Annotated in this window: 95 protein-coding genes, 4 tRNA genes and 2 pseudogenes (1 of these 101 running past the window's edge); 53 read left to right on the top strand and 48 right to left on the bottom strand. The window is 72.6% G+C overall.

Annotated features, from left to right (window positions below; translation table 11 throughout):
- Positions 1–115: 115 nt before the first annotated feature.
- The 5 genes from ACIQWR_RS05495 to ACIQWR_RS05515 all read right to left on the bottom strand — a co-directional run bounded on the left by ACIQWR_RS05495 (position 116) and on the right by ACIQWR_RS05515 (position 5,205).
- Complete coding sequence (locus tag ACIQWR_RS05495; RefSeq protein WP_404005303.1) at positions 116–1,411, bottom strand: hypothetical protein; 1,296 nt, start codon at positions 1,409–1,411, stop codon at positions 116–118.
- 294 nt (positions 1,412–1,705) lie between these two features.
- Positions 1,706–3,118, bottom strand: coding sequence for a S8 family peptidase (locus ACIQWR_RS05500; protein WP_404005304.1), 1,413 nt, complete (start codon positions 3,116–3,118; stop codon positions 1,706–1,708).
- A 144-nt stretch (positions 3,119–3,262) separates the two neighbouring features.
- Entirely contained in the window at positions 3,263–3,730 is a 468-nt protein-coding gene (locus tag ACIQWR_RS05505; RefSeq protein ID WP_404005305.1) for a GNAT family N-acetyltransferase, read from the bottom strand.
- Positions 3,731–3,920: 190 nt separating this feature from the next.
- Positions 3,921–4,631, bottom strand: a complete 711-nt coding sequence (locus ACIQWR_RS05510) for a 4'-phosphopantetheinyl transferase family protein (RefSeq protein ID WP_404005306.1) — start codon at positions 4,629–4,631, stop codon at positions 3,921–3,923.
- Positions 4,632–4,698: 67 nt separating this feature from the next.
- The gene (locus ACIQWR_RS05515; RefSeq protein WP_404005307.1) at positions 4,699–5,205 is read right to left on the bottom strand and encodes a hypothetical protein; all 507 of its coding nucleotides are present in this window, start codon (positions 5,203–5,205) and stop codon (positions 4,699–4,701) included.
- Between the two features lie 174 nt (positions 5,206–5,379).
- On the opposite strand from ACIQWR_RS05515, the gene ACIQWR_RS05520 reads away from it, so the two are divergent.
- Entirely contained in the window at positions 5,380–7,179 is a 1,800-nt protein-coding gene (locus tag ACIQWR_RS05520; protein WP_404005308.1) for a sensor histidine kinase, read from the top strand.
- 5 nt (positions 7,180–7,184) lie between these two features.
- Positions 7,185–7,931 carry a response regulator gene (locus ACIQWR_RS05525; RefSeq protein WP_404005769.1) on the top strand — a complete coding sequence of 249 codons (747 nt, stop codon included), beginning with the start codon at positions 7,185–7,187 and terminating at the stop codon, positions 7,929–7,931.
- Positions 7,932–7,992: 61 nt separating this feature from the next.
- Here the strand turns inward: ACIQWR_RS05525 and ACIQWR_RS05530 are convergent, their stop codons facing one another.
- The 8 genes from ACIQWR_RS05530 to ACIQWR_RS05565 form a co-directional block, all read right to left on the bottom strand.
- A complete protein-coding gene (locus tag ACIQWR_RS05530) occupies positions 7,993–8,541 on the bottom strand; it encodes a DUF4240 domain-containing protein (protein WP_404005309.1) in 549 nt (182 codons plus the stop codon).
- 109 nt (positions 8,542–8,650) lie between these two features.
- Positions 8,651–10,030 carry a hypothetical protein gene (locus tag ACIQWR_RS05535; RefSeq protein WP_404005310.1) on the bottom strand — a complete coding sequence of 460 codons (1,380 nt, stop codon included), beginning with the start codon at positions 10,028–10,030 and terminating at the stop codon, positions 8,651–8,653.
- A gap of 6 nt (positions 10,031–10,036) precedes the next feature.
- Positions 10,037–10,921 carry an oxaloacetate decarboxylase gene (locus tag ACIQWR_RS05540; protein ID WP_404005311.1) on the bottom strand — a complete coding sequence of 295 codons (885 nt, stop codon included), beginning with the start codon at positions 10,919–10,921 and terminating at the stop codon, positions 10,037–10,039.
- A gap of 113 nt (positions 10,922–11,034) precedes the next feature.
- Entirely contained in the window at positions 11,035–11,949 is a 915-nt protein-coding gene (locus tag ACIQWR_RS05545; RefSeq protein WP_404005312.1) for a DMT family transporter, read from the bottom strand.
- 55 nt (positions 11,950–12,004) lie between these two features.
- Positions 12,005–15,220 (bottom strand): tetratricopeptide repeat protein, encoded by a 3,216-nt coding sequence (locus ACIQWR_RS05550; protein ID WP_404005314.1) that lies wholly within the window; start codon positions 15,218–15,220, stop codon positions 12,005–12,007.
- Between the two features lie 148 nt (positions 15,221–15,368).
- The gene (locus ACIQWR_RS05555) at positions 15,369–16,019 is read right to left on the bottom strand and encodes a hypothetical protein (RefSeq protein WP_404005315.1); all 651 of its coding nucleotides are present in this window, start codon (positions 16,017–16,019) and stop codon (positions 15,369–15,371) included.
- 188 nt (positions 16,020–16,207) lie between these two features.
- Positions 16,208–16,304 (bottom strand) — tRNA-Arg (locus ACIQWR_RS05560).
- A gap of 132 nt (positions 16,305–16,436) precedes the next feature.
- On the bottom strand, positions 16,437–16,577 hold the full coding sequence (locus ACIQWR_RS05565; protein WP_404005316.1) for a hypothetical protein: 141 nt from the start codon (positions 16,575–16,577) through the stop codon (positions 16,437–16,439).
- 156 nt (positions 16,578–16,733) lie between these two features.
- Between ACIQWR_RS05565 and ACIQWR_RS05570 the strand changes: the two genes are divergently transcribed.
- The 13 genes and pseudogenes from ACIQWR_RS05570 (at position 16,734) to ACIQWR_RS05630 (ending at position 29,724) form a co-directional block, all read left to right on the top strand.
- A complete protein-coding gene (locus ACIQWR_RS05570) occupies positions 16,734–16,919 on the top strand; it encodes a hypothetical protein (RefSeq protein ID WP_399267558.1) in 186 nt (61 codons plus the stop codon).
- A 179-nt stretch (positions 16,920–17,098) separates the two neighbouring features.
- On the top strand, positions 17,099–17,767 hold the full coding sequence (locus ACIQWR_RS05575; protein WP_404005318.1) for a Crp/Fnr family transcriptional regulator: 669 nt from the start codon (positions 17,099–17,101) through the stop codon (positions 17,765–17,767).
- A gap of 146 nt (positions 17,768–17,913) precedes the next feature.
- The gene (locus ACIQWR_RS05580; RefSeq protein WP_404005320.1) at positions 17,914–18,879 is read left to right on the top strand and encodes a hypothetical protein; all 966 of its coding nucleotides are present in this window, start codon (positions 17,914–17,916) and stop codon (positions 18,877–18,879) included.
- Positions 18,880–19,007: 128 nt separating this feature from the next.
- On the top strand, positions 19,008–21,008 hold the full coding sequence (locus ACIQWR_RS05585; RefSeq protein ID WP_404005322.1) for a hypothetical protein: 2,001 nt from the start codon (positions 19,008–19,010) through the stop codon (positions 21,006–21,008).
- Positions 21,005–21,889 (top strand): hypothetical protein, encoded by an 885-nt coding sequence (locus ACIQWR_RS05590; protein ID WP_404005323.1) that lies wholly within the window; start codon positions 21,005–21,007, stop codon positions 21,887–21,889. The genes ACIQWR_RS05585 and ACIQWR_RS05590 overlap by 4 nt, the downstream gene beginning before the upstream one ends.
- 229 nt (positions 21,890–22,118) lie before the next feature.
- Entirely contained in the window at positions 22,119–22,364 is a 246-nt protein-coding gene (locus tag ACIQWR_RS05595; protein ID WP_384649024.1) for an S-type pyocin domain-containing protein, read from the top strand.
- A complete protein-coding gene (locus ACIQWR_RS05600) occupies positions 22,351–24,375 on the top strand; it encodes a hypothetical protein (protein ID WP_404005325.1) in 2,025 nt (674 codons plus the stop codon). The genes ACIQWR_RS05595 and ACIQWR_RS05600 overlap by 14 nt, the downstream gene beginning before the upstream one ends.
- Positions 24,376–24,389: 14 nt before the next feature.
- Entirely contained in the window at positions 24,390–25,121 is a 732-nt protein-coding gene (locus ACIQWR_RS05605) for a hypothetical protein (protein ID WP_404005326.1), read from the top strand.
- The gene (locus ACIQWR_RS05610; protein WP_384663756.1) at positions 25,118–25,390 is read left to right on the top strand and encodes a DNA-binding protein; all 273 of its coding nucleotides are present in this window, start codon (positions 25,118–25,120) and stop codon (positions 25,388–25,390) included. Before ACIQWR_RS05605 ends, ACIQWR_RS05610 begins: the two co-directional genes overlap by 4 nt.
- Before the next feature lie 76 nt (positions 25,391–25,466).
- Positions 25,467–26,507: a hypothetical protein gene (locus ACIQWR_RS05615; protein ID WP_404005327.1), complete on the top strand. Its 1,041-nt coding sequence runs from the start codon at positions 25,467–25,469 to the stop codon at positions 26,505–26,507.
- Between the two features lie 390 nt (positions 26,508–26,897).
- Positions 26,898–27,359: pseudogene (locus ACIQWR_RS05620) on the top strand (transposase); the annotation flags it as partial.
- Positions 27,360–28,085: 726 nt separating this feature from the next.
- Positions 28,086–28,895, top strand: a pseudogene (locus ACIQWR_RS05625) (IS5 family transposase).
- Between the two features lies 1 nt (position 28,896).
- The gene (locus ACIQWR_RS05630) at positions 28,897–29,724 is read left to right on the top strand and encodes a tyrosine-type recombinase/integrase (RefSeq protein WP_404005329.1); all 828 of its coding nucleotides are present in this window, start codon (positions 28,897–28,899) and stop codon (positions 29,722–29,724) included.
- A 62-nt stretch (positions 29,725–29,786) separates the two neighbouring features.
- Here ACIQWR_RS05630 and ACIQWR_RS05635 read toward each other — a convergent pair.
- Positions 29,787–29,859 (bottom strand) — tRNA-Arg (locus ACIQWR_RS05635).
- Between the two features lie 434 nt (positions 29,860–30,293).
- Here ACIQWR_RS05635 and ACIQWR_RS05640 point away from each other — a divergent pair.
- The 5 genes from ACIQWR_RS05640 to ACIQWR_RS05660 all read left to right on the top strand — a co-directional run bounded on the left by ACIQWR_RS05640 (position 30,294) and on the right by ACIQWR_RS05660 (position 37,496).
- Positions 30,294–31,913, top strand: a complete 1,620-nt coding sequence (locus ACIQWR_RS05640; protein ID WP_404005330.1) for a dynamin family protein — start codon at positions 30,294–30,296, stop codon at positions 31,911–31,913.
- Positions 31,914–31,917: 4 nt separating this feature from the next.
- Entirely contained in the window at positions 31,918–33,882 is a 1,965-nt protein-coding gene (locus ACIQWR_RS05645; protein WP_404005331.1) for a YfjP family GTPase, read from the top strand.
- A gap of 108 nt (positions 33,883–33,990) precedes the next feature.
- Positions 33,991–34,398: a single-stranded DNA-binding protein gene (locus tag ACIQWR_RS05650; protein WP_385772799.1), complete on the top strand. Its 408-nt coding sequence runs from the start codon at positions 33,991–33,993 to the stop codon at positions 34,396–34,398.
- 188 nt (positions 34,399–34,586) lie between these two features.
- The gene (locus ACIQWR_RS05655; protein WP_404005333.1) at positions 34,587–35,768 is read left to right on the top strand and encodes a TQXA domain-containing protein; all 1,182 of its coding nucleotides are present in this window, start codon (positions 34,587–34,589) and stop codon (positions 35,766–35,768) included.
- Positions 35,769–35,957: 189 nt separating this feature from the next.
- The gene (locus ACIQWR_RS05660) at positions 35,958–37,496 is read left to right on the top strand and encodes a bifunctional phosphatase PAP2/diacylglycerol kinase family protein (protein ID WP_404005335.1); all 1,539 of its coding nucleotides are present in this window, start codon (positions 35,958–35,960) and stop codon (positions 37,494–37,496) included.
- 37 nt (positions 37,497–37,533) lie between these two features.
- Here the strand turns inward: ACIQWR_RS05660 and ACIQWR_RS05665 are convergent, their stop codons facing one another.
- Positions 37,534–38,136, bottom strand: coding sequence for a hypothetical protein (locus ACIQWR_RS05665; protein WP_404005337.1), 603 nt, complete (start codon positions 38,134–38,136; stop codon positions 37,534–37,536).
- 171 nt (positions 38,137–38,307) lie between these two features.
- Here ACIQWR_RS05665 and ettA point away from each other — a divergent pair, with 171 nt between their 5' ends.
- The 3 genes from ettA to ACIQWR_RS05680 are packed head-to-tail and all read left to right on the top strand — an operon-like array spanning position 38,308 to position 41,154.
- Complete coding sequence (ettA, locus tag ACIQWR_RS05670) at positions 38,308–39,972, top strand: energy-dependent translational throttle protein EttA (RefSeq protein WP_404005338.1); 1,665 nt, start codon at positions 38,308–38,310, stop codon at positions 39,970–39,972.
- 19 nt (positions 39,973–39,991) lie between these two features.
- Positions 39,992–40,447, top strand: coding sequence for a thioesterase family protein (locus tag ACIQWR_RS05675; RefSeq protein WP_354380305.1), 456 nt, complete (start codon positions 39,992–39,994; stop codon positions 40,445–40,447).
- Positions 40,444–41,154 carry a hypothetical protein gene (locus tag ACIQWR_RS05680; RefSeq protein ID WP_404005339.1) on the top strand — a complete coding sequence of 237 codons (711 nt, stop codon included), beginning with the start codon at positions 40,444–40,446 and terminating at the stop codon, positions 41,152–41,154. Before ACIQWR_RS05675 ends, ACIQWR_RS05680 begins: the two co-directional genes overlap by 4 nt.
- A 13-nt stretch (positions 41,155–41,167) precedes the next feature.
- Here the strand turns inward: ACIQWR_RS05680 and ACIQWR_RS05685 are convergent, their stop codons facing one another.
- The gene (locus ACIQWR_RS05685) at positions 41,168–41,572 is read right to left on the bottom strand and encodes a globin (RefSeq protein WP_385772811.1); all 405 of its coding nucleotides are present in this window, start codon (positions 41,570–41,572) and stop codon (positions 41,168–41,170) included.
- A 123-nt stretch (positions 41,573–41,695) separates the two neighbouring features.
- Between ACIQWR_RS05685 and ACIQWR_RS05690 the strand changes: the two genes are divergently transcribed.
- Entirely contained in the window at positions 41,696–42,700 is a 1,005-nt protein-coding gene (locus ACIQWR_RS05690) for a methyltransferase domain-containing protein (RefSeq protein ID WP_404005340.1), read from the top strand.
- On the opposite strand, the gene ACIQWR_RS05695 is transcribed toward ACIQWR_RS05690, so the two are convergent.
- The 14 genes from ACIQWR_RS05695 to ACIQWR_RS05760 form a co-directional block, all read right to left on the bottom strand.
- Complete coding sequence (locus ACIQWR_RS05695) at positions 42,681–43,634, bottom strand: FHA domain-containing protein (RefSeq protein WP_404005341.1); 954 nt, start codon at positions 43,632–43,634, stop codon at positions 42,681–42,683. The genes ACIQWR_RS05690 and ACIQWR_RS05695 overlap by 20 nt on opposite strands.
- Positions 43,635–43,668: 34 nt before the next feature.
- A complete protein-coding gene (locus tag ACIQWR_RS05700; protein ID WP_404005342.1) occupies positions 43,669–45,000 on the bottom strand; it encodes a VWA domain-containing protein in 1,332 nt (443 codons plus the stop codon).
- Positions 45,001–45,044: 44 nt separating this feature from the next.
- Complete coding sequence (locus ACIQWR_RS05705) at positions 45,045–46,514, bottom strand: PP2C family protein-serine/threonine phosphatase (protein ID WP_404005344.1); 1,470 nt, start codon at positions 46,512–46,514, stop codon at positions 45,045–45,047.
- Positions 46,515–46,517: 3 nt separating this feature from the next.
- Entirely contained in the window at positions 46,518–49,340 is a 2,823-nt protein-coding gene (locus ACIQWR_RS05710) for a tetratricopeptide repeat protein (RefSeq protein ID WP_404005770.1), read from the bottom strand.
- A 5-nt stretch (positions 49,341–49,345) separates the two neighbouring features.
- Positions 49,346–50,605 carry a hypothetical protein gene (locus ACIQWR_RS05715; protein ID WP_404005346.1) on the bottom strand — a complete coding sequence of 420 codons (1,260 nt, stop codon included), beginning with the start codon at positions 50,603–50,605 and terminating at the stop codon, positions 49,346–49,348.
- Between the two features lie 38 nt (positions 50,606–50,643).
- Positions 50,644–51,678 carry a glutamate ABC transporter substrate-binding protein gene (locus ACIQWR_RS05720; RefSeq protein WP_404005347.1) on the bottom strand — a complete coding sequence of 345 codons (1,035 nt, stop codon included), beginning with the start codon at positions 51,676–51,678 and terminating at the stop codon, positions 50,644–50,646.
- Positions 51,678–53,078, bottom strand: a complete 1,401-nt coding sequence (locus ACIQWR_RS05725; RefSeq protein ID WP_404005349.1) for a hypothetical protein — start codon at positions 53,076–53,078, stop codon at positions 51,678–51,680. Before ACIQWR_RS05725 ends, ACIQWR_RS05720 begins: the two co-directional genes overlap by 1 nt.
- A 170-nt stretch (positions 53,079–53,248) precedes the next feature.
- Positions 53,249–54,319, bottom strand: a complete 1,071-nt coding sequence (locus ACIQWR_RS05730) for an N-acetylglucosamine kinase (protein ID WP_404005350.1) — start codon at positions 54,317–54,319, stop codon at positions 53,249–53,251.
- A complete protein-coding gene (locus tag ACIQWR_RS05735) occupies positions 54,310–55,575 on the bottom strand; it encodes a 6-phospho-beta-glucosidase (protein WP_404005352.1) in 1,266 nt (421 codons plus the stop codon). The genes ACIQWR_RS05730 and ACIQWR_RS05735 overlap by 10 nt, the downstream gene beginning before the upstream one ends.
- A 5-nt stretch (positions 55,576–55,580) precedes the next feature.
- Entirely contained in the window at positions 55,581–56,489 is a 909-nt protein-coding gene (locus tag ACIQWR_RS05740; RefSeq protein ID WP_404005353.1) for a carbohydrate ABC transporter permease, read from the bottom strand.
- 1 nt (position 56,490) lies between these two features.
- Positions 56,491–57,429 carry a carbohydrate ABC transporter permease gene (locus ACIQWR_RS05745; protein WP_404005355.1) on the bottom strand — a complete coding sequence of 313 codons (939 nt, stop codon included), beginning with the start codon at positions 57,427–57,429 and terminating at the stop codon, positions 56,491–56,493.
- 6 nt (positions 57,430–57,435) lie between these two features.
- Positions 57,436–58,773, bottom strand: a complete 1,338-nt coding sequence (locus ACIQWR_RS05750) for an ABC transporter substrate-binding protein (RefSeq protein WP_404005356.1) — start codon at positions 58,771–58,773, stop codon at positions 57,436–57,438.
- Between the two features lie 199 nt (positions 58,774–58,972).
- Positions 58,973–60,202, bottom strand: a complete 1,230-nt coding sequence (locus ACIQWR_RS05755; protein ID WP_404005358.1) for an ROK family transcriptional regulator — start codon at positions 60,200–60,202, stop codon at positions 58,973–58,975.
- Positions 60,203–60,360: 158 nt separating this feature from the next.
- The gene (locus ACIQWR_RS05760; protein WP_404005771.1) at positions 60,361–61,422 is read right to left on the bottom strand and encodes a mechanosensitive ion channel family protein; all 1,062 of its coding nucleotides are present in this window, start codon (positions 61,420–61,422) and stop codon (positions 60,361–60,363) included.
- Between the two features lie 367 nt (positions 61,423–61,789).
- On the opposite strand from ACIQWR_RS05760, the gene ACIQWR_RS05765 reads away from it, so the two are divergent.
- From ACIQWR_RS05765 to ACIQWR_RS05780, 4 genes are all read left to right on the top strand, one after another.
- Positions 61,790–62,356 carry an HNH endonuclease gene (locus ACIQWR_RS05765; protein ID WP_404005359.1) on the top strand — a complete coding sequence of 189 codons (567 nt, stop codon included), beginning with the start codon at positions 61,790–61,792 and terminating at the stop codon, positions 62,354–62,356.
- A 361-nt stretch (positions 62,357–62,717) separates the two neighbouring features.
- Positions 62,718–62,969, top strand: coding sequence for a hypothetical protein (locus ACIQWR_RS05770; protein WP_404005360.1), 252 nt, complete (start codon positions 62,718–62,720; stop codon positions 62,967–62,969).
- A gap of 13 nt (positions 62,970–62,982) precedes the next feature.
- The gene (locus tag ACIQWR_RS05775) at positions 62,983–65,061 is read left to right on the top strand and encodes a 4-alpha-glucanotransferase (protein WP_404005361.1); all 2,079 of its coding nucleotides are present in this window, start codon (positions 62,983–62,985) and stop codon (positions 65,059–65,061) included.
- Between the two features lie 20 nt (positions 65,062–65,081).
- On the top strand, positions 65,082–65,318 hold the full coding sequence (locus ACIQWR_RS05780; RefSeq protein WP_399267495.1) for a hypothetical protein: 237 nt from the start codon (positions 65,082–65,084) through the stop codon (positions 65,316–65,318).
- Between the two features lie 182 nt (positions 65,319–65,500).
- Here the strand turns inward: ACIQWR_RS05780 and ACIQWR_RS05785 are convergent, their stop codons facing one another.
- On the bottom strand, positions 65,501–65,989 hold the full coding sequence (locus tag ACIQWR_RS05785; protein WP_404005362.1) for a MarR family winged helix-turn-helix transcriptional regulator: 489 nt from the start codon (positions 65,987–65,989) through the stop codon (positions 65,501–65,503).
- Between the two features lie 105 nt (positions 65,990–66,094).
- Between ACIQWR_RS05785 and ACIQWR_RS05790 the strand changes: the two genes are divergently transcribed.
- The 4 genes from ACIQWR_RS05790 (at position 66,095) to ACIQWR_RS05805 (ending at position 70,302) form a co-directional block, all read left to right on the top strand.
- The gene (locus ACIQWR_RS05790; RefSeq protein WP_404005363.1) at positions 66,095–67,396 is read left to right on the top strand and encodes an MFS transporter; all 1,302 of its coding nucleotides are present in this window, start codon (positions 66,095–66,097) and stop codon (positions 67,394–67,396) included.
- Between the two features lie 64 nt (positions 67,397–67,460).
- Positions 67,461–68,429, top strand: a complete 969-nt coding sequence (locus ACIQWR_RS05795; protein ID WP_404005364.1) for an EamA family transporter — start codon at positions 67,461–67,463, stop codon at positions 68,427–68,429.
- Positions 68,430–68,471: 42 nt separating this feature from the next.
- Positions 68,472–69,395: a DMT family transporter gene (locus tag ACIQWR_RS05800; RefSeq protein ID WP_404005365.1), complete on the top strand. Its 924-nt coding sequence runs from the start codon at positions 68,472–68,474 to the stop codon at positions 69,393–69,395.
- 10 nt (positions 69,396–69,405) lie between these two features.
- Complete coding sequence (locus ACIQWR_RS05805; protein WP_404005366.1) at positions 69,406–70,302, top strand: LysR substrate-binding domain-containing protein; 897 nt, start codon at positions 69,406–69,408, stop codon at positions 70,300–70,302.
- A gap of 430 nt (positions 70,303–70,732) precedes the next feature.
- On the opposite strand, the gene pepN (ACIQWR_RS05810) is transcribed toward ACIQWR_RS05805, so the two are convergent.
- Together pepN (ACIQWR_RS05810) and ACIQWR_RS05815 are read right to left on the bottom strand one after the other, a co-directional pair.
- Entirely contained in the window at positions 70,733–73,318 is a 2,586-nt protein-coding gene (gene pepN / locus ACIQWR_RS05810) for an aminopeptidase N (RefSeq protein ID WP_404005367.1), read from the bottom strand.
- A gap of 162 nt (positions 73,319–73,480) precedes the next feature.
- Positions 73,481–74,509, bottom strand: a complete 1,029-nt coding sequence (locus tag ACIQWR_RS05815; protein WP_404005368.1) for an aspartate-semialdehyde dehydrogenase — start codon at positions 74,507–74,509, stop codon at positions 73,481–73,483.
- Between the two features lie 265 nt (positions 74,510–74,774).
- On the opposite strand from ACIQWR_RS05815, the gene ACIQWR_RS05820 reads away from it, so the two are divergent.
- Positions 74,775–76,256 (top strand): M28 family metallopeptidase, encoded by a 1,482-nt coding sequence (locus ACIQWR_RS05820; protein WP_404005369.1) that lies wholly within the window; start codon positions 74,775–74,777, stop codon positions 76,254–76,256.
- A gap of 97 nt (positions 76,257–76,353) precedes the next feature.
- Here ACIQWR_RS05820 and ACIQWR_RS05825 read toward each other — a convergent pair whose 3' ends face one another.
- Positions 76,354–79,677: a S8 family serine peptidase gene (locus tag ACIQWR_RS05825; RefSeq protein ID WP_404005370.1), complete on the bottom strand. Its 3,324-nt coding sequence runs from the start codon at positions 79,675–79,677 to the stop codon at positions 76,354–76,356.
- Positions 79,678–79,951: 274 nt separating this feature from the next.
- Entirely contained in the window at positions 79,952–80,518 is a 567-nt protein-coding gene (locus ACIQWR_RS05830; protein ID WP_404005372.1) for a CGNR zinc finger domain-containing protein, read from the bottom strand.
- Positions 80,519–80,642: 124 nt separating this feature from the next.
- On the opposite strand from ACIQWR_RS05830, the gene ACIQWR_RS05835 reads away from it, so the two are divergent.
- Positions 80,643–81,104 (top strand): VOC family protein, encoded by a 462-nt coding sequence (locus ACIQWR_RS05835; RefSeq protein ID WP_404005374.1) that lies wholly within the window; start codon positions 80,643–80,645, stop codon positions 81,102–81,104.
- 14 nt (positions 81,105–81,118) lie between these two features.
- On the top strand, positions 81,119–82,066 hold the full coding sequence (locus tag ACIQWR_RS05840; RefSeq protein ID WP_404005375.1) for a pyridoxamine 5'-phosphate oxidase family protein: 948 nt from the start codon (positions 81,119–81,121) through the stop codon (positions 82,064–82,066).
- Here ACIQWR_RS05840 and ACIQWR_RS05845 read toward each other — a convergent pair.
- Together ACIQWR_RS05845 and pepN (ACIQWR_RS05850) are read right to left on the bottom strand one after the other, a co-directional pair.
- Positions 82,042–83,001, bottom strand: coding sequence for a hypothetical protein (locus ACIQWR_RS05845; protein WP_404005377.1), 960 nt, complete (start codon positions 82,999–83,001; stop codon positions 82,042–82,044). The two genes, ACIQWR_RS05840 and ACIQWR_RS05845, sit on opposite strands and share 25 nt — an antisense overlap.
- Before the next feature lie 395 nt (positions 83,002–83,396).
- The gene (gene pepN / locus ACIQWR_RS05850; protein WP_404005379.1) at positions 83,397–85,955 is read right to left on the bottom strand and encodes an aminopeptidase N; all 2,559 of its coding nucleotides are present in this window, start codon (positions 85,953–85,955) and stop codon (positions 83,397–83,399) included.
- A 164-nt stretch (positions 85,956–86,119) separates the two neighbouring features.
- On the opposite strand from pepN (ACIQWR_RS05850), the gene ACIQWR_RS05855 reads away from it, so the two are divergent.
- Positions 86,120–86,767 carry a DsbA family protein gene (locus ACIQWR_RS05855; protein WP_404005380.1) on the top strand — a complete coding sequence of 216 codons (648 nt, stop codon included), beginning with the start codon at positions 86,120–86,122 and terminating at the stop codon, positions 86,765–86,767.
- Between the two features lie 48 nt (positions 86,768–86,815).
- Complete coding sequence (locus ACIQWR_RS05860; RefSeq protein ID WP_404005382.1) at positions 86,816–87,568, top strand: hypothetical protein; 753 nt, start codon at positions 86,816–86,818, stop codon at positions 87,566–87,568.
- Between the two features lie 35 nt (positions 87,569–87,603).
- Here ACIQWR_RS05860 and ACIQWR_RS05865 read toward each other — a convergent pair whose 3' ends face one another.
- The 3 genes from ACIQWR_RS05865 to ACIQWR_RS05875 all read right to left on the bottom strand — a co-directional run bounded on the left by ACIQWR_RS05865 (position 87,604) and on the right by ACIQWR_RS05875 (position 91,375).
- Positions 87,604–88,260: a superoxide dismutase gene (locus ACIQWR_RS05865; protein WP_399267478.1), complete on the bottom strand. Its 657-nt coding sequence runs from the start codon at positions 88,258–88,260 to the stop codon at positions 87,604–87,606.
- Between the two features lie 176 nt (positions 88,261–88,436).
- Positions 88,437–89,858: an amino acid permease gene (locus tag ACIQWR_RS05870; RefSeq protein ID WP_404005383.1), complete on the bottom strand. Its 1,422-nt coding sequence runs from the start codon at positions 89,856–89,858 to the stop codon at positions 88,437–88,439.
- Between the two features lie 137 nt (positions 89,859–89,995).
- Complete coding sequence (locus tag ACIQWR_RS05875) at positions 89,996–91,375, bottom strand: amino acid permease (protein ID WP_404005385.1); 1,380 nt, start codon at positions 91,373–91,375, stop codon at positions 89,996–89,998.
- Between the two features lie 245 nt (positions 91,376–91,620).
- On the opposite strand from ACIQWR_RS05875, the gene ACIQWR_RS05880 reads away from it, so the two are divergent.
- Positions 91,621–92,214, top strand: a complete 594-nt coding sequence (locus tag ACIQWR_RS05880) for a biotin transporter BioY (protein ID WP_404005386.1) — start codon at positions 91,621–91,623, stop codon at positions 92,212–92,214.
- 97 nt (positions 92,215–92,311) lie between these two features.
- On the opposite strand, the gene ACIQWR_RS05885 is transcribed toward ACIQWR_RS05880, so the two are convergent.
- Positions 92,312–93,748, bottom strand: coding sequence for an amino acid permease (locus tag ACIQWR_RS05885; RefSeq protein ID WP_404005387.1), 1,437 nt, complete (start codon positions 93,746–93,748; stop codon positions 92,312–92,314).
- 220 nt (positions 93,749–93,968) lie between these two features.
- On the opposite strand from ACIQWR_RS05885, the gene ACIQWR_RS05890 reads away from it, so the two are divergent.
- Positions 93,969–94,454, top strand: coding sequence for a ribose-5-phosphate isomerase (locus ACIQWR_RS05890; protein WP_399267060.1), 486 nt, complete (start codon positions 93,969–93,971; stop codon positions 94,452–94,454).
- Positions 94,455–94,580: 126 nt separating this feature from the next.
- Positions 94,581–95,396, top strand: coding sequence for an Fpg/Nei family DNA glycosylase (locus tag ACIQWR_RS05895; protein WP_404005388.1), 816 nt, complete (start codon positions 94,581–94,583; stop codon positions 95,394–95,396).
- 16 nt (positions 95,397–95,412) lie between these two features.
- Here the strand turns inward: ACIQWR_RS05895 and ACIQWR_RS05900 are convergent, their stop codons facing one another.
- Positions 95,413–96,648 (bottom strand): GNAT family N-acetyltransferase, encoded by a 1,236-nt coding sequence (locus ACIQWR_RS05900; protein WP_404005390.1) that lies wholly within the window; start codon positions 96,646–96,648, stop codon positions 95,413–95,415.
- Positions 96,649–96,780: 132 nt separating this feature from the next.
- Here ACIQWR_RS05900 and ACIQWR_RS05905 point away from each other — a divergent pair, with 132 nt between their 5' ends.
- From ACIQWR_RS05905 to ACIQWR_RS05915, 3 genes are all read left to right on the top strand, one after another.
- Entirely contained in the window at positions 96,781–97,908 is a 1,128-nt protein-coding gene (locus ACIQWR_RS05905) for a PP2C family protein-serine/threonine phosphatase (protein WP_404005391.1), read from the top strand.
- 133 nt (positions 97,909–98,041) lie between these two features.
- A complete protein-coding gene (locus ACIQWR_RS05910; protein WP_404005393.1) occupies positions 98,042–98,971 on the top strand; it encodes an ABC transporter ATP-binding protein in 930 nt (309 codons plus the stop codon).
- Positions 98,971–101,409, top strand: a complete 2,439-nt coding sequence (locus ACIQWR_RS05915; RefSeq protein WP_404005394.1) for an FtsX-like permease family protein — start codon at positions 98,971–98,973, stop codon at positions 101,407–101,409. Before ACIQWR_RS05910 ends, ACIQWR_RS05915 begins: the two co-directional genes overlap by 1 nt.
- A 37-nt stretch (positions 101,410–101,446) precedes the next feature.
- On the opposite strand, the gene ACIQWR_RS05920 is transcribed toward ACIQWR_RS05915, so the two are convergent.
- Both ACIQWR_RS05920 and ACIQWR_RS05925 read right to left on the bottom strand, forming a co-directional pair.
- A complete protein-coding gene (locus ACIQWR_RS05920) occupies positions 101,447–102,049 on the bottom strand; it encodes an AAA family ATPase (RefSeq protein ID WP_404005773.1) in 603 nt (200 codons plus the stop codon).
- Entirely contained in the window at positions 102,046–102,651 is a 606-nt protein-coding gene (locus tag ACIQWR_RS05925) for a DUF4232 domain-containing protein (RefSeq protein WP_404005395.1), read from the bottom strand. The genes ACIQWR_RS05920 and ACIQWR_RS05925 overlap by 4 nt, the downstream gene beginning before the upstream one ends.
- Positions 102,652–103,203: 552 nt before the next feature.
- Between ACIQWR_RS05925 and ACIQWR_RS05930 the strand changes: the two genes are divergently transcribed.
- The 3 genes from ACIQWR_RS05930 (at position 103,204) to ACIQWR_RS05940 (ending at position 105,426) form a co-directional block, all read left to right on the top strand.
- Entirely contained in the window at positions 103,204–104,619 is a 1,416-nt protein-coding gene (locus ACIQWR_RS05930) for a pyridoxal phosphate-dependent decarboxylase family protein (protein ID WP_404005396.1), read from the top strand.
- Positions 104,616–105,098, top strand: a complete 483-nt coding sequence (locus ACIQWR_RS05935; RefSeq protein ID WP_404005397.1) for an HD domain-containing protein — start codon at positions 104,616–104,618, stop codon at positions 105,096–105,098. The genes ACIQWR_RS05930 and ACIQWR_RS05935 overlap by 4 nt, the downstream gene beginning before the upstream one ends.
- Before the next feature lie 133 nt (positions 105,099–105,231).
- The gene (locus ACIQWR_RS05940) at positions 105,232–105,426 is read left to right on the top strand and encodes a hypothetical protein (protein ID WP_354380256.1); all 195 of its coding nucleotides are present in this window, start codon (positions 105,232–105,234) and stop codon (positions 105,424–105,426) included.
- A gap of 603 nt (positions 105,427–106,029) precedes the next feature.
- Here ACIQWR_RS05940 and ACIQWR_RS05945 read toward each other — a convergent pair.
- Positions 106,030–106,284, bottom strand: a complete 255-nt coding sequence (locus ACIQWR_RS05945; RefSeq protein WP_404005399.1) for a hypothetical protein — start codon at positions 106,282–106,284, stop codon at positions 106,030–106,032.
- 109 nt (positions 106,285–106,393) lie between these two features.
- Here ACIQWR_RS05945 and ACIQWR_RS05950 point away from each other — a divergent pair, with 109 nt between their 5' ends.
- Entirely contained in the window at positions 106,394–106,993 is a 600-nt protein-coding gene (locus ACIQWR_RS05950; RefSeq protein ID WP_404005400.1) for a hypothetical protein, read from the top strand.
- Positions 106,994–107,071: 78 nt separating this feature from the next.
- Here the strand turns inward: ACIQWR_RS05950 and ACIQWR_RS05955 are convergent.
- Positions 107,072–107,142 (bottom strand) — tRNA-Gly (locus ACIQWR_RS05955).
- A gap of 177 nt (positions 107,143–107,319) precedes the next feature.
- Here ACIQWR_RS05955 and ACIQWR_RS05960 point away from each other — a divergent pair.
- From ACIQWR_RS05960 to clpX, 5 genes are all read left to right on the top strand, one after another.
- A tRNA-Pro gene (locus ACIQWR_RS05960) sits at positions 107,320–107,396 on the top strand.
- Between the two features lie 259 nt (positions 107,397–107,655).
- Positions 107,656–109,050 (top strand): trigger factor, encoded by a 1,395-nt coding sequence (tig, locus tag ACIQWR_RS05965; protein ID WP_404005402.1) that lies wholly within the window; start codon positions 107,656–107,658, stop codon positions 109,048–109,050.
- A 300-nt stretch (positions 109,051–109,350) separates the two neighbouring features.
- Positions 109,351–109,968 carry an ATP-dependent Clp protease proteolytic subunit gene (locus ACIQWR_RS05970; RefSeq protein ID WP_404005404.1) on the top strand — a complete coding sequence of 206 codons (618 nt, stop codon included), beginning with the start codon at positions 109,351–109,353 and terminating at the stop codon, positions 109,966–109,968.
- A gap of 98 nt (positions 109,969–110,066) precedes the next feature.
- Complete coding sequence (locus tag ACIQWR_RS05975; protein ID WP_404005406.1) at positions 110,067–110,720, top strand: ATP-dependent Clp protease proteolytic subunit; 654 nt, start codon at positions 110,067–110,069, stop codon at positions 110,718–110,720.
- A 151-nt stretch (positions 110,721–110,871) separates the two neighbouring features.
- Positions 110,872–112,158 carry an ATP-dependent Clp protease ATP-binding subunit ClpX gene (gene clpX, locus ACIQWR_RS05980; protein ID WP_399267092.1) on the top strand — a complete coding sequence of 429 codons (1,287 nt, stop codon included), beginning with the start codon at positions 110,872–110,874 and terminating at the stop codon, positions 112,156–112,158.
- Between the two features lie 64 nt (positions 112,159–112,222).
- Here clpX and ACIQWR_RS05985 read toward each other — a convergent pair whose 3' ends face one another.
- Together ACIQWR_RS05985 and ACIQWR_RS05990 are read right to left on the bottom strand one after the other, a co-directional pair.
- Positions 112,223–113,194, bottom strand: coding sequence for a hypothetical protein (locus ACIQWR_RS05985; protein ID WP_404005407.1), 972 nt, complete (start codon positions 113,192–113,194; stop codon positions 112,223–112,225).
- A gap of 91 nt (positions 113,195–113,285) precedes the next feature.
- Positions 113,286–114,047, bottom strand: coding sequence for a hypothetical protein (locus ACIQWR_RS05990; protein WP_404005409.1), 762 nt, complete (start codon positions 114,045–114,047; stop codon positions 113,286–113,288).
- A 96-nt stretch (positions 114,048–114,143) separates the two neighbouring features.
- On the opposite strand from ACIQWR_RS05990, the gene ACIQWR_RS05995 reads away from it, so the two are divergent.
- Positions 114,144–114,362 carry the 5' end (the start) of a valine--tRNA ligase gene (locus ACIQWR_RS05995; RefSeq protein ID WP_404005410.1) on the top strand. 2,403 nt of this gene lie beyond the right edge of the window, so only the first 219 of its 2,622 coding nucleotides appear in the window; the start codon lies at positions 114,144–114,146; its stop codon lies off the right edge, out of view.

Raw genomic sequence — 114,362 nt, forward strand, 5'->3', positions numbered from 1 at the left:
GGGGGGGGGGGGGCGCGGGGCCGGGGGGGGGGGGGGGGGGGGGGGGGGGGGGCGGGGGGGGGGGGGGGGGGGGGGGGGGGGCCCCCCCCCCCCCCCCCACCACCCGGTTGACCGGTCAGGCGATGGAGAAGGTCACGACCGACTGGTAGGTGTCCGCGAACATGAACGGCGGGAGCTGGATCATCCCGGCGCCGCCGACGGCGAACTCACCACCGGTCAGCTCGTCCCCGCCGGCCGCCTGGGAGGCGACCTTCATCGGGGTGTCCGTGATCGCGCCGGGCGTTCCGGCGGAGCAGGTGCTCGGGCTGTCCGCATTGGTCACGGTGCAGGTCGGCTGGATGCCGATCTGGGCCTTGGCCATGGAGTGACCGGTGGTCTGGTTCAGGAACGGCGTACGGGTCGCCGTCACGTCCCAGCCCAGGGTGCCGCCGCGGAAGTCCTGGACGGTCGCGGCGTTGAACATGCCGACCACCGACTGGGCCTTGCCGTTGATGGTGACGGAGCCGAAGCTGACGGCGGGCTGGCCGTCCTTCGGGCCCAGCGCCAGCGGGCCGGGGAGCACCTCGACGTCGACCGGGTTCTTCACGCCCGCCTGGTCCTCCAGGAACACGAACGCCTTGGCCGGGGCGGTCGAGCCGTCGATCTTGATCGCGTCGGCCTTCTTGGTGACCGTGAGGGTGCAGCTGGCGACGCCGGACGCGTCGGCCGTGCCCGTGCCCGTGTCACCGGTGGCCGCGCCGCCGAGGAGGGCGGAGCAGGTCACGGCGCCCGCGGGGAAGTTGGCGCCGGTGGCGACGACGGCGGTGCCCGCCTTGCCGCTGTTGGGCGTCACCTTCGTGGTGATCGGGTCCTTGGGCAGGGCTTCCACGGCGACCGAGCCGACCGAGCCGCTGGGTCGCGGGCCGGGCGTACAGGTCGTGGTGTACACCGTGCCGCCGAGGTCGGCGTCCGTGATCACCTGGTCGATGGTGATCTGGACGGTGGTGCCCTCGGTGCCGTCCGGGATGGTGATGTTCCCGCTGAATGCCGGCGGATCGGCCTTCTTGTTGGCCTCCTGGTGGCTGGGCACGGCCGGGCTGGTGACGGTCTGGGCGACCCCGCCCACGAACAGCTTGGCCTTGATGGTGTTGACCGTGTCGATCGTGAACATCGGGATGACCGGGGTCTCGCCCGGGTCGATGGTGATCGGCACGGACTGCCCGGCCTTGGCGCCGTCCGGGAGCGTGATCGTGAAGTCCTGGTTGCCGTTGGCACCCGGCTGCGGCGCGGGGGCGACGCAGTTCATGGCGACCGGCGTGGTCTTGGTCGCTGCCTGAGCCGTACCCGCCAGGCCCACCACGCCACCCGTCAGGGCCAGGGAAAGGGCGCCCGCCCCGGCCAGAACTCTTCGTCGGAACGTTGTCGTACTCACTGGGTCGCGACTCCTTCGTCGAACGAACCCTCCCCCCACCCGCTGTGGGGGAGAGGCCGAGCCGGTGCGGTGGCCGATATTGACGCGTCGCGGTCATGAGAAGTCAATGACTTGCTTTCGCCCGAAGCACTCAGAAATTGATGTCCCATCAGAACGGGGCGAGGAGCGGGCGGGGTACCGACTGGTCGGTGGGGTCGCGGGTGGGGCGGGTGGGGTGTCCTGGGTGCGGCCGCAGCTGAGCTGACCTGCGGATTCCGACGCTCAGGGGTCGTGCCGTCGTGCCGCCGTACCGACCTACGGAGCGGGCTGGACGGGCGGGGCGGACGGCGTCAGGGGTGCGGGTGCGGGCGCCGTCACGGGTGCGGGTACGGGTGCGGGTGCGGGCGCCGTCACCGGAGCCGGTACCGGTGCGGGGGCAGGGGCCGGTACGGGGGCAGGGGCCGTCACGGGCGCGGGTGCCGGTGCGGGTGTCCGCGGGGTCTGCAGGAGCAGGTTCGGGGTGCGCACCGGCAGGTTCGTGATCTTGTTGACGGCCGCGCTCTTGACGATCACCTCGGCCACCTCCGCCGGGGTCCTGGCCGTTCCGGCCGCCAGGATCAGGGCGGCGGTACCGGCCACGTGCGGGGCGGACATGGAGGTTCCCGAGAGGGTCCGGACGGCGTCCGGAGCGCCCTTCCAGGCCGAGGTGATGCCCAGACCCGGGGCGAGGACGTCCACGCAGCGGCCGTAGTTGGAGAAGAAGGCCCGCCGGTCGGCGGCGTCGGTCGCGCCGACCGTCAGGGCGCTCGACGTGCTGCCGGGGGAGGAGTAGCAGGCGTTGGCGTTGTCGTTGCCCGCCGCGACGGTGAAGGTGATCCCGGAGGCGACGGCCCTGGCGACGGCCCGGTTCATGCCGAAGCTGTAGCTGCCGCCCATGCTCATGTTGGCGACGGCCGGACCCCCGCCCGCCCTCCTCGCCTTGAGCGCGTGGCCGATCATCCAGTCGATGCCCCCGATGATGTCGGAGACGCTGCCGCTGCCCTGCTGGTCGGCGACCTTGACCGCGATCAGGCTCACCCCCTTGGCGACCCCGTACGTGGCGCCGCCCAGGCTCGCCGCCACGTGGCTGCCGTGCCCGTTGAGGTCCTGGGCGGCCTCCGTGGTCTCGTTGGCCCCGAAAACGGCGCGGCCGCCGAACTCCGTGTGGGCGGTGTTGATTCCGGTGTCGAGGACGTACGCCGTCACGCCCGCGCCGGTCCCCGGGTACGCGTACGCCCCGTCGAGCGGGAGCGCGCTCTGGTCGAGGCGGTCCAACTGCCAGGGCGCCGATGCCTGGGACCCGGGCCCGCCGGTGGTGCCGGAACCAGCCGTGGTGCCGGAAGTAGCTGTGGTGTCGGTGGTGTCGGTGGTGTGGACGAGGGCGTCGGGCTCGACGGACGCCACGCGCGGATCGGCGGCGAGTTCGGCCGCGCGGGCCGCGGTGGTCCGTACGGCGAAGCCGCTCAGGGCGGTGTCGTACACCCGGTCGATGGTGTCGCCCGCCCGCGCGGCCTCGGCGGCCAGGGCCCGGGCGGGGGCGCGCGTGGAGGTGTCCTTGAGGACGACGACGTAGGGGGCGGTGGCGTCGGCGGTGTCGTGGCCGCTGCTCGCGCCGGAGTGCGCTTGCAGGGGCAGCGCGGTCGCCGCCAGCAGGGCGGCGGCGGGGAGCAGCGCGGTGATTGCGGTCATGCGGCGATGCTCGGCGAGGCGGGGAGGGTGCGCGCGGAGGGTGCGCCGAGTGGGCGCACGACACGCCGCCCAAGGGGGGTACGGCGTGACGGATGTGACGGGTGGGACGGGCTATGCGCACCCCGTCCCGAGGGGTGGCGGCCCTCAGGCCTTCGGAGCCGTCTCCTCGGCAGCCGTGTCCCCGGCAGCCGTGTCCTCGGTGGCGGGCAGGGCCCAGCCGCGCATGGTGAAGACGCCCTCGTCCACGGCGCCGGCCGAGCGGTAGGTCGCGAGCGCCGCCTCGTTGTCGGTGTCCACGCCCACCCACATCCCGTAACAGCCGCGCGCCCGGGCCTCGTCCGCGAGCGCGCGGGTCAGGGCGTGTCCGATCCCGCGGCGCCGGTGGCCCTCGTCCACGCTCAGCTCGTACAGGCACATCTCGGTGCCCTTGTCGGGGTGGCTCATCTCGACGCCGGAGACCATGCCGGCCGGTACGCCGTCCACGTAGGCGATGAGCATCAGGTGCCCGGCGGCGGCCAGGAACCGGGCGGCCCAGTCCTCGCGCGCGGGGCCGTCGAAGAGCCCCTCGGCGGCGACGAGTTCGGCAACGCTGCGGGCCCGGCGGATGTCCATGCGGGCCAGGCTAGTGCTGTGACCGGAAAGGTTCACCGTGTCGCGGCGCCCGGCACGGCACTTCGCCGCGTTGTCGGACCACGCAAGTACGTCCAGTACGAGCCGTGGCCCTCCGCCTTGCGATGCACCGCACCGGACGCCGCGACCCGGCAAACCTTTCCGGCCACAGCACTAGTGCCGCGGGCGCGGATCAGGCCGCGGGGCCCGCCTGTACGGCCAGCGCGGCCGCGTAACCGCGGGGGGCCGGAAGGTCGGTCAGGGTCCAGCCCGCGACCGCGGCGGGGGCGGGGGCGGAGCCGACGTACGGGTCGACGAGGCCCAGGGCGAGGCCCGTGCCGGTGGCCTTGAGGTAGGCCTCCTTGCGGCACCAGATCCGGGACAGGGCCAGCGGCCGTCCCGACTCGGGCAGGGCCTTCAGCTCGGCGGTCTCGTCGGGGTGCAGGGTGTGCAGTACGTCGCGCACGGCTTCGGGGCTCGGTATCGCTTCCACGTCGACCCCGAGCGGAACCCGGGAGAAGGCGAAGTAGGCCAGGTCCCCGCTGTGCGAGAGCGAGAAGTGGATCGCGCCGCCGGCGACCGCGGGGCGGCCGTGCGGGCCGCCGCAGCAGGGGCAGACCTCGCGGACGAGCGAGACCCGCTCGGGGGCCAGGCCCAGATAGCCGCCGAGCAGGACCCGCAGCCCGACGTGCGAGGCCAGGTAGCGGTGCCGGTCGGCCTGCTGGCGGCGGCGGCCGGCCTGGTCGCGCTCGGCCGCGTCCAGCAGGGACAGCGCCTCGGCGACGCGGTGGCCGCCCACCACGTCCAGCGTGGTGTCCACGGCCCACAGGGACACGGCGCTGCCCTGGGGCAGCGCGCCGATCCGCGGGGCGCCGCCGCCGAGTTGGTTCACGTACTCGATCACCTGAACGAGGGTAGTCGAGGCCGGGGGCGCGCAACCAGGGCGGTCCGGTCCCGTGCTCCGGCGCACGTCAGCGCGTTGCCGTGGCGCCGGCCATCGTCGCCGAGGGCGGGACCGCGCCGGGCGTCACCGAGCCGTTGGTCCAGGCGTAGACCTTCTCGCCGCGCACCACGACGTGGTAGCGGCCCCGGCACTGCGGGCTCGTCTTGCTCCCCGCGTCCTTCGGCCACCACTTCGCCGCGAGCTTGGGGCTGCCGGGCTGCGCCGGGGCGTCCGCGCAGGGGGATCCGCCCATCGGGGTCCGGCCGAGGGTGAAGCGGATCAGCTTCGCGTCGCCCGTCGTGTGGGCCTTCACCTTGACCCGCTTGGCGTCCTGCGGGATCCAGTCGGGCAGGACGAAGGCGGGGTCGCCCTGCTTCGGCGCGTCCGCCGCGGTGGCGAACGTCTTCTCCTCGTTGTTGAAGAGGCGGGCGTTGACCATGTCGGTCACCGGGTTCGGCGGAAGGTTCGGCAGCGCGACGGCGGCGACGGCGATGACTCCCACGGTGGCGAGGGCGATGACGAAGGGACGCTTCATGTCTTCCAGTGTTGCCGCCGGAATCCCCCAGCGGGTCCGCCCTGCGGACGAACCTCTATTGACCGCAAGTCTGATACGGATATCCGCCCCCGCCCGCCTCTCCCTTTGGGCAGAGGAGCCGATCCACCGTGAGGTGTACGCGGGAGACCTCTGCGACCTCGGATAATCGGGGATATGTCTTTTATGGGGCGCACCATGGCCCGCGCCGCGGCCGAGGCGGTCGGCGGCGGGCTCCTCATTCTTGCGGCGTACGAGGCGCTCAACCGGATCGGCGTCGCCCTGGGGCTGAACGCGAAGCTGGCGCTGACCCTCCTCGCGCTCGCGGTCTTCGTCGTGCGCCGCCGTTTCCCCGAAGCCGCGCTGGTCCTCATGGGCGCCCTGCTCGGCGCGATGACCGCCCTCGCCCCGCTGGCGGCGGTGACCGCGTACACGGTGACCCGGCAGTTGGCGGGGACCGGGCGGCGGGCCGCCGTGTTGCTCGCCGCCAGCGCGGTGACCGTCCCGACGGCGGGCCTGGCCGTCTACCGGCGGACCGGCGGCAGCTGGGACTACGGGCTGACCGTCGGCGCGATCCTGGCCGCCGTCGCCGTCCTCGTACCGGGCCTGGTCGGGGCCTCCGCCGGCCAACAGCAGCGGCTGCTCGTCGCGCTGCGGGAGCGGACCGCCGCCGCCGAGGAGGCCCGGCGGCTCGCGGACAGCGAATCGCGCATCCACGAACGGTCGCGCATCGCCGCCGAGATGCACGACCTGGTCGGCCACCGGCTCAGCCTGATCTCCCTGCACACCGGCGGCCTGGAGATGGCGCTGCGCGGCCAGCCCCAGGACCTGCGGGACAGCGCCGCGCTGATCCGGCAGGCGACGAGGGACGCCATGCGGGAGCTGCGCGAGGTGCTCGGGGTGCTCGGGCCGCTGGGCCGGGACACCGGTACGGACGCCCTGACCGATGCCACCGGAACCCGGGCCGACATCGAGGCGCTGGTCGCGGAGTCCCGGGCGGGCGGGGTCGCCGTGGACTTCTCCTGGGCCGGTGCGGACACCGACCGGCTGGAGGCGCGGGTCCGGCGGGCGGTGCACCGGGTGGTGCGCGAGGCCCTGACGAACGTCCACCGGTACGCGGTGGGGGCCGCCGTGGAGGTGTCCGTCGCGCACACGGCGGAGCTCGTCGAGGTGAGCGTGGTCAACGGCGCCCGCGCCGCGGCCCCCGATCCGCGGGCCGTACCCGTCGGGTCCGGGCGCGGGCTGTCGGGGCTGCGCGAACGGGTCTCCCTGCTCGGCGGCATGCTCTCCGCCGGACCCTGGGGCGTCGGCTTCGCGGTCGTCGCCAGGATCCCGGTGGGGCCCGCGCGCGGCGCCGCGTCCGGCGGCGCGTCCGGCGGCGCGGGGGACCGTACGCGGGAGGCGGGGAGCGCGGAGGAGAGGAGTGCGGCCGAGAGGGGCACGGCCGAGAGGGGCGCCGACGAGGGGAGTGCCGGCGAGGGGCGTGCGTACGACGGGGTACGGGCCGGCGCCGGGCCCGGGAGCGCGGGTGCCGCGGCCGTCGACGACGGCTTCGCCGCGCGGATCGCGGCGGAGGCCGGGCGGTTGCGCCGGGCCCCGCTCCTGGTGCCCCTCGCCCAGGCCGCGACCGCGCTGCTGGGCCTCGCCGGGATCGTGGCCGTCCTCGCGGCCGGCTTCCAACTGGCGGCGCACGCCCAGCCCTCCCGCTACGTCGCGCCCAAGCCGCCGCAGATCGGCATGGACCGGAACGAGGCGCGGTACGCGGGCGTCGTGGACTTCGGCCTCGCCCGCGCCGCGGCGGAGGGGCACGAGCCGCCCCGGCCCGCGGGCGCTTCCGAGTGCGTCTTCCCGTACGTCGACGACCGCGGCACGGAAGGCGACGAGGCCCTGCGGCTCGTCCGCTACTGCTTCCGCGACGGCATCCTGACCACGATCGACCGATTCGAGGTGCCGATGGCGCCGAGGAGTTCACGATGAGCCGGATGAACCAGCAGCCCGCCCCTGACCACGCCGCAGGCTCGGCCGCCGGCGCCGCCGTGCGGGTGCTGCTCGCCGACGACGAGCAGATGATCCGGGCCGGCGTGCGGATGATCCTGCGGCACGCGGGCGGCATCGAGGTCGTCGCCGAGGCGGCCGACGGCGCCGCCGCCGTCGAACTCGCCGCCCTGCACCACCCGGACGTGGTGCTCATCGACATCCGGATGCCCGTCCTCGACGGCCTCGCGGCGATCGCCCCGCTGACCGCCCTGGAGCCCCGGCCCCAGGTGGTCATGCTCACCACCTTCGGCGACGACGACAACGTCCTGCGCGCGCTGGCCGCCGGAGCCACCGGCTTCCTGCTCAAGGACGAGGGCCCCGACGAGCTGATCAGCGCCGTGCGGTCGGCGGCCGCCGGGGACGCCGTGCTCTCGCCCGGGGTCACCGGAACCGTCATCCGGCGCATGCTGGAGGGCGGCGGAGCCGTGCAACCCGTGCGCCGTCCCGCACCGGGCGCCCCCGACGCCCGGATCGCGGCGCTGACCGAGCGCGAGCGCGAGGTGCTGGGTCTGCTCGGTGCCGGGCTGGCCAACGCGGCCGTCGCGGGGCGGCTCGGGATCGGCATCGGCACGGTCAAGACGCACGTCGGCTCGATCCTGGAGAAGACGGGCTGCACGAGCCGGGTGCAAGCCGCCCTGCTGGCCGTCCAGGTGGGCCTCGGCGGCCCGGCGGACCCGGCGCCCGGGGTCTGACGCCCGGACCGGCGCCCGGCCCGGCCGGCGCCTGAACCGGCCGACGCCTGAACCGATCGGGCTACGTCAGGCAGAGCGCGGCCAGTGCGGGCAGCCGCCGGGTGATCTCCTCCTCGTCGTCGAAGTCGAAGTCCCACTCCGGGTCGAGGTCGGGATAGCTGATCGTGAGCGAACCGTCCGGCAACTCTCCCCCGGTCGCCGCGCGGTAGGCCTGCCAGACGATGTCCAGGGTGTCCTCGCACTCCAGGCCCTCCGCCACGGCCGCGGCGACCGCGGGCAGGGTCGCGAGCGAGTCGGGATCGGCCAGCGCCCGGTCGAAGGCTGCTCGGCCGCGGGTGATCAGCCAGCCGCGGAAGTAGTCGAAGCCGTCGTCCGAACAACCGCCGTTGATCAGGTAGGCGGCGGCCCACAAGGGACTCCGGTACGACTGGGCGAGCAGGTCCCACAGCACCTGCTGCGCCCGCGCGATGTCCGCGGGAGCCAGCTCCGCGAGCAGCGCGGACGTCTGCCCCGCGACCTCCTGCGCGGCCGGATCGGCGCCGGTGCGCGCATCGGCGCCCGCCCGGGTCCGGGCCTCTTCGATCAACTGCCAGAAGCGCTCTTCGTCCATGGGGCGATGGTGGCACCGGGGTCTGACAACGGCGTTCGGTCGCCGGTCGGTCGGCGTTCGGTCGGTGGGCGCGCTCCGGCGTGCGGGGTGGTTCAGCGACATCAGGAGATCAGGACCGGGCCTCTACCGGGTCCGGGTCCGGGTCAGGGTCCGATGCCGATGCCGATGCCGGGGCCGAGGTCGGCGCGGGTGCCGGTGCGGGCAGCGGGTCGGGGGAGGACCGCAGGTGCGGGAACCGTTCGACGTTGGCGATGCGGCGCGCCCAGACCAACGCCGCGTCGTCACCGACGCGGTTCGGTTGCCGGGAGAGCCCGGCCGGTCCGCCGGCCGCGACGGTTCCGCCCCACCGTGCGAAGTGCTCGGCCTCGTCCTCGTCGAGCAACTCGAACAGCGGCCGTCCGAAGTCCGTCGCCGTTCCGGGAGCCGGCCCGGCGGTCAAGGAGCACCGGAACGCCTCGACCAGGAAGGTCAGTTCGTGGCCCTCGACGTTGAGCCACTCCGGCAGCAGCCGGACGTCCAGCCGCCGCAGGTCCGGGCGGCGTACGTCGGGGCTCACTGATCCCGGGCTCCGTAAGTCCGAGCCGGGTAAGCCCGAGCTCCGTAAGTCCGAGCCGGGTAAGTCCGGGCCCGGTAAGTCCGGGCCCCGTAAGCACGGGGCGTGCCGCAGCAGGATCCGGGCGATCCGGGCTTCGGGGGCCAGCCCGTCGTGCCAGTCGGCCAGTTCGCCGAGCAGCGCGGCGTGTTCGCGCTCCAGCCGCAGCACCAGCGCGACGGCGGCGGTCAGGCGCCGCCGGTCCCGCTCGCCGTCCGGCGCGTGTTCGGTGAGGGCGAGGTAGTCGACCAGGACGGTACGGGCCCGCGGCTCGTCCCCGGGGTCGTCCGTGCCCAGCAGCAGCGCGTCGGCGCCGAGGGCGCTCATCGCGTAATGCGCGCCCACCACCTCGGGCAGGAACGGCCCGGGCAGCCGGGCGAGCGCCAGGTGGAAGGCGGCGTGCAGGAGGGTCAGCGGGCGCGCCTGGGAGCGCCGGAGGAACTCCGGGGCACCGGGGGCGGGCAGTCGTACGCCGAGTCCGACGAGGGCCGGGCCGCGCCGTCGGGCGCAGCCGGGCAGCAGGAGGGGGGCCCGCTGGCGCAGGACGAGGCGCCGGGTGGCGCAGCCCCGCCCGACCAGGTCCGTGAGGAGCGGTTCCAACGCGTCCCGTACGACGCGGACACGGTCGGCGATCGCGTCCGCGTCCGCGTCAGCGTCCGCACCCTCGGGGCCCGGGCCGGGGGTTCCGGTGGGCGCGGACAGGAACGCGTCCAGGATCCGGCGCGCGACGAGCGCCGTCGTCGCGCGCCGAGCCCCGCGGGGGCCGGCCGGGCCCTCCTCGTCCAGCGGCCGCGCACCGCCGCGGTCCTCGTCGTCGAGCAACCACCGGAACACGGCGGCGGGTCCGGCGGCGAGAACCGCGGAGGCCCCCTCCCCGGCGTCCGTACGAGCGTCCATCGGGTCTCAGTCCTCCGTGGCGGTCGGTGCGGCCGCCGTCATCAGTGCGTTGACCTCGGGGTAGGGGAGGGCCTCGGCGCCGAAGCCGAAGGTGCCCTGGGTACGGATCTCCTCGGCGGCGCGGACCACCGCGCCGAGGGCGGCCCGCGACAGCGCGGAGCCGACGCTGATCCGGCGCACGCCGAGCTCGCCGAGGTCCGCCACGGACAGCGCGAGCGCGGGGGAGCCCATCAGGACGTTGACCGGGCGGTCGACGGCGGCGCACACCGCGCGCACGGACTCGGCGTCCGGGAGCCCGGGCGCGTACAGCACGTCGGCGCCCGCGGCCTCGTACGCCCGCAGTCGTCGGATGGTGTCGGGGAGGTCCGGCCGGCCCTGGAAGAAGTTCTCGGCGCGGGCGGTCACGGTGAAGGGGAAGTCGAGCGCGCGGGCGGCGGCGACGGCCGCGGCGACCCGCGCCACCGCTTCGTCCAGCGGCCGCACGGGATCCTCGGCGCGGCCGGTCGAGTCCTCGATCGAGCCGCCGACCAGCCCGGCCGCGGCGGCGAGCCGGATGGTCTCGGCGACCTCGTCCGGCGTCTCGCCGAAACCGCTCTCCAAGTCCGCCGAGACGGGCAGGTGCGTCGCGCGGACGATGACCGCGGCGTTCGCCAGGACGTCGTGCCGGGTGATCCGGTTCCCGCCGTCGGGCAGGCCGAGCCCGTAGGCCAGTCCCGCGCCGGTGGTGGCGAGCGCGGCGAAGCCGAGTCCACTGAGCAGGCGGGCGGTGCCCGCGTCCCAGGGGTTGGGGACGACGAAGGGGCGCGGCTCCTCGTGGAGCCGGCGGAAGGCGAGGGCGCGGGCGAGCTGGTCCGCGGGGTCGAGCTGGTTCACGGGGTCGAGCTGGTTCACGGCGGGGCTTCCTTCGGGGTGGTGGGCGTACCGATTGCGTGCGTAGGTGCATTTCGGCCAGCATCAGCCGGAATGTGATGGTCGTCCGTGAGTCCCCGGTCGTGTGCCGGACGTCAGCCCTTCGGCGCCGCCGGGCGGGCGGGGCGCCGCCGGGACACGGCGACGCCGCTCAGGCAGACGGCCCCGCCGAGCAGGGTCAGCCAGCCCGGCACCTCGTCCAGGGCGAGCCAGGAGATGAGGATCACCACGGCCGGCACCGCGTAGGTCGTCGCGCCCATCTTTCCGGCGGTGGTCCGCGACAGCGCGTACGCCCAGGTGGTGAAGGCGAGCGCGGTCGGGAAGAGGCCCAGGTAGACGACGTTGAGGGTGGCCGACACCGGGGCCCGCGAGAGGTCGGAGATCAACTGCCCGCTGAACGGCAGGCAGAGGACCGTGCCGATGACGCAGCCGAACGTCGTCACCTGGAGCGGGGTCGCGTGGTTCAGCGCGGGCTTCTGCAGCACCACCCCCGACGCGTACGCCACGGCGGCCAGCAGGCACAGCAGCAGGCCCACGACCGACGACGACCCGCTCCCGGAGGTCGAGAAGCCGACGATGACCGCGCCCACGAAGGACACGGCCATGCCGGCCAGCAGCAGCGGCGGGAACCCCTCCTTGAGGAACCAGCCGCCCAGCAGCGCGATCAGCACCGGGCCGATGTTGACGACCATGGCCGCGGTCCCGGCGTCCACCAGCTGCTCGCCCCAGTTCAGGACGACCATGTAGACGCCGAACCAGAGCAGCCCGGACCCCAGGATCCCGGGCCACGCCTGCCGCGGCGGCACCCCGCCGCGCTGCGTCACCAGGAGGAGCACCAACACCACGGACCCCGTCAGTAGTCGCCCGAGTGCGAGGGCGCCGGGGGTGAAGTGCTCGGCGGACGCACGGATGGACACGAACGCGGAAGCCCAGAGCAGCACGGTGACGGCCGCGGCGAGCAGCGCGCGCCGGTCCGTCCCGGGGCGTTCGGATGTGGACGAGGTGGTCATCCCCGCAATCTAGGTACTCCACGGATCCCCGAACAAGATCGGCACCCGTGCCGTGTCACAACGGCCCGGACGCATCGTGCGATACCGCACCTTCGCCCGCGCCCGCGCCCGTGCTTTCGCCCGCGCCCGTACCCGGATCCGTATCCGCCGGCGCCCACCGCCGCCGGATGATCCGGCGGCACCGGCGGACGCGCTCGGCCGCTGCGCCGTCCAGCGAGGAGAGTTCGTCCAGGTAGCGGAGCAGGTCGACGACGGGCTCGTGGCAGTGCGCACCGTCGAGGAAGGTGACGGCCGCCTCCACGAGGCCGTCGTCGTGCACGGGATCCTCGTGCACGGGATCCTCGTCCGCGCGCTCCTCGTCCGGGGTGAGGAGCAGGACCTGGAACAGCGCGAACAGCCGGCCGATCTCCGCCGCGAAGGGTCCGGACACCGGGGCGCAGAGCACGTCGGTCCACTGCTGCGCGCAGGCCGCGAACCCCGACTCCCGGGTGTCCAGCAGGACCTTCTCGAAGCGGTACCCCAGGTCGGCGGGTTCCATGGCGAAGGCCCGCTCCAGATCCTGGCGCGCCCCCGCCAGGTCGCCCGCCTGCCGCCGGGCGGCGCCCCGCAGGACCAGCGCCCAGACGGCGGTGGGGTCGAGGGCCAGCGCGCCGGTGAAGTCGGCGACGGCCGGACCGTAGCGGCCGCACTGGCGGTGGAGGTCGCCGCGGGCGCCCAGCACCCAGCTCTGGGTGGGATCGAGCGCGAGGGAGGCGGCGAAGTCGGCGAGGGCCTCGTCGTAGCGACCGAGTTGGCCGTACGTCTCCCCGCGCGAGCCCAGCACCCAGGCGTCGTCGGGGTCGAGCGCGATCACGGCGTCGAAGTCGGTGAGGGCCCGTTCGTGGCGGCCGGCCTGGCGGTGGGCCTCGCCGCGCTGGCCGAACGCCCAGAGGAGGGTGGGATCCTGCGCGAGCGCGGTGTCGAAGTCGGCGACGGCCAGGTCGTAGTGGCCGGCCATGCGGTGGGCCAGGCCGCGCTGGGCGGCGGCCCAGGTGTAGCCGGGGTCGATGTCGAGCGCCCTGGTGAAATCGGCGACGGCCTCGTCGTAGCGGCCGGCCATGCGGTGGGCTTCGCCGCGGGAGTCGAGCGCCCAGGAGTAGTCGGGGTCGATCGCGAGCGCCCTGGTGTAGTCGGCGACGGCCTCGTCGTAGCGGTCGCTCTCGCGGTGCGTCCGGCCGCGTTGCGTGCGGGCCCAGACGTAGTCGGGGTCGATGTCGAGCGCCCTGGTGAAGTCCGCGAGGGCCGCGTCGTAGCGCCCGCCCTCGCGGTGGGCCTCGCCGCGGGAGGCGAAGGCCCAGTCGCTGTCGGGGTCGGCCTCGATCGCGCGGTCGAGGTCGGCGATGGCCCGCTCGTGGTGGCCGGCCATGCGGTGGGCCTCGCCGCGGTGGGCGAGGGACCAGGAGTCACCGGGGTCGATGCCCAGGGCGACCGTCAGGTCGGCGACGGCCCGTTCGTAGTCGCCGAGACAACGGTGGGCGTCACCGCGCAGGGCCCAGGGGCGGCCGCTGAGGGGATCGGCGGCGATCGCGCGGTCGAGCTCGACGACCGCCTCCGTCTCGCGGTCGTCGAGGTAGAGCTGCCGGCCGCGCAGGGTGTGGGCCAGGGCCCGTACGGACTGCGGCAGGTGACCGTGGTTCAGCAGCCCGGTGAGGCAGTCCAGCGCGGGCTGGTCGCCCGCCATCGCGCCCTGGAGGCGCTCCGCCCAGCGCGCGAGGGCGGGATCGGCGGTGTCCCGGGCCGCCTGCGCCAGGGCGGCCGTGTACTGCCACAGGGCCGCGGGATCCTCCCCGGCCGCGTGGACCGCCAGCTCCAGCGCCTCCGGTAACGCGGCGGTGGGGTGCGCGCAGAGCCGGTGGTACGCCTCGTCCAGCAGGTGCCCGCGCCACAGGGCGTCGGCCCACCACCTCGCCTCGGGGAGTCCCGCTTCCACGGCGGCCCGCCAGCCGGCGTGCGCATCGGCGAGCCGCAGGTGCGCGTCGGTCCAACGGCGCGGCGAACGGGTGCGCTGCTGGCGCACCATGCTCGCCCGCACCACCGCGTGGTACTGCTTGTGGCCGCCGTGGCCGGTCACGAAGGGCTGCCCGCACCACCACGTCCACAGCTCCAGCGCCCCGGGCGGCACGGCCGCGGCGAAGACGTCCTCGTTGAGCCGCGGGGCCAGTGCGCACGCCAGGACGGCCTCGCGCTGGAGCAGGTCCGTGCACCACTGCACGAACCGGTCGACCGCCGCGTCCACCACGTCACCGCCCGAGTCCACGTCCTCGGCGGAGCCGGGCTGGGCCAGCGCCAGGAGCTCCACCAGCAGCGGCAGCCCCATGGACAGCTGCCACACCGCCTCCACCACCCCCGGGTCCGTCACCCCCCGCGCGGCCAGCAGCGTCCGCGTCTCGACCTCGGTGAACTCCTCCAGCGGTACGTCGGCCACCTGCGCCCGCAGCACGGCCCACTCGCGCTCGGCGAGCTCGTCCCGGCCGGCCAGCACCACCATGACGTTGACGGCCACCGGCCCGAAGGCGTCGTCGAGCAGGTCCCGCAGCCATTCGTCCAGGGCGCGGCCGGTCTGCTCCCAGGTGTCGAAGAACAGCACCACCCACGGGTACCGGTCGCAGAGCCGCCCCAGCTCGGCGACGAACACCCGGCTCACCCCGGCCGCGTCACCCCCGCGGGCGCGGCGGCCGCGGCCGCGGACACCGGCCCGGAGCCGGTCCAGGCCCTGGGCGGCCGCGTCCGGATTCGTCATCGCCGTCACCACCGAGGCGCCGGGCAGCAGCGAGGCCGTGCCCAGCGCCGCCTGCGTCACGAGCCGACTCGACAGCGAGGCCTGCTCCTGCTGCGCGTCCTCCGCGGGCATCGGCTCGGCCGACGCCTCCAGCTCCCGGCGGTACTGCTCGGCGGCCCGGTCGAACTCCTTGAGCGGACCGGCCTGTTCCGCCAACTGCCGGGCCAGCTCGACCAGGGTCCGCTGGACGCCCTGGACGTCGCCCTCGTCCACCACCGCCGTCACGGCGCCCGCGCGCCGGGCCGCCTCCTGCCACTGCCGCAGCAGCGTGGACTTGCCCACCCCGCCGACCCCGCGCACGTGGAAGAGGAACTCCGCCGGGTCCACCTCGGACTCCGGATCCTTGGCCAGGTTGTCCGCGAACAGCGACAGCTGCGCACGCCGGCCCACGAACTGCCCCCGCGCCCGCTGCCGGATCAACTCCCCGCGCGAGCGCCCCCGCTGCCCCGCCATCGCCACCCCGCCCCTCGCCGGCGTCCCCGCCCGCCGCCCCCTGGGAAGCGGCGACGACCGCCCGTACGGACACTCTCACGCGGTCCCCCCTCCCGTCCCCCGGAACCCTGCCGGAACCCGCCCTGCGCTCTCGACCGTGCCCGTGCCGTCACGACATCACGGCGCCGGCGAGCCCTCGGAGCAGTACGAGCAGCACGAGGGCGTTGAGCACCGTGGCGATGACGAGCGGGGTGGTGTGCGTCCGGCGCAGGTGGAGGTACCCGAGCCGGACCCCGTAGGCGGCCAGGCCGGTCGAGGCGATGAGGATGACGCACTGCAAGGCGGTCGAGGCCGGGGAACGGAGGTCGGCCTGGAACAGGTTGGACGTGACGAAGAGGAGCACGTGGGCCAGGAGGAACTGCGGGACCCCCAGGACCCATACCTTCCTGCGCTCGGCCGGAGTGAGCGCCGCGGGTACGGACGCGGCCGGCCGGGGCGGAACGCCCGGAGGCGGAGGAGGCGGGGTGCTCCAGGGGGAGGGCTCGTGGGCCGGAAGGGCGTGCGGCGGCAGCAGGGCGTGGCGCAGCCGTTCGGCGAAGTGCGGATCGGACCGCAGCTCATCGGCGATCACGGAGCCGACGATGCTCGCCGACCCCTCGCCGGGCTGCTCGCGCAGACGGGCCAGCGCCGAATCTCCCAGGACGCTCCTCCCGAGTTGCTCCCGGACCAGTCCGTGAACTGCCGCGCCCTGCTCCGCCGGGACCTGCACGCCACCGGTCAGTATCCGTACCGCCGCGCCGGATAACTCGGAATCCTGCATGTCGCCCCTGCCCGATCGTCGGTGGGGACCGATCATACGAACAGCGGCGCTGCCGGGGAACGGGCGCGGGCGGGCGCCCGGGCGGTGGTCCGGCCCTTACCGGGGCGCTACGAGGGGCTCGGTAGGGTCCGGGGACCTGTGCGAAAGCCCTCCCGGGGGGAGGGCTTGAGGTGGTGGAGAAAAAGTGCCCCCGGCAGGACTCGAACCTGCGGCCAAGTGCTTAGAAGGCACCTGGCGTCTGTCAGGACGATGCTTCCCTGACCTGCACGAATGGCTGCGGCCCACGACTGGTCGCCTATAGCTTCCGCCGTTATCGGGAAACCCGTATGGCCCCCCACAGGCATTGCCAGGGGCTGCGTCGAGTCCCTGTCCCAGGGGAGCCGAGGGCGAGGGCGTGAAGCCGACCGGTGCGGAGAGCTAGGGACACGACTCCTCAGCCTTGGCGACGGTGAAGGTCAAGGGCTGGCCGGTGAGCGCTGCATCGGACTTCGGGTCCTGGGTGCAGACCTTCCAGTTCGACTCCTGGAGGACCATGCGGCTCTGCACCGCGTCCTTCACGGTGATGCTCGCGCGGGCCGGGAGCGCGGAGCGGACGGCCTTTATACCCTGGCCGACGAAGTTCGGCATGAAGTCGCTGGCCGGCTTCGGGGCGGGCGCGTCTGTGGTGGGGCAGGTTTCTTCCAGCTTGACCGCGCCGAAGGCCTCTCCATCCTGGTGACCGTCTTCGGTACCGCCAGTCGCAACGAGGTCGACCAGGAGATCCCGGCCTTCCTCGCCCGGGCGGGCCCGGCCGAGAAGGCCCTCTTCGCCCGCACCGACGGGCTCCCGCCCGCCTGGGGCAACCTGATCCTCACCTCCGGCGTCTCGGCTGGCTTCATCGTCTCCGCCGCCTCGCCGTGATCGTCTTCCTGGTCGCCCTCTTCGCCATCCAGGTCCGCCCCTCCGACATGAACGGCTCAGGGGTGGCGGGATGATGCCGGGCGGCTAAACAGAAAAAATTCGGCCGTTCTATTCGTGATGCGCGCGCCGAATTGTGAATCCCATGTCTATTCGAAGTTTTTCTCCTCTAGCTTGACCGCATGAGCGAAGATGATTCCCTTCCGTCAGCTCCTCTGTGTGCTCTGGTGCCGGACGAGGAGTGGGCACGACTGACGCGGTATCCGGAGCAGACCTACCTCGCGGGCCGCGCCCTGTTGCGGCAGGGGGACCGGGGGACGCATGTGCTTGCTCTGGTGGACGGGCTGGTGAAGGTCGTCAGGACCGAGCCCGACGGGCGGCAGCGACTGCTCGGTTTCCGGGGGCGGGGCGAGATCCTGGGAGAGATGGCTCTTCAGCCCGAAAGCGTCCGGATGGCCGATGTGTGGGCGCTGAGGAAAAGCAGGGCATGCATTGTGCCCGCACAGGATTTCCATCGCTTCGTCCAAGAGGCCAAGCTCGCCCGCCCTATTTTTGAATTAGCCTGGAATCGTATGCGCGAACAGGCCGAGCTGTGCGAGGGGGTTGTTCATGAACGTCTCGCCCTGGCCCTGCTCCGCCTGGTCACGGCAGCCGGTGAAGGGAAGCAAGGGAAGCACTGCTTCTCCCTCACCAGGGAGGAGCTGGCCCAGCACATCGATGTGGGCCGCAAAGCCGTCAGCAAGGCGCTGGAGCGGCTCGGCCCCGACTGCGTGAGCGTGGGAAACCGCCGGATCGAGGTTGTCAGCGTGGAGGGCCTGCGCAAGGTGGCCGGCGGCCACGCGGCCGGCTGACACCCCCGTCGGGGATGTGGTCCTCATCACTCCCTATCGGGTCCTGCGGAACGGAACGGCTCCCCGCCCGCTGTGAAGCTCGACGTCACGCGACAGCGTTCCCGCCCGGCCCGAGAGCGGCCGGGCGGGCTTCACGGAGGAGTGACATGCCCGATTTCAGCAGCGCCCTGCCCCAGCGGATCGCCGCCCCGTACACCCACAGCAGGGCGCTGCCTCCCTACCGGGGCATTCTGGCCGTCGACGCGAAGGACTTCACGGGCCGCCCGGCGATCGAGCACGAGGCCGTCAGCCGGGTCGTCCCCGAACTCCTGAAGACCGCGCTCCACAGGACCGACCTCGGAGACCTGTGGGAGGACCGTACGTTCCCGGCCACCACCGGGGACGGCTATGTCTTCGGGTTCGACCCGGCACGCATGCCCTTCGTCATCCACCCCCTGCTGCTCGCCCTCCAGGAGGTCCTGACCGACTACAACGTCCTCTCCCACGGGGCGGTGCCGATCAGGCTCCGCGTCAGTCTGCACGTCGGCCCGCTGCCGGAGACCGGGGACGAGTTCGGCGGCAACGGCACAGCGCGCAACGACACCCACCGGCTGCTCGACTCGCGCCCCGTCAAGGCCGTGCTCACCTCCCACAACGAGAACATCACCCACGTCGCGGCCATCCTCTCCGAGCGGTGCTACGAGGACGCGGTCGCCGGCGGGTACACCGGGCGCCACCCCGACCATTTCGTGGAGGTGGCCGCGACGGTCGAGGGCAAGTCGTTCTCCCGACGGGCATGGCTCTACGTCCCCCAGCCCTCCGGCCCTCTCTACGAGGGGACCCTCGTCGAGGGCGCCGCTCCGGAGCCCGTGCAGGAGCCCTCCCCGCAGTCCGCCGACTTGTCCGGCGACGACACGACGGCCCGCGGCACGGATGCCATCGCCGCCCCCCGCGGCAACATCAACACCGGCACCGTCCACGGCGGTCAGAGCGTGAGCAACCATCACGTGGCCGGTGACCATGTGGCGGGCGACCGGATCGCCGGTGATTACGTGGAGGGCCACAAGATCGGCAAGATCCGCCGCTTCCAGGGCGACCAGGTCCGCGGCGACAAGCGCCAGGGGCGCAAGTGACGGGGGACGGGAGGGTGGGGGCGGCCGGGCTGCCCGGCCCCGGACCCCTGCCCGAGGAAGGGGCTCCGCGATCCGAAGCGGACTACGACATCACCGAGTTGGTCGGCGGGGCCAAGGAGTGGGCGTCCGTGATCTACGCCCCCGGAGGGAACATCAACAACGGTTCCGTGTACGGCGGGCAGGGCGTACGCAACGGCTCCAGGCCGGAAGGGCGGCTACGGGAAAGCAGAGTACGCGAGGGCCCGATCCCGGACATGGAGAGAGAGGCCGCCGCGCTCGGTTTCGCACGCCCCGACTGGTTCGAAGCAGCCCTCGCGAAACTGAAGCAGGGGCCCCTGTTCCTGGTCGGCCGACCAGGAACAGGCCGTCGTACCACGGCGCTCAACCTGCTGCGGGAGAGCTGCGGGGCTGGTGCGCCACTGCGGGCACTGGACGGCGTCACCGAACTGGACCGCTGGAAGCCCACCGACACATCGGCTCGGGGCTATCTCATAGACGGCCTGTTCCCCTCCCGCCCTCTTTCCCCGGTCATGCTGAGAAACGTGCGGGAGCTGCTCAAGAAGGCTCAAGCGTGCATGGTGATCGTCCTGCCCGACGACACGGCCCTGCTGCACCGGCTTGAACGGGACCTCCACATCAGCCCCACCGTGTGCTCCCCGCCGTCACCCTCCCTGGTGTTCGGCAGCCGCTTCGAGGCGGTGGTGCCGGACCGGTGGGAGCGGGACCGGCTGCTGTCCGCGCTTGCCAGCCGTCATGACCTGGGCGAACTTCTGGTGCCGGAGCTGGTACCCGCCGAAGTGGTGGAGCTGGTGACGGCCCTCGTCGAGGCCGACGGCGATCCGGAGGCTCTCGGCGACCTGGGGCTCCGGCTGAGCTACCGGGCCGAGCGGGAGGTCCCGGAGCTCATCAAGAGCCTGTGCGACGAGCCGGAACCACTGGCCTTCCTGCTGGCCGCTTCGGTCTACGAGGGGCTGGACCAGCAGATCGTCAGGAACGAGGCCGACCGGTTGACCAAGCTGGCGGGCGATCGACTGACGGCGGTGCTGCCCGGCACAGATGCCGACGGGGCCGCGAAACAGGACCGGCCCAATCCGAAGTTCGTCTTCCGGCACTCCCTGACAGAACTGCTGCACGCCGTGCATGCGGTCCGTCAGAGCCGCGAGATCCGGGCGGAGGGAGCCTACTCGCACAGTGTGGAGGCTGTGGCGTTCATCAGGCATCGCCAGGCTGAGGCCGTTCTCAGACATGTGTGGCGTGAGTATGGGCAGTTGTCAGAACTGCTCGTCGAGTGGTTGCGGGACGTACCCCGGTCCGGCGGGCTCGCCGAACCGGCGGGCCGGGCCATGGGACGGGTGGCGAGCTGGGGCGGCGGGCGCAACGCCCTGGTGCACCTTCTGGAACTTGCCCGGTCGGATCGTGCGACCAGTCGGCTCGTCGTGGCGAACGCGCTGGGCGTCGCGGCCGAGGACCCCGTGCTCGTCGCCGAGATTCGTTACCGATTGCATCGCTGGAGCACGGCGACCGACTTCCGTCTCAGGACGACGGTGGCGCACGCGTGCGGCGAGGAATTCGGCCTGGCCCGCCCCGACCTGGCCCTGCGGCTCCTTCAAAGTCTCTTCCACGCGGCACAGGTCCGGGAGGGAGAGGAGTATCAGGTGAAGGTGGCGGTGGAAGCGGCGATCCTGCGGCTGTTCCAGGCCGGCAACGAGACGAAGGTATTCGACTTGCTCCGGAAGTGGCTGGACGACGAGGAGTACGACCAGGAGCAGGTGCTCTCGCTCTTCAGCCGGATGCTCTGGTCTCCCCAGTGGTTCATGAGGAACCTCGCCCTGTGGACGCCGCAGGGGCAGGCGCTGGCCGACCTCACGGGCCGCGCCCTGAACACGGAGAGTTCCTTCGAAACGACGTGCTGGACGTTGCTGCGCTGGGCGGAGTCGGGCCAGTGGGACGACGAACAGTTCCGGGCCGTCGAGAACCTGTTCGCGGCCATGGCCCAGTCCATGCGCTCCGGTGAATTCCGATTGTTCGTAGAAATGGACCAGGCGGGCGCGAACGGCTGGCCCGGCCTCGTCACCGCCCGCGACGCACTCCATCGGTGGCGGACCGGCGCGCACAGGGAGACAGCATGAACGACGACACCACCGACCGTCTCTTTCACCGGCTGGACAGGGCGCCCTGGCGGGAGATCCTCGGCCATCGCTGGTCCGCGCCGAAGGACTGGGCACTGGTGCTCAGGGACGAGGCGGGGGAGTACTCCTTCCTCGGCCGGCGAGGGAACCCGGAGGGTTCCGGCGCCTATCCGCCCCTGGTGGACGAGGCCCCCGCTCCCCACCTGAACGGAAAGTACAGCGACGTCTTCCGGGTGGACACGACGGAGCACGTGGACACGCGGTCGGTCGGCCTCCCCACGGTCTACGGCACAGAGTCGGTCGACCTCTGGGTCTCCTGGTGGGTCCACGACCCCGTACGCGTCGTCCGTGCAAGAAGTCTGCACGGCTGGCACCTGGTACGGACCCATCTCGCCTCTGTCCTCCGTTACTTGTCGGAGGCCCACGCCGCCTCCGACAACGGGCTGGGGGCGCCGGAGATCATGCAGCATCTGGGCCTGCCGCAGCGCCTGGAGGAGCACGGTCTGAGCTACCGGGTGTTCGACGTGCGACTCCGGGAGAACGATGAGGAACTGCTTCTCGGCCGGCGGGAAAGCGACGGGGTCCGTTACTCCTGGACGGCCAGCCGTCGGGGCGAGTACGAGTTCTGTCTCCAGGCACTCCATGCCGGACCGGTGTCGCTGGCGGCACTATGGCTGCTTCGTCACCCCGAAGAGGTGCGGCAGGTGCTGGACTGGGCGGTCGACCACCAGGATCTGCTGACTCCGCCGCGTTCCGACTGGCAGGAGGAGCTGGCCTCCCTGCTGGGCACGTTGACCGAACAGGAGCGCAAGGAGCTCTCCGGCCTGCTGCGTGACCGGATCGGGGCGCTCGGGAGGCCGGTTCCTCGCGAGTACATCTGACTCTGTGGAGATGTATTCGAATATCGAATTTATGGGCGGGTGTGTCGCTTTCGGTGACGCACCCGCTCTTCTTGTTCATGCCGTTCCGCAAACCCTTTCCGTGTGTGACTGGGGTTACTTGATTCCTGGTCCTCCGGAGCAGCTCCGGGGATGAATCCGCGGGAATCTCGACGTGTCGAAAGGAGGACGTCCGCATGATTCCCGGGCGTCCACGGAAGGAAAGGGCGACATGCGAGCAGAAGAACCTCAGACCCCGGACAATGTCCTCGCGTTCCGCCGGCGACGGGAAGCCGCAGGCCCGGCACCCGAGCCCGAGGCGGCCCCGGGCGCCGCTTCCCGGGCGGCGACCTCCCCCGCGACGGTGCTGAACGCCGAGCGCGGCATCATCAACACCGGCACCGTCCACGGCGGTCAGCACGTCACCACCGTCGAATTCTCCGGCCACACCGGCGGAGGAACCGATGGCGACAGCTGATCTCCCCGGCGAGACCGAGCCCGAATTCGCCGAGTTCGCGATGGCTGTGGCGGGCCGGGGGCCGGCGATCTGGGCCCCCAACGGCGTCATCAACACCGGATTGCTGACCGGCGGCCAGCACCAGCGGCTCGCACCTTCGGTGGAGGGCGGCGCGGTTCCGGGGCCGATGCGGCAAGGCCCCGTACGGACGAAACACGTGCAGGCGGCGCGGCGGTGCTTCGTGGCGCCGCCCGGCTTCGAGGAAGCCCTCGCGGTGCGCGAATCCGGCATCGTGGTGCTCGTCGGCGAGGCCGGGACGGGGCGGGAGACACACGCGCTCAACCTGCTCGCGCACGGCCACGAGGCCCCCGTGCTTGTCCAGGTCGACGGAACGGCCAACCTCTCCCGGTGGTCGCCGCGCGCCCAGGGCGTGGACGGATACCTGGTGACGGAGCTCGCGGATCCCTTCGCGCTCCGGGCGTGGGACCTGGCCCGCCTCGAAGGGCTCCTGACCGAGGCGGGCGCCCGCCTCGTCATCGTCCTGGTGGAGGCCCCCGGCCTGGTGGGCGCACTGGAGGACCAGCTCGGCGTGCCGGTCCTGCGCCACCGGCCGCCGGATCCCCGGAAGGTCTTCACCACCCACCTCGCGGACGGCTGCCCCGACGAGGCAGTACCCGCCCGGTTGCTGCGTGCCCTGGAACCCGGCGATCTCGACGAGCTGTTGCCCGACGGCCTGCCGCCACGCCACGCCGCACAGGCCGCGGCCACCCTGCGGCGCCTGGAGGCGGCGGGCGGCCCTGCCCCGGGGGAGCTCATGCGCATCCTGGCCGGCGCCGAGGGTCCCGAGATCCTGGCCCGGGCCCAGCGCGATCCCGCCCTCCTGGCCTGTCTGCTCTCCCTCGGCGTCTACGGAGGACTGCACCGTGCCGTGATGATGGAACGGGCGCGAGAACTGCTGCGGCTGGCGGGCCCGGACAGGATGCGGGGTCCCGGCTCCTACGGTCATTCGGGCGAGGAGCCTCCGACGAGGCCGCCAGCCGAAGTCCTGCGGATCCTCGGAGCCCGTCGTGTGAGCCGCGCCGATGACGAGGCCACCGACAGGGTGTCCTTCTTCTGGCCCGCCGTGAGCGGGGCCGTGTGGGACGGCCTGTGCCGGGACCGTGCGGACCTCGTGCCGGTGGTACACGCCTGGCTCGCCGACCCCGGCCCGGAGGAGGAACAGATCGAGCGGGCCGGCCGGGCCGTCGCCGCTCTGGCGGAGGCCACGAGCGGCAAGTCCCTGGAACTGCTGCCCGCGCTGGCCTCCACTCCGGTCTTCCCCGCCCCGCGGGTGGCTGGGCGATGCCTGGCGACACGTTTCCGGGACCGGGAGGTGGCACAGACGGCGGCCGACCTGCTGGACCTGTGGAGCGTCACGCCCGAAGCCTCCTTGAAGCACGCCGTGGCGTACGCCTGCCAGGAGCCCGAGGGGCTCGGGGACGAGCAGGCGTTGCGACTGCTGGAACAGCTCGTCGAGACCCTGGGCGCCGGGCCGGACGACCTCTCCGTCTTCGAGGCTGCCAAGGGGGCACTCGTACGACGCTTCGAAAGAGGAGACCACACCACCAGGGTGACCGTCCTGCACCGGATGCGGGACTGGGCGCGGACCGACGGCACGGTCGGCCTGCTGACCGCCTGTGCCTTTCCCGTCATGGCCCGCACCGACTCCCTGTGGTGGAGCGGACGGGCTCTGGCCCGCGCCGGCTCGGCGGCGGTCGCCGTCCACCTCGTCGGACACTCCCTGAACGAGTCGGTCGCCTTCTCCGGCATGGGAGATGCCCTGCTCACCTGGTGCGCCGGGGCGGTCGGCGCCAAGGGCCGGTCCCGGGCGGTCGCCCGGCTCCTCGACGGGCTGGTGACCGCTCGGGAGCCCGGCGTCCTCCGCTGGCTCCTGGCCGTGGAAAGAGGCCCGGACGCGATGCCCGGCAAGGCGCCCGCCGCCCGCGCGCTGAAGACCTGGCGAGACAACACCCCGGCCTCGCAGGCCGGTTGAACAGGAGGCGACCCATGACTTTCTTCTCTCGCCCCGGCATCCTCACCACCGTCGAGCGCCGGTGCGCCGGAAACGAACCGACGCCCCCGCTGCGTTTGTTCGACGGCACAGAACCGGCGGGCGTACCCCTTTCCCTGGACCGGGCCCGTGTATTGCTCTACGACCGCACCGCGTGCTCCCTGGCACGGGCTTCCCTGTGGCACCAAGTCGCGGAGCGCTTCCGGACCGGAGGGCCCGACTGGCGGGAGGCGGTGGTGTGGCTGGGGCTCCCGGGGCTGCGCGGCAACGCATCCCGGATCACCCGGTCCCGCCGTGCCGACCGCGAGGACGTCGAGGCGGAGCTCGTCACCTGCTACCTCGAAGAACTGGCGAAGCTGGACCCGCGGGACCCGCGGGACCCGGAACCCGGGAGTGCGGTGCTGCGGTCGGCCTGCTCCCGCGCCTGGGAGGTCTGGCGCGACACGCACCGCGAGAACGCGGTGGAGGACGTGGAACGCGCGGGCGGTACTCCCCCCGGCGCGGGCAGGGACGACGTCTGGCGGGCGGACTACGACCCGGCCCCGCGCCGTTCGGGGCTCTCCGCGAGCCTGCGGATCTCCGTACCCGCGCACCGTGTCGAAGGCGTACGGATCGGCGCTCTCGCCAGTGCATGGGGCGTGGCCGGTACGGCCACGAGCGTCGGGTACTCCGGACGGGGCCGCCAGGTCGCCGCCCTCTCCCTGCGCCGGGTCGGGAGGGAGGGATGAGCGGCTGCCACGACACACCCCTCACCTTCCGCGAGATCTTCGACCTGCCGGTGAGCGTCGACCTGCGCACGGCGGCCCGGGCGTTCGGTATATGCATGGGCACCGCCTACCGGTTGGTCGCCCGAGACGAGTTCCCCTGTCCCACGGTGTCCGTTGGCCGCCGCCACCGGGTGCGGACCGTGGAGCTGCTGGCCGCGCTGGGCATCGAGGAGCGTCCCGTCTTCGCCGACGAGGTCGCCGACGGCGTGGCACTCACGCTCTTCGACTGATTCCTCTCCCGCCCTGCCGGCGGTCGAGGCCGCCGGCAGGGCCCCACTCCCGGACCGCCACCGAAAGGAAACCACCATGCCCACCTGCCTCGTCATCGACGGGACCGCGACCACCGCCTACTCCGCCACCCCCTGCCTCCCGGAGGAGCGGCACCGGTCCGCCGTCCTCCACGAGGAGATCGTGCGCCCGGTGTGCGAACAGCTCGGCCTCACCCTGTTGAGGGCGGGCAGCCTCGCCGAGGCCGGCCTGCCCCTGGACCAGCTGCTGCACCTGCTCACTGAGGCGGACGTCGTCGTCGCGGACCTCGGCGGTTCCGACCCGGACCTGGCCTTTGCCCTCGGCGCGCGCCACGCCCTCGGCCGGCGCACCGTCCACGTCACCCAGGACGCCGAGTGCCGTCCCACCCCCCGGACGGTGCTCCGCCTGGCCTTCCTGTCCCATCCGGACGGCACAGCGACTGCCCGGAAGCAACTGCTGGATGTGCTGGCGGCGGACCCGGTGCGGACGGACGGCGCGATCGAGACGGGCTCCGCGACCGGAGCGGAAGGCGGCCCCGACGACAACCTCCCGGGCCTGTTCGATCTGATCGTGGAGGCCGAGGCCCAGATGGAGGCGCTCGCCGACGACATGGCCGACGTGGAAGCGGCCATGTCGGACCTCGCTGAGCTCATGATGCTCCTCGGGGAGGAAATGACCCGGGTCAACCATTCCGGGGCCACGGCGAACAAGATGATGGCCGTGGTGAACCGCCTGGCCAAGGCCATCGAGGGACCGACCGGAGAACTGGAGGCTGCGGCGGACCGCTTTGCCGAACGCATGCGCACCTCCTGCACCGGCTTCCAGGTGTTCCTGGACTGGCTGGCCACCACTCCTCGCGCCGAATGGTCGAAGGACGCGGAGGGAGTGCTGGAGCAAATCGCCCTGACGGACTGGGGCGCCGAGATCGAATCGGCTTCTGTCCAGGAAGGCATGGCCATGATCAACATGATCGGTGCCGCCAGTCGCCTCATGCGCCGCCCTGTACGCAGGATCACGTCGGCCTTCCGGAAAATGCTCCACAGCATCGCCATGATGAAGGAACTGCAGTCCAAGGCAGTGGAGTTGCGTCGCTCCTGAATAGTGCCCCGCCGCGGCGGGGCCCCTGGAGTTGTCGAACTCGCCAACCATCACGGCGCTGTCCGACGTCGAACCGAAAGGGTCGGGTGCGCTTCCCCCCTCCTGCTCAACACCACGCGGCAGGTAGTGGGTTCGCTCGCCCTGTCGACCCTGGGTAACGGTCTTCGGCAACTTGAGCCGCAACGGGGGAGGCGGAGACCCTGGTCTCCGCCTCCCCCGCCCGGATGGCCCCGTGCGGCAGGCCGACTCTCCCGGGCCGGCCAACTTCCCTCCCCACTGGGGCGGCCAGACCCTCGTCGCCGTCGTCGCGGCCGAACTGTGGTCGCCGGCCGCCGGCCGCCGGTCGTGCCGTTGTTCCCGGTTCCGGTTCCGGCGTCGAAGCTGCTGGCGGGGCGGCCTCGGGTGCCGGACCGGCAGGCTCTGTGCGGGATCCTGTTCGTGCTCCATGCCGGGATCCAGTGGGAGTACCTGCCGCAGGAGCTCGGCTTCGGCTCGGGGATGACGTGCTGGCGGCGGTTTGCCGCGTGGAACGAGGCCGGTGCGTGGGACCGGCTCCGCCTGGTCCTGCTGAAGAAGCTGCTGACGGCCAGGCAGCTCGACTGGTCGCGGGCGGGGAAACGACTCAAGCCATGTCCGGGCCGCTCGACGCGGCCCAGAAGCGGGCCCAGCCCGGTCGACCGAGTACGGCCGGGCAGTAAGCACCACGTCCTCGTCGACGGACAGGACATCCCGCTCGCCGTGTTGCTGACCGGCGGAAACCGCAACGACGTCACCCAGCTGATGCCCCTGATCGCCAAGGTTCCCTCCGTCGCGGGTCTGGTCGGCCGGCCCAGGCGATGGCCGAGGGTGCTGGCGGACGCCTGGGCCGGGGCGCTCCCGGTGGTAGGCGAGCCGCGCCCTTGGCACTGAGGCCAGTACGGTCAAGGCGTGACTGCGGCCGGATCTCCGAAGCACGGCTCATGAGTTCCGAGAACCAGTCCGCCCGGGTGTCTCCTCTGTACCGGCATTCCCTCGTGGGGCCCCAGCCGGAATGTTGAGTCTCGACTTCCTGAGAGTCCGTCACGGCTGTCGATCCGACCAGGGCCTTCGTCAGGAGCACTCCACGTGTTCTCCCCGCGAGGGCTGGGAGCCCTTGGCCCTCAGGATCCGTTCCCCTTACGACACGAACAGCGATATAGGCCACACCAGCTCGTAGTTGCTCAGATCCACGATCACTGCGTCATCACCCAATCGCACGTACGGCGGGGTGGGCTTCGGATCATGCTGCCTGCCACCCAGCGCCCTGACCTCATGCGAGGTCTCCTATGGCACGCGAGTGGCACGCCGACCCCAAGAGGTCTAGACAATGAAGAAAGGCCCAGGTCGCTTACCTGGGCCCTCTCGCAAGAGCGGATGACGAGAATCGAACTCGCTTTATAAGCTTGGGAATCTACTGCGCGGAACGCACCCGCATGAGTCCTGACCCGTGTAAACGCACCCTACTGGGCACCTTCCGGGGTCCGTTCCTGGATCCGTCCTGACCGATGTTGACCGCCCTTAGACCTCATCTCATTTGGCTGATTGGGTAGGCTGTCGTTCATGGTGGGGATCGTTGAGCGGCTGGTGCCGGATGAGTTGTGGGAGATGTTCCAGCGGGTGGTGCCTGAGGTGCCGTCACGGCCTCAAGGCGGTGGTCGGCGTCGGCACGGTGACCGGGAAGTGCTCGCAGCGATCGTGTTTGTCGCGACCTCGGGTTGCACCTGGCAGCAGCTACCCTCGGCGTCGTTCGGACCCTCCGGCGCGACCGCCCATCGCCGCTTTTCCGAGTGGTCGAAAGCTCGAGTGTGGGCCAAGCTCCACCGCCTGGTCCTCGACGAGCTCGGTGCCCGCGGTGAGCTGGACTGGTCGCGCTGCGCGATCGACTCCGTGAACATGCGGGCCTTGAAAAGGGGGATCTGACAGGTCCGAATCCTGTCGATCGGGGCAAGTACGGATCGAAGATCCATTTGATCACTGAGCGCACCGGTCCGCCCCTCTCTGTCGGGATCTCCGGCGCGAACATGCACGACAGCCTCGGTTTTGAACCTCTGGTACGGGGCATCCCACCGATCCGGTCGCGGCGCGGCCCCCGTCGGCGGCGCCCCGGAAAGCTCCACGCCGACAAGGGCTACGACTACGCCCAGCTGCGCCGATGGTTACGCGGACGCGGTATCACCCACCGCATAGCCCGCCGCGGCATCGAGTCCTCGCAACGGCTGGGCCGGCACCGCTGGACCGTTGAGCGGACCATGGCGTGGCTCGCCGGCTGCCGCCGTCTCCACCGCCGCTATGAACGGAAAGCCGAGCACTTCCTCGCCTTCGCCGGGCATAGCCTGCACCCTCATCTGCTACCGCAGACTGGCCAAATGAGATGACGTCTAAGCGCTCCCTGCTCAACCCCGACCAGGTCGCCCGACTCCTCGTCTGGATCGGGGGGCGTCCCCGCACCGGATACCGGCTCAGCGCCTTCTTCGCCACCCTCTACTACGCGGGCCTACGCCCGGAGGAGGCCGTCGCCCTGCGCGTCGCCGATGGGACGCTGCCGGAAATGGGCTGGGGCGAACTGCTTGCTCATAGGGCGGAGCCCGAGGTCGGCAGTCAGTGGACGGACGACGGCAAGGTCCACGAGACCCGTCAGCTGAAGGGCCGGGCCGTTGGTGATACCCGTCCGGTGCCCGCCCATCCGGCGCTCGCCGCGATCCTGCGCGAGCTCGTGGCGCGTGACGATCTCAAGCCCGGTGACCTCCTGTTCCCCGGGGAGAAGGGCGGGCTGCTCGCCGGATCCGTCTTCCGGCGCGTCTGGAGCAAGGCGCGGCAAGCCGTGCTCGACGAACACGAGTACGCCTCGCCCGTCGGCAAACGCGTGTACGACCTCCGGCACACCTGCCTGACGACCTGGCTGAACAATGGAGTCCCGCCGGCCCAGGTGGCCGCTTGGGCGGGCAATAGCGTCCCCGTCCTGCTCGCTACTTACGCTCGACGCGTGACCGGCCAGCTCGCCGATCTTCAGAAGCGCATCGAGGGTCCGCAGGAGCTGCCCGCCGTAGTCTCGCCGCCGGGCCGGTCGGGGCGGAACTTCGGGAAGTTTTCGGGAAGAACAGCCGCCGAGAGCCGTCCGGAGCCGGTTTCAGTCGGACTGCCGGAGCTGGCACCTGGGTCCCCGAGGGGGCTTACGTCACCGCAACGGCGCTCACGATAAAGTGCCGCTGACCTGCGCGAAAGCCCTCCCCGGAGGGAGGGCTTCAGGTGGCGCGAAGAGTGTGCCCCCGGCAGGACTCGAACCTGCGGCCAAGTGCTTAGAAGGCACCTGCTCTATCCACTGAGCTACGGGGGCCGGAAGGTGGCCTTGTGGGGCCTGGAGCCCCGGGGTGGGGGTGGGACTGCGGTCCGTGCCGGGTCAAGGATAGGGCTCCGGCCGCCTTGTCCCGGTTGCTTCCCCCGCGTGCCACGATGTGGAGGTTCGGTGAAGCGGTCCCGATAATCGCAGGCAGGTGCGATTCTCGCATCGCTTTTGCGCCGCGGCGCCCCGGGTGTTGTGCACTCGTTATGCCTGTGCCCCACTCGTCCCGTCTGTCTGTGATGTCTCGGCAGGGGGCGCGCCCGCCGTCGGACGCCGCCCCGGTGGCCGCGCGCCGCCCGCCCGTGCGGGGGCCGCCAGGAGCCCGTCGGAAGCGGTCGGGATGCCCCACCCGAGTCGCGTTCGCCGCGCAGGAGGCGTATAAGCTTCAAAAAAGGTCACAAATTGGGCATTCTTCACATGTGGTGACCTTGGATGTTCGGCCTCAGCTGCTCGATGCCCTCTCCGCCGTGCGCGACCGGGTAGCCTCCGTGCGTCTACCGCTGCCCCTGCCCGGTGCCCCGCGCGCCCGTCAGACCAGGTCAGAGTTGCTCGCACAGCTCGACGACTACCTCGTGCCCCGGCTCAAAGCCCCCGAAGCCCCGCTCCTCGCCGTCGTCGGCGGGTCCACCGGAGCCGGGAAGTCCACCCTCGTCAACTCTCTGGTGGGCCGCCAGGTGAGTGAAGCCGGAGTGCTCCGGCCCACCACCCGCACGCCCGTTCTCGTCTGCCATCCGGATGACCACCACTGGTTCGCCGGCATGCGCGTGCTCCCCGACCTGATGCGCGTCTGGCTCCCGCAGGGCGAGGAGGAGGCCGTTCCGGTCGGCCTGAAGGGGCTCGGCCGCCGCTCGGCCGCCGCGGGCGGCGGGCAGCCGCGCGAGGTGCGCATCGAGACCGTCAGCACCCTGCCGCGCGGCCTGGCCGTCCTCGACGCCCCCGACATCGACTCCCTCGTCGTCGACAACCGGACCCTGGCCGCCGAACTGATCTGCGCCGCCGACGTCTGGGTCATGGTCACCACCGCCTCCCGCTACGCCGACGCCGTCCCCTGGCACCTGCTGCGCACCGCCAAGGAGTACAAGGCGACGCTGGTCACCGTCCTGGACCGGGTGCCGCACCAGGTCCTGGGCGAGGTCTCGCGGCAGTACGCCGCGCTGCTCACCCGGGCCGGGCTGGGCGACGTACCGCGCTTCACCGTTCCGGAGCTGCCCGAGTCGGCCGGTGACGGCGGGCTGCTGCCGGCCAGCGCGGTGGCGCCGCTGTTCGCCTGGCTCAGCCACCACGCGCAGGACCCCGCCGCGCGGCAGCAGGCCGTCGGGCGGACCGCGCTCGGCGTGCTGGACTCGCTCGCGCGCCGGATGCCCGAACTGGCCTCCGCCGTCGCCGCCCAGCACGCGGCCGCCGTACGCCTGACCTCGGCCGTCGAGGACGCCTACAAGCGGGAGGGCAAGCGGGTCCGCACCCGGCTCGACGGCGGCGCGGTACTCGCCGGGGACGCCCTCACCCGCTGGCGCGGCTACCCCCTCGACACCACCCCCGACGAACTCCTCGACTCCCTCGCCGAGTCGCTCGGCGCGCTGTTGCAGTGCGCCGTGGCCGCCGCGGACGAGCGGATCGCGCAGGCGTGGCGTCGGGAACCGGCCGCGGCCGCGGTTCCGATGCCGGCCCCCGACCAGGAGGCGGCCGAGCGGATCGGGATGGCCGTACGCCGCTGGCGGCGCGTCCTGGAGGAGCTGGCCGAGGAGGAGGTGGCCCAGCTGGAGAAGCAGCCCGGGCCGGACCCGGACGGCGTGGCCGCGCTGCTCGTCGCGGTGTTGCTCGGCGGCAAGCGGGCCCGCGCGGCGGGCGAGAAGCTGGCCGAGCGGGTCGGCGTACAGGTCGCCCTGCGGCTGCGCGACCGCGGCGGCGAGCTGGTCGGCGCCCACCTCGACCAGGTGCTGCGCGCCGAACGCGACCGCCGCCTCGCGCCCCTCGAAGCACTCGAAGTGACCCCGGAACCCCAGGCGGAACTGATCGCCGCGCTGTCCGTGCTGCAGAAGGAGAGGTGACGCGGTGACCGCCCTGACCGACCGAACCGACGACCGTGATCACGACCGCGAGGACCGCGACGACCGCGACGACCGAGCCCTGGCCCACGGCCGCGACCTGGCCCACGAGCTCGACCGCGCCCACGACCGCGCCCACGAGCTCGACCGCGAGCACGAGCTGGGCGGGGAGGGCCGGCCGCGCTGGGACGACGGGTTCATCGCGCGGTCGCGCCGGATGGACATGGGCCCGGGCGACGACGACCCCGACGGCAACGGCGGCGCCGACGAGGCGCTCGTACGGGCCGTCTCCGGCGCGGAGAACGACGGCGGCAAGGCCCCCGCGGCGCCGCCGCTGAGCCCCGAGGGCCAGGCGCTGCGCACCCGGCTCGAAGCGCTGCGCCAGCTGGTCGGTCTCTCCCGGACCCGGCTCGACGGCAAGACGCTGGCCGAGTCGGGTCGGGTGCTCGACGAGTACGCCGCCCGGCGCGGGCTGTCCGCGCAGCACACGGTCGTCGCGATCGCCGGCGCCACCGGAAGCGGCAAGTCCACGCTCTTCAATTCACTCGCCGGGGTACAGATTTCCGAGACCGGCCTGCGCCGCCCGACCACCGCCGCGCCGATCGCGTGCAGCTGGTCCGACGGGGCGGCCGGGCTCCTGGACCGGCTGGAGATCCCCGGCCGGCTGCGCCGGCGCCCGCGCGAGACCTCCGAGGCGGGGGCGCTGCGCGGGATGGTCCTGGTGGACCTGCCCGACCTCGACTCCGCGGTCCGTGCGCACCGGGACCACGTGGACCGGGTGCTGGCGCTGGTGGACGCGGTGGTGTGGGTGGTCGACCCGGAGAAGTACGCCGACGCCGTGCTGCACGAGCGCTACCTGCGCCCGCTGGCCGGGCACGCCGAGGTGACGTTCGTCGTGCTCAATCAGGTGGACCGGCTGCCCGGCGAGGCTGCCGACCTGGTCCTGGACGATCTGCGCCGGCTGCTCGACGAGGACGGGATCGCCCTCGGCGAGCACGGCGAACCCGGCGCGACGGTCCTCGGGCTCTCCGCGCTCACCGGCGAGGGGCTGGGGGAACTGCGCGAGATGCTCGGCCAGTTCACCCAGGAGCGGGGCGCCGCGACCCGGCGGATCGCCGCCGACCTCGACCGGGCGGCGGGTCGACTGCGCCCGCTGTACGTCGCCGACGGGCACGCCGCGCCGGAGATCGGCGAGGCCGCGCGGGCCGGGTTCGAGGACCGGCTGGCCGAGGCGGTGGGCGCGTACGCGGCCGGGCTGGCCGCCGAGCGGGCCTGGCGGCGCAATGCCGGAAAGGCGTGCGGGACGCCGTGGTTGCGGTTGTGGCGCTGGTACGAGGGCCGGCGCGCCCCGCGCACGCTGGCCGGGCTGGCCGCCCTGGCCGCGATCGGAGGGCGCACTTCCGGGACGGCCCCGGCGCCGGTCGAGCAGGAGGTGACCGCCCGCCAGCGGGTGGAACAGGCCGTGCGCACGGTCTCCGACGAGGCGGTCCAAGGGCTGCCCGACCCCTGGGCGCAGGCGGTGCGGGAGACCGCGGTGCGCGGTGGCGAGCTGCTGCCGGAGGCGCTGGACGAGCTGACGGCGACGGTGGCGGTGCCCGGCGGGAAGCCGCCGCGGCCCGCCTGGTGGCCCGCCGCGGTGCTGACCCAGGCGGCCATGACGCTGCTCCAGATCTACGGCGGGCTCTGGCTGGTGGGCCAGATCGTCGGGGTGCTGGAGCCGCTGCTGCTGCCGCCGGTGCTGCTGATGGTGGCGGGCATCGTGGGCGGGCCCCTGGTCGAGTGGTCCTGCTCGATCGCGGCCCGCGGCCCGGCCCGGCGGTACGGGCAGGACGCGGAGCAACGGCTGCGGCAGGCCGCGGCCGGGTGCGGGCGGGCGCGGGTCCTGGAGCCGGTCGCGGCGGAGCTGCTGCGCTACCGGGAGGTGCGCGAGCAGTACGCGACGGTGGCGAGGTTGTCCACAACCCGCCAGTAGTCCACAGGCCGGGGCGGGGTGCGGTCGGTCGGGGTCAGCATGGGTGGGACGTGCTGAATCACCGCGACGGCCGGTGGACGAGGGCGAAGGTGAAGGGGAGGGGCGGGGATGAACGACACCCTGGTGACGTTGGTGGGGAATGTGGCGACGGGGATGGACTACCGGGAGTCGCCGAACGGAGCAGTGGTCAGATTCCGGTTCGCGGTGACCCCGCGCTACTGGGACCGGCAGCGGGAGAGCTGGAAGGACGGTTCGACCAGCTTCTACACGGTGTGGGCGAGGCGGGCGCTCGCCGTCAACCTGGCGGGGTCGGTCGCCTCGGGGGAACCGCTGGTGGTGCACGGGCGTCTGCGGGTGCGGGACGAGGAGGGGGACGGGGACGGCAAACGCTGGGTCTCGGCGGAGATCGACGCGGTCGCCATCGGGCACGACCTCAATCGCGGGACCTCGGCCTTCCGACGCATCGTCCGCACGGACGCCGTACTGACGGAAGCTCAGAAGGCGGCGGTGGGTTGAGTGTTCGAGGCCGCTAGGATTCCACGGAACTCACGGGCACCTGGGTCTATGGCCCGGAGGGGAAGACTGTGTCGATCGCCGTTCCCGCATCCTCTGCTGCATCTGCTGAACCTGCTGAACCTGCTGCGTCCACTGAACCGGCCGATTCGGGGGGCGGGCTGCGGGCCGCCGCGCGGAGACCGCTCGCCATGGCACTGCTGGCCGCTGCGCTCGCCACCGCGCCGGGCACCGCGGCCGCCGCGGGGACGGACGGCGGGGGCGCCCGGCCGCAGGAGGGCGCGAGCGCCGTGCTGGACGGGTTGAAGACCTACGGGCAGGCGGTCCTGCGCACGCAGGACGGCGGGGTGCAGCAGATCCCGGCCGGGTTGTACGAGATGCGGGTCGACGGCGGCGGGATGCTCCAGACGTACGGGGTCGGCCTGGCCGGCTTCGCGCAGCCGCAGGCGCACTACACCGAGACCGCGTGGAGCCGCAGTCCGCTCGGCGGGCACAGCGACGCGGGCCGGATCCGCTGGGTGTTGGAGCACTCCTACCCCCAGTTGAACGACCTGACCGGACTGGCCAAGGCCGCCGGGGCCGGGTCGCTCACCGCCGAGAGCGCGGCGGCCGGGACCCAGGTGGCGATCTGGCGGCTGGCCGACGGTGCGCAGGTGGAGGCGTCCGATCCGGAGGCGGAGAAGCTGGCCGACTACCTCCAGCGGGTCGCGGGGCAGCTGCCGGAGCCGCCGGCCTCGTTGGGCCTGGATCCCGGGGAGGTGTCCGGGCCGGTGGGCAGCAAGATCGGTCCCGTCACCGTCCGGACCGGCGCGCAGAGCGTGACGGTCACCCCGGACGCGGCGGCCGTGGCGATGGGCGTGCGGGTGGTGGACGCCGACGGGCAGCCGGTCACCACCGCGGGGAACGGCAGCAGGCTGTTCTTCGAGGTCCCGGCGGGCACTCCCGACGGAGTGGCCTCGGTGACCGTGCAGGGCGCGATGAGGGTCCCGGTGGGCCGGGTCTTCACGAGCGGGGAGCAGACCCAGGCACTGATCGTCGCGGGGTCGAGCGAGTCCTCGGCCTCGGCCGTGGCCACCGCGGTGTGGCCGACCCGGGTGGTTCGGGTGCCGGCCGACGGCCAGCGGGCCCAGGGCTCGGCCGGGACGTCCGTGGGGCCGCCGACCGGTGCGACCCGGTCCACGACGGGGACCACGGGGCTCACCGACGAGGAGCGGCTGGCGGCCAGCGGGAGCTCCGCGGCCACCCCGGTGATCGCCGGGCTGGCGGTGGGCCTGGTGGTGCTGGGCGGCATGGTCGTCCTGCTGCTGCGCAAGCGGCCGCTGGAGGAGGACGGGATCGGTGCTCCGGCCCGGCCGGAGGACGACGGCGCGTAGACCCGTACCGGGATCGGGCCGGCTCGTACCCGGCGGCCCGTACCCGTACCCGTACCCGTACCCGTACCCGTACCCGTACCCGTACCCGTACCCGTAGTCCGACCGGCCCCGCCCGGCCCGTCGCTCGTGCGGGGGGCCGTTCGGTGGGCGAGGCTGGTTCGAAAGGGGATCGGCGGGTAAGGGCGTGGAATGGTTGATCAGGAACTGACCTGGCAAGGAGCGGTCGCCCGGGGCGACCGCGCGCTGTTCGACGTGGTGGCCCGCAGACACTGGCCCGGGGCCGACCGGGTGTTGCCCCGACTCGGCCGGGCCGCCAATCACGGGGTGCTGTGGGCCGGTGCGGCCTCGGCGCTGGCGGTGTTCGGCTCGGCCCGGGCCCGGCGCGGGGCGGTGCGCGGAATGGCCTCGCTCGCGCTCGCCTCCGCCACCATCAACACCGTCGGCAAGTGGTCGGTCCGCCGGACCAGGCCATTGCTGGAGGGCGTGCCCGCCGCGCGACAGCTGGCCCGGCAGCCCCGGACCACCTCCTTCCCCTCCGGGCACGCGGCCTCCGCCTTCGCCTTCGCCTCCGGGCTGGCGCTGGAGTCGCCCGGCTGGGGCGTCGTCGCGCTCCCGGTGGCGGCCTCCGTGGCCTTCTCCCGGGTGTACACGGGGGTGCACTATCCGACCGACGTCCTGACCGGGGCGGCGCTCGGCGTGGCCGCGGGGTGCACCGTCAGGTGGCTGGCCCGGGACATCGAGCGCCGGCGGGTCTCGCCGGGCAACGAGCGTCCGGCGGCCGACGCCCCCGCGCTGGCGGACGGCGAGGGGCTCACGGTGATCGTCAACCAGGGGTCGGGGACCGCCGCCGAGGCCGGGCTCGACCTGGTCCGGGAGCGCCTGCCCAAGGCCGAGCTGATCGAGTGCGAAGGGCCCGACCTGCCCGCCGAGCTGGCCGCGGCGGCCGCGCGCAGCGCCGTGCTCGGGGTGTGCGGTGGCGACGGCACGGTGAACGCCGCCGCCACCGCCGCGCTGCGGGCCGGGGTGCCGCTCGCCGTGTTCCCGGGCGGGACCCTGAACCACTTCGCGCTCGACCTCGGGCTCGCCGGAGTCGAGGACACCTGCCGCGCGGTGGCCGCGGGCCACGCCGTCAAGGTGGGCGTGGGCCGCTTCACGCCCGGTCCGGCCCGGGCGGAACCGGCCGACGAGCCGGGCGCCGCCCCGGTGCCCGCGCCCGGTGCGACCGGCCGGGAGGAGTTCGGGTACTTCCTGAACAACTTCAGCATCGGCGCGTACCCGGAGCTGCTCGGCCACCGGCTGCGCTGGGGACCCCGGATCGGTGGCGGGCCCGCCGCGGTGCTGGCCTCCTGGAAGGTGCTGCGCGCCGAGCGCCCGGTGCGCATGCGCCTGGCCGGGCGGAGCCGGGCCGTCTGGCTGCTCTTCGCGGGCAACGGGACCTACCAGGGCAGCGGCCCGACCCCGCGGTACCGGACGAGCCTCGGCGAAGGGCTGCTCGACGTACGCCTCGTCTTCGGCGGCGGGCGCCCCGGTCCGCGGCTGCTGGCCGCCGCCCTCGCGGGCCCGCTCACGCGCTCGCCCGTCCACACGGCGACCCGGCTGCGCAGCCTGCGGATCTCGCAGGTCCCGGAGGGCACCCCGCTCGCCTACGACGGCGAGTACGCGCTGGCCCCCGGAGCCTTCGTCCTGGACGAGCTCCCCGACGCCCTCACCGTCTACCGCCCGCGCTGACACCCGCGCCGACACCCGCACCGGGGCCGCCGGCGGGTCACACCCCCGCCGGCCCCGTGCCCGCCGCGTCCGCGTCCGCGCCCGGTGCACCGACCCGCGGCGCCGGGTCCGCGCCGAGGCCGGTGCGCATCGCCGTGCGGACGGTGTCCCAGCGGTCCCGCAGGCCCAGTAGCTCCGCGTGGACGTCCTCGAAGGAGACGGCGGGGTCCTGGGAGCCCAGGCGCAGCACCCGGCTGTAGATCCGGGCCAGTACGTCCGTCAGCCGGTCCAGCTCCCCGAGCACCTCCCCGGACGCGATCATCTGGGCCTCGGCGAAGGCGGCGTGGTGCCCGTGCCGGGCCTCCTCCAGCGCCGTCCGCTCCGCCGGGGTGACCTCGTCGTCCCGCACCAGCCACAGGAAGGTCATCAGGGAGATCCGGTAGCGGCGGTAGGCGGCGCCCGCCGCGATGTAGCAGTCCCGCCGCAGGCCCAGCTCCGCGACCTCCCGCTCGCGCAGCCACTGCGCGTGCGCGGCCCGCTGCTGCCGCTCGAACTGGTCCGACTGCACCCGGGCCAGCATCCGCTGCGACAAGGCGGTGGCCAGCAGGGTCCCGGCCACCCCCACGACCGCCGCGGCCAGTGCCACCAGTCCGTTGTCCACGCCGATTCCCCCGCCCCCGGAGCCCCCGGTGTTCCCCGATGTCAGAGCCATCCTGCCGTGCGGCGACTGGGCTCGGGGGCGGCCGCGGCACCCTTCTCGTTTCCCCCCGGGGGTGGACGCCTGGCAAGATGGGGTGTATCTGCCCACCATCGATCTGCCGGACGGTTTCTCTTGGCTGAGTTCATCTACACCATGCGCAAGACGCGCAAGGCGCACGGCGACAAGGTGATTCTTGATGACGTCACCCTGAACTTCCTGCCCGGCGCGAAGATCGGTGTGGTCGGCCCGAACGGCGCCGGTAAGTCCACCGTCCTGAAGATCATGGCGGGGCTGGAGCAGCCGTCCAACGGCGAGGCGTACCTGTCTCCCGGCTTCACCGTCGGCATCCTCATGCAGGAGCCCAAGCTCGACGAGTCGAAGACCGTCCTGGAGAACGTCCAGGACGGCGCCGCCGAGATCATGGGCAAGCTGAAGCGCTTCAACGAGGTCGCCGAGGAAATGGCGACCGACTACACCGACGCGCTCATGGACGAGATGGGCAAGCTCCAGGAGATCCTGGACCACGCCAACGCCTGGGACCTCGACGCCCAGCTGGAGCAGGCCATGGACGCCCTGGGCTGCCCGCCCGGCGACTGGCCCGTCACGAACCTCTCCGGTGGCGAGAAGCGCCGCGTCGCGCTCTGCAAGCTGCTGATCGAGGCCCCGGACCTGCTCCTCCTCGACGAGCCCACCAACCACCTCGACGCCGAGTCGGTGAACTGGCTGGAGCAGCACCTTTCGCAGTACAAGGGCTGCGTCATCGCCGTCACCCACGACCGGTACTTCCTGAACAACGTCGCCGAGTGGATCCTCGAACTCGACCGCGGCCGCGCCATCGCCTACGAGGGCAACTACTCCACGTACCTGGAGAAGAAGTCCACCCGCCTCCAGGTCGAGGGCCGCAAGGACGAGAAGCGCCAGAAGCGCCTCAAGGAAGAGCTGGAGTGGGTCCGCTCCAACGCCAAGGGCCGCCAGACCAAGTCCAAGGCCCGTCTCGCCCGCTACGAGGAGATGGCGGCCGAAGCGGACAAGATGCGGAAGCTGGACTTCGAGGAGATCCAGATCCCGCCGGGCCCGCGTCTGGGCTCGATCGTGGTCGAGGTCAACAACCTCAACAAGGCGTTCGGTGACAAGGTCCTCATCGACGACCTGTCCTTCACGCTGCCGCGCAACGGCATCGTCGGCATCATCGGTCCGAACGGCGCGGGCAAGACCACGCTGTTCAAGATGATCCAGGGCCTGGAGGAGCCGGACTCCGGCTCCGTCAAGGTCGGCGAGACCGTCAAGATCTCGTACGTCGACCAGAGCCGCGCCAACATCGACCCCAAGAAGTCCCTCTGGGCGGTCGTGTCGGACGAGCTGGACTACATCAACGTGGGCCAGGTCGAGATGCCGTCCCGCGCGTACGTCAGCGCCTTCGGCTTCAAGGGTCCGGACCAGCAGAAGGCCGCCGGCATCCTCTCCGGTGGTGAGCGCAACCGCCTCAACCTGGCGCTGACGCTCAAGGAGGGCGGCAACCTGCTGCTCCTCGACGAGCCCACCAACGACCTCGACGTCGAGACCCTCTCCTCGCTCGAGAACGCGCTCCTGGAGTTCCCGGGTGCGGCCGTGGTCATCTCCCACGACCGCTGGTTCCTGGACCGGGTCGCGACGCACATCCTCGCCTACGAGGGCGAGTCCAAGTGGTACTGGTTCGAGGGCAACTTCGAATCGTACGAGAAGAACAAGGTCGAGCGGCTCGGCGCGGACGCGACCCGTCCGCACCGCGCCACGTACAAGAAGCTCACCCGCGGCTGAGACTGAGGCTGAGACAAGCATGGCCAGACACCTCTACCGGTGCCCCTTGCGCTGGTCGGACATGGACTCCTTCGGGCACGTGAACAACGTGGTCTTCCTCCGCTACCTGGAGGAAGCCCGGATCGACTTCATGTTCCGGCTGGCGCCGGGGGAGGGCAGCGAATCCTTCACGGGCGGTTCCGTCGTGGCCCGCCACGAGATCGACTACAAGCTGCCCCTCGTGCACCGTCACGAGCCGGTCCTCATCGAGTCCTGGGTGACCCGGATAGGCGCCGCGTCCCTGACCATCGGTTACGAGGTCAAGGACGTGGCGGAGGGCGACCGGCCCGAGCAGGTCTACGTACGGGCCTCGACCGTGGTCGTGCCCTACAACCTCGCCGAGGGGCGGCCCCGCCGCATCACGGCCGAGGAGAAGCACTTCCTGCAGAAGTACCTCGACGAGCCCACGGGCCCGGAAGGGGCCGTCGCGGCATGAGCGAACGGCTGTGCCTCGCCGATTCCGGGGAGGCGGCGGACCTCGCCGCCTTCCTGGGCCGGCTCGTGCACTACGACCGGGCCGCCGCGGTCCGCCTCCAGGTGGGCGGCGGGGCGCTCGCCGTCTTCGGCCGCCCGCCGTCCTTCGAGGTACTGGCGATCCGCACGGCCCGGCTCGCGGAGCCGCTGGCCGTGCCGCTGGACCGGACCGTCTCCGCCGGGGAACTCCTGGAGGCGATCGACGAGGCTTCGGGCAGCGCGATCGTGCCCGCGGCCGTCACCGGGCCGCCCTGGACGGGCGTACTGCCGCCCCGCGGCGGCTGGCGGCAGGTGCCGGGGCTGCCCGGCGCCGAGGCGATGCGCGCGGCCGTGGCCGTGGCCGTCGCCGAGTTCCGCGCCCGCGACGAGGCCCTGCCCGCCGCGCACCGGACCCGCGCCGAGCGCGACCGGATCGGCCGGGAGATCTGGTCCCGCACCCTGGGCGAAACGGCCCTGCCGCTGCGCGCCGTGCACGCCGCGCAGTCCCTGGGTTTCCTGCGGCCGGTACGGTCCACCGTGCCCCCGCAGCCCGCCGTGCCCGACGCCCCGGCGCCCGTGGCGCTGCTGGCCTGCGGGAGCTGGCTGCGGCTGCGCACCCCGTACGGTTCCGTCGTCACCCGGCGCCCGGGCGAGGGCGGCCTGGGCGCGCTCCAGGTCCGCCCCGTCTAGGTGATGGACCGGCTCAGCCCTCGGTGTTGATCATCGAGGCGGCGGCGTACGTCACGTAGCGCCACAGCTGGGCCTCGTGCTCCGGCGCCAGGCCCAGCTCGTCGATCGCGTCCCGCATGTGCCGCAGCCACGCGTCGTGCGCCGCCCGGTCCACCTGGAACGGGGCGTGCCGCATGCGCAGGCGCGGGTGGCCGCGGTCGTCGCTGTAGGTGGTCGGACCGCCCCAGTACTGCATCAGGAACAGCGCGAAGCGCTCCTCGGCGGGGCCCAGGTCGGCCTCCGGGTACATCGGACGCAGCAGCGGGTCCTCGGCGACCCCCTGGTAGAAGCGCCGGACCAGGCGGCGGAAGGTCTCCTCGCCGCCGACCTGCTCGTAGAAAGTCTGCTCCTGAAGGGTGCTCCGCGGAATCTCGTTCACCTGACCATCGTCTCAGACGCCCGGACGGAGGACCCCGGTCCTAGGACCATCGGACGCCCCGCCCGTGCGCGGTCGATGCGCGGCCGACGGGCGGCGCCGCGGCGTCGGCAGCACAGTGGAACCATGGGCGGCACGGAGACCAGAGCGACCCGGGACCTGCGGGAGACGGCCCACTCGGCCCAGGTGCGGGAGCTGACCGCGGCCGGGGTGCTGACCGACCCCGCCTGGCTGGCGGCCTTCGCCGCCGTGCCCCGGCACGTCTTCGTCCCCTTCTTCTGGACCGGCCGCGGCGCGGGCCACGAGCGGCTCTGGGCCGAGGACCCCGATCCCGAGCACCGGGCCCGCTGGCTGCGCGGGGTCTACACGGACGCCCCGCTCGCGACCCGGCTGCGCGACGGCGAGCTGGTGTCTTCCAGCAGCCAGCCCTCCCTCATGGCGCGGATGCTGGACGCGCTGGAGGTCCGGGACGGGAACAACGTGCTGGAGATCGGCGCCGGCACCGGTTACAACGCCGCGCTGCTGTGCCACCGGCTCGGCGAGGACCTGGTCACCACGGTCGATCTGGACGAGGAGATCACCGAATCCGCCCGGGCCCACCTCGCGCTGCTCGGCTACAACCCGGCCGTGGTCACCGGCGACGGGGCGCGCGGATGCCCGGCCCGGGGGCCCTTCGACCGGATCATCGTCACCTGCACCCTGCCGCTGATCCCGGCGTCCTGGCTGCCCCAGTGCCGCCCTGGCGCGCGCGTGCTGGCGCCGCTGTCGACGGGGCTGATCGCGCTGCGGGTGCGGGACGCGGGCTTCGCGGAGGGGCGGTTCCTGCACACCTCGGCGTACTTCGTCCCGCTGCGCGGAGCGGGGGCCTCGCCCCCGTGGGTGGCGGGCGGGCTCCCGTACGAGCTGCTGGAGAACGAGCGCTTCCAGTTCATGCTGATCCTCACGGCGGGCGTGCTGCACCCCCGCGAGGCCCTGGACCTGTGGCGCCGCGAGGACCGCCCGCCGCGCGAGCGCTTCGGCGTGACGGTCACCGACGAGGGCCAGTGGTCCTGGCTGGACGACCCCCAGGGACCGTACGTCTGGCCCCTGGGAGGCTACGCGGAGGCCGGTCCTAGCCCCGGCGGACGGTGACCGTGGTCCAGGCGCCGACGTGGACGCGGTCGCCGTCGCGCAGCGGGACCGGGACGTAGGGCTGGATCGGATCCTCGCCGCCGTTGATGTAGGTGCCGTTGGTGGAGTTCTGGTCCACCACGGCCCAGCTGCCGTCGGGCTGCTGGACCAGGACCGCGTGGGCGTGCGAGACGCCCGGGTCCTCCGGGGGCACCGACAGGTCGACGTCCGGGGACTCGCCGGTGGAGGCGCGGCGGCGGCCGATGGTGATCTGGCCGCCGGACAGCGGGAGGTGCTGCTCCGGTGAGTACGCGGGCAGGTTGAGCCCCGAGGCCTCGGGGCCGCTGCGCTGCATCATGGCCATGAAGTACGACCGGTCGGGCCCGATCGTCGCGGTCCAGGCGCCGCCCTGGGGCGGGATCGGGACCTGCTCGGGCTGCTGGTACGTCGGGCGGTACTCGGCCTGCGGCTGCGGCGGTTGCTCCTGCACCGGCGGCGGCAGCACCCAGTCGTCCTCGCGCTGCAAGGACTCGGCGGGCCGGTTGACCTGCGAGGGGCGCGAATCGCGGTACTCGTAGGGGTCCTGGGCGTACGAGGCCTCCGCGGTCGGCAGCGGCTGCGCGCCCGTGGTCCCGGCCGGACCGGGACCACGGACCGGGGCGGGCCCGGGGGTGGTCGCCGGGTTCGGGGCGATCGGCGTGTACGAGGTCGCCGTCCGGGTCAGGAAGTTGAAGCGGCACTCCTCGCAGTACGGGGCCATCGCCTCGCGCGGGGTCCGGCACTGCGGGCACAGCTCCGCCTGCGCGGTGGGCTCGCCCCCGGCCATCGGGAAGCTGCCGTAGTCGTAGGAGGGCGGCGCCGGAGGCTCGTGGCCACCCGCGGGGGCCATGCGGTGACCGCATACTTCGCACCAGTCGTCGGAGACCGATTGGTGCCCGTTCGGGCAGGTCGGCATGTCGGCCGTTCCCCCTTCTCCCTGCGTCGGGACGTCAGTTTCGCTTCACTCGAACGGTCTGCGTCGACCGCGTTTCGAGGGTCATCTCGTCGGCGTCGGCGACCTTCGCCTTCAGCCGCACAGTACCCGCAGCGACATCCACGACATCCACCACCTTTGCCAGCAGTTTCGCAGTGTCCTCGTTCCCGGACACACCGGCCAGCTGCACGGCACGGCCGAGTTTGGCGGTGGCGCCGTCTATATCGCCCAGTTTGCGTGCTTCCAGGCCCTGCTGGATGACCTCGGCCAGCTCGGCCTGGCCGGTGTAGTGGGCCACCTGCGCGTTGATGGCGGTGGAGGCGGCCAGGTCGTCCGTCCACACCGCGCGGACCAGCCCCTGGGACTCGGAGAGCGTCGTGGCCGCCTCGCCCTCCCGGCCAGGCAGGACCAGGGAGACCCGGGAGGCGAGCATCTCCTGGCCGACGGAGGCGCCGGGCACCCGGACGCAGACGTGGTACTCGCGGGACTCGTCGCCCCAGGAACCCGTCGGGTAGTCACCGGCGCGCGGGCCCGCCGCGGTGCGGCGGTCGGTCAGGTCCTGCACGGCGGGCGCGACCTGCTTGACGTACTGGATCTCCGCGCCGACCGGGCTCCACAGCCGCAGCGCGACGTCGGCGACCTCCTTGCCCATGACGTTCTCCATCATGAGCGTGAAGTCCTCGGCCAGGTGGGCCGGATCGGCCACGATGTCGGCGGTGCCGAGCAGCGCGCTCGCGATGCCGGTCACCTCCTTGACCTCCCAGTCGGTGCCCACCCCGCGGGCGTCGCAGGTGAACCGCCCGGCGCAGGCGTCGAGGGTGGTGCGCAGCAGCTCCGGGCTCTCGTGCTCGTTTCGGCCGTCGGTCAGCAGGATGCCGTGCCGGATGGTGGCGGGGGACTGGCGGAGCAAGCCGTCGGCGAGGCGCAGCCAGGTGCCGATGGCGGTGCCGCCGCCGGGGGTGAGGGCGTCGAGGGCGCCCTTGGCCTGGGCGCGCGTGACCGGGTCCGCGACCGCGAGGCGGCCCTGGCCGGGATAGACCTCCCGGGCCACGTGCGTACCGGCTATCACGGCGAAGGAGGTCCCGTCGTGCAGGGTGTCGATCGCGGCCGCCGTGGCCTCCCGGGCGCCGGTCATCTTGGCGGGCGGGTACGCCATGGAACCCGAACAGTCGACCATGATCACGACGGCTGCGCCGCTGCCCGGGGTCGCGACGCGGGTCGCGGCCGCGCCGCCGGTGGACGTGACCGTCACGATCGCGTGCACGTCGTGCCCGCCCACCGGGAGGAACTCGTTCTGGTACACCTCCACGGTGAAGCGCGGTGCGCTCGGCTTGGCGAAGTTCGCCATCAGGACGGTCTCCTCGGGTGTGCGGCGGGCTGGTTGGCGGGAGGTCAGGCGGCGGGTGCGGCGGCCGCCTCGGGCACGGCGAAGGGCACGACGGCCACGGTCACGTTGTCGTGGCCGCCGCCGTCCAGGGCGTGGCCGACGAGCACCTGTGCGCTGTGCAGCGGTCGGGCGGCGGCATCGGCGGGCAGTACCCGGGCCATGTCCTGTGCGGATTCGGCGTAGTTCCAGAGTCCGTCGGTGCAGACGACCACGACGCCGGGCCGGTCGGGCTTGAAGGCGACGGTGTGCGGCTCCAGTTCGTACGCGTCGGCGCCGAGCCAGCCGGTGATGGCGTGGGCGCGGACGTCGGCGTAGGCCTCGGCCTCGTTCATCAGACCCGCCGCGACCATCTGGGCCGCCCAGGAGTCGTCCTCGGTGAGGCGGGCGGGCGGGGCGGAGCGGTCGTCGGGCACCCAGTACGCGCGGCTGTCGCCGACCCAGCCGATGATCAGCAGCCCGCCCGCCGTGACCGCGCCGACGAGGGTGCAGGCGGGGGCGTTCTGTGCGCCGGGGACCTCGGGGGCCAGGGCGTTGACGGCGGTGGCGGCGGCCAGGATCGCCTCGTGCATGGCCTGTTGGGGCAGTGCGCCGCGGGGCAGCGCGTCCAGCAGGGCCTCGTTGGCGGCCACGGCCGCGGCGGCTGAGGCCTCGTCGGGGCGGCTGGCCGAGGACACGCCGTCGCAGACGATGGCGACGGTCGCGGCGCTGCCGTCGGGCAGCGCGGTGGCCGCGACCGCGAAGGAGTCCTCGTTGCGGTGGTGGCGCAGGCCGCGGTCGCTGACGGCGGCGACGCTGCCGAGCTCCTCTTCGAGGTGGTCCCGCTCGCGGGGCTGGGCGTGGCCGCAGTGCTCGCAGTAGCCGTCGGTGTCGACGCGGCCCGCGCGGCAGGCGACGCAGGTCTTGCCGGTCGGCTCGCCGCCGGGGCCGGTCCCCGCCGCGGGCGCGGGCGGAGCGGCAGCCGGAGCCGGAGCCGCACTGCTTCCGGGGTGGTCGGTGGTCGCCCCGTCGGGCGCGGCGACGCCCCACCCGGCGGGCTCGTCGACGAGGGTCGGCACGGGCGCGGTGGCCCCGGCCGTGGCCGACCATCCCGCGCCGTACCCGGCGCTCCCCGCGGCCGCCTCGGCACGGGAAGCGGAAGCAGAACCGGAAGCAGAACCGGAACCGGAGGCAGAGCCGGAAGCGGCCGTCTGCCCGGGCGGGTACGGCGCCGGCGCCGGCGCGGGCGCGGGCGCCGGGCCCGCGACGTGCGACGCGTCGGACCAGCCCGCGGGGCCCGAGGGCTCCGGCGTGCCGGCCGACGGCGGGAAGTCGGTCCGGGCCGCCGCCCGGCCGGGGGGCGTCAGGGCGACCGTCGGGTGGTCGTCCGGGGGCGGGGGGTCCGCGGACAGGGCGTATCCGCAGACCCCGCAGAAGAGGTCACCCTCTTCCAGCGGTTCCGCACAGCTGGGGCAGCCCGACGGCCGATGCATCGACATCACTCACACCCACGTCCGTGGACGGAAACGGTTTGCCCGTTCCACCAGTTCGATCCTCTCCTCGCCCCGCTGCGCCAGACGGGCCAGGACCCGGTAGGAGCGTTCCAGGCCGAAGCGCAGCCCCCGCTCGTCCAGTTGGCTGCCGAGCAGCGAGGTCCGGCCGGGGTCAGGACCCCGGCTACCCGACAGTACCCAGTCGAGCGCCGAGCCCAGAACCTCCGCCGTCAGCACCTCGTAGCGCACGGCGTCCAGACCGAACCGTCGCAGCGCCTCCACCTGCCCGGAGGCCGCCCGCAGATCGTCCAGGAGCGGCTCCTCGGGGGAGCGGTCGCGCAAGCGTGCCCGTACGGCCGCCACCCGCGCGGCCGTGTAGTGGATGGACGACTCCGGTACGGATTCCAGGGTCCGCACGGCCGCGACCCGGTCCCCGGCGGCCAGCTGGACCCGGGCCAGCCCGAAGGCCGCGCTCACGAAGCCCGGGTCGGTGACCCAGACCAGGCTGTAGTACTCGGCGGCATTGTCCAACTGGCCCAGGACCTCCGCGCACAGGCCCAGCGCCAGCTTCGGCGCGGGCTCGCCGGGGAAGGCGTCGTAGATCGCGTCGAAGGACAGCGCCGCTATTTCGTCGTCCCCGGTGGCCAGGGAGGCGATCCCGCGCGCCCACACCACCCGCCAGTCGTCGGGGTGGTGGACCTCCAGATCGTTCAGGGTCTCGCCCGCCACGGCGAGTTCGCCCAGCTCCAGGTGGGCCCGCAGCGCGCGCAGCCGCAGCTCGGCGGATTCGGCGGGCGCCGCCCCCAGCGCCCCCAGCAGGTCGGCGGGCGCGGACGCCAGCAGCGCGGCCAGGAAACCGGCATTGGGGTCCGCCGGGTCCACCAGCGGCACCGGCAGGGCCAGCGCGGTGCCCCGGGCGTCCAGCCCGGCGAGCGCCGCGGATCCGGGCACCCCGGCGGGGTACGCCCGTACGGCCGGCGGGGCCACGAGCGGGGCGGCCCGTGGCGCCGGAACGGACGCCCCGGCCGGATCCGGTCGCACGGCGACCTGGAGGTTCCCCGGGCCGCCCGTCATGTGCGTGGCCGTCGTCGCCAGCGCGGGCACCGGGGTGGCGCCCATGACCGGCACCACGGAGCCCACGACGGACACCGCGGCGGCCGGGGCGGTCGCCGTCACCGCGGACACCGCGCCGTGGCCGCTCCCCGCGCCCACCGCCGCGGCGGGCGCCGGGCGGCGCCGGCCGAAGAGTCCGCCGCGCCGCGAGGACACGTCCCGCGCGCCGAGGCGGGACACCGCGGCCCCGGCCTCCTCGGCGAACAACAGGGTGTCGGTGACCTGCACCTCCGGCGCGAACAGGGTGGACAGCTGCGGTCGCGGCCGGCCCGTCTGGAGCGCGACCACCTCCCGCAGCACGCCCGTCAGCTGGTCGGCCATCTCCAGCGCCGAGGCGAACCGCCGACCCGGATCCGGGTCGGTGGCCCGCACCAGCAGGCGGTAGAAGGACTCGTAGCGCCGGAAGACCTCGATGTGGTCGGGGTCCGGCAGGCTGTCCACGAAGACGTTCGTGTAGCCCTGGAAGTCGAAGGTCAGCACCGCCAGCGTGCGCGCGACGGTGTAGAGGTCGGAGGCCACCGAGGGCCCCAGCTCGGCGACTTCGGGCGCCTGGTAGCCGACCGTGCCGTAGATCGCCGATTCCTCGTCGTCCATCCGGCGGACCGCGCCCATGTCGATCAGCTTGAGCTGGTCGGCCTGCTGGATCGCGTTGTCGACCTTGAAGTCGCAGTACAGGAGGTTGCGGCTGTGCAGGTGGCCGAGCGCCTCCAGTGCCTCGATGCCGTACGCGCAGGCCTGCTCGACCGGCAGCGGGTCGCGCCGCCCGTCCGCTTGGCGCCGCTCGTTGGCGATCTCCTTGAGGGACTTGCCGCCGACGTACTCCATCACGATGTAGCCGTCCAGCGAGCCGGTCCGCTGGTCGAGGTGCTCGACGAAGTTGTAGATCCGCACGATGTTGGAGTGCTCGATCTCCGCCAGGAAGCGCCGCTCCGAGATGGCCGCGGCCATCGCGTCCTGGTCCCCGGTGTCCAGCAGGCCCTTGAGGACCACCCAGCGGTCCGAGACCGCCCGGTCCACGGCGAGGTACACCCAGCCCAGGCCGCCGTGCGCCAGGCAGCCCGCCACCTCGTACTGGCCGTGCACCACGTCGCCCGAGGCCAGCTTGGGCACGAAGGAGTAGGGGTGCCCGCACTTGGTGCAGAATCCCTCGGTCCGGCCCGGCCGGTCGCCGCGCGCCCGGCCGACCGGGGCCCCGCAGTCCGACTTCGAGCAGAACCGCTTGCGCTCCGGCACCTCCGGGTTCTCCAGCACCGCGGCCGAGGGATCGGGGCGCGGCACCTCCGGTACGGCCACCAGCCCGGCGCCGAGCCGCCCGCGGCCCGAAGGCCCGGACGCCGAGCCCGAACTGCGCACCGACACCGAACGGCTGGACGCGGCGGTCCCGGACAGGGCGCGCGAGAGCCGCCCCGAGACCGAACGCCGGGAGGACGAGGAGCGCGAGGACCGTGCGGAGCGGGCCGAGCCGGAACCGCGCGCCGAGGGCTGCGAGCCCTGGGAGCCGCGTGCTCCGACGCCCCGCGCCGCGCTGGTCATCCCGGTGGGCGGCGACACCAGCTCGGCGGCGCCGGCCGAGGCGGCTTCGGGCGAAGCGGCACCGGTCGAGGCGGCGGGCACCGCGCTCGGCAGCGGCGCCAGTCCGCAGGTGTCGCAGTACAGCTCCCCGCCGCCCATGTCCTCGTACGTGCCCGGGCAGCCGGGCCGGCCGCACGGGGTCCCGATCAGGCTCATGCGTCTTCCTTCCCCGGCCCGACGGGCCGGTCCTGCTGCGGCACCAATGACTCGGCGGCCGCCCGCTGGTAGCGCAGGACGGCCTGCTCGGCGGCCCGTAGGTCGCAGGGCGCGCTCCACAGCATCCGCCGGGCCGCGTCGTACCGCTCAACGAGCAAGGGGTCTCCCGCCGTTCCGTGCCGGGTCATCTTCGCCCGGTACGCGTCCAGCCTGCCCCGTAGTTCGGCCCGCACCGCCAAGGGCGCGGTCACGGCCGTCAACGACGCGCGGGCCCGCAGCAGTTCCTCCTCGGCCCGGGCCTCCAGGGACTCCAGCAGCGGGGAAAGCCGGTGCCACTGGGACTGGCGCCGGTAATCGGCGGCCGCCGCGAGCTGTTCCTGGAGCACGGTCGGCGGTCCGCTGACCACGGGCACCTCCGAGGCCGCGATCTTCGCCAGCACCTCGCCGCGCGCGGTCCGCGCCTCCGACAGCGTCCGGTCGGCCCGCGACAGCACGTCGCGCAGGCTGATCAGCCGCTGCTCGGCGTCCTGCCGCACGGTCAGCACCGCCTCCACCTCGCGCCGGACGTCCTCCAGCGCGCGCGCCGCCCGGTCGTAGCGGGCGGTGTCGGGTCGCCCGCCACCCGGCGCCGAACTGCCCTGGGTGGGAGTCCAGAAGGCCAGCGGGTCCTCGATGACCCGGGCGCGCAGCTCCGCCAGCTCGGCGGTGATCGCCTCCAGGTCGTCGCCCGAGGGGTGGGCGCCCGGGCGGACGCCGACGGAGTGCGCCAGCGAGCGCGTGCGGTGCAGCTCGGCGGCGAGCAGGTCTATCCGGGCGGGCAGCGCCGACCACACCGCGTCGGCGGCCACCACCATGTCCAGCGAGGACGCGTACAGCTCGTTCATCCGGGCGACCAGCTCGGCGAGCGAGAAGCGCTCGGCCAGCTGGGCGCCCTCCACCGCACCGCCCGCGATCATCACCCCGGCGCCGCGCAGCCGCTCGGTCAGCTCGACCAGGTCCTCGCGGCTCGGCCAGCGGCGCCGCTCGCGCAACTCCCGGGCAGCGTCGAGGGCCCCGCTGTAGGCGTCGAAGTAGGTCCACAGGCGGGTGATGGCGGCGTCGGCGGCGGCCCACCGCTCGCGGGTGATCCCGACCAGGGCGGCGCCCTCCAGCAGCCGGCGCCCGGCGTGGTCCTGGAGGGCGAGCAGCGAGGTCTCGACGGCCTCGTGCTCCGCGTCGAGCCGGGTCAGCGCGCGATCGACGTCGTCCCGGTCCATCACCCCGGGCCCGGCTCCTTCTGTTCCCGCCACGGCGCTCAGCCGTCCCGGTACTTGGGAGTCGGCGGGCCGGGGATGCCGGGCAGCACGGATTCCAGGTGGGTGCGGTAGGCCTTGATCCACTGGCTGCCGTCACCGCCCGCCCGGTAGTTGTCCAGCACCTTGTTGATCCGGCGCACCAGATCCGAGGCGTCCTTGTTCATCGCGACGCCGTAGAACTCCTTGGTGAAGGGCGATCCGACCAGCTTGATCGTCGGGTCCTGCGCGGCTTGGCCGGCCGCGAGCGCGTTGTCCGTGATGATGCCGTCGACCTCGCCCAGCTGGAGCCGGACCAGGCAGTCCAGCTGGTTGGGGACCGTGACCGACACCGAGCCGAAACCGTTCTCCTTGAGCTTGCTCTCGGCGATGGAACCGGCCGCCGTGCAGATCTTGCGGCCCTTGAGGGAGCCGTCGTAGCCCGTGATGGGCGAGCCCTTGGGGGCCAGCACCTGCTGGCCCGCTTCGAAGTACGCCGTGGAGAAGGCGACGTCCTTGAGCCGGGCGCAGTTGATCGTCATGGTCCGTACGACGATGTCGACCCGGCCCTCCACCAGCGCGGGTATGCGCTGGCTGGTCGGGATCGCCCGGTATATGACCGCGTTCTCGTCGCCCAGGATGTCCTTCGCTATCGCCTTCACCAGGGCGATGTCGAAGCCGTCGAGCTTGCCGTCGACCGGATTGCGGTAGCCCCAGCGGAAGCTGTTCTGGTCGACGCCGGCGACGAGCTTGCCCGCCGCCTTGATCCGGGCGATGGCCGCTCCGTCCACCCCCGCCGGCCGCAGGCTGGCCTCCGGGTCCTGGCAGGTCTCGTCCACGGCGGGGGCGGCCGGCGCCACCGCGGGCGCGGCGACGCCCTGGTGGACCGCGCCGCCGCGCCCCGACTCCGGGGCGGCCTGGGCCAGCGGCAGCAGGACGGCGGCCGCCGTCACCGCGCAGGCGGCGGCCATCGCGCTCACCCCGCCCCAGCCGCGCAGCCGCCGCGGGACCTGCCCGCCGCCGTCGCCTCGCTCCACCCGCAGCCCTCGCATCCGCATCACCTGTACTCCGAAAGCCTGCGCCCGATGCCGAGCAGCGCGGCCGCCGCTCCGAGGACCGCCAGCGCCGCCCCGCCCGTGACCAGACCGCCCAGGGCGCCGAGTCCGGCGCGGGCGGCCCGGGTGAACTCCTGCTGTTCGTGCGCGACGGCCTGCTCCAAGGAGGCGTCCACCGTGTCGAAGGACGCCCCGCTGCTGTCCTTGCCCCCGATGACCTGGGGCAGCGCGAGGTCGTAGTCGCCCTTGTTGTCGGTCTCCCGGGCGGCCGCGTGCCGCTGCTTCCACTGCGTCACGCCCTCGACGGCGTGGGCGACGGGCGTCCGGCCGCTCGTGTCGTCGGCGAGCTCCGCGGCCTTGGCGAGGCCCGCGTCGAGGTCCTTCATGTTCTTGGTGAAGTCGACGTCGTACTTGTCGGACTTCTTGTCGTCGGCGAGGACGGCGCCCCGCGCGATCAGCGTCAGGTTCTCATTGGCCCGCGCCTGGAGCGAGGAGATCCGGGCGTCATTGAGCACCTTCAGCGACTCCTGACCGCCCGAGCGGGCCTCGCTCAGCTCGGTCCGGGCCACCGTGTGCCCCACGGCCAGCCACAGGAGCACCACCGTGGAAGCGGCGGTCGCCGCCAGCAGCCCGTGGTTGAAGACGCGGTGGGTGCGCCGGTAGTTGCGCCGCTGGGCCCAGACCAGGGCCCCGATGGCGAGCAGGCCCGTACCGAAGGAGCCCACGGGGAACGCGCGGGCTTCGTCGTAGTCCTGGTAGAGCCGGTCCGTCTCCGCCCGGTAGAGCCGCTGCGCGGCGGGCAGCAGCTGGGTGCTCATCTGCTCGTTGGCGTAGCGCAGGTAGGCCCCGCCGAGCGGCAGCCCCTGCCGGTTGGTGGCCCGGGCCTGCTCTATGAGGCCGGTGTAGCGGGGCAGCTGCTCGCCGAGCAGCGCGATCTCCTTGCGGGACTCCTCGTCGCCGCCGGTGTTCGCCGCCGCGTTGACCAGCAGCCGCGAGGCGTTCGCGATGTCCTTCTCGTAGCGCTCGCGGACCTCGCGCGGCTCCTGACCGCCGGCGAGGAACCCGCTGGAGCTCGCCGTGTCCGCATCGGCCAGCGAGCGGTAGATGCTCGCCGCGTCCGCGCTGAGCGGCTGGCTGCGGCCGACCACGTCGTCGGCGGCGCCCGACCGGTCGGAGATCTCCCAGACCGTCACCACGCCGAAGAGGAGCACCAGCGCGGCCAGGGCCGCCCCGATGATCCGCAGCCGCCCGGGCTCGGTGGTCGCCGCGTCCCGCAGCCGCTCCACGCCCTCCGCCCACGCGCTGCGCCGCCCCGGCAGCGCCGGGCCGCCGCCGCCGGCGGGCCCGACGGGGCCGGGCGTGGTCGTGGGCGCGGACGCGGGTGCGCGCGATGTGATGGCCACCGTGACCTCCCCCTCGGTCGTGGACTGCTCGGGAGCAGTATGGCCGTACTGACGGCTCAGCACAGCACCTGGTGCTGGATCTTGAAGTGATGTGCCCCCCGGCACCCCTTCACCGTCAATACGTTCCTACGGCCGCCACAGTTCCAGAGATGACCCGGCTCGGGGCGGGTTCACCCGAAATGGGCACGGAGTTTTCCGTACGCGGCAGCCGGCGCACCGATCGCGTCCAGCCCCAGCAGCCCCGCGCCCAGCACCGGCGGCGCGGTCACCACCGACACCCGGGCCAGCGGGGCCCGTTCGGCGAGCCCCGCCCCGACCCGGTCGTTGAGCCGGGCGTGCCCGGCCGCCAGGACGCTGCCGCCCAGCAGTACGGGCGCCTCCTCCTCCAGCAGGTCGAGCCGCTCCAGCGCCACCGCGGCCAGCGCCACGACCTCGTCCGCCTGCCGCTCCACCAGCGCGCGCGCCACCGGGTCACCGGCCCCGGCCACCGCGAAGAGCACCGGGACCAGCTCGTGCGTGCGCTCCGGGGCGATCGCGCCCAGGTGCAGGGACTCGATCAGCTGGGTCATCGACGCCAGCCCGAAGTGCTCGGGCAGGGCCGCGGCCAGCGCGGTCGGACCGCCCCGCCCGTCCTCGGCCCGGGCCGCCCACCACATCGCCTCGGCGGCGAGGCCGCCCCCGCCGCCCCAGTCGCCGGAGAGCTGGCCCAGTGCCGGGAAGCGGGCGGTGCGCCCGTCGGGGCGCATGCCCACGCAGTTGATCCCGGCGCCGCAGACCACGGCGACCCCCAGCGGCGGCCCGCTGCCCACCAGACCGGCCCGCAGGATGGCGAAGGTGTCGTTGCGGACCTCGACGGTCCGCCCCCACCCCCGGGCCCGCAGGCCCTCGGTCAGCGCCTCCTCCTCGACCGGGAGGTCCGCGCCCGCCAGACAGGCCGACACGTGGGCGATCCCGTCCACGGAACCAGAACCGGAACCAGAACCGGAACCAGAACCGGAACCGGAGTCGGGGTCCCCCAAGTGGGCCGACCCCACCGGCAGGCCGAGGGCCCGGGCCTTCGCCCGGGCCTCCTCCAGGGCCGGGGCGATCGCGTCGAAGGCCGCCGCGACGCCGACCGCCTGCGGGCGGAAGCCGGGCCCGCGCGCGGTGACGAGCACCGACCCGTCCGCGTCGACGAGGGCGAGGTCCGTTTTGCTGTTGCCCGCGTCGACGGCCAGCAGCACGGTGCCCCTCACGCCCATGCCAGGTGCTCCTTGTTGTGCGCGAGGAGCCGGTCGGTCAGTCCCTCGGCCAGGTCGAACTGCCCGACCAGCGGGTGCGCGAGCAGCGCCTTGGCCACGCGCTCGCGACCGCCGCGCAGCGCGGCGTCCAGCGCGAGGTCCTCGTACGCCGTGACGTGCGCGATCAGCCCCGCGTAGAGCGGGTCCAGCCGGGGCACGGCCAGCGGCACCGGGCCGGAGCGGTCCACCCGCGCCTGCACCTCGATGACGGCGTCGTCCGCGAGGAACGGCAGGGTGCCGTTGTTCAGCGTGTTGACCACCTGTACGGGGCTGCCGCCGTCGCCCAGCAGCGCCGCCGCCAGGTCCACCGCGGCCTCCGAGTAGAAGGCGCCGCCCCGCTGGGCCAGCAGCGCCGGCTTCTCGTCGAGCGCGGGATCGCCGTACATCGCCAGCAGTTCCCGCTCCATCGCGGCCACCTCGGCGGCCCGCGAAGGCTTCTCGCCCAGCTCCCGGACCACCTCGTCGTGCGTGTAGAAGTACTTCAGGTAGTACGAGGGCACGACGCCGAGCCGGTCCAGGACCGCCCGCGGCAGCCGCAGGTCGGCGGCGACCGCGTCCCCGTGCTCCGCGAGCAGCCGCGGCAGCAGGTCCTCCCCGTCGGGGCCGCCGCGGCGCACCCCGAGCTCCCAGGTGAGGTGGTTCAGGCCGACGTGGTCCAGGTGCAGCTCACCGGGGGGCACGTCGAGCAGCGAGGCGAACTGCCGCTGGAGGGTGATCGCGACGTTGCACAGGCCGACCGCCTTGTGCCCGGCCCGGAGCAGGGCGCGGGTGACGATCCCGACGGGGTTGGTGAAGTCGATGATCCAGGCGTTCGGGTTGGTGCGCCGGACCCGCTCGGCGATGTCGAGGACGACCGGAACCGTGCGCAGCGCCTTGGCGAGCCCGCCCGCGCCGGTGGTCTCCTGGCCCACGCAGCCGCACTCCAGCGGCCAGGTCTCGTCCTGCTGCCGGGCCGCCTGTCCGCCCACGCGCAGCTGGAGCAGGACGGCGTCGGCGTCCGCGACCCCGGCGTCCAGGTCGGAGGTCGTGGTGATCGTCCCCGGGTGGCCCTGGCGGGCGAAGATCCGCCGCGCCAGCCCGCCGACGAGCTCCAGTCGGTCGGCCGCGGGGTCGATCAGCACCAGCTCGCTGATCGGCAGGGTGTCGCGCAACCGGGCGAACCCGTCGATCAGTTCGGGGGTGTAAGTGGAACCGCCACCCACTACTGCGAGTTTCATGTTTCCTAGCCTTTCACTCCGGTCAGGGTGACGCCTTCGACGAACGCCTTCTGGGCGAAGAAGAAGAGGACGATCACCGGGGCCATGACCAGCACGGTCGCGGCCATGGTCAGGTTCCAGTTGGTGTGGTGCGCGCCCTTGAAGGACTCCAGTCCGTAACTGAGGGTCCAGGCGGCCGGGTTGTCGGAGGCGTAGATCTGCGGGCCGAAGTAGTCGTTCCACGCGGCGAAGAACTGGAACAGCGCGACGGCGGCGATGCCGGGCTTGGCCATGGGCAGGACGACCCGCAGCAGCGTCCGCAGCTCCCCGCAGCCGTCGACCCGCGCCGCGTCCAGGTACTCGTCCGGGATGGTCAGCAGGAACTGGCGGAGCAGGAAGATGGAGAAGGCGTCCCCGAAGGCCATCGGGATGATCAGCGGCCACAGCGTCCCGGACAGGTCGAGCTGCTTGGCCCAGAAGAGGTACATCGGGATGACCACCACCTGCGGCGGCAGCATCATCATCGAGATCACCAGCAGCAGCGAGAGCCGCCGGCCGCGGAAGCGGAATTTGGCGAGGGCGTAGGCGACGGGCACCGAGGACACCACGGTCAGCAGCGTTCCGAGCCCCGCGTACAGCAGGGTGTTGCGCCACCACAGGAGGAACCCGGGGGTGTGCCACACCTTCGCGTAGTTGCCCCACTCCCAGGTACGGGGCCACAGGTCGCGGGTCAGCGCCTGCTGGTCGCTCATCAGCGAGGTGAGGAAGAGGAAGACGAAGGGGAGGATGAAGAAGAGGGCGGCGGCGACGCCGAGGGAGTGCACGGCGACCCAGTGCAGCACCTCCTTGCGGCGGTGGCGGACCGCCGCCGGGCCGGTCGGCGCGGCGGGCGGGGCCGTCTTCGGGGGCACGGTCGTGCCGGTGGTCACGGCCATCTCAGTCACCGGTTCCGATCAGTCCGCCACGGCGCCGCATCAGGAGCGCGGTGAAGGCCATGGAGAGGGCGAAGAGGACGAGCGCGAGCACGCAGGCGGTGCCGTAGTCGGATCGTTGGAAGCCGACGTTGTAGATGAGCTGGGGCAGCGTCAGCGTGGACTTGTCCGGGTAGCCCGGCTCGAACTGCTGGCCGGAGCCGCCGATCACGCCGGCCGCCACCTTCCCGGCGACCAGCGGCTGCGTGTAGTACTGCATGGCCTGGATGATCCCGGTGACCACGGCGAACAGGATGATCGGGGAGATGTTCGGCAGGGTGATGTGCCGGAACCGCGCCCAGGGCCCGGCCCCGTCCAGCTCCGCGGCCTCGTACTGCTCCTTCGGTACGTCGAGGAGCGCGGCCATGAAGATGACCATCAGGTCGCCGATCCCCCACAGCGCCAGCGCGGTCAGCGCGGGCTTGGACCAGGCGGGGTCGGTGAACCAGCCCGGCGCGGGCAGTCCGAGCGCCTCCAGCCAGGTGTTGACCGGCCCGGTACCGGGGTTGAGCAGGAAGACGAAACCGAGGGTCGCGGCGACCGGCGGGGCCAGGTAGGGCAGGTAGAAGAGGGTGCGGAAGACCCCGGCCCCCGTCTTGATCTTCGTGATGAGCAGACCGACGCCGAGCCCGAAGAGCACCCGGCAGCTCACCATGACCACGACCAGCCACAGGGTGTTGCGCATCGCGGGCCAGAAGAGCGGGGAGTCGGAGAAGACGTACGACCAGTTGTCCAGCCCGTTGAGGACCGGCGGACGGAAGCCGTCGTACCTCGTGAAGGAGAAGTACAGGGTGGACAGCAGCGGGTAGGCGAAGAAGACGGCGAAGCCGATCAGCCACGGGGACATGAAGGCCGTGGTCCGCAGGGCGGACCTGCGCCGCTTCGCGCTCAGGGTGTGGTTCATCGTGGGCTACTTGGCCTTCGCGATGTCCGTGTCGATCTGCTGGGCGGTCTTGGCGAGCCCGGCCTGGAGGTCGCCGACCGCACCCTTCTCGACCCCGTACGCGAAGTCGGCGAAGGTCAGCTGGTAGGTGCCGCCGTCGGGCTGGGCCGGTGTGGTGTTGGACTTCGGGTGCTTGGCGATGTCGATGAAGGTCTTGAACTGCGGGGACACCTGGAGCTTCGGCGAATCCATCGCGGCCAGCGTGGAGGGGACGTTGTGGATGTCGTTGGCGAAGGCCACCACCGCGTCGGTGTCGGTGGTCATGTACTTCACCAGTTCCCAGGCCGCGTTCTGCTTCGCGCTGCCGGAGGCGATGCCCATGATCGTGCCGGACAGGTAGCCCTTGCCGTAGTCGTCCTTCTGGTCGTCCGGCACGGGCAGCGGCGCGGTGGCGATCTCGAAGCCGACCCCGGCGTTCTTCGCCATCTCGGCCCGCCACTCGCCGTCGATCTGCATGGCGACCAGCCCCTTGTTGAAGGGGTGTTCGGCGCCCCATTCGTCACCGAACGTGGTGCGGAACTTCTCCAGCTTCTCGTAGCCGCCCAACGTGGCGACCAGGTCCTTCTGCGCGGTCAGCATCTTGGCGAAGGCCGGGTCCTTGGCCAGGTTCGACTTCCCCTCGGCGTCGAAGTACGTCGGGCCCCACTGCGCGGCGAGCCGCATCGGGGTGGTCTCGTAGCCGTGGAAGGTGGGCATCAGGCCGAGCTGCTCGTAGCTGTCCCCGCGCTCCTTGGTGAGCAGCTTCGCGTCCTTGACGAACTCGCTCCAGGTCTTCGGCGGTTCGTTGATCCCGGCGGCCGTGAAGGCGGTCTTGTTGTAGACGAGGCCGTAGGCGTCGTTCAGCAACGGCAGCGTGCACTGGTTGCCCTTGAACTGGGTGTAGTCCAGCAGGGTCTTGGGGAAGACCTTGGTCTTGTCGATGCCCGACTTGGCGAGGAAGGGGGTCAGGTCGGCGAAGGCTCCGGAGGCGCAGAACTTGCCGACGCTGTCGGTGCTGAAGGAGGACACCACGTCCGGGGCCTTGGTACCGCCCGCCCGCAGCGCCTGGTTGACCTTCTCGTCGGTCATGTTGCCGATGACCTTGACCTTGATGTTCGGGTGCGCCTTCTCGAAGCGGTCGATGCTGTCCTGGATCGCCTTGACCTCACGGGGCTCCACCCAGCCGTGCCAGAAGTTGAGGGTGACCTCCTTGTTCGGGTCGTCGGAGGCGGCGGCGCCGCTCTGCCCCGTACACCCGGTGGCGAGGGCGGATATCGCGGCGAGTGCGGCCGCGAGGGTGGTGAGGCGGCGGGTGCGTCCGGGCATGGCGGTGTCTCTCTCTACGCGGGGAACGTCCGGTCGGGGTCCAGCGGGAGAAGCGGAGGTGCGGGAGGTGCGGGAGGTGCGGGAGGTGCGGGAGGTGCAGGCAGTGCAGGCGGTGCGGGTGGAGCTGGCGGTGCGGCAGGTGGGGCGGGTGGAGCCGTTGGTCTGCGGGGGCGCGGCGGGGCGCGGTGGGGCGGGTGGATCAGCGGGAGGTGTCGAACACTTCGTCGCGGGTGGCGGCGAGCGCGCTCTCCAGCGCGCCGCGCAGCACGGGCCGCGTGCGCACCTCGCCGGTGACCAGCCGGGGCCGGGACGGGGCGAGGTCGGCGAGCTCGGTCTCGATCAGTTCGCGCAGCAGGTCCCCGCCCGCGGTGGTCACGGCGCCGGAGAGCACCACGATCTCCGGGTCCAGTACGGAGACCAGCGAGGCGAGACCGGTGGCGAGCGCCGTGGCGTACGCCTCCAGCAGGTGCAGGTGCGCCCCCGTGGGCTCGGCGGCGGCCCGCTCCAGCAGTGCCACCGCGCTGGCCACCTCGGCGGCGTGCCCCGGAGTGCCCGGCGCGGGCGGCTCCGCCCACGGCATCTCCAGGCCCAGCCCGGCGGCCAGTGCGGGCAGTACCTCCACGCCGGCCAGCTCCTGGTAGCCCCCGGAGTTCTCCCGGGTCACGTGGCGCACCAGCGGCCGTCCGGGCACCGGCAGGAAGCCGACCTCGCCCGCGCCGCCGGTCCAGCCGCGGTGCAGCCGTCCGGCGATCACCAGGGCGGCGCCGAGGCCCTCCTCGTTCCACAGCAGGACGAAGTCCTCGTGGCCGCGGGCCGCGCCCAGTCGCTGCTCGGCGATGGCGGCGAGGTTCACGTCGTTCTCGTACTCGACGGGCATGGGCAGCGCCGCCGCCAGCTCCTCCAGGAGGGTGGGGGAGTGCCAGCCGGGCAGGTGGTCGGCGTAGCGCAGGACCCCCGTGCGCGGGTCGAAGGAGCCGGGGGAGGCGATGACCAGGCGGTGGACGTCGCCGCGCTGGAGCCCGGCGGCCTTGACGGCGTCGCCGAGCGCCTGGGTGACCTGGTCCACCACGGGGGTGCCCGGGCCCGGGTTGGGCAGCTCGCAGCTGCCCACGACCTCACCGGTGAGGTCGGCGACGGCGGCGACGATGCGGCCCGGGGTGACGTCGAGCCCGGCGGCGTAGGCCGCTCGCGCGTTGATCGCGTACAGCTGGGCGTTGGGTCCGGGGCGTCCGGTGGCGGTGCCGGTGGCCACGACCAGCCCCCGGGCTTCCAGCCGGGCCAGCAACTGGGAGGCGGTGGGCTTGGAGAGACCGGTGAGCCGGCCGATCCGGGTCCGCGACAGGGGGCCGTGGGCCAGCAGCAGGTCCAGTGCGGCGCGGTCGTTCATCGCGCGCAGCAGACTGGGTGTTCCGGGGGTGGTGCTGGCCATGGGGTGTTCTCTCCCTGACGCAGGTGTGAACTGTTAGGTAAGTTTCCTATCAGCTGTCGGCCCATGTCAATGGCGGTGCGACAACGACGCTGCCCCCGCGGGGAACGATCTGCGGGGGCAGCGGTGGGGAGGCCGCGCGAGCTGCGCGGACCGTCCGCCTACTTGGTGATGCGGGGCATTCCCGGTCCGATGGGGGGCGGGATGGGGCTGGTGGCCATCGACTGCGGCGAGGCCGGGTTCGCCAGCGCGGACGGCGCGGCGACGGCGGCCGACGGGTCCGCGGCGTCCTCCTCGTCCGCCGCGGCGGGCAATCCACCGACGATCCCGATGCCCGCGTCGTCGAAGGCCTCCTTGATCCGCCAGCGCAGCTCGCGCTCCACCGAGAACTGCTGGCCGGGCATGGTCTTCGCGGAGACCTTGACGGTCATCGACGCGAGGAGCACCTCGTCCAGCCCCAGCACCTCCACCGGGCCCCAGAGCCGCTCGTCCCACGGCGTCTCCTTCGCCATGGACTCGGCGACCCCCCGGATCGCCTCGCGGATCCGGCCCATGTTCTCGGACGGCTTGACCTGGACGTCCACGCCCGCCGTCGACCAGCCCTGGCTGAGGTTGCCGATGCGCTTGATCTCGCCGTTGCGGACGTACCAGATCTCGCCGTTGTCCCCGCGCAGCTTGGTGACCCGCAGGCCCACCTCGACGACCTCGCCGGAGGCCACGCCCGCGTCGATCTTGTCCCCGACGCCGTACTGGTCCTCAAGGATCATGAACACGCCGGACAGGAAGTCCGTCACCAGGTTCCGGGCGCCGAAACCGATCGCCACACCGGCCACACCGGCGCTCGCCAGCAGCGGGCCGAGGTTGATGTCGAGGGCGCCGAGCACCATCAGCCCGGCCGTGCCCAGGATCAGGAAGGACGCCACCGAGCGCAGCACCGACCCGATCGCCTCGGAGCGCTGGCGCCGGCGCTCGGCGTTGACCAGCAGCCCGCCCAGGGCCGTGCCCTCTACGGCCTCCGCACCGCGGTTCATCCGGCCTATGAGCTTGGTCAGCGACTTGCGCACCACCGAGCGCAGCGCCGCCGCTATCACGATGATCAGCAGGATCTTCAGGCCGAGGAACAGCCAGTCGGCCCAGTTGTCCTGGATGAAACCGGCGGCGTTGTTGACGCTCTGGGTTGCTTCCTCGGTGTTGCGGGGCACGACGGGTACGTCGTCGGCCAGCGGATACGGGGCGGCGGGCCAGGGCACGGCAGGAACCTCCAGGCGTAGCGGTCTGCCCGGCGAGGACACCCCCGGACGGGGTCCGGGGCGGATGCGCGGGCAGACCAACCACACTAACGGGGCAATCCCCGTGACCCCGTTGTCCTGTTCCGGGGAGAGAGGGGACTCACGTCGGGACGGCGTCGATGTGCCGTCGTCCTCTCACCCACGTGCCGCCCACGTGCCGCCGACGTGCCGCCGATGTGGGCGAAAACACCTCCGACCCGTTACGGGCGCGTGGTGGCGCTCCGACCAGCGGTGAGGAGAGACTGGAAGGCAGATCGTCCCGGCGCGAGCCACGCGCCGCCGGCGTACAAGGAGGCAGTCCGTGCCGCACGTCCTGGTCCTCAATGCGTCGTACGAGCCCCTCGGCGTCGTACCGCTCCGCCGCGCGCTGGTCCTCGTCCTGGAGAACAAAGCGATCTCCCTGGAGGAATCCGGCGCCTTCCTGCACAGCTCGACGAGGGTCGTCCCCGCGCCCAGCGTGGTCAGGCTCAAGCGATTTGTGCGGGTCCCCTACCGGGGGCCCGTTCCACTCACCCGGCGCGCGCTCTTCGCCCGTGACGGCGGGCGCTGCATGTACTGCGGGGCCGTCGCCACCAGCGTCGACCACGTCATCCCGCGCAGCCGGGGCGGCCAGCACGCCTGGGACAACGTCGTCGCCGCGTGCCGCCGCTGCAACCACGTCAAGGCCGACCGGCACCTGCTGGAACTGGGCTGGCGGCTGCGCCACCAGCCCGCCCCGCCGTCGGGGCTGGCCTGGCGGATCATCGGCACCGGGCACCGGGACCCGTGCTGGATGCCCTACCTCCAGCCGTACGGGGCCGCCGACGCGCTCGACCGCATCGGTGTGGCCGTCTCCGACCCGGCCCGGATCGGCGCGGCGGTGTCCTGACGGTCGGCGGTGCCGCGGTACCCCGCCGGGGCGGTCTGGGGCGTGCGGCGCGGGCTGCGCGCCCGTCCGGGCTCCGGTGCGCCGTGCCGTGGCTGTGGGGCGGGGCGCGGTGCCGGCCGCGGCCGACTGTCCCTCCGGGGGCGCCTCGATCGCCGGCGGGGCTGAGTGGGGCTGAGGCTGGCTTCTGACCTCCCTGTAAGGGGACGCCCTGCCAGGTCGGGTTGCGGAGGCTTGGGTTCCGGCGGAGGTGGGGGTTCTGGTCGGGAACGCCGGGAATGCGGCACGGCCGGATGGGTAGGGCTGCGGTGTTCCCCGTAACGGGTCCCGCCCGCGCGTCGTCAGCCATGCGAGGAGTACCGCCGTGAACGCCCGCACCCCCCACCAGCCCGCCCGCCCCGCCCGCTCCAGACCGGCCTCCGCCACGGCCGTCGTGCCCCTGCTCGCCCACCTGCCGCGGCGGCTCTCCGTCACCGAGGGCGCCACCTCCGGCCCGCTGACCAGCGAGTCCCCGCTCGCCGACACCGCACACGCGCCGCTCACCAGCGAACCGCCGCTCACCGACGAGGCTCCGCTGACCAGCGAGCCGACCACCCCCGCCGCCGCTGCGGGTTAGCCGAGGGATACGCATGGACCTGGCCCGGCTCGCCGCCCACCACGGGGTCGCCACCTCCTACCACCCCTCCGAGGGCGTGACGGTCCGGGTGCCGGAGCGGACGGTCGTGGCCGTGCTCGGGCTGCTGGGCGTCGACGCCGGGACCCCGCAGGAGGTACGGGCCGCGCTCGCGCGCGCCGAGCGGGAGGAGGCGCGGCGGCTGCTGCCGGTCACGCTGGTGCACTGGACGGGCGCCGAGCCCCCCGCCGCCCTCGCCGCGCTGCCGCCGGGCACCGAGGTCCGGCTGGTACCGGAGGCGCCGGAGGAGCCGGAGGGGAGCGCGGGGGAGCCGCTGGTCTGGGAGACCGGGCCGCAGGGGCCGCTCCCGGCCGCCGGGCTGCCGCTGGGGGTGCACCGGATCACGGTGACCCGGCCCGACGGGCGGACCGGCGCGGCCACCTTGATCGTGGCCCCGGACCGGGCGCCGGCCGCGCCGGAGCGCGCCCACGGGCTGCTGGTGCAGCTCTATTCGCTGCTGTCCGAGGACTCCTGGGGCATGGGCGACCTCGGGGACCTCGCGCAGCTCGCGCGCTGGGCCGCGCGCACCCACGGCGCCGGCTTCGTCCAGGTCAACCCGCTGCACGCGGCGGTCCCCGGCACGCCGACCGACCCCTCGCCCTACCGCCCCTCCTCGCGCCGCTTCCCCGACCCCGTGCACCTGCGGATCGAGGACCTCCCCGAGTACGCCGCCTGCCCGGACCGGGTGGCCCTGGCCGAGCTGGCCGCGGGGGGTGCGCGGCTGCGCCGCCTGGTGCTGGAGAAGGACGCCCTGATCGACCGGGACGCGGTGTGGGCCCTCAAGCGGGCCGCTCTGGAGCTGTTGTACGCCGTCCCGCGCGGGGCGGACCGCGAAGCCGCCCTGGAGCGGTTCCGCGCGGAGGGCGGGCCCGCGCTGGCCCGGCACGCCGAGTGGTGCGCGCTGGCGGAGCGGTACGGGGGCGACCCCGCGGCCTGGCCCGCGGACGCCGCGGCCGGGCCCGCGGAGCTCGCCTTCCACGGTTGGCTGGCCTGGCTCACCGACGCGCAGCTCACCGCCGCCCAGCGCGGGGCGCGGGAGGCGGGGATGTCCGTGGGCATCGTCCACGACCTCGCGGTCGGGGTGCACCCCGAGGGCGCCGACGTACGGGCCGCGCCCGGTACGTACGCCACCGGTGCCTGCGTCGGGGCCCCGCCCGACGCGTTCAACGCGCGCGGGCAGGACTGGGGGCTGCCGCCGTGGCGCCCCGACCGGCTCGCCGCCTCGGGCTACGCGCCCCTGCGCGATCTGCTGCGCGGGGTGTTCCGCTATGCCGGGGCGCTGCGGATCGACCACGTCATGGGCCTGTTCCGGCTCTGGTGGATCCCCCGGGACACCCCGCCCGCGGAGGGTACGTACGTCTCGTACGACGGCGAGGCCATGCTCGCGGTCCTGGTGCTGGAGGCCCACCGGGCCGGGGCGCTGGTCGTCGGCGAGGACCTCGGGACCGTGGAACCGGGGGTCCGCGAGGCTCTCGCCCGGCGCGGTGTGCTCGGCACCTCGGTGCTGTGGTTCGAGCGCGACTGGGCGGGCGGCGGTGCCCCGCTGCCCCCGGCGCACTGGCGCGCGGACTGCCTGGCCACCGCCACCACCCACGATCTGCCGCCCACCGCCGCCAAACTGGCGGGGGCTCACGTCGAACTGCGCGACCGGCTGGGCCTGCTGACCCGTCCGGCGGAACTGGAACGGGCCGAGGACGCGGCGGACACGCAGGAGTGGCTGGCGGTGCTGGACCGGCTCGGTCTGGACACCAAGGGCGAGGAGGCCGCCGTACGGGCCCTGTACGGGTTCCTGCTGCGCACCCCGGCCCGGTTGGTCGGTGTGTGGCTGCCGGACGCGGTGGGCGACCGGCGGCCGCAGAACCTGCCGGGGACCTGGGACCAGTACCCCAATTGGCGGCTGCCGGTGGCCGACGGGAGCGGACGGCCGCTCACGCTGGAGCGGATCGCCGCCTCGCCCCGGGCGAACGCCCTGTTGAGCGCGGTGCGGGAGGGCGCGCACCCCCGTACGGCACCCCCGGGCGCGCGCGCTGTTTAGGTGTTCGCTACGTTTGCACCGTGGACAAGAAGAACGCTCTGCGCGCCGGCGCTGTCACGGCCGGAACGACGCTGATGATGCTGCTGATGACGTCTCCCGCGCTCGCGCTGACCCGCGACGACGGTGACGACCCGGGCAAGGGCCTGAGCATTGCCGAGACGCTCGGCCTGTTCGTGGCCGCGCCGATCGTGCTGTTCCTGGTCATCGCGGGCCTCGTGATGGTCGGCGACAAGTCGCGCAAGACGCAGGAACAGTAGGACCAGTAGGACTGACGTAGGGCCGCCCCCGAGGGGGCGGATCCCACGTGGCTTCCGGGGCGCCGGAGGTCCACAGACCGGTACGTGACGCATGACGCGTGACGTACCGGTGGCACTGTGGACCTCCGGCGCCCTTTCGGCATGCCCTCGGAGGCCGCATGCCTTCCGGGGCCGCCGAGCCCTCAGAGGCTGCCGTGCAGTTTGCGCAGCAGTGCGATGAGGAGGGTGACCTCCTCCTCGTCCAGGCCCTCCAGGCCCGCGCGCTGGACCTCCAACCCCGCGGTGACCGCCTCGTCGATGAGGGCGAGGCCGCGCTCGGTCACCGTCACCTGGAGCCCCCGCCGGTCGTGCGGATCGGGGCTGCGGCGCAGCAGCCCGGCCTTCTCCAGCTTGTCCAGCCGCCCGGTCATGCCGCCCGTGGTGAGCATGAGCGTGGCCGAGAGCTGGCGCGGCGAGAGGGTGTAGGGCTCGCCGGACCGGCGCAGGGTGGCGACCACGTCGAACTCCCCGCGGGAGATGCCGTAGCGGGCGTAGGTCCGGTCCATGGCGTCGCCCATCGCCTTGCTGATCCGGTAGATCCGGCCGAAGACGGCCATGGGGGTCACGTCCAGATCCGGGCGGACCGCGTTCCACTGGGCGGCTATCGCGTCGACCGCGTCCTTTTCGCTCATGCGTCGCAGTATCCCGAGTCCCCTCGCTAGATCGCAAGAAAGTAGCTTGACGGAAAGTAGCTTAGGAGTAAGCTACTTCCTAACAACCTACTTGGGGGAGCGGACGTGTCGGCGAAGCAGCGACGGGCGGCAGTGGAGCGGGTGGCGGGGGAGCGGGCGCTGCTCGTGGCGGCGGGGATCAACGCCGTCGGGATCGGCATGTACATACCGTTCACGCTGGTCTTCTTCCGACACGTCACCGGGCTCTCCTTCGCCGCCGTCGGCATGGTGCTCACCGTCACCGGCCTCGCGGGGCTGGCGCTGATGCCGCTCGCGGGCACGGCCGTCGACCGGTTCGGCGCCAAGCCCGTCGTCCTGGTCCTCTACGGGATCCGGACGCTCGGCTTCCTCGCCTACCCCTTCGCGACCTCGCTGCCCGCCTTCGCGGTCGTCGCCCTGTTCACCGCCCTCGCCGACCGCTCCTTCGCCCTCGTCCAGCAGTCGCTGATCGGCGAGGTAGCGCGGGGCGGGGCCCGGGACCGCCTCCAGGCGTCCCTGCGGGCCCTGCAGAACGCCGGGATGGGCGCCGGAGCGATGATCGTCTCCGGCGTGCTGGCCCTGTGGGGCACGGGCGGGTTCTCCTGGACCGCCTGGGCCAACGCCCTCGCCTTCGCGGCGGCCGGACTGCTCGTCAGCCGGGTCCGCCCGGTGCGCGGCCCGGGCACGACGGCCGAGCGGGCCGAGGGGGCGGGGCGCCCGGCCGCCGGGTACCGGATGGTGCTGCGCGACCGCCCCTTCCTCGGCCTGGCCGCCGCCAACTTCCTGACCGCCCTCGGCTACTCCGCCCTCTCGGTCCTCTTCCCGCTGTACATCGCCACCTGGCTGCGCGGCCCCGACGCGCTCACCGGCGCCGCCTTCACCCTCAACACCGTGCTGTGCGCCGGGGCGGGCGTCCTGATCGCGAGCCGGGTGCGGCGCTCCGGCGCCCGTCGGACCCGCTCCGCCGCCCTCGGGTCGCTGCTCTTCGCCGCCGCCTTCGTCGGTCAGATCGTGCTCGGGACCGTGCGCCCCGGCTCGACCGGCCTGCTGATCGCCCTCATGGCGATCGTGGTCGTCTACACCGTGGGCGAGCTGGTCCACAGCCCCTCCGGCGGCGCCCTGTCGGTCTCCGCCGCCCCCGAGGCGGTGCGCGGCCGCTACCTCGCCACCTACCAGCTGTCCTACTCCCTCGCCGGCGCGCTGGCGCCCTCCCTCTTCACCGCGCTGCTGAGCGTCGACGGCCGACTGCCGTGGGCCGTGCTCGCCGTCGCCGCGGTCGGCGCCGCCGCGGCCCTGGTCCGGCTGGAGCCTCACCTGCCGGACGAGGCCGTGTACGCCGAGCCCCCGGTCCCCGTCGCCGCCCCGGCCCCGGCGCCGGTCGCCGCCTGACCCGCGCCGCCCGTAGCCCGTAGCCCGCATCCCGGATCTCTTATCCCGTTCGAGGAGTACCACCATGAAGCGCCTCGCCACCGTCGCCCTGACCGCCCTCGCCCCGATCTCCTGGGGTTCCACCTACGCCGTCGCCACCGAGCTGCTGCCCCCCGACCGGCCCCTGTTCACGGGGGTGATGCGGGCCCTGCCCGCCGGGCTGATGCTCATAGCCGTCGCCCGGATCCTGCCCAAGGGCGCCTGGTGGTGGAAGTCCTTAGTGCTGGGCGCCCTGAACATCGGCGCCTTCTTCCCGCTGCTGTTCCTCGCCGCCTACCGGCTGCCGGGCGGGGTCGCCGCCGTCCTCGGCTCGCTCGGCCCGCTCGCGGTCATCGGGCTCGCCGGGCTGCTGCTGGGCGAGAAGGCCGGTACGAAGTCGCTGCTCGCCGCGATCGTGGGGGCCCTCGGGGTCAGCATGGTCGTGCTCAAGGCCGGGGCCGCGCTCGACCTGGTCGGCGTACTCGCCGGCATCGCCTCCGCCGCCTCGATGGCGGCCGGAACCGTCATGACCAAGCGCTGGGGCCGCCCCGAGGGCGTGGGCCCGCTGGCCCTGACGGGCTGGCAGCTGACCGCGGGCGGGCTGTTGCTCCTGCCCGTCGCGGCCCTGGTCGAGGGGGCCCCGCCCGCCCTCGACGGCAAGGCCTTCCTCGGCTACGGCTACATGATGCTGATCAACACGGGGATCGCGTACTGGCTCTGGTTCCGCGGGATCGGCCGGCTCACCGCGACCTCCGTGACCCTGCTCGGCCCGCTCTCGCCGCTCACCGCCGCCGTCATCGGCTGGGCCGCGCTGGGGCAGGCGCTCTCCCCGGTCCAGGTGGCCGGGATGACGATCGCCTTCGCGGCGACGCTCGTGGGCCAGCTGCCCGCCCGCACCCGCAAGGTCCGTACCGGCAAGGTCCGAACCCGTACCCCGCTCGAACCGTTCACGATTACTGAACAGAACGATCGAAACATTTCGATGGACCTGGTCAATGGGCAGGTGCGACGGTAGCACCGGAAACCACCCGCACCAGATCCCAGGGGGAGACACACAGTGGCCGTCATGGACCGCGTCCGTACCGCTTCGAAGGCACAGCAGGGCAGCGGGAAGAAGGGCGTCGCCGGGCTCGGCGTGCTCCTCGCCCTGATCGCCACGGTCGTCTGGTCCGGCAGCTTCGTCGCCACCCGGGACATGGCGGACTCCGTCCCGCCCGTCCAGGCCGTCTTCTGGCGCTGGGTCATCGCGATCCTCGCCGTCGCCCCCTTCGCCGCCCGGCAGGCCTGGCAGCAGCGGGCCCTGATCCGCCGCCACTTCGGCTACGTCGCGCTCGCCTCGCTGCTCGGCATAGCGATGTACAACACCCTGGTCCACCAGGCCGGGCTCACCACCCCCGCCGGCACCATGGGCATGATCATGGCGGCCTCGCCGGTCATCATGGCCGTCTACTCCCGCCTCGGCGGCGAGAAGCTGGGCCCGCGCCGCACCGGCGGCATGCTGCTCGCCGCCTTCGGCGTGCTGCTCCTCGTCGGCCACGGCTCACTCGGCTTCGACTTCGCCGCCGGCGACCTGTGGATGTTCGCCGCCGCCCTGTCGTTCGCCTCCTACAGCGCCCTGCTGCGCCGCAAGCCCGCCGAGATCGGCGGCCCCGCCTTCCTGTTGACCACCTTCGTCCTCGGCGCCCTGATGCTCGCCCCGCTCTACGCGGTCTCGGTCCACGTGCAGGGCGGCTTCGAGGTCGCACCCGGTACGGTCGGCCCGCTGCTCTACGTCGGGGTCTTCTCCTCCGCCGTCGCCTTCTTCGCCTGGAACAAGGCCGTCTCGCTGATCGGCGCGGCCCGCGCGGGCGTCGTCTACTACCTCCAGCCGGTCTGCGTCGCCGTCCTCGGCTTCCTCCTCATCGGCGAACGGACCAGCCCCACCGAGCTGCTGTGCATGGCGCTGATCCTGGGCGGTGTGACCCTGGGTGCCCGCCGGTAGGTTCGGTCCCATGCACGACTGGGACATCAAGAAGCTGCGGATCCTGCGGACCCTCGCCGAACGGGGGACCGTGACCGCGACGGCCGAGGCGCTGAACATGACGCCCTCGGCCGTTTCGCAGCAGCTGACCAACCTCGCCAAACAGCTCGGCGTGGGACTGCTGGAGGCGCAGGGGCGCCGGGTCCGGCTCACCGACGCCGCCCACCTGGTCCTGCGGCACACCGAGGCGGTCTTCGCCCAGCTGGAACGGGCCGACGCGGAGTTGGCCGGCTACCTGGCCGGTGAGGCGGGCGAGGTCCGGGTGGGCGCCTTCTCCACCGCCGTCCCCGCGCTCGTGGTCCCGGCCGTCGCCGCGCTGCGCCGCAGCCATCCGGGGATCGAGGTGCGGGTGCGGGAGGCGGAGGCCGCGGAGGCGTACGAGCTGCTCTCGGCCGGGTCGGTGGACCTGGCGCTGTCCCTGGCGGCCCACGCGCCGACCGCCCGCGACCCGCGGTTCACCCGGATCCCGCTCTTCGCGGACCCGCTGGACGTGGCGCTCCCGGCGGACCACCGGCTGGCCGGGGCGGCGGGGCTGCGGCTCGCGGACCTGTCCGGGGAGCGGTGGATCTTCGGGGGCAGCGGTCCCTGGTCGGAGATCACCCGCACCGCGTGCGAGGCGGCGGGCTTCGTCCCGGAGCGGGCGCACTCGGCCGCCGGGTGGACGGCGATCCTGGCCATGGTGGAGGCGGGGATGGGGGTGGCGCTGGTCCCCCGGATGGCGGTGACCCGCCGGGCCTATGACGTCGCGGTGCGGGTCCTGGAGGCCGACCGGCCGGCCCGGCACGTGGTCGCCGCCCTCCGCCGCGGCGCCGAAGCCGCGCCCGCGGTGGCCCGAGTCCTGACGGCCCTCCGCGAAGCGGCCCCCTAGCCACACCGTCCGCCTCAAACGCCGGCGGGGCTTGAGTCAGCCCGTCGGGCCCGCGCCTCAATCGCCGGCAAGGGGATGCCGAATTCAGCCCGCCCGGCGTTTGAGGGCCCGCCGGAGGCGGTGTCGGTGGGTGGCCTCGGCCGGCCGTCCCGGGCGCTGCCCGGACCCGCGCCTCAAACGCCGGCGAGGCTATATGCAGCCCGACGGGGCCAGATGAAGCCCGCCCGGCGATTGAGGGCGCTCCGACGGGGCCAGACCTAGCCCGCCCGGCGTTTGAGGGCAACCAGGCAGGCGGGCCCGCGCCTCAAACGCCGGCGGGGCTACACATAGCCCGCCCGGCGTTTGAGGGCAATCGGGCGGGCGGGCCCGCGCCGCGAGCGCCGGGCGGGGATGATCTAGCCCGCCCGGCGTTCGAGGGCGTGGGGGTGGGTCAGGACGCCGCGTCGGCGGACTGGGCGCGGAGGGCTCGTTCGACCCCGGAGCGGGACTCCGACACCAGGCGGCGCAGCGCAGCGTTCGGCTCGGCCGCCGACAGCCACGCGTCCGTCGCGTCCAGCGTCTCCTGGGAGACGAGGAGCGCCGGGTACAGGCCCACCGCGATCTGCTGCGCGATCTCGTGGCTGCGGGAGTCCCACACGCCCTTGACCGCCGCGAAGTACTTCTCCGCGTACGGCGCCAGCAGCTCGCGCTGGTCGGTCTGCACGAAGCCGCCGATCACGGCCTCCTGCACGGCGTTCGGCAGGTCGCCGGACTCCACCACCGAGGCCCACGCCTCGGCCTTCGCCTCGGCGGTCGGCCGCGCGGCGCGCGCGGTCGCCGCGTGGCGCTCGCCCGCCGCGGTCTTGTCCCGCTCCAGCTCCGCCGCGATCGCCGCGTCGCCGAGCACGCCGGTCGCGACCAGCCGCCCCAGGAACGCCCAGCGCAGCTCGGTGTCGACGACGAGGCCGTCGATCTCCGCCTGCCCGCTCAGCAGCGCCGCCAGGAAGGTCAGCTGACCCTCGGTGCGGGCCGTCGCCGCGAAGGCGCGGGCCCAGGCGAGCTGGTGGTCGCTGCCGGCCGGGGCCGCGCGCAGGTGCTCCAGCGTGGCCTCGGTCCAGGTGGCCAGGCCGCTCTCGCGCCAGGCCGGGTCGGCGTACAGGTCGATGGCCAGCTTCACCTGGCGGTGCAGCGACTGCACCACGCCGATGTCCGACTCCTTGCCGATGCCCGACAGGACGAGGGCGAGGTAGTCGCGCGCGGCCAGTTCGCCGTCGCGCGTCATGTCCCAGGCCGAGGCCCAGCACAGCGCGCGCGGCAGCGATTCCTGGAAGTCGCCCAGGTGCGCGGTGACCGTGGCGAGCGAGAGCTCGTCGAGGCGGACCTTGGCGTAGGACAGGTCGTCGTCGTTGAGCAGGACGACGTCGGGGCGCTGGAGGCCGACGAGCTCCGGTACGTCCGTCAGCTCGGCGGCGGTCACGTCCAGCTCGACGCGCCGCTCGCGCAGCAGCCGCCCGCTCTCCCGGTCGATCGAGTAGAAGCCGATCGCGATCCGGTGCGGACGCAGGACCGGCTCGCCCTTGGCGCCGGCGGGCAGTGCCGGGGCCTCCTGGCGGACGGCGAAGGAGGTGATGACGCCGTTCGCGTCGGTCTCGATCGCCGGGCGCAGGATGTTGATGCCGGCCGTCTCCAGCCATGCCTTCGACCAGGTGGTCAGGTCGCGGCCGGAGGTCTCCTCCAGCGCGCCGAGCAGGTCGGACAGGCGGGTGTTGCCGAAGGCGTGGGCCTTGAAGTAGGCCTGGACGCCCTTGAAGAACGGCTCCATGCCGACGTAGGCGACGAGCTGCTTGAGGACCGAGGCGCCCTTGGCGTAGGTGATCCCGTCGAAGTTGACGAGCACGTCGTCCAGGTCACGGATGTCGGCCATGATCGGGTGCGTCGAGGGCAGCTGGTCCTGCCGGTACGCCCAGGTCTTCATGGAGTTGGCGAAGGACGTCCAGGCGTGCGGCCACTTCGAGTCCTCGGCGTAGGCCTGGCAGGCGATCGAGGTGTAGGTCGCGAACGACTCGTTCAGCCACAGGTCGTTCCACCACTCCATGGTGACCAGGTCGCCGAACCACATGTGCGCCAGCTCGTGCAGGATGGTCTCGGCGCGCAGCTCGTACGCCGCGTCGGTCACCTTCGAGCGGAAGACGTACTGGTCACGGATGGTGACCGCGCCCGCGTTCTCCATCGCGCCCGCGTTGAACTCCGGCACGAAGAGCTGGTCGTACTTCGCGAAGGGGTAGTCGTAGGCGAACTTCTCCTGGAACCAGGTGAAGCCCTGCCGGGTCACGTCGAAGATCGCGTCCGCGTCGAGGAACTCGGCGAGCGAGGGGCGGCAGTAGATGCCGAGCGGGACGGACTGGCCGTCGGCGCCCTCGTAGCTGCTGTGGACCGCGTGGTACGGGCCGACGATCAGCGCGGTGATGTAGGTGGAGATACGCGGGGTCGGCTCGAAGCGCCAGACGTTGTCCTTGACGTCGGCGGCCTCCGGCGTCGGGGAGTTCGAGATCACGGTCCAGCCCTCGGGGGCCGTCACGGTGAAGCGGAACGTCGCCTTCAGGTCGGGCTGCTCGAAGCTCGCGAAGACGCGGCGGGCGTCCGGCACCTCGAACTGGGTGTACAGGTAGGCCTGCTCGTCGACCGGGTCGACGAAGCGGTGCAGGCCCTCACCGGTGTTGGTGTAGCCGCAGTCGGCGACGACGCGCAGCTCGTTGGCGCCGGCCAGCAGGCCCGGGAGCGCGATCCTGGAATCCTGGAACACGGCGGACGCGTCCAGCGCGGTGCCGTTCAGCACGATCTCGCGGACGGACGGCGCGACCAGGTCGATGAAGGACTCCGCGCCCGCCTCGGACGCCTCGAAGCGCACGGTGGTCGCGGACCGGAAGGTGCCGCCCTCCTGCGCACCGCTGAGGTCGAGATCGATCTCGTACGAGTCGATGGTCAGCAGCTTCGCGCGCTGCTGGGCTTCTTCGCGGGTCAGATTCGTGCCAGGCACGCGGCATCTCCTTCGATGGTGACGTTGCCCGGCCATCCTTCCATGCGGGCCGCGTCACCGCGTCGGAGTAATCCACGGGCGAAATCACCGGGTGTGTCGCTGCCCGAGGCGCGGCGTCGGTACGGCGCCGCACCGACGCCGCGCCTCGGGTCGCGTGCGGGGTCAGCCGCGCAGTTCCTCGGCCACCAGCTCCGCGATCTGGACCGCGTTCAGCGCGGCGCCCTTGCGGAGGTTGTCGTTGGAGAGGAAGAGCGCGAGGCCGTTGTCGACGGTCTCGTCCACGCGGATGCGGCCGACGTACGAGGCGTCCTTGCCCGCCGCCTGGAGCGGGGTCGGGATCTCGGACAGCTCGACGCCCGGGGCGGCGCCCAGCAGCTCGTAGGCGCGCTCGACGCTGATCGGAGCGGCGAAGCGGGCGTTGACCTGGAGCGAGTGGCCCGAGAAGACGGGGACGCGCACGCAGGTGCCGGAGACCTTCAGCTCCGGGATGCCCAGGATCTTGCGGGACTCGTTGCGGAGCTTCTGCTCCTCGTCGGTCTCGAAGGAGCCGTCGTCGACCAGGTTGCCCGCGAGCGGCACGACGTTGTAGGCGATCGGGCGCTTGTAGACGGTCGGCTCGGGGAAGTCCACGGCGCCGCCGTCGAAGGTCAGCTGGTCGGCGGCCTCGGCGACCGCGCAGGCCTGGCCCTTGAGCTCGGCGACGCCCGCCAGGCCCGAGCCGGAGACGGCCTGGTAGGTGGTGGCGACCAGCGCGGTCAGGCCGGCCTCGTCGTGCAGGGGGCGCAGGACCGGCATCGCGGCCATGGTGGTGCAGTTCGGGTTCGCGATGATGCCCTTGGGGCGGTCCTTGATCGCCTGCGGGTTGACCTCGGAGACGACCAGGGGGACCTCGGGGTCGCCGCGCCAGGCGGAGGAGTTGTCGATCACGACGGCGCCCTGCGAGGCGACCTTCTCGGCCAGCGCGCGCGAGGTGGCGCCGCCCGCCGAGAAGAGCACGATGTCCAGGCCGGAGTAGTCGGCCGTGGAGGCGTCCTCGATGGTGATCTGCTGGCCCTCCCACTCCAGGACCGTGCCCGCGGAGCGGGCCGAGGCGAACAGCCGCAGCTCGTCCATCGGGAACTTCCGCTCGGCGAGGATGCCGCGCATGACTCCGCCGACCTGTCCGGTGGCTCCGACGATTCCGACCCTCACGGTGACTCCTCTGGTACGTACGACGCGGGCGCGCGTGAAGCCATCATGCGTTCGACCCCACGAGCCTTGTCCAATCCATTGTCCGAGGAACGGACGGTGTCCGGATCGTGTACCCCCGTGACGAGTGTGTGGCGGCCGTGTTGCACAGCCGCCGATCGTCCGTTTTGTCGGTTCCCGGGTGGCTACGGTCCGGTCTGTCGTGACCGATATGCGGACACGATCGTCCACAGGGCGAACCATCGCCCCACACCCGGGAGGAACCCCCGTGCGCGCCCACCGCAACCGCCGGTCCATACCGGCGCTCGCCGCCCTCGCGGCCGCCGCCGTCGCCGCTCCGCTGCTGCTGACCGCAGGCCCGGCCGCCGCCGCCCCCGCGCGCGACGGGAAGCTCGCCAAGGAGCTGGTCGAGGAGGTCACCGCCCGCGGGGCCTACCGCCACCTGGCGAAGTTCCAGCAGATCGCCGACGCCAACGGCGGCAACCGCGCCGCGGGCTCGCCGGGGCACGCGGCCTCCGCCGCCTACGTCCACGACACCCTGAAGAAGGCCGGGTACCAGGTCTCCTACCAGGACTTCGACATCTTCGAGGCGCACACGAAGACGGAGCGGACCACCGTCCTCGGCGCGGACACCCGCGAGCTGGCCACCGCCGCCTTCACCTTCACCAGGTCCACCCCGGCGGGCGGCCTGGTCGCCCCGCTGGCCCTCGCCCGGGTCGACGAGACCCCCGGCTGCGACGCGGCCGACTATCCCGCCGGGGCCTTCGCCGGGAAGATCGCCCTGGTCAAGCGGGGCAGCTGCACCTTCGTGGAGAAGCAGAAGGCGGCCGCCGCGGCCGGTGCGATCGGGGTCATCGTCTACAACCACAGCGGGACCACCCCGGTCCGCGGCGGCTTCTCCTCGCCCGCCGAGGGCGTCATCCCGAGCGCGGGCATCACCCTCGCCGACGGCGAGGCGCTGACCGCGGCCGCCGCCAAGGGCGAGGTGTCGGTGCGCCTGGACCTCGACCAGGAGCACGTGAAGAAGACCACGCGCAACGTGATCGCCGAGACCCGCGGCGGCCGCGCCGACAAGGTGGTCGCGCTCGGCTCCCACCTGGACTCGGTCCCCGAGGGCCCGGGCATCAACGACAACGGCTCCGGCTCGGCCGGTCTGCTGGAGGTCGCCCTCAAGCTGGCCGACGAGGGCGCCAACAAGAAGGGCAAGGGACCCGCGAACAAGGTCCGCTTCGCCTGGTGGTCGGCGGAGGAGCTGGGCCTGCTGGGCTCGGAGCACTACGTGGCCCAGCTGTCCGAGAAGCAGAAGAAGGACATCGCGCTCTACCTGAACTTCGACATGATCGCCTCGCCGAACCCGGTCCAGTTCGTCTACGACGGCGACGACTCGGACAAGGTCGGCGAGGGCGCCGGTCCGGCCGGATCGGCGCAGATCGAGGCGCTGATCAACGGCTTCCTCGACAAGAAGAAGAAGCCGCACGAGGGCAGTGACTTCGACGGCCGCTCCGACTACGGCCCCTTCATCGCGAACGGCATCCCGGCGGGCGGCACCTTCACCGGCGCCGAGGGCATCAAGACCGCCGAGCAGGCCAAGCGGTACGGCGGGAAGGCGGGGGCCCCGTACGACCCCAACTACCACGGGGCCGGCGACACCCTGAAGAACCTGGACCTCAAGGCGTTCGACACCAACCTGGACGTCATCGCCCACGCGGTGGGCACCTACGCCCAGGACCTGAGCTCGATCGGCAAGTAGCCGCGCGAGGAGGGGGGAACGGGGGGAGGGGGGAACGGGGGGAGGGGCGGTGCTCGTAGAGCACCGCCCCTCCGTCATGCCGTGATCAGGTCGACCGTTACGGGAGGACCTTCTCGATCTGCACGCTGCCGGTGCCGGCGGCGGTGCCGCGGCCGTTGAGCAGCTGGACCTGGCCGAAGAACTGACGGCCCTCGGGGGCCGCGCTGTTGACCAGGACGTTCGCCGAGACGCTCGTCGAGGCACCGTTGGCGAGGTTCACCTTGGCGGCCTCGTCGACCTGGACGGAGCCCAGGGCGGAGGAGAAGAACACGTCACGGTAGTCGTACGTGGTGGTGCCGGACGGCACCGCGTAGCCGGTGACGATGATCGTGTAGGTGCCGGCGGCCGGGTTGGCCAGGCTCACGGCCTCCTCGGAGTCGCCGTCGGCGGAGGAGCCGACCTTGACGCCGTTGAGCTGGACTTCGAGGTCCAGGTCGGCGGCGGTGTCGGAGACGCCGCCGATGGCGATGTCCAGACGCGAGACGCCCGCACCGATGGTGACGGTCGAGGTCTGCACCTCGCCGGCCTTGATGGTCGGCTTGGCGACCTTCGCGGAACCGAGCTGGCCGCCCTGGAGCTTGCCGCCGGTGATGGCCGCGCCGTCGTTCTTGACGGTCCACTGGACCGGAGCCGCGGTGCCCTGCTTGACCTCGGGGAGCACCTTGACCGCCGGGTCGAAGCCCGCGCCCAGGACGCTGACGTCCAGCTTGAACGGGTTGTCGAGCAGCGGCGAGGTGCGGCGCGCCTCGACCTCGATCTCCCAGACGCCGGGCGTCGGGTTCGCGTACGAACGGAGGTCGGGGCGGCAGGTGTTGGCCGGGTTGTCGTAGTTCGGGTAGCACTGCGTCGTCGCGCTGTCCTCGACGCCCACGCCGTACGGGTGGATCGAGATGAAGCGCGTCTGGCTGCCCGCCGCGAGACCACCGAGCGCGACCTCGAGGGTCTTGGCGCCCTGCGGCACGGTGACGAAGTACGACTTGTTGCTGTTGCGCTGCACGGACGAGGTGTCCGAGAGGCCGAAGGACGGCTTCGCCAGCGGGGTCGCCGCGACGACGGTCGTCATGATCTGCTTGTCGATGCCCTCGGTGGTGGCGTCGTCCAGCTGCAGGATGCCGCTGTGCGCGCCCGCCGTCTTCGGGTTGGCCTCGACCTTGATCGTGACGGGCTTGTTCAGCGGCAGGGTGACGTAGTCGTAGCCGCCGACCACCTTGAAGGTGCCGTCGTTGTTGCGCCAGGTCAGGTCGTGGCGGGTGCCGTACTTGACGCCGGTGGTGCGGGTGACGACGACGTCGTAGACCTTCTTCTGGCCGACCTTCAGGCCGCCCTCGCGGTCGTAGAGGCCGGTGCCGAAGCCCGGGGTCTTCAGGAACTGGTCGATCGCGGTGTCGACCGGGGCCTTGACGGCGAAGTCATTGGCCTTCGGGCCGCGCTGGATGGACTCCCACGCGCCACCGATGTCGATCAGGCCGGCGCCCTGCTCGTGCGCGGAGGCCCCGTCGATCTTCTTCGCGGTGCTGGTGAGCGCGATGCGCAGGCTCGCCGGGGTCAGCGCGACGTTGTTCTGCTTGGCGGCCGAGATCAGCAGGGCGCTGGCGCCCGTCGCCTGCGGCGAGGACATCGAGGTGCCCTGGAGCATCGAGTAACCGGCCGGCAGGGTGTAGCCGGCCTCCTTGACCGGGGAGCCGGGCAGCCAGGTCTGGGTGGTGTTGATCGCGGCGCCGGGGGCGGTGATGGTCGGCGTCAGGCCGCCGTCCTCGCGCGGACCGCGCGAGGAGAACGGGAAGAGCGCGTACTTCTTGGTCACGCCGGAGCCGTAGTTGGCGGCCCAGGTCTCCTTGGAGACCGCGGCGCCGACACTGATGACCTTGTCGGCGAGGCCGGGGTCACCGATGGTGTTGACGCCCGGGCCCTCGTTGCCCGCCGAGATGACGAGCTGGACGCCGTAGGTGTCGATCAGGCGGGTGTACAGCTCGGAACGCGCGTTGTTGCCGTCGTTCAGCGCCGGCAGGCCGCCGATGGACATGTTGACGATGTCCACGTGGCGGTTGACGACGAGGTCGATCATGCCCTCGGTCAGCGCGATGTTGGTGCAGCCGCCGGTCCAGGAGCAGGCGCGCGAGGAGACGAGCTTCGCGCCGGGGGCCTCGCCGTTCATCTTGCCGCCGAACAGGCTGTTCGCCGCGGTGATGCCCGCGACGTGGGTGCCGTGCTCGGACTCGATGATGCCGATGTTGACGAAGTCGGCCTTCTTGCCGACCCAGTCCCCGCCGTACGGGTCCATCGGGACGTCCTTGCGGATCTCGATGGTGAACGGGATCCGCTCGGCGACGTCGGTCGCCGGGTTGTCCGTGCCGAAGTAGCCGATCTGGTAGCCGTCCTTGTACGGCTTCATCGGCTCGTTGTTGGTGAAGTCGCCGTCCTGGTCGGTGTCGACGCGGACGGTGCCGGCCACCGGGTCGTACAGCATGCCGAACTTGTCGGTGGTGTCGCCGTCGCGGTTGACGTCGCCCTTCATGTCACCGGTGGCGGTGATGGACTCGCTGAAGCGGCTCCACTGGAACGAGCCCTCGGGGGCCTTCCAGCTCTGGCCGCCCGCGGTGAAGGAACCGCCGGTCGCGGTCACCGGGGTGATCTGCGGGCGCCAGGTCGCGTCGTTGTCCGCGATCGGGTCGGTCGCCGTCACCCAGTCGACGATCTTGCGCTCGCCGGTGGTGGTCTTCTGGAGCGCGGGGTGACCGAGGTCGACGCCGGAGTCCAGGATGCCGATGGTCACGCCGCGGCCGTCGGCCTGCGGGTTCTGCTTCACGAAGTCGACCGCGCCCGTCTCGAAGGACGGGTTGTACGGGTTCTTCGCGGGGGTGTTCTTGTCGGGCCCGGGGTAGGTCTCGGAAGCCGTCTTCTTCGCAGGCGCGTTCTCCTGCTTGGCGTCGGGACGCGGGTCCGGCAGCGCGATCTCGTGACGCAGGTCGATGCCGTGCACGGTCGACAGCTTGGCGGCGGCCTTGAGGGCCGCGTCCGCCTTGTCGGTCGGCAGCGTGGCGCGCACGTAGCCGAGCTTGTCGTACGTCTGGCCCACCGAGGCGCCCTGTACGGCGTCCAGCTGCTGGGCCACCTGCTTGGTCTCGCCGGGGGCGGTCGCCACCATCACGGTGACGGTCTTCTCGCCCTTGGCCTGCGCCTGCTGGAGCAGTTCGGCGTCGGCGGAACCGAGCTTCTGGTCTGCGGACTTGACCGCGGCGGAAGCGGCCGGGTCGACGGTGCCACCCGCAGCGAACACGGGCACCGCGCCGGTGGCCGCGAGGGCGGCCACCAGGCCCGCCGCGGCCGCGACGCGTGCGACGCGTCGCGTGCCGGATATGGAGCCGGGGGATTCGAGGGTCATCAGCATCCCTGGATAAGTGAAAGAAACGGTCCGGATTTCGGTGCCGGATGACCGGTCAGCTTGGCGCAAGTGACAGCTGTTTGGGGAGGGTTGTCATTGACCGTGACCTGTCATGGCGGATATTCGCCACCGCGGGGTATGCGCCACTGAAGCCTTACGTGGGCAGACCGGTACCAATCGAGGGTGCTGAAGAGGAGATTTGTAGACTCGCTGACCGGATGTCAGCGCATGGGCCGCGCCGGGGTGCGGTCCGGGTGTGACAGATTCGGGCCCTCTACCGCTCGCGCGTGCGCGCGTAATGACGTGAGGCCTTCGCCCGGTTGCCGCAGGCGGTCATCGAGCACCAGCGCCGGGTGCCGTTGCGCGAGGTGTCGTAGAAGCGCAGGACGCAGCTGTCCGAGGCGCACTTACGGATCCGGTCGGGCGCGGCGGTCAGCAGGTCGAGGTAGCCGCGGGCGGCCGTCCAGGCCGGGCCCCAGGCCGGGTCGGCGAACTCGGCCCGCTCGCCGGGCCCTTCGGCGGTCAGCGTGGCCCGGATCCGGCCGTGTTCGAGCACCGCGTCGATCAGCGCGCGGGCCCCCGCGTCGGCGGGGTCCGCGACCGCGCGGGCCAGTGCCTCGCGCGCGGTCAGCAGGTGGATCAGGGTCGGCGGGTCGGCCCGGAAGCGGTCGTCGAGCCCGGTGGAGCGCAGCCAGAGGGCCACCCCCTCCACCCGGGTCAGCCCGGCGGCGCCGGCCCCGGCGAAGAGGTCGGTGAGCACCCCGTCCTGCATCCAGCGGGTGTTCAGCAGGTCCAGGGCGATCGGTTCCCCGGTCAGCGGCCGCGGGTCCGTCGTCGTCATGCCTGCTCCTGTGGCCCCTCGAAGGTCGAGCTAACCCCTCAAGAATACGTGACCGGTTGACTGGGTGGCTTCTAACCTTTAACTTTGATGTAGAAGGTTAGCCATTGGAAAGGAACCGGCCACCATGACGACGACCGCCATCAGCGCGCTGCGCACCGGCCACATCGGCCTGAACGTCACCGATCTCGACCGCTCGCTCGGCTTCTACCGGGACGCGCTCGGCTTCGAGCGGCTCGGCGAGGGCAAGGAGGCGGACCGTCGCTACGCCTTCCTCGGCCAGGACGGCGCACTCGTCCTCACGCTCTGGGAGCAGGCGAGCGTCCCCTTCGCCCCGGCCGCCGCCGGACTGCACCACCTGGCCCTGTCGGCGGACACGATCGAGGAGGTGCGGGCGTACGAGGAGCGGCTGCGCGCGCTCGGCGTCGACTTCGCCTACGACGGTGTCGTCCCCCACGGTGAGGGCGCGGCCTCCGGCGGGATCTTCTTCCACGACCCCGACGGCACCCGGCTGGAGATCTCCGTCCCGGCCGGTGTCGAGGACGCTCAGGCGCCCGTAGCGGGCGCTCCCACCTGCGGCTTCTTCTAGAAAGGGGTACGGGCGTGACGTACCGCCGAGGTTCCTTGGACGTACAGCGGCGCGTGGGTGTCCGGGAGGCCGCCGAGCACGTCGGGCGCGCCGTGGGCAGCGGCATCCGCGAGGTCGCGGCCGTCTTCCTGGAGCAGCAGCCCTTCCTGGTGGTCGGGGCCGCGGACGCGGCGGGCCTGCTGTGGGCCTCGCAGCTGACCGGCCCGCCCGGCTTCGTACGGGCCACCGGGCCGCACCGGATCACGGTGAGCGGCGGGGTCCCCGAGGGCGACCCGCTCGCCGGGGTGCTGGCGGTCCCCGGGACCGCCGTGGGCACCATCGCCCTCGACCCGCGGACCCGGCGCCGGATGCGGCTCAACGGGGTCGTGGACGCGGGGGCGGGTGCGGCGGGCCGGTTCAGCGTCGAGGCGGAGCAGGTCTTCTCCAACTGCCCCAAGTACCTCCAGAAGCGGCAGCCGTTGGTGTTGGTGTCCGAGGGGGGCGGGGTCGAGCGGCACGGGGGTGCGCTCACCCCCGACCAGCAGGCCTGGGTGCGGTCCGCCGACACCTTCTTCGTGGCGACCACCGCCGGGGGCGGGGTCGAGGCCAGTCACCGCGGCGGCCATCCCGGTTTCGTCCGGGTGGACGCGCCCGGCGAGCTGTCCTGGCCGGACTATCCCGGCAACGCCATGTTCCTGACCCTGGGCAACCTCGCCACCGACCCGCGGGCCGGGCTGCTCTTCCCGCACTGGGAGAGCGGTGCGCTGCTCCAGCTCAGCGGCCGGGCCCGGACCGAGTACGCGGCCGACGGCTCCCGGACCGTCCGCTTCACCGTGGCCTCGGTGATCGAGAGCCGCCACCCGGGCCGGCTGCGCTGGAGCGGGCCGGAGTACTCCCCGGCCAACCCTCCCGTCGACGCCGGGACCGCCACGGGGGTCGGCCCCGCGCCGCAGGAGGGTCACCGGGGGAGCACGACGAGGTAGGCGGCGGGCTCGCGGTCGGCCGAGGCCGTCAGTGCGGTCCGGACGACCGCCGCCTGCTGCTCGGCGTGGTCGCGCAGCTTGCGCGGGGTGATGTGCAGGACGGTCACCCCGAGTCGCTCCAGGGCGTCCCGCTTGCGCGCGCACTCCGACCACTGCTCGTCCTCGCCCTGGCGCGGGGCCCGGGTGTCCAGCTCCACCGCGACCGCCTGGTCGGGCCAGTAGGCGTCCACCCCGCCCAGGTGCGGGCCGCCGGGGACCCGCAGGTCCACGTTCCACACCGGCTCGGGCAGGCCGTACAGGCGCACCAGGTCGTACAGCCGGTCCTCGGCGATGGACCGCCCCTCCGCCAGCAACGACTCGACCGCGTCCACCACGTGCGGACGGCTCAGCAGCCGGGCCACCGTCAACTCCCTCACCAGTGCCGCCGGTTCGCAGTGCCCGCCGCGCACCGCCTCGCTCAGCAGGCGCCGTACGGTCTGGGCGTCCGAGAGCTGCGCGACGGCGTCGGCCACGGCGCGGGCGACCGGAGCCACCGGGAGTCCGGTGACCTCCTGCGGGCGGGGCGGGGTGTGCGAACGGACCACCCGGACGCAGCCGGTGGAGCGGAGCCTGCGGGTGCCGGGGACCAGTACGTCGAGCTGGGGCAGGGCGAGCAGGGTGGGTGCGGAGGTGAACCGGTAGAGCGCGAGCGCCGCGAGCCCCGTGATCATGACCTCGCCGCCGCGGCGGCCCGCGTACAGCAGCGCCGCGTGCAGTCGCTCCTCGCTGGTCGCGGGCCCCGAGTGGAGCAGGAACACCCCGGGCAGGATCTGCTGCCAGGGCCGGCCGGCGGCGTCCGAGGCGGTGACGCCGTGCTCGCGGAGCTCGGCGAGGGTCAGGACGCGGGGGCGGGTGCCGGTGAGGTGCCGGAGGGGGAGGGGCGTGTTGTGGTTCATGAGCCGGGGATTCCGCATCCGGCCGCCCCGCTAACCGCTGTTACACGCTCGTCGACAAACCGGGACAAGCCAGGGCTAAAGTACGGGCGTTCGACTGTCGATAGGGCCCCCGCCGAATCCGCCCCTTCCAGCCGGCTCATCCAGCCCGCCCGACGTTTGAGGGCATCTTTGAGCCGCGCCCGACTCCCCAGCCGGCCCGGCGTTTGAGGGCGCCTTTGGGCCGCGCCCGACTCCCCAGCCGGCCCGGCGTTTGAGGGCGTCTTTGGGCCGCGCCCGGGGCGGGCGTTGCCTCCGGCGGCGCCTCAAACGCCGGCGGGGCTGGATGGTGCCGGCGAGGCTGGCGATCAGCCTCGCCGGCGTTTGAGGCGCGGGGTGCGGGGCGGAGCCCCGCGGGGTCAGGCCTGGGCCGCCGCCGCGTCGCAGCGCTGGCCGCGCAACGCCCGGGCCAGGTCGTCACGCGACTCCAGCACCAGCCGACGCAGCGCCGGCGCCCCGTCGGCGTGCTCCGCCAGCCACGCGTCCGCGAGGGCCAGCGTCGCCTCCGTGTCCTGGAGCGCGGGGAACAGCCCGCGGACGACGTCCATGCCGATCTGGATCGAACGCTCGCTCCAGACCCGCTCGATCGCGTCGAAGTACCGCTGCGCGTACGGCGCGAGCAGCTCCCGCTGCGAGGACTGCTGCATGCCCGAGATCGTCGCCTCGACCAGCGCGTTCGACAGGGCGTCCGACTCCACCACCACGGCCCACGCCTGCGCCTTGACGGCCTCCGACGGCCGCGCCGCCAGGCACCGCACCTGGTGGCGCCGGCCCGAGGCCGTGTCGTCGCGCGTCAGTTCGGCGGCGAGCACGCCCTCGTCCACCGCGCCGTGCGCGCTCAGCGGCAGCAGGAAGTCCCAGCGCAGCTCCTGGTCCACCTCCAGCCCGTCGATCCGCGCGCTGCCGTCGAGCAGCCCCAGCAGCAGCTGGTAGTCGCCCTCGGTCGTCGCACCGGCCGCGAAGAAGCGGGCCCAGGTCAGCTGGTGCTCCGAGCCCGGCTCGGCCAGCCGCAGCTCCTGCAGCGCGCAGGCCGCCAGCACCTTGCCGCCCTGCTCGCGCCACTCCGGCGCGCCGTAGTGGGTGACCGCGCTCTGCGCCTGCGCGTGCAGCATCTGGAGCACGCCGACGTCCGTCTCGCGGCCCGCGTGGGCCAGGACCAGCGCGAGGAAGTCCCGCGCCGGCATCAGCGCGTCGCGCGTCAGGTTCCACAGCGCCGACCAGCACATCGCCCGGGCCAGCGGGTCGGTCAGGTCGCCGAGGTGCGCGCGCAGCGTGGCCAGCGAGCCCTCGTCGAAGCGGATCTTGCAGTAGGTCAGGTCGTCGTCGTTGACCAGGATCAGGTCGGGCCGCTCGGCACCCGCCAGCTCGGCGACCACCGTGCGGGCGCCCGCGACGTCGGCCTCGGTGCGCGCGTAGCGGACCAGGGCGCTGTCCTGCAGCCGGTAGAGGCCGATCGCCACCCGGTGCGGGCGCGGTTCGTCGCCCTCCTGGAGCACGGCGAGCTCGGTGATCCGTCCGGCCGCGTCGTAGGTCACCAGCGGGGTCAGCGCGTTCACGCCGGCCGTCTGGAGCCAGGACCGCGACCACTGCGCCATGTCCCGGCCGGAGACCTCGGCCAGCACCGTCAGCAGGTCGTCGAGGGTGGTGTTGCCGTAGGCGTTGGCCTTGAAGTAGCGGCGCGCGCCTTCGAGGAAGGCGTCCCGGCCGACGTAGGCGACGAGCTGCTTGAGCACGGCCGCGCCCTTGGCGTACGTGATGCCGTCGAAGTTGAGCTTCGCGTCCTCCAGGTCACGGATGTCGGCCGTGATCGGGTGCGTGGACGGCAGCTGGTCGGCCCGGTAGGCCCAGGCCTTGCGGTTGTTGGCGAAGGTGACCCAGCCGTTGTCGAAGCGGGTCGCCTCGACCATCGAGAAGGTGCCCATGAAGTCCGCGAAGGACTCCTTCAGCCACAGGTCGTCCCACCACTTCATGGTGACCAGGTCGCCGAACCACATGTGCGCCATCTCGTGCAGGATGACGTTCGCGCGCCGCTCGTAGGAGGCCCGGGTGACCTTCCCGCGGAAGATGTACTCCTCGCGGAAGGTGACCATCCCCGGGTTCTCCATGGCGCCCAGGTTGTACTCCGGCACGAAGGCCTGGTCGTACTTGCCGAAGGGGTACGGGAAGTCGAAGTGCTCGTGGAAGAAGTCGAAGCCCTGCTTGGTGACCAGGAAGACGTCGTCCGCGTCGAAGTGCTTGGCCAGCCCCTTGCGGCACATCGCACCGAGCGGGATGGTCAGGTCCCCGCGCGTGTAGGTGTCCGTGACGTAGTGGTAGGGACCCGCGACCACGCAGGTGATGTACGTCGAGATCGGCGCGGTCTCGGCGAAGCGGCGGGTGTCGCCCTCGCGGGACTCCTCCGCGCCGTTGCTCCAGACCTGCCAGCCCTCGGGCGCCGTCACCTCGAAGCGGTAGGGGGCCTTCAGGTCGGGCTGTTCGAAGTTCGCGTACACCCGCCGGGCGTCGGCCGGCTCGTACTGGGTGTAGAGGTAGACCTCGCCGTCCTCCGGGTCGACGAAGCGGTGCATGCCCTCACCGGTCCGGCTGTAGGCGCAGTTCGCGTCCACGACCAGCACGTTCTCGCTGGCCAGGTCCGCCAGCGCGATCCGCGAGCCGTCGAAGACGGCGGCCACGTCGAGGGCGGCGCCGTTGAGCGTGACCGTGTTCACCGAGGGGGCGATCAGGTCCGCGAAGGTGGCGGCGCCGGGTACGGCGGAGCGGAAGCGGAGCGTCGTCACCGAGCGGAAGGTCCGTGGCCCATCGGCCGGTTCGCTCTCGTCCACGGCGGACCGCAGGTCGAGGACGACCTCGTACCCCTGGACGGACAGCAGCTCGGCCCGCTCACGGGCCTCGTCGCGGGACAGGTTTTCACCGGACACGGGCACTCCTTCGTGCGTGTTCACGTGTTCACGTTTTCGGTTCGAATCCTCCCACGGGGAATGCGTCCGGCCGTCGGGCGGTTGCGACGGTGAGCGCGCCCCCCGGGTGCGCCCCCGATCCGCCCCCAGCCGTGTCCCCGAGGACCGCCGTCACGAGGAGAGTCATGCCCGACACCCAGGTGCCCGAGAAGACCCCGGTCGACTTCTGGTTCGACCCGCTCTGCCCCTGGGCCTGGATGACCTCCCGCTGGATGCTGGAGGTCGAGAAGGTCCGCGACATCGAGGTGCGCTGGCACGTCATGAGCCTCGCCGTGCTGAACGAGAACAAGCTCGACGAGCTGCCCGAGCGCTACCGCGACCTGCTCGGCCCGAAGGGTCTGGAGCCGGTCCGCGTGGTCGTCGCGGCCCAGCAGAAGCACGGCAGCGAGGTCACCGGCAAGCTGTACACGGCGCTGGGCACCCGCTTCCACAACGAGGACCAGGGAGCGGGCCGCGAGACCATAGCCGCCGCCCTCGCCGACGTCGGCCTCCCGGCCGAGCTGATCGAGTACGCCGACTCGGACGAGTTCGACGAGATCCTGCGCGCCTCGCACAACAACGGCATAGAGCGGGTCGGCCAGGAGGTCGGCACGCCGGTCATCTCGGTGCCGGGCGCCGACGGCGAGGACGTGGCCTTCTTCGGCCCGGTCGTCACCCCGGCCCCGCGCGGCGAGGCCGCGGCCCGGCTGTGGGACGGCACCCTGCTGGTGGCCTCCACGCCCGGCTTCTTCGAGATCAAGCGGACCCGTACGGTCGGCCCGAACTTCGGCTGATCGCACGGCCGAGTAGCAGCCGCCCGGTTCCTCCCTTACCGTCCCGTTATGGGGACTGGGCAGACCGGGCGGCCGGGTACGGACGCGGTGGTGCTGGGCCGCGACGGGGGCCGGGCGGACCCGCGGCAGCCGAACGGCAACGCGCCCCACGGCAGCCTCCCGGCCCGCCCGCGCGACCGGGTGCTGCGCGCCGCCGCGCTCGCCGTGCCCCCGCTGTGGACCGCGCTCGGGGTCCGGCACGCCGCGGGCACCCTGCGCCATTACCTGCGGGGCGCGGGGCGCCCGTACCGGGTCGACGCGCGGGCGCTGCTGGCCGTGCCCGTCGTACGGGCGGAGGTCGACCGGCGGCTCGCGCAGTGGCGCGCGGACGCCAGGGCCGTGGGCGAGCCGGGGGCGTACGCGGCGGACAGCGGCTGGCGCGGGGTGCTCATCACCCGGCGCGGCAGCGCGGACTGGTGGCTGGCGCTGCGCGGGGCCGAGTACCGGATCAGCGGCACGGTCCGGGTGCACGGGGACGGTTCGGTGGTGAGCGACTACCGCTTCCAGATCCACAAGAGCTGGAACTTCGACCACGGCGAGTCGGAGTTCGGCATCCCCTTCACGCCTTTCGCCCGGCTCCACGAGACGGGCCTGGCGCACGAGTTCACGGTGGTCGGCGAGGTGGACGGGCTGGTGGACGCGGCGGGTCCGTCGGACGTGGCGGGTCCAGCGGACGTGGCGGGTCCGGGGCACGCGGAAGGCCCCCGCGAGTCATGTCCTCGCGAGGGCCCTCCGGTGGAAACGTCCGCAAGTGAAGGTTGAGAAGACGATCACGAGGCGGACGGCTCAGTGGCTGATCAGCCCTTGGCCGGGATCAGCAGCGGGGTGTTCGCCTTGGCGTCGGCGAAGCGCTTGGCCACGTCCTGCCAGTTGACGACCTTCCACATGGCCTCGATGAAGTCCACCTTCTGGTTCTTGTACTGAAGGTAGAAGGCGTGCTCCCAGGCGTCGAAGACCAGGATCGGCACCGAGGCCGCGCCCACGTTGCCCTGGTGGTCGTAGATCTGCTCGACGATCAGGCGGCCGCTGACGGGCTCGTACGCGAGCACGCCCCAGCCGGAGCCCTGCGTCGCGGAGGACGCGAAGGTGAGCTGCTTGCGGAACTTCTCGAACGACCCGAAGGACTCGGCGATGGCGTCCGCGAGGTCGCCGAGGCCGTCCTTCTCGTCCGGGACGCCGCCGCCCTCGTCCGTCTTCGGGTTGGCCATGTTGTGCCAGTAGATGCTGTGCAGGATGTGGCCGGAGAGGTGGAACGCGAGGTTCTTCTCCAGGCCGTTCAGCGCGCCCCAGTTCTCCTTGTCGCGCGCCTCGGCCAGCTGCTCCAGCGTGGTGTTGGCGCCCGTGACGTAGGCGGCGTGGTGCTTGTCGTGGTGCAGCTCGATGATCTGCGGGTTGATCACCGGCTCCAGCGCCGCGTAGTCGTACGGCAGCTCAGGAAGCGTGTAGATGGCCATGCAGGTATCCGGTCCCCTCAGTCTTCTTATTGCAACACTTGCGCAACTGCACGCTAGCAGCATCTATTTCCGCAGGCAGCTAAGGGTTACCTGGCTTGTCGGGACCTCCGGTACGCCGGAGGCCGGGTCCATGCGAACGCATGAACCCGGCCTCGGGGGGATGGCGTGAGGGGTCGTCACCCGGCCGCGCGGGTCGCCGCCGCGCGCTGGCGGACGTATCCGGTGACCGCGAGGGCGACCGTGAGTCCGCCGGTGAACAGGACCTGGACCCGGGTGTCCTCGCCCACGGCCATCAGGACCAGCACCCCGGCCACCCCGGCCAGGGCCACCCAGGTCAGGTAGGGGAAGCCCCACATCCGCACGACGAGCTTCTGCGGATCCTCGCGCTCCATGCGTCGGCGCAGCACGAACTGGGAGACGGCGATGAAGCCCCAGACGATCAGGATCACTCCGCCGACCATGTTCAGCAGCCAGGCGAACAGGGTCTCCGGGTACCAGTAGGACAGCAGCACGGTGACGAAGCCGAAGCCCGAGGAGGCGAGGACCGCGCGACGCGGCACCTGGTGGGTGAGCTTGCCCAGCGCCTTGGGCCCCTGGCCGCGGGAGACCAGGGAGTAGGCCATGCGGGAAGAGCCGTAGATGTTGGCGTTCATCGCGGACAGCAGCGCGATCAGGATGACCACGTTCATCACCTGGCCGGCGGCGGGGATGCCCAGGTGGTCCAGGGTGGCGGCGTACGGGCCCTGCTCGGTGACCGCCGGGTCGTTCCACGGCAGCAGCGTCACGATCACCAGCATCGAGCCGACGTAGACGATCGCGATCCGCCACATGGTGGTCTTCACGGCCTTGGCGACGCCCCGGACCGGGTCCTCGGACTCGGCGGCGGCGATGGTCACCGTCTCCAGGCCGCCGTAGGCGACGACCGAGGCCAGCAGGCCGACGAGCAGTCCGTCCACCCCGTGGGGCAGGAGGCCGCCGTCGTGCAGCAGGTTCGCGGTGCCGGGGGAGGAGGTGCCGGGCAGGACGCCGAGGACGGCGAGCACGCCCAGACCCAGGAAGAGCGCGATGGCGCCGATCTTGAGCGCCGAGAACCAGAACTCGAACTCGCCGAAGTTCGCGACGGCGCCCAGGTTGGAGCCGCAGAACACCGCCATGAAGATCAGCACCCACATCCACGAGGGGGTGCCCGGGAGCCAGCCCGTCACGATGTGCGCCGCGCCGATGGCCTCGATGGCCACGCCGACGCACAGCAGGATCCAGAACATCCAGCCGGCGGTGAAACCGGCCCACGGGCCGATCGCGCGCTCGGCGTGCACCGAGAAGGAGCCGGAGGCGGGGTTCGCGGCGGACATCTCGCCGAGCATCCGCATCACGAACATCACGAGCAGTCCGGACACCGCGTAGGCGAGCACGATCGAGGGCCCGGCGGCGGCGATCCCCGCCCCGGAGCCCACGAAGAGGCCGGCTCCGATGACTCCGCCGAGGGCGATCATCGAGAGGTGGCGCTGCTTGAGGCCGTTGCCGAGGGGGGATCCGGCGGGATCCCCGGGCGTCCGGTCCTCTTGCTGCTCGGGCGGCGTGGCGGTGCGCTGGCTCATGAGGGTGTGCCTGTCCGGTGTGCGGGTGGACGGGGTGAGGTGCACCAGTTTGCCTACTGTCCGGTTATCGGACGTTCCCCGTCCACGATGTGGACGACCCCTTCACCCGAAGTGATCGTCCACCCGCGACCCCGCCATCAGGAGCGGGCGGCCCGCAGCTCGCGCGCACCCGCGACGAGGAGGACGGCGAGGGCGGCGCCGCCCGACCACAGGAGCTGGGGGCGCGCGTCCTCGTCGAAGAGCATGAGGACGAGGACGGCTGCCATGCCGGCGAGTGCGAACCAGGTCAGGTACGGGAAACACCACATCCGCAGGGTGAGCCTGTCCGGCATCTCCCGCTCGATCCGGCGGCGCAGCTTCAGCTGCGAGACGGCGATCAGCGCCCACACGAAGAGCAGCACCGCGCCGACGGCGTTGAGCATGTAGAGGAAGACCGTGTCGGGCCACAGCAGGTTCAGGACGACGGAGACGAAGCCGAAGGTGACCGACGCGAAGACCGCGCGCCGCGGCACCCCGCCCCGCGAGACGGTCAGGAGCGCCTTGGGCGCCTCGCCGCGCTCGGCGAGGGAGAACACCATGCGGGAGGAGCCGTAGAGGTTGGCGTTCAGGGCGGACAGGAGGGCCACGAACACCACGATGTTCATGATCTGTCCGGCGCCGGGGATGCCGATGGAGTCGAGGACGGCGACGTAGGGGCTCTCGCCGGGCTTCATCGAGTCCCAAGGCAGCAGGGTGACGATGACGAGCATGGAGCCGATGTAGAAGAAGAGGATGCGCCACACCGCGCTGCGCACGGCGCGGGCGACCGAGCGGGCCGGGTCGTCGGACTCGGCTGCGGCGATGGTGACGACTTCGAGGCCGCCGAAGGCGAAGACGACGGCGAGCATGCCGGCGATGACTCCGCTGAAGCCGTGGGGTGCGAAGCCGCCCTGGCCGCTCAGGTTGGTCAGGCCGATTGGGTCGGTGTCCGGGAGGAGGCCGAAGATCGCCAGGGTGGACAGGACGAGGAAGAGGACGATCGCGCCGACCTTGAGGGTGGCGAACCAGAACTCGAACTCGCCGAAGTTGCGCACGGCGGCCAGGTTGCTCGCGGTGAAGACCACCATGAAGATCAGCACCCAGGCCCACTGGGCGATCTCCGGCACCCAGCCGTTCGCGATCTTCGCGGCGCCGGTGGCCTCCACGGCCAGGACCACGACCAGCAGGAACCAGTACAGCCAGCCCGCGGAGAATCCGGCCCAACGGCCCAGCGCCCGCTCGGCGTGCACCGAGAACGAACCCGAGGCGGGCATGGCGGCCGACATCTCGCCGAGCATCCGCATCACCAGCATCGCGAGGACGCCCGCGAGCAGGTAGGACACGATGATCGCGGGACCGGCGATGGTGATGCCCGCGCCCGAACCGACGAAGAGCCCGGCGCCGATCACGCCGCCCAGGCCCAGCATGGTCAGATGGCGCTGCTTGAGCCCGTGGCCGAGGGGCTCCTCGGCGAGGTCGGGCAGGGGTGCTTGTGACATTTCCACAGTGTCCCCGAGCGGGCCGGGGCCACGCAAAACGGTTTAGTTCTGGCTAAAAATAGCGGTGACCCAGGTCACTTCGCCTCCTGCGGGAGTGTCGGCGTACGCCCGTCTTTGTGGATTTCCCACCAAGGAGGGGATCACTGCTTTGTCTCTGCGCGACGCTGAAGGGCCGGGGGTCACGGGACTAACGTCACCTTGTCCCCACCGTCCTGCCCCACAGCACCCGAACCCCCGGAGTCCCGATGAGCACCGCCACCGTTTCGACGACCGCCGCCTTCCGGCCCGGTGCCGTCCTCGCCGACCTGCTCCCCGCGAGCCGGGTCCGCGACATCGCGCTCGTCGTCGGCGGGGCCGCGCTGACCGGCCTCGCCGCGCAGATCGCCGTACCGGTCCCCGGCTCGCCGGTCCCGGTCACCGGGCAGACCTTCGCGGCCCTGCTCGTCGCCGCCGCCTTCGGCGCCCGCCGCGGCTTCCTCTCCCTCGCGCTCTACGCCCTGGTCGGCGCGGCCGGGATGCCCTGGTTCGCGAACGGCACCTCGGGTGCGGGCGGCGCCTCCTTCGGCTACGTGCTGGGCATGCTGCTCGCCGCGACCGTCGTCGGGGCGCTCGCCCGCCGCGGCGCCGACCGGTCGGTGGTGCGCACCGCCCTGACGATGGCCGCGGGCTCCGCGGTGATCTACGCCGTGGGCGTCCCGTACCTCGCCCTGTCCACCGGGATGTCCTTCGGCGCGGCCGTCGCCGCGGGCCTGACCCCCTTCCTGATCGGCGACGCGCTCAAGGCCGTCCTCGCCATGGGGCTGCTCCCGGCCTCCTGGAAGCTGGTCGGCCGCGGCTGATCCCCGCACCGGCCCCCGAGAACGCGGCGGCCCCGGACCACTGGGTGGTGGTCCGGGGCCGCCGCGCGCGTATGTAGGGGTGGGATCGTCCGTACGGTCAGGCGCGCGCGGCGTCCTTGCGGCGGACGTAGTCGCGCACCGTGCCGACGATCAGCACCAGGGCGGCGACCAGCAGCGACAGCAGGACCACCTCGCGGTTGCCGTCGTCGTAGAGCATGTAGCCCAGGACGAAGGTGATCATCGCGGCGGTCAGCCAGGTCAGGTACGGGAAGAACCACATCTTCACCGTCAGCTTCTCCGGGGCCTCGCGGAGCAGGATCCCGCGCATCCGCAGCTGGGTGAAGCAGATCGCCAGCCAGACGAAGAGCGCGATGGCGCCGGAGGAGTTGAGGAGGAAGTTGAAGACCGTGTCCTTGAAGGCGTAGTTGAAGTAGACGGCGATGAAGCCGAAGACGACCGAGCCCAGGATCGCGATGACCGGGACGCCGTTCTTGGAGACCTTCGCGAAGACCTTGGGGGCGTCACCGCGCTCGCCCAGCGAGAACGCCATGCGGGAAGCGGTGTAGAGGCCCGAGTTCAGGCAGGACAGCACGGCCGTCAGGACGATCACGTTCATGATCTGGCCCGCGTGCGGGATGCCGATCGAGTCCAGGGCGGCGACGTACGAGCCCTTCTCGGTGATCGACTTGTCGTTCCACGGCAGCAGGGTCAGCACGATGAAGATCGAACCGAGGTAGAAGACGCCGATCCGCCAGATCACCGAGTTGGTGGCCTTGGTGACCGCGCGGCGCGGGTCCTCGGACTCGCCGGCGGCCAGGGTGACGATCTCGCTGCCCATGAAGGAGAAGACGACCATCAGGACACCGGTCAGCACCGACCCGACGCCGTTGGGCATGAAGCCGCCGGCGTCCGTCAGGTGCGCGAAGCCCGCGCCCGGGTTGTCCGAGCCCGGCAGCACGCCGAAGACGGCCAGCAGGCCCACGATCACGAAGCCGCCGATGGCGACGACCTTGATGCCCGCGAACCAGAACTCGAACTCGCCGTACGAGGCGACCGAGCCGAGGTTGGTGACGGTCAGGACGACCATCACGATCAGCGCCCAGGCCCACTGCGGGACGGCCGGGACCCAGCTTTCGAGGATGCTGGCGCCCGCCGTGGCCTCCACGGCCAGCACGACGACCCAGAAGAACCAGTACAGCCAGCCGATCGAGAAGCCGGCCCAGCGGCCGAGCGCCCGGTCGGCGTAGGCGGAGAAGGAGCCGGAGTTCGGGCTGGCCGCGGCCATCTCGCCGAGCATCCGCATCACGAAGACGACCATCGCGCCGACCAGCGCGTAGGAGATCAGGATGGCGGGACCGGCCTTGGCGATGCCGCCGCCGGAGCCGACGAAGAGGCCGGCGCCGATGACGCCGCCAATGGCGATCATGGACAGGTGGCGGTTCTTGAGACCGGCCTTCAGACCGTCGGAGGGCTGGGAGCCATCGGGTTCACCGATGGAGCCGCCTGACTTCTGGAGGGTCGTCGTGGAGCTCATGGACGAATCCTTAGGTTCTCGGGTTGCGAGCCCCGGCATTCAAACCTGAGATGAACGCAGGACGGAAGACCCCAATCCGGATCGTTGCCTATGGACGAAGGTCCGGGACTTCGGTCCTGCGGTGCCCCATCTGCGTTCTTTGGGTTTACTTGAGCTTTAGAAGTGACTTACGCGACACCCCGGAGCAGGTCGCCGGGCCCGCCCGTGCCACACTCGTCCCATGCGCGTGTACCTCGGATCCGACCATGCCGGCTTTGAGCTCAAGAACCACCTGGTGGACTGGCTCAAGAACAACGGCCACGAGCCCGTCGACTGCGGGCCCCACATCTACGACGCGGTGGACGACTACCCGCCGTTCTGCCTGCGCGCCGCGCAGCGGACCGCCGAGGACGCGGACGGCCTCGGCGTCGTGATCGGCGGCTCCGGCAACGGCGAGCAGATCGCCGCGAACAAGGTCAAGGGCGTCCGCGCCATCCTGGCCTGGAGCGTCGAGACCGCGAAGCTCGGCCGTGAGCACAACAACGCCAACGTCATCTCCGTCGGTGGCCGGATGCACACCCAGGACGAGGCCGTCTCCTTCATCGAGGCCTTCCTGGCGACCCCGTACTCGAACGAGGAGCGGCACACCCGCCGCATCGAGATGCTCTCCGCCTACGAGACCACCGGCGAGCTGCCCCCGATCCCGGCGCACCACCCGCAGGGCTGATCCCGCTCCCGGCCGCGCCGCCCACGGGCGGCGCGGCCGGTTTTTCATTTCCGAGCCGGTTCTCCCTTCCGCGCCCGTCCTTCGTTTCCGATCCGAGCCGGTCTTTCGTTTCCGAGGAGTGCCGCCGTGCCCGAGGGGCATACGATCCACCGCCTCGCCCAGGACCACGCCGAGCGCTTCGCCGGCCGGGCCCTGCGCGTCAGCAGCCCCCAGGGCCGCTTCGCCGAGAGCGCGGCCCTGCTGGACGGCCGGGAGCTCGACACCGCCGAGGCCCACGGCAAGCACCTCTTCCTCGGCTTCGACGGCCCCGCCGGGGACTGGGTGCACATCCACCTCGGCCTCTTCGGCAAGTACGGCTTCGGCCCCGTCCCCGCGCCGCCCGCCACCGACACCGTGCGCCTGCGCCTGGTCGGCCGCGAGCAGTACGCCGACCTGCGCGGCCCCACCACCTGCGCGCTGATCACCGGCGCCGAGAAGCGGGCGATACACGAGCGCCTCGGCCCCGACCCGCTGCGCCCCGCCGACGACCCCGACCGGGCCTGGGCGCGGATCTCCCGCTCCCGCACCACGATCGCCGCGCTCCTCATGGACCAGAAGGTCGTGGCCGGCGTCGGCAACGTCTACCGCGCCGAGGTCCTCTTCCGGCACGGCATCGACCCCTACCGGCTCGGCCGGGACCTGACGCGCACCGAATGGGACGCGATCTGGCTCGACCTGGCCGCCCTGATGCGCGAGGGCGTCCGGCTCAACCGCATCGACACCGTCCGCCCGGAGCACACCCCCGAGGCCATGGGCCGCCCGCCGCGCGTGGACGACCACGGCGGCGAGGTCTACGTCTACCGGCGCGCCCACCAGCCCTGCCTGCTCTGCGGGGGCGAGGTCCGCACCGCCGACCTCGCCGCCCGCAACCTCTTCTGGTGCCCGGGCTGCCAGCCCCGCTAGGGCCCGGAAACACGCCCTAGAAGCCGTGCGGCAGCCAGGGGGCCAGGTCCGAGGCGAAGGCACGGGAGGCCTCCGCCAGGGCGCCCGGCCGCAGCTCGGTCACCCGGCCCGCGCCCGCCAGTGACGTCAGCGTGACCCCGCCCAGGTACGCCGAGCCCAGCTCGGCCACCGACAGCGCGAGCTCCGCCGGGTCCCCGGTCCGCGCGCAGGTGGCCCCCTTGGCATCGCCGGTCAGCCGCCAGCGCCCCGCGTTCCAGGGGCAGAAGGCGTCCTCCACCTCCAGGACCACGTCCAGCGGGGTCCCGTACGTCCGGGCCTCCAGCGCGGCCCCGAGGTCCACCAGGCGCACGTGCATCGAGTCGCGGGTGCGCGGCTTCGCCCGGCGCACGTCGCTGACCAGGTGCAGCAGCGGATCGTCCACCGGCCGCTTGTGGGCCCGTACCGTCCAGGTCAGGTCGATCCCGAAGACGTACGCCCACAGGGCCCCGTACGCCGCCGGGTCCAGCGCGTCGAGGTCCTGGACCTCCACCACCCCGGCCGAACCGCTCGGGTCCCAATCCGGGCGCACCCGGTAGCGGGCGTAGCCCACCACCGCGCCGTCCGCCTCCCGCTCCGCCAGCACGCACTTCAGCGGGGAGCGCCCCGAGCGCCCCGACGCCGGATCGAGCAGCGCCTGGCGCTCCCAGCCCGGCTGCCGGGCCGTCATTCCGGGCCGCCGCGGCACCAGCTCCGCGTACACGGCCTCGCACGCGGCCAGCGCCTCCCGCGGATCCACCAGCCGCATCCGCACGCCGTCCGTACCCGGGGGCAGCCGGAGCCCGACCCGGCTCGTGTCGACGTCCAGCGCCAGCGCGTACGTCGCGGTGCCGTAGCCGTACCGCCCGTAGATCGCCGGATCCGACGCCGTCAGCACGGCGACCGGTTCGCCACCCGCACGGATGTCGTCGAGTTGACGGCGCATGAGGGAAGTCAGCAGCCCCCGGCGCCGGTGCGTCGGCGTCACGCCGACCATGGTCACGCCCGCCGCGGGCACCAGCGCCCCGCCGGGCACCGCGACCCGGAAGGTGAAGGCACCGGCCGAGGCCACGCAGGTCCCGCCGTCCCACACCCCCAACGAGCGCTCGATCTCGGTCAGTGACCTGTACAGTTCACGCTCTTCCTCCGCTTCCGGCACACCGCCGAACGCCAGCTCCAGGTGGTCGTACCAGCCGTCCCATTCTTCGGGTCGCAATACCCGTGTCTCATGAGCCATAGGGCCATGCCTACCAGGGCGATCCATCCCGGTCGACCCGATTTGGTCCTGAAATCAGCGTGCGGTCGGGGGGTACCCCTGCGCGCTCACAGTCAGGATGGATAGGGTCCCGAAGCAATGGGCGGAGCACGGATGGAGACCCTGACGGCACGGCTGCGGAAGAGTTCGCACCGGGTCCGCACGGCCCTGCGCAAATCGGCCGTCGACTACTTCCGGGGCGACGCCTCGGACTGGCTCGCCTTCGGCGGCCTGATCCTGACCGTCCCCGCCATCACCTGGGGCACCCTGCTCCTGCCCGTCTGGTTCTCCCCGTCGGCCCTCGTCCTGCCCATCGTCGCGGGCGGCCTGCTGCTGCGCCCCGCCAGCCTGCTCGCCCTCTACGCCGCCTCCGCGAGCGCGCTGATCGTCGAGGCCCTGGTCCTCGGCCCCTACACCGAAGGGCCCGCCCGGGTCACCCCCGGCACCATCCTCGTCGTCGCCGCCTGCGGGTTCTTCGGCCTGGTCATCGCCCAGTTCCGCAGCCGCGTCGGCGTGCCCTGGAGACGCGGCGGCACCATGCTCTTCGACCTGCGCGAACGCATCCGGGTCCAGAGCAAGCTGCCCGACCTGCCGCGCGGCTGGCACCGCGAGATGGCCCTGCGCCCGGCGGGCGGCCAGTCCTTCTCCGGCGACTTCGTCGTGGCGGCCCGGACCAACGGCGGCCGCACCCTCGAAGTCGTCCTCACCGACGTCTCCGGCAAGGGCATGGACGCGGGCTCCCGCGCCCTGCTCCTCTCCGGCGCCTTCGGCGGACTGCTCGGCTCGCTCCCGCCGCCCGATTTCCTGCCCGCCGCCAACGGCTACCTGCTGCGCCAGGACTGGGACGAGGGCTTCGCCACCTCCATCCACCTCGTCCTCGACCTGGAGACCGGGGACTACGACCTGTTCTCGGCCGGTCACCTGCCCGCCCTCCAACTGTCCGCGGGCACCGGCCGCTGGCAGGAGAGGAGCGGCGAGGGCCCGCTCCTCGGCGTCTACGACGGGGCCGACTTCGTGGCCGCCCGCGGCAACCTCCGGCGCGGCGACGTCCTGATGCTCTTCACCGACGGGCTCGTCGAGACCGCCGACCGGGACATCAGCGAGGGCATCGACCGGCTCACCGGCGAAGCCGACCGCTACGTCGCCTCCGGATGGGAGGGCGCGACCTGGCACCTGATCGAAAAGGTCGCCAAGGACGTCAACGACGACCGCGCCCTGCTGCTGATCCGACGCTCCGTCTGACCTCGGTGGTGGGGGCCCAGTGGTGGGGTTTGCCCCACCCCCGACCGGCCCGTTCCCACCATGGCCGGGGCCCCCGCCCCCTCCGTAGCGTCGAGGTCACGAGCACGACGGCAGACGCGGAAGGCGGCACATCATGGGGTTCGGGCGCGGCAAGCGGCAACGGGAACGGGAGCTGCGCGGCAGTGGGCACGCCGGGCGCGGCGGAAACGACGGGTGGGACCTGTCCGACGCGGGCCCCGGCCCCGGCCCCGGGCCGCACGCCGTCACCCGAACCGCCGCCGCCGTCCAGCTGAGCGACGTACGCCGGTCCTACGGGCGCGGCGCGACCGCCGTCCAGGCCCTGCGCGGCATCGACCTCACGCTCCCGCGCGGCAGCTTCACCGCCGTGATGGGCCCCTCCGGCTCCGGCAAGTCCACCTTCCTGCAGTGCGCCGCCGGACTGGACCAGCCCAGCTCCGGCTCCGTCCGCCTCGGCGGCACCGAGATCACCGGCATGAACGAGAACCAGCTCACCGAGCTGCGCCGCAGCCGCCTCGGCTTCATCTTCCAGGCCTTCAACCTGCTGCCCTCGCTCACCGTCGAGCAGAACGTCCTGCTCCCGCTGCGCCTCGCGGGCGGCCGGGCCGCGGCCGGCGGCGCCGCCCGCGCCGCCGCCCTCCTCGCCCAGGTCGGCCTGGAGGGCAAGGGCCACCGCCGCCCCGGTGAACTCTCCGGCGGCCAGCAGCAGCGCGTGGCCATCGCCCGGGCCCTGGTCACTCGCCCCGACGTGATCTTCGCCGACGAGCCCACCGGCGCCCTGGACACCACCACCGCGGCCGAGGTGCTCGCCCTGCTCCGGGGCGCGGTGGACAGCCTCGGCGCGACCGTGGTCATGGTCACCCACGACCCGGCCGCCGCCGCCCACGCCGACCAGGTCCTCTTCCTCGCCGACGGCCTGCTGGCGGACCGGCTGCCGCGCAGCCCCGCCCCGGTCATCGCCGCCCGGATGGCCGCGCTCACCGGCCGCGGGGCCGCCCCCGCCGCCCCCGCCGCCGTCGACGCATACGCGGGAGCAGCTGCCTGATGTTCCGACCGTCCCGGCCCAACGGCCTCGCGCGGGCCGCGGTGCGCGCCCGCCCCGCCGCCTTCGTGGGCACCTTCCTCGCCCTCCTGATGACCGTCGCCATCGTCTCCGCCTGCGGCATCCTGCTGGAGACCGGCCTGCGCGCCGCGGTCCCGCCCACCCGGTACGCCGGCGCCCCCGTCGTCATCGCCGCCGACCAGCAGGTCCGCATGACCGCCGGGCGCGGCGAGGACGCCGAGCAGCTCGCGGTCCCGGTCCCGGAACTGGCCCGGGTGGACGCCGCGCTGCTGGCCGAGCTCGCGCCGCTGGGGCGGGCCGTGCCCGACGTGTCCTTCCCCGTACGGTCCGACGCCGGCCCGGTGACCGCGTCCGGCTGGGGCTCCGCGGCCTTCACCGGCACCCGGCTCGGCACCGGCCGCGCCCCCGGCCCCGGCGAGGTCGTCCTCGGCGGCCCGGCCGCCGGCGGCGCCGAGCGGGTCACCCTCGACACCCCGGCGGGGAAGCGGGAATTCCGGGTGTCCGGACGTACGGACGCCCCCGGCGTCTGGTTCGCCGACGACCAGGCCCGCGCCCTCTCCGGCCACCCCGGGGCCCTGGACGCCATCGCACTCCTCCCCGCGCCCGGCGCCGACCCCGCGGCCGTGGCCGAGCGGGCCCGCGCCGCCGTCGGCGACCGGGCCCACGTCCTGACCGGCGACGACCGCGTCCTGGACGCCCGCCTCGCCGGCGCCAAGGAACTGCTGATCGCCCTCGGCGCCTCCTTCGGCGGCACCGCGACCATGGTCGCCGTCTTCACCGCCGCCGCGGCCATCGCGCTCTGCGTCGGCCAACGCTCCCGCGAGTACGCCCTGCTGCGCGCCGTCGGAGCCACCCCGCGCCAGATCCGCCGCTCCGTCGCCACCGAGGCGCTCCTCGTCGCCCCGCTCGCCGGCGTCCTGGGCTGCCTGCCCGGCATCGCACTGGCGCACTGGTGGTTCGGACAGCTCAAGGACAAGGGCGCGATCCCGGCCCCCGTCGAGCTCGCCGTCTCCTGGATCCCGCTGGTCAGCGCCATCGGCACCGGCCTCGTCGCCGCCCTCCTCGCCGGCTGGGCCGCCGCCCGCCGCCCCGCCCGGATCCGGCCCGGCGCGGCCCTCGCCGAAGCGGCGGTGGAACGCCTGCGCCCCGGCTGGATCCGCACCGCGCTCGGCATCGCCGCCGTGGCGGGCGGATTCACCTGCGCGGGGCTGGCCTCCGGCGGCTCCGTGAGCGCCGCGGCCGCCGCCGGACCCGGCGTCGTCATGCTCTTCATGCTCGCCGTGGCCCTGCTCGGACCGCTGATCGCCCGCGGCTGCGCCACGGTCCTCGGCCTCCCGCTGCGCGCCACCGGCCCGGCCGGCGCCCTCGCCGCCGCCAACGCCCGCACCAACGCCCGCAGGCTGGCCTCCGCCCTCACGCCCATCGTGCTGGCCGTCGCCTTCTCCTCCACCCTGGTCTTCCTCCAGACCACGGCGGACCGGGCCACCGGCCACCAACAGGCCGCGGGCCTGCTGGCCGACCACATCGTCAGCGCACCGCCCGGATCCGGGCTCCCCTCCGACGCCGCGGCCCGCGCGGCCGCCCTCCCCGGCGTCAGCGCGGCCGTCCCCGTCAGCCGCACCTCCGTCCTCGTGCCCGTCGGCTCCGGCAGCGGCGCCCAACTGCGCAGCGCCTCCGCCCAGATCACCGGCGGCGACCTCACCCCCGTACAGGACCTCGGCGTGCGCGCGGGCTCCCTCGGCGCGCTCCGCGCCGGCACCGTCGCCGTCGACCGGGGCCTCGCCGAGGCCGTCGGGGTGCGCCTGGGCGGCCGGATGGAGCTGCGGCTGCCCGACGGCGTCCGGGCCGCCCCCGAGGTCGTCGCGGTCTACGAACGCGGCCTCGGCTTCGGCGAGGTCACCCTCCCCGCCGCCGACCTCGCCGCGCACCGCACCGCGCCCGCCGCCACCGAACTCCTCGTCCGCGGCGCCTCGCCCGGCCTCGCGGACCTCGGCGGCGCGCTCACCGACAAGAGCGGCTGGGCCACCGCCCAGGACACGGACCGGCAGCTGAACGCCTGGGCCAACACCGTCATGGCGGCCGTGCTCGGCGGCTTCGCGGCCCTCGCCGCCGCCAACACCCTCGCCATGACCGTCCTGGACCGGCGCCGCGAGCTGACCCTGCTGCGCCTCGTCGGCTCCACCCGCCGCCAGGTGCTCCGCATGATCCGCTGGGAGGCCCTGCTGGTCGCTGGCGCGGGCCTGGCCCTCGGCTCCGCCATCGCCGCCGCCACCCTGATCCCGATGACGAAGGCCCTCACCGGCGAGGCGCCCTACGTCCCGCCGCTGGTCTACGGCTCCTTCGCCGCCGGAGCCCTCCTCCTCACCCTCCTGGCCACCGCCCTCCCGGCCCGCCACGCCCTGCGACGCGCGGCGGTCTAGGAAGGAGGCCTAGGAAGGACGGCCCAGGAAGGACGGCCTAGTCGAAGCGGATGTGGCGCACGCCGACCAGCGTGCGCCGCAGCCGTGCGCGCAGCGGGCCGTCGGTGTTCGGGGTCAGCGCCAGGCCCGCGCGCGCGGCGATCCGGTCCGCGACCCCGGACACCGGCAGCCGGTCCGTCCACAGGTGCTCCGCGAACTCCGGTGCGCGCAGGGCCTCCAGGGCGCCGTCGAGGCGCGCGACGGCGAAGCTCTCGTGCTTCAACCCGCGGCCGAGACCGCGTTCGCGCAGCCGCCGCAGGACCGTCGCGCGGTCGGCCAGGAGGGCGAAGTGCCGTACGTCGTGGCCGCGTTCGCGCAGCAGCCCGACCGTCTCCGCGAAGTAGCGCGGCTCGGTGACGGTCATCGGGACCAGCACCGTCCCCGGATGCCGGTTCGCGGCCAGGTCCAGCACCTCGAAGACGCCCCGGCGCCAGGCGGGCAGGTCCTGGAAGTCCCCGCGGAGCGCGGGCGGCAGCGTGCGGTGCAGCCCGAAGCCGATGTGCTCGGGATCGCACAGCACGCTGCCGGGCAGCCGGCGCAGCAGTTCGTGCGCCGTCTGCGTCTTCCCGCCGCCGAAGGGGCCGTTCAGCCAGACGATCACGGCGCGGTCCGCGTGTCCTGCCACGGGCCGATGCCGAGCTTCCCGGTGGTCCCGAGGTCGAGGGGCTCCACGAGCTTCAGCCGGATCGCGGGGGCGCCCGGACGCGGCACCACCTCGATGTAGCGGCCGTCGACCGCGGTCCCGTCCGTGACCGTGTTCCGCCAGAGCAGCGAGAAGCTCGCGGCCTCCCCGGGCAGCAGGACCACCGGCTGCGGGGGCCGGTCCATGCCGGGCGCGCCGGTGGTGATCCCGCCGGAACCGTGCACCACCGACACCTCCGCCCGCCGGGCGTCCGCGTCGAGCACCCGAACCTCCGGGTAGCCCTCCAAGCGGTACGGCTCGGCAGCACAATTGACCAGCCGCAGCCGCCCGACCCGCAACCCCATCGCCGCGTCGCCCTGCCCCTCGACGATCCGTACGCCGCCCTCGGGACACACCTCATCGGCAGCCCCCGCCCGCGGCGGTCGCCCGGTCGCCCCGGGCGCAGCCGCCGGAGGCGGCGGGGTGTCACACCCGACGAGCACCCCCGCCAGCACGGCAGAAACGACGACCCCCCACCACGCCCGCCCCGAACCCGACTTCCCCACCAAGCTCCCCGTCATCCCGCGACCCTACGCCGCCCCACCCCGCCCGCCATCGGGTCACACCCACGCCAATCCAGCCCCACCGCCATTCGAGGCGCCCCCGGAGGGCCCACGAGCTAGCCATCCGGGTCACACCCGCGCCAATCCAGCCTCGCCCGGGGCCCCTCCCAGCGGCAGCTGGGGGAGCTTGAGGCCCTCTGGCGGGCGTACGAGCCGAGCCCCGCCCCGACGGCCGCCCTCGGCCGGGTCACACCCGCGCCAATCCAGCCCCACCGCCGTTCGAGGCGCCCCCGGGAGGGCACACGGGCCGCGCCCCCCCCCCCCCCGGGCCCCCCCCCCCCCCCCCCCCCCCCCCCCCCCCCCCCCGGCGCCCCCCCCCCCCCGCCCGCCCCCCCCCCCCCCGCCCCCCCCCCCCCCCCCCCCCCCCCCCCCCCCCCCGGGGCGGGCCCCCCCCCCGGAGGGCAGACAGGCCGCGCCTGCCCCCCCCGGCCCCCACCCCGCGGGAAGCGACCGACCACTTGACGGCGATTGGCCCGGTGCCCCCACCGCCGACCGACCTAGCGTGCCCCCATGGACCCCACCCTCGCCGCCGACCTGGCCGACCTCCCCGCCCTGCTCGCCGCCACCCACCGCGCAGCCGCCGCCACCCTGGCCACCCTGGCCGAGCGCCCCGTCGTACCGCCGCCCGCGGCGCCCCCGCACCCCGCCACCGCCACCGGCACCGAAACCGCCACCCCCCTCCCCGACCTCGGCACCGGCCTGGCCGACACCCTCACCGCCTTCCAGGAACACTGGGCCCCCCGCTTCTCCGCCTCCGCCGGCCCCCGCTACCTCGGCTTCGTCACCGGCGGCGCGACCCCCGCCGCCCTGGCCGGGGACTGGCTGACCGCCGCCCACGACCAGAACTCCAACTCCGCCCTGGACCCCGCCGGCCAGGACCTGGAGCGCGAGACCACCGCCTGGCTGCGCGACCTCTTCGGCCTCACCGACGCCCACACCGGCACCTTCGTCAGCGGCGCCACCATGTCCAACACCACCGGCCTCGCCATCGCCCGCGAATGGCTCGGCGAGCGCGCCGGAGTCTCCCCGGCCGAGGACGGCGCCGCCGCCCTCGGCCCCGTCCGGGTCCTCTCCGGCGCCCCGCACTCCTCCATCGCCAAGGCCCTCGCCGTCCTCGGCCTCGGCCGCGCGGCCCTGGTGAGCGTGCCGACCCTGCCCGGCCGCGAAGCCGTGGACCCGGCCGCCCTGGAGCGCGCCCTCGCCGACGCCCCCGGGCCCTGCGTGGTCGTCGCCAACGCCGGCACCGTCAACACCGTCGACTTCGACGACCTCCGCGCCGTCGCCGCGCTGCGCGAACGCCACGACTTCTGGCTCCACACCGACGCCGCGTTCGGCGCCTTCGCCGCCCTCTCGCCGGAGCACGCCCACCTCACGGACGGGCTCGACGCCGCGGACTCCGTCACCGTCGACCTCCACAAGTGGCTCAACGTCCCGTACGACAGCGCCGTCCTGTTCACCCGCCGCCGCGACCTCCAGGCCCGCGTCTTCCAGAACGCCGCCGCCTACCTCGGCCCGCTCGGCGACCAGCCCGACCTCGTCCACCTCACCCCCGAGAACTCCCACCGACTGCGGGCCCTGGCAGCGTGGTTCACGCTGCGCGCGTACGGTCGCCAGGGCCACCGGGAGATCGTCGAACGGGACATCTCCTGCGCCCGGGAGCTGGGCGCGCGGCTCGACGCCGACCCGGTCTTCACCCTGCTCGCACCGGTCCGGCTGAACGTCGTCTGCTTCACCCTGGCCACCGACCCCACCCCGGCCCGCCTGACCGCCCTGCGGGAGGCCGCGAACGGCGAAGTCTTCGTCACCCCCACCGTCTACGCGGGAACCCCCGCCCTGCGCGCCGCGTTCTCCAACTGGCGCACCACGTCCGCCGACGTGCACCGGGCCGCCCGGGCCCTGCGCCGCGCCGCCGAAGGAACCGCATGACCGACGACCACCCCGCACCGTCACCGTCCACGCCCCCGTCCACGCCCCTCACCCTGGCCGAGGTCGAGGCCCTGGCCCGCGCGGCGCACGAGGGCCAGACCGACAAGGCCGGCCGCCCCTACGCCGAGCACCTCGCCGCCGTCGCGGAGGGCGTCCGGGCCCGCGGCGGCAGCGCGGAGCAGCAGGCGGCGGCCTGGCTGCACGACGCGGTCGAGGACGACGCCCTGAGCCGCGAGTGGTTGGACCGCGCCGCCCTCCCGCAGTCCGTGAAGGACATGGTCCTGGCGGTCACCAAGCGATCGGGGGAGCCGGTCGAGGAGTACACCGCGCGCATCCTGGCGACCCCGGGAGCGCTGCTCGTCAAGGAGGCGGACCTTGCCCACAACGCGGACCCCGACCGACTGTCCGTACTGGACGGGGCGACCAGGCTGCGTTTGACCGCCAAATATGCCCGCGTCCGGTCCCTGCTCGGGCTCTGAAACCGGCCCGGTTGGCAGAAAGGGTCGTCACCGGGCGGATAGGCGGGGCCCGTTGGTGGCACGATGTTCCTGGGGACGCGCGTGGCCGCGCGGCCCCGGGCCGACCAGGGGACGACCGAAGGTGTGATCAGTAGTGGCCATTTCGCTGTCAGTGGTGGTTCTGTTGGCGGTCATCCTGGTGGTGCTGATCCGCGGCAACCACATCAAGGCGGGCCCCGCGATCGTGGCCGCCCTCTTCGGGTTCTTCCTGGCGTCCAGCTCCATCGCGCCCGACGTGAACCGCTTCCTCAACTCCCTCGCGGACACGATCGCCGGCATCAAGCTCTAGATCCGGCGCGCAGACGCGGTTCGGCCGCGGTGGCAGCGCCCCACGCCGGCACTGCGCCTGCGGGCAGGCGTCGTTCCGCCGGTGCAGCCGCCGCAGTTCTCGCAGGGCCGCCACGGGGAAGGGATGAGCACCCCACGCGCTCCGGTACCCTGCCTCGCCGTGGGCCCGCAGCACCTCCTCGGCGGCCTCCACCACCGCGTGGCCGAGCTCGCCGCGGGACCGTGTGGTGCTCCACACGAGGGTGCCCGCGTCGTCGGGTGCGTCCCAGCTCGTGGTCATGTCCGGGAACTGGCGGACGTCGACGGACACGTCCGCACCGTGGCGCCGCAGCCGCCACCGCGCTTCGGCCGGTTCGAGGTCGAAGGAGATCCGCTGGACGCCCGTGGCCCCGTAGAGCCCGACCACCGCGAGCAAGGTGTCGGCCAGGGCGTCCGTGAGGTAACCGACAACACCCGTCCACTCCGCAGCACCATCGGAAACCCGACAGACGGCCCACCCCGCCCCGGCCAACTCCCAGCCGAACCGGAGACGGCCCGTCACCCCCGTGCCTCCCCGCCCGCCCGGGCGCGGTAGCTCGACGCGTCCACCACGGCGAGGTCCAGCTCACTCATCGCCACCCCCGGGCACCTCCGCGCGGGGATCGACGGCCGGCGGCGGGACTTCCTGCCAGTCGGTGACGGGCTTGGTGCGGAACATGCCCCGGTAGACCTCCCGGGTCAGCACTACGGCCCCCTCGCCGTACTCGTGCAGTTCCTCGAAGGCCTCCTCCGCGGACTCGAAGACGAACTTCCGCCCCTTGGCGTTGCGGATGATCCATTCCCTGTCGCGACCGACGGCGAGTGCCATACCCGAGCTCATGCGATGTCCCCCTGGAAGACGAACGCTGATCGTACTGGTCAGCACCCCCACGCCCCGGCGAATATCCAGGGGAATCGCTTCGGCAGGTCTTCTGGAACGGGGAGGGAACGTGGAGTGGGGAACAGTCGTCGCCGTGCTCATCGGCGGACTGATCGGCTTGGGCGGTGACGCCATGGGGAGGATCGGCGCTCGCCGCCAGGCGAGGACGTCCCGCCGGGAACACCTGGAGGACGCCGAGACGGCGCGACGCCAGGCCGTTGAGGACGAGGGCAGGAGGGCGAAGGGGGGCAGGGAGATGCGCGCCGTGGAAAGGATCCTCTCCGCCTACCTGGAGAACCCCATCGGGCTCGTGAACCAGCCCCTGGAGGAGACCGTGCTGAGCCTCACCGAGATCTACAAGGTCCTGGGGTTCGAGCAGTCCTTCATCCTCGACGGCGAGCTGCGCCAACGCATCGCCGAGACATGCCATTTCCTGGATCTCGCGTCGGTGGGCGACGTGGGTGGGTACTCAGCGGCAGAGGTGGGCTTCCTCGCCAGGAGCGAGACCCGGATGCTGCTGGGGGCCTGGGCCCGGGGCGAGGCATTGCCGGATTCCATCGAGGGATGGGGAGAGATCCGGCTCGGCCGGGCGGAGACGGAGGCGCGCTGGCAGCAGAAACTGCGCGATGCCGGCTTGCGGGTGCGGATACCGCCACTGTCCGTCTACTGAGGCGCGGCCCGCGCGCCCCGGGAACGACGAAGGGCCAGGCAGAGGAAACATCCTCTGACCTGGCCCTTCGTCATCAAGAGCGGGCGACGGGAATCGAACCCGCGTAGCTAGTTTGGAAGACTAGGGCTCTACCATTGAGCTACGCCCGCACGGTGCGTACCGCAGGTCACCGACCGTGGCACACGCTGCATCCTAGCCGGTTCCGGCGGGCGATCGCACACCGCATTCCCGGTCGCGTCTCCCGCGCTCTTCCACGCTCTTCCACGCATTCCCTCACGCAGGCGCTCCGGAACGTCTCCGGGCATGTACCCTACGTGTCGCACCGACGGGGTGTGGCGCAGCTTGGTAGCGCGTCCGCTTTGGGAGCGGAAGGTCGTCGGTTCGAATCCGGCCACCCCGACCAACATCACGCGGCATCGCCGCGATGCACCTGTGGCACCACCGCACGCGCACCACCAGCACCGTCGTCGACGGGTCCCGAGGTGCCCGGCGGGGCCGCCTTCGTCAGCGTCGATATGAAGATCGCGTTGTGGGCTGCTGACCGCTTGCGGTTACTATGCAAGCTGCGTGCCCGTGTGTCTGATGTACCGGGCCCGATCCGCTGAACCGCTGAATCGCAGCGTCAGCAGAACCCCAGCAGTCAGCCACAAGGAGACCTAACCGTGAAGAGCGCCGTGGAGACCCTGAACCCTACTCGGGTTCGGTTCACTGTTGAGGTGCCCTTCGAGGAGCTCAAGGACAGCCTCGACGCGGCGTACAAGAAGATCAACCAGCAGGTCACGGTGAAGGGCTTCCGTAAGGGCAAGATCCCGGCCCGAGTCATCGACCAGCGCTTCGGCCGCGGTGCTGTGCTGGAGGAGGCCGTCAACGACGCCCTCCCGAAGTTCTACACCGAGGCGGTCAACGAAGCCGAGGTCAACCCGCTGGGTCAGCCCGAGGTCGACATCACGGAGCTGAAGGACGGCGAACTGCTGGCCTTCACCGCCGAGGTCGACATCCGCCCGACCGTCGAGATCCCGGACTACTCCGGCATCGAGGTCGAGGTCGACGCGATCGAGGTCACCGACGAGGACGTCGAGAAGTCGATCGAGCAGCTTCGCGGCCGCTTCGCGACCACCAACGTCGTCGAGCGCGCCGCCGCCGAGGGCGACGTCGTGACGATCGACCTCGAAGCCAAGGTCGACGGTGAGGTCCTCGAGGACGGCGTCGCTTCCGACGTCTCGTACACCATCGGCTCGGGCGAGCTGCTCGAAGGCATCGACGAGGCCGTGACCGGCCTGGAGGCCGGTGGCGAGGCCACCTTCACCTCGCAGCTCAAGGGCGGTTCCGCCGAGGGCAAGGACGCCGAGGTCACCGTGAAGGTCACCAAGGTCTCCGCCCGCGAGCTGCCGGAGCTGGACGACGAGTTCGCCCAGACCGCGAGCGAGTTCGACACGCTGGCGGACATGAAGGCCGACAGCCGCAAGCGCCTCGAGAACATGAAGCAGTACGACCAGGCCACCCAGGCCCAGGAGCGCGTGCTGGAGAAGTTCCTGGAGCTCGCCGAGGTCCCGATCCCCGAGAAGCTCCTCGAGGACGAGGTCAACACCCGCAAGCACAGCCTGGAGCACCACCAGCTGGGCCAGATGGGTCTGACCATCGAGAAGTACCTGGAGATCCAGGGCAAGACGGTCGAGGAGTTCGACGCGGAGACGCGCGAGCAGGCCGTCAAGGGCATCAAGACCCAGTTCCTCCTCGACGAGCTGGTCAACAAGGAGAAGCTGAACGTGAACCAGGAGGAGCTCACCGAGCACCTCATGCGCCGCGCGCAGTCCTCCGGCATGTCCCCGGACCAGTTCGCCCAGGCCGTCGTCGAAGGCGGCCAGGTCCCGATGCTGGTCGGCGAGGTCGCCCGCGGCAAGGCCCTCGCGGTCGTCGTCGAGGCCGCCAAGGTGACCGACACCAACGGTGTCGAGGTCGACCTGTCCGACGAGGACGAGGAGCAGGCCGCCGAGACGGTCGAGGCCGCGGTCAACGCCGACGCCGCTGACGCCGACGAGGCCGAAGAGGCCAAGTAAGCCCAGGCGGGGGGCCGGTCACGGTCCTCCCGCGAGGCTTGTGAGCAGTGCCCGAAGGGCCCGGACGCAGATGCGCCCGGGCCCTTCGGCTTCGCCTCGCGCGGGGCTCCGGAGCTTGCGCTCCGAGCGAACAGTTCGGGAAGCGGGATGGCGTTGTCCGACCTGCGCGTTAGGGTCCATGAATACGAGGGTTGCGGGAGTACCCGGACGCCGGCGGACAGGTCCGCATCGGCCGAGCCGCGGCCCCTGAAAGAGACGCTGAGACGGCACGTGAGCCGTCGGAGACGAGCAGGTGGATACGTGACGAATCTGAAGCCTCACGCCGCGGGTGAGCCGTCCATCGGTGGCGGCCTCGGCGACCATGTCTACAACCGGCTGCTCGGCGAGCGCATCATCTTCCTCGGCCAGCAGGTCGACGACGACATCGCCAACAAGATCACGGCGCAGCTCCTGCTCCTGGCCGCCGAGCCGGAGAAGGACATCTACCTGTACATCAACAGCCCCGGTGGCTCGGTGACGGCCGGCATGGCCGTCTACGACACCATGCAGTACATCCCGAACGACGTCGTCACCATCGGCATGGGCATGGCGGCCTCGATGGGCCAGTTCCTGCTCACCGGCGGCGCCAAGGGCAAGCGTTTCGCCCTGCCGAACACCGACATCCTGATGCACCAGGGTTCCGCGGGCATCGGCGGCACCGCCTCGGACATCAAGATCCAGGCCCAGTACCTGCTGCGCACCAAGCAGCGCATGGCCGAGATCACCGCGTTCCACTCGGGCCAGACGGTCGAAGCGATCATCCGCGACGGCGACCGCGACCGTTGGTTCACGTCCGAGGAGGCCAAGGAGTACGGCCTGATCGACGAGATCATCTCGGCCGCGTCCAACGTTCCGGGTGGCGGTGGCACCGGGGCCTGATCCCCGGGCAGCGCCGGGGTCCCGGACCCCGGCGGCGACCGCACGCACCCAGCCGACAGCCGTAGAACGCCACCAGGATGGTGAAACCCCCGATGTACATGAACAACCTCTCTCCCGCGAGCGGCCTCCACACCGGTCCGCAGGTGGACAACCGCTACGTCATCCCGCGCTTCGTCGAGCGCACCTCGCAGGGCGTGCGCGAGTACGACCCGTACGCGAAGCTCTTCGAGGAGCGCGTGATCTTCCTCGGCGTGCAGATCGACGACGCCTCCGCCAACGACGTCATGGCGCAGCTGCTGTGCCTGGAGTCGATGGACCCGGACCGCGACATCTCCATCTACATCAACAGCCCCGGTGGCTCCTTCACCGCGCTGACGGCGATCTACGACACGATGCAGTTCGTGAAGCCGGACATCCAGACGGTCTGCATGGGCCAGGCGGCCTCCGCCGCCGCCGTCCTGCTGGCCGCCGGTACCCCCGGCAAGCGCATGGCGCTGCCGAACGCCCGCGTGCTGATCCACCAGCCGTCCGGCGGCACCGGCCGCGAGCAGCTCTCCGACCTGGAGATCGCGGCCCGCGAGATCCTGCGGATGCGCGACCAGCTGGAGACCATGCTGGCCAAGCACTCCACCACGCCGCTCGAGAAGATCCGCGAGGACATCGAGCGCGACAAGATCCTGACGGCCGAGGACGCGCTCGCGTACGGCCTGATCGACCAGATCGTCTCCACCCGCAAGAGCAACGCGGTCTGATCCTTGCCGCCCCTTGGCGTGGGCGATCGTCGCAGAAGGCGATGTGAACCACGTCAAGGGGGCCCCGCAGGGGGCACTTGGCAAGGTACCGTCGGATAGAGGCACCAGGAGCGCTGAACCAAGCGTCTCCCAGGCGAAGGGGAAGCACCTCGTGGCACGCATCGGTGATGGTGGCGACCTGCTCAAGTGCTCGTTCTGCGGAAAGAGCCAGAAGCAGGTGAAGAAGCTCATCGCAGGTCCCGGTGTGTACATCTGCGACGAGTGCATCGACCTCTGCAACGAGATCATCGAAGAGGAACTGGCGGAGACCTCCGAGGTCAGGTGGGAGGAACTCCCCAAGCCTCGCGAGATCTACGAGTTCCTGGAGGGCTACGTCGTCGGCCAGGAGCCGGCGAAGAAGGCGCTCTCCGTCGCGGTGTACAACCACTACAAGCGCGTCCAGGCCGGCGAGAACGGCGGCGCGCAGGGCCGGGACGACGCGATCGAACTCGCGAAGTCCAACATCCTCCTGCTGGGACCCACGGGTTCCGGCAAGACGCTGCTGGCCCAGACGCTCGCGCGCATGCTCAACGTTCCGTTCGCCATCGCCGACGCGACGGCGCTGACGGAGGCCGGGTACGTCGGCGAGGACGTCGAGAACATCCTGCTCAAGCTGATCCAGGCGGCTGACTACGACGTCAAGAAGGCCGAGACCGGGATCATCTACATCGACGAGATCGACAAGGTGGCTCGCAAGAGCGAGAACCCGTCGATCACGCGAGACGTGTCGGGCGAGGGCGTCCAGCAGGCCCTGCTGAAGATCCTGGAAGGCACGACCGCCTCCGTACCGCCGCAGGGCGGCCGGAAGCACCCGCACCAGGAGTTCATCCAGATCGACACGACGAACGTGCTCTTCATCGTGGGCGGAGCCTTCTCCGGCCTGGAGAAGATCATCGAGTCGCGCGCCGGCGCCAAGGGCATCGGCTTCGGGGCGACGATCCGCTCGAAGCGCGAGATCGAGGCCAGCGACCAGTTCCACGAGGTCATGCCGGAGGACCTGGTGAAGTTCGGGATGATCCCCGAGTTCATCGGCCGGCTCCCCGTCATCACCTCGGTGCACAACCTGGACCGCGAGGCCCTGCTGCAGATCCTGATCGAGCCGCGTAACGCCCTGGTGAAGCAGTACCAACGGCTGTTCGAACTCGACGGTGTCGAGCTGGACTTCGAGCGCGAGGCGCTCGAAGCCATCGCGGACCAGGCGATCCTTCGCCAGACGGGCGCGCGCGGCCTGCGCGCCATCATGGAAGAGGTCCTGATGTCGGTGATGTACGAGGTCCCGTCCCGCAAGGACGTGGCCCGCGTCGTCGTCACCTCCGAGGTCGTCCGCTCCAACGTGAACCCCACGCTGGTCCCGCGGATCATCCCGAAGGACCAGGGCCCGCAGGAGAAGTCGGCCTGACACGGCCGCCGCACGACGTACGCGAAGGGGCGCCCCGGATCATCCGGGGCGCCCCTTCGCGTGTTCAGGCCTTGACGCGGGCCGTGTTGTACAGCTTCGCCGTGAGCTCGGCGGTCTGCTCCAGCGTGTAGCCCGGCTTGCCGGCGAGCAGGGAGGCCAGGTCCGTCGCGCTGACCATGCTCAGGGTGCTGTAGTCACCCCAGATGCAGATCGGGATCGTGGCCGCCTGGGGCCCCTTGGAGACCGCGCTCTTCGAAGTGAGTTTGGCTTCCTGGCACTTCATCACGGCGCCCTTGAAGCCCGCCGGGGTCATCGTCTTGGGGCTGCCCACGAGTTCGACCTCGGTGGTCTTCGCGTCCTTGGTGGAGTTCAGCTTGGCCATGGCGAAGTAGCCGTCCACCGCCTTCTCGGGGTCGGCGACCTCCCCGTAGAAACCCTGGAAGTTGAGGCCCTTGGCCAGCAGGGGGTTCTTCGGGTCGCCCGACTGGTACGTCATGCCCACCTGAGTGGGGTTCTTGACGCCGGCGGCCTCCGCCTGCTGCTTGTCCTGGGCGGTGAACTCCTTCTGCGCGTAGTTCGGGTCCTTCTTGAACTCGCCGACCGTGTCCGGTGCCACCAGCTTGTAGCCCTTGGTGTCCGCCGCCACGGTGCTGCTCGAACCGCCGCCGCCCTTCGTGAAGTACCAGCCCGCGCCGCCGATGACCGCGATCGCGAGGACCACCGAGAGGACGATCACGCCCGTCTTGGACTTCTTCGGGGGCTGCTGCTGGTAGCCACCGGGCTGCTGCGGCTGCTGGTAGCCCTGCGGGGGGACGCCCGGCTGCTGGGGGTAGCCGTAGCCGGGGGCGGGCGCCGGCGGGGGCGGGGGCTGCTGGGGGTAGCCCGGCTGCTGGTAACCGGGCTGCTGCTGCGGGTAGCCGTACCCGGGCTGCGGCTGCTGCGGCGGCTGCTGGCCGTACGGGCCCGGCTGGCCCCCGTACGGTCCCGGCTGCTGCGGCTGCTGGCCGCCGTACGGACCTGGCTGGTTGTAACTCATACCCGCGTCCCCCTTAGGAACTGCTTATGTTGCTCACATCCTGTCGGAAGGGCGTGAGTATCCGTGCCCCGGGGGCCCGGCAGTTACCGAACTACGACGCGGGGACCTCCATGACCTCCCGCAGCGCCTTCGCCCGCGCCGCGAGTGCGTCGAGTGTCACCGGCTTGTTCTCGATGGGGACGGTGACCGTCACGAGCGTGCTGTGGTCGGCCCACATGCACAGCGGGAGCGAGCCGCCCTGGATCGCGAGGATGCCGCAGCGCATGGCGCCGCCCGCCGGCGCGCCGGCCTCGTGCGTCGTGACCTGCCCGTCCTGGATGCCCATGGCCCGCAGGCCCGTGTCCACCGCCGCGCCCGGGTCCTCGTCGGCGAACCGGCCCTCGGTCCCGCTGACGACGAGCTGAGCGGTGCCCTCGCCGTCCGCGTACACGACGGCCACGGGCTTCGTGCCGGGCTTCGCCGGGCCCTGCCCCTGCTTGATGGCGTCGACCCGTGGGCCGGAGTCCTGGAGCGTCAGGCCCTGGAAGGAGGCGGGCGGTGCCAGGCGGTAGCGGCCCGCGTCGGCGGCCGGTTCGGCGGCCTCGGGGGCCGGGGCGGACCGGGACGGCCGCGCTCCGGGTGTGCTCGCCGCCTTCGGCTCGTCGGGGTCCAGCAACGCGTTCATGGCCGCTCGCCCGCCCAGCACGCTCGCGGCCGTCACGAGTACGGCCGCGACGATCCACACGGCACGCTTCGCCTTCGACGGCGGCACCGGCGGTGTCGTCGCGTACGGGGTGGGCGAGGTGGGCGGCGCGTACGGGGCGGGAGGGGCCGGTACGGGGGGCCGCGTCGGCTGCTGATCGTTCTCGTTCATGGGCCCAGTGACGCCGACCCGTCATGCGCAGGTCAACGGATGCCGGGATGCGGTATCGATTCGTAACGGGGTGGGGACCGCCCGTATCCTGTGCCCGTGACCGAGAACGCGCAGACACCCAGCAGCCCCAACTCCGAACTGCCGACCGCGTACGCACCGGCCGAGGTAGAGGGGAAGCTCTATGAGCGCTGGGTGGAGCGTGGGTACTTCACGGCCGACGCCGCGAGCGACAAGCCCGGCTACACCATCGTCATCCCGCCGCCCAACGTCACCGGCTCCCTGCACCTGGGCCACGCCTTCCAGCACACGCTGATG

Source organism: Streptomyces sp. NPDC098789 (assembly GCF_044759975.1).
GTDB lineage: Bacteria > Actinomycetota > Actinomycetes > Streptomycetales > Streptomycetaceae > Streptomyces.

Excerpts from the sequence above, each read along its gene's own strand:
- ACIQWR_RS05875 (WP_404005385.1), bottom strand. The coding sequence starts at position 91,375 with ATGTCACAAGCACCCCTGCCCGACCTCGCCGAGGAGCCCCTCGGCCAC.
- ACIQWR_RS05745 (WP_404005355.1), bottom strand. The coding sequence starts at position 57,429 with ATGAACCACACCCTGAGCGCGAAGCGGCGCAGGTCCGCCCTGCGGACC.
- ACIQWR_RS05860 (WP_404005382.1), top strand. The coding sequence starts at position 86,816 with ATGGGGACTGGGCAGACCGGGCGGCCGGGTACGGACGCGGTGGTGCTG.
- ACIQWR_RS05975 (WP_404005406.1), top strand. The coding sequence starts at position 110,067 with ATGAACAACCTCTCTCCCGCGAGCGGCCTCCACACCGGTCCGCAGGTG.
- ACIQWR_RS05930 (WP_404005396.1), top strand. The coding sequence starts at position 103,204 with ATGGACCCCACCCTCGCCGCCGACCTGGCCGACCTCCCCGCCCTGCTC.
- ACIQWR_RS05515 (WP_404005307.1), bottom strand. The coding sequence starts at position 5,205 with ATGAAGCGTCCCTTCGTCATCGCCCTCGCCACCGTGGGAGTCATCGCC.
- ACIQWR_RS05750 (WP_404005356.1), bottom strand. The coding sequence starts at position 58,773 with ATGCCCGGACGCACCCGCCGCCTCACCACCCTCGCGGCCGCACTCGCC.
- ACIQWR_RS05830 (WP_404005372.1), bottom strand. The coding sequence starts at position 80,518 with ATGACGACGACGGACCCGCGGCCGCTGACCGGGGAACCGATCGCCCTG.
- ACIQWR_RS05890 (WP_399267060.1), top strand. The coding sequence starts at position 93,969 with ATGCGCGTGTACCTCGGATCCGACCATGCCGGCTTTGAGCTCAAGAAC.
- ACIQWR_RS05520 (WP_404005308.1), top strand. The coding sequence starts at position 5,380 with ATGTCTTTTATGGGGCGCACCATGGCCCGCGCCGCGGCCGAGGCGGTC.
- ACIQWR_RS05915 (WP_404005394.1), top strand. The coding sequence starts at position 98,971 with ATGTTCCGACCGTCCCGGCCCAACGGCCTCGCGCGGGCCGCGGTGCGC.
- ACIQWR_RS05740 (WP_404005353.1), bottom strand. The coding sequence starts at position 56,489 with ATGGCCGTGACCACCGGCACGACCGTGCCCCCGAAGACGGCCCCGCCC.
- ACIQWR_RS05870 (WP_404005383.1), bottom strand. The coding sequence starts at position 89,858 with ATGAGCCAGCGCACCGCCACGCCGCCCGAGCAGCAAGAGGACCGGACG.
- ACIQWR_RS05550 (WP_404005314.1), bottom strand. The coding sequence starts at position 15,220 with ATGGCGGGGCAGCGGGGGCGCTCGCGCGGGGAGTTGATCCGGCAGCGG.
- ACIQWR_RS05590 (WP_404005323.1), top strand. The coding sequence starts at position 21,005 with ATGAACGACGACACCACCGACCGTCTCTTTCACCGGCTGGACAGGGCG.
- ACIQWR_RS05835 (WP_404005374.1), top strand. The coding sequence starts at position 80,643 with ATGACGACGACCGCCATCAGCGCGCTGCGCACCGGCCACATCGGCCTG.
- ACIQWR_RS05885 (WP_404005387.1), bottom strand. The coding sequence starts at position 93,748 with ATGAGCTCCACGACGACCCTCCAGAAGTCAGGCGGCTCCATCGGTGAA.
- ACIQWR_RS05595 (WP_384649024.1), top strand. The coding sequence starts at position 22,119 with ATGCGAGCAGAAGAACCTCAGACCCCGGACAATGTCCTCGCGTTCCGC.
- ACIQWR_RS05905 (WP_404005391.1), top strand. The coding sequence starts at position 96,781 with ATGGAGACCCTGACGGCACGGCTGCGGAAGAGTTCGCACCGGGTCCGC.
- ACIQWR_RS05705 (WP_404005344.1), bottom strand. The coding sequence starts at position 46,514 with ATGTCGATGCATCGGCCGTCGGGCTGCCCCAGCTGTGCGGAACCGCTG.
- ACIQWR_RS05910 (WP_404005393.1), top strand. The coding sequence starts at position 98,042 with ATGGGGTTCGGGCGCGGCAAGCGGCAACGGGAACGGGAGCTGCGCGGC.
- ACIQWR_RS05555 (WP_404005315.1), bottom strand. The coding sequence starts at position 16,019 with ATGCAGGATTCCGAGTTATCCGGCGCGGCGGTACGGATACTGACCGGT.
- ACIQWR_RS05985 (WP_404005407.1), bottom strand. The coding sequence starts at position 113,194 with ATGAGTTACAACCAGCCAGGTCCGTACGGCGGCCAGCAGCCGCAGCAG.
- ACIQWR_RS05575 (WP_404005318.1), top strand. The coding sequence starts at position 17,099 with ATGAGCGAAGATGATTCCCTTCCGTCAGCTCCTCTGTGTGCTCTGGTG.
- ACIQWR_RS05615 (WP_404005327.1), top strand. The coding sequence starts at position 25,467 with ATGCCCACCTGCCTCGTCATCGACGGGACCGCGACCACCGCCTACTCC.
- ACIQWR_RS05680 (WP_404005339.1), top strand. The coding sequence starts at position 40,444 with ATGAGCGAACGGCTGTGCCTCGCCGATTCCGGGGAGGCGGCGGACCTC.
- ACIQWR_RS05610 (WP_384663756.1), top strand. The coding sequence starts at position 25,118 with ATGAGCGGCTGCCACGACACACCCCTCACCTTCCGCGAGATCTTCGAC.
- ACIQWR_RS05900 (WP_404005390.1), bottom strand. The coding sequence starts at position 96,648 with ATGGCTCATGAGACACGGGTATTGCGACCCGAAGAATGGGACGGCTGG.
- ACIQWR_RS05530 (WP_404005309.1), bottom strand. The coding sequence starts at position 8,541 with ATGGACGAAGAGCGCTTCTGGCAGTTGATCGAAGAGGCCCGGACCCGG.
- ACIQWR_RS05845 (WP_404005377.1), bottom strand. The coding sequence starts at position 83,001 with ATGAACCACAACACGCCCCTCCCCCTCCGGCACCTCACCGGCACCCGC.
- ACIQWR_RS05700 (WP_404005342.1), bottom strand. The coding sequence starts at position 45,000 with ATGGCGAACTTCGCCAAGCCGAGCGCACCGCGCTTCACCGTGGAGGTG.
- ACIQWR_RS05500 (WP_404005304.1), bottom strand. The coding sequence starts at position 3,118 with ATGACCGCAATCACCGCGCTGCTCCCCGCCGCCGCCCTGCTGGCGGCG.
- ACIQWR_RS05605 (WP_404005326.1), top strand. The coding sequence starts at position 24,390 with ATGACTTTCTTCTCTCGCCCCGGCATCCTCACCACCGTCGAGCGCCGG.
- ACIQWR_RS05735 (WP_404005352.1), bottom strand. The coding sequence starts at position 55,575 with ATGAAACTCGCAGTAGTGGGTGGCGGTTCCACTTACACCCCCGAACTG.
- ACIQWR_RS05660 (WP_404005335.1), top strand. The coding sequence starts at position 35,958 with ATGGTTGATCAGGAACTGACCTGGCAAGGAGCGGTCGCCCGGGGCGAC.
- ACIQWR_RS05525 (WP_404005769.1), top strand. The coding sequence starts at position 7,185 with ATGAACCAGCAGCCCGCCCCTGACCACGCCGCAGGCTCGGCCGCCGGC.
- ACIQWR_RS05690 (WP_404005340.1), top strand. The coding sequence starts at position 41,696 with ATGGGCGGCACGGAGACCAGAGCGACCCGGGACCTGCGGGAGACGGCC.
- ACIQWR_RS05755 (WP_404005358.1), bottom strand. The coding sequence starts at position 60,202 with ATGGCCAGCACCACCCCCGGAACACCCAGTCTGCTGCGCGCGATGAAC.
- ACIQWR_RS05730 (WP_404005350.1), bottom strand. The coding sequence starts at position 54,319 with ATGGGCGTGAGGGGCACCGTGCTGCTGGCCGTCGACGCGGGCAACAGC.
- ACIQWR_RS05695 (WP_404005341.1), bottom strand. The coding sequence starts at position 43,634 with ATGCCGACCTGCCCGAACGGGCACCAATCGGTCTCCGACGACTGGTGC.
- ACIQWR_RS05865 (WP_399267478.1), bottom strand. The coding sequence starts at position 88,260 with ATGGCCATCTACACGCTTCCTGAGCTGCCGTACGACTACGCGGCGCTG.
- ACIQWR_RS05535 (WP_404005310.1), bottom strand. The coding sequence starts at position 10,030 with ATGGACGCTCGTACGGACGCCGGGGAGGGGGCCTCCGCGGTTCTCGCC.
- ACIQWR_RS05795 (WP_404005364.1), top strand. The coding sequence starts at position 67,461 with ATGAAGCGCCTCGCCACCGTCGCCCTGACCGCCCTCGCCCCGATCTCC.
- ACIQWR_RS05720 (WP_404005347.1), bottom strand. The coding sequence starts at position 51,678 with ATGCGGATGCGAGGGCTGCGGGTGGAGCGAGGCGACGGCGGCGGGCAG.
- ACIQWR_RS05600 (WP_404005325.1), top strand. The coding sequence starts at position 22,351 with ATGGCGACAGCTGATCTCCCCGGCGAGACCGAGCCCGAATTCGCCGAG.
- ACIQWR_RS05990 (WP_404005409.1), bottom strand. The coding sequence starts at position 114,047 with ATGAACGAGAACGATCAGCAGCCGACGCGGCCCCCCGTACCGGCCCCT.
- ACIQWR_RS05545 (WP_404005312.1), bottom strand. The coding sequence starts at position 11,949 with ATGACCACCTCGTCCACATCCGAACGCCCCGGGACGGACCGGCGCGCG.
- ACIQWR_RS05945 (WP_404005399.1), bottom strand. The coding sequence starts at position 106,284 with ATGAGCTCGGGTATGGCACTCGCCGTCGGTCGCGACAGGGAATGGATC.
- ACIQWR_RS05805 (WP_404005366.1), top strand. The coding sequence starts at position 69,406 with ATGCACGACTGGGACATCAAGAAGCTGCGGATCCTGCGGACCCTCGCC.
- ACIQWR_RS05880 (WP_404005386.1), top strand. The coding sequence starts at position 91,621 with ATGAGCACCGCCACCGTTTCGACGACCGCCGCCTTCCGGCCCGGTGCC.
- ACIQWR_RS05775 (WP_404005361.1), top strand. The coding sequence starts at position 62,983 with ATGGACCTGGCCCGGCTCGCCGCCCACCACGGGGTCGCCACCTCCTAC.
- ACIQWR_RS05825 (WP_404005370.1), bottom strand. The coding sequence starts at position 79,677 with ATGACCCTCGAATCCCCCGGCTCCATATCCGGCACGCGACGCGTCGCA.
- ACIQWR_RS05855 (WP_404005380.1), top strand. The coding sequence starts at position 86,120 with ATGCCCGACACCCAGGTGCCCGAGAAGACCCCGGTCGACTTCTGGTTC.
- ACIQWR_RS05505 (WP_404005305.1), bottom strand. The coding sequence starts at position 3,730 with ATGGACATCCGCCGGGCCCGCAGCGTTGCCGAACTCGTCGCCGCCGAG.
- ACIQWR_RS05715 (WP_404005346.1), bottom strand. The coding sequence starts at position 50,605 with ATGGACCGGGACGACGTCGATCGCGCGCTGACCCGGCTCGACGCGGAG.
- ACIQWR_RS05650 (WP_385772799.1), top strand. The coding sequence starts at position 33,991 with ATGAACGACACCCTGGTGACGTTGGTGGGGAATGTGGCGACGGGGATG.
- ACIQWR_RS05675 (WP_354380305.1), top strand. The coding sequence starts at position 39,992 with ATGGCCAGACACCTCTACCGGTGCCCCTTGCGCTGGTCGGACATGGAC.
- ACIQWR_RS05935 (WP_404005397.1), top strand. The coding sequence starts at position 104,616 with ATGACCGACGACCACCCCGCACCGTCACCGTCCACGCCCCCGTCCACG.
- ACIQWR_RS05925 (WP_404005395.1), bottom strand. The coding sequence starts at position 102,651 with ATGACGGGGAGCTTGGTGGGGAAGTCGGGTTCGGGGCGGGCGTGGTGG.
- ACIQWR_RS05580 (WP_404005320.1), top strand. The coding sequence starts at position 17,914 with ATGCCCGATTTCAGCAGCGCCCTGCCCCAGCGGATCGCCGCCCCGTAC.
- ACIQWR_RS05630 (WP_404005329.1), top strand. The coding sequence starts at position 28,897 with ATGACGTCTAAGCGCTCCCTGCTCAACCCCGACCAGGTCGCCCGACTC.
- ACIQWR_RS05655 (WP_404005333.1), top strand. The coding sequence starts at position 34,587 with ATGGCACTGCTGGCCGCTGCGCTCGCCACCGCGCCGGGCACCGCGGCC.
- ACIQWR_RS05785 (WP_404005362.1), bottom strand. The coding sequence starts at position 65,989 with ATGAGCGAAAAGGACGCGGTCGACGCGATAGCCGCCCAGTGGAACGCG.